Here is a 115,343-nt window from a genome sequence, read left to right as displayed (position 1 = left end):
TTGGCTTGAAAGCATGATCATTATACTTATACAGCTTATCCACAGTTCGGAAGTCAACATCATCTTCTAAGTCACTTCATACACATCAATGTGGATATTTATGATGGCCAATCTATTGGAACAATGATCAAGTGATGGTACTTTTTTATCCTTCCCGCCCTATTGAGGATAAAATTTAATCTGTATCTGTTGAAAATGGATAGCTTTGATGTATTTAGCGCAGGTGGGAGTTAACTTGGAAGCATGATCATGAAATTGTCATGTTTGCGTATTCTCGGTCAGTGTAGATTGAATTTTCAATCATTGAGCCCTTATAGGCGTTGAATCCCCATTGCAAAAGCATTTGTCCGTAACTTAGCTCTTAAATTACATGCTTCCGGAACGATATTTACTTGATCATTTTTCCGTAATTTGATCATTTGTAATGTGCAGTTGTTCGGATCAATATTGCTAAGTTTACGCCTTGATCATGCTTCATAATTGGGTGTTATTAATTATCTTACACTGGATATGTACCATGATCATTCTTCCGCTCAGGTTAGAATCCTCTGTTGTTTTTTTGCACCTCCTCTTCTCTTCTGTTTTGAATTTTTTGTCCATTGAGCGTTTTTTAATTTTTATTGAATTGAAAATCTATAAATTCGAATGCAAATCACACCAACCGTAATCTATAGTTGTGTTTCAATCGTTCCGCAGTTTTTTAGCGATAATTTCATTTACATTGTAAATAAGTGATGCTGTAACATTTTAAATATGCACTAGAAATAACATGGTTGTGCATGATGAAAATGATGACTTTCAGTATTACTCTGAGGTGATGTTTCATCAAATTGTAAAAACACTGTCTATTTTATGTGAGTTTACTCATAAATGCATGTTCATGTTTTTGTTGTGTTTGTTGTTAATCGCTGTACAATTTGTACTTAGTTAATCATTACGGAAACTGGCAATGAAAAGAGAACAAACGATTGATAAGCTCTATCAGCTAGCCGAACAAACTCAACAAGTTCAGGCTGACCGAATTGAGATTATTTTGGAAGAGCGAAGTGATGAACATTTCCCTCCAATGTCTAAAGCTATGATGGAGACTCGTTCTGGTTTAACGCGTCGTAAACTCGATGAAGCGATCACTAAACTTGAAGCTGATGGCCATCAGTTTACAAAGAACAATGCCAATCACTACTCGATTTCATTGACAGAAGCTCACATGTTGATGGACGCGGCAGAAGTGCCGAAGTTCCATCAACGTAAGCAGCATGCTGACAACAAACCATGGATTATCAACGTACAAAACCAAAAGGGCGGTACGGGTAAATCAATGACGGCAGTTCACTTAGCTGCGTGCTTATCTCTAAATTTGGACAAGCGCTACCGTATCTGTTTGATTGACTTGGATCCACAAGGCTCTTTGCGTCTGTTCTTAAACCCACAAATTAGTGGTGCAGAGCATGACAGCATTTATTCTGCAGTTGATATCATGTTGGATAATGTGCCAGAAGAGCAGGATGTTGACCTAGAATTCTTGCGTAAGAACGTGCTGTTGCCAACTCAGTATCCTAATTTGAAGACTATTTCAGCCTTCCCAGAAGATGCGATGTTTAACGCTGAAGCATGGCAAAGTCTGTCTAGAGATCAGTCACTTGATATTGTTCGTCTTTTGAAAGAAAAGCTTATCGACAAAATCGCCGATGATTTTGATGTGATCATGATTGATACTGGACCACACGTGGACCCGTTAGTGTGGAATGCAATGTACGCGTCGAACGCACTTTTAATACCATGTGCAGCCAAGCGTTTGGACTGGGCTTCAACGGTTAACTTCTTCCAGCACTTGCCAACGGTTTATGAAATGTTCCCGGACGATTGGAAAGGGCTTGAGTTCGTTCGTCTAATGCCAACGATGTTTGAAGACGACAATAAAAAGCAGGTATCAGTTCTGACTGAGATGAACTACCTGTTGAATGACCAAGTAATGATGGCCACGATTCCAAGAAGCCGCGCCTTTGAAACTTGTGCTGACACTTACAGCACGGTTTTCGATCTGACGGTAAGCGACTTTGAGGGCGGTAAGAAAACTCTGGCTGTGGCTCAAGACGCAGTACAAAAAAGTGCTCTAGAATTAGAGCGTGTATTACATAGCAACTGGCCTTCACTTAATCAGGGATAACAAGAATGGCAATTAAAACATCTGACTTAAATGCAAAGCTATTTGGTAAAGCAAACAAACGTCGCGTAGCTACGCCACAAGAAGCTCAAACTGCGGTAAAAGAGCAAGCTCAAGTGATTGAGCTTTCTGTTGCGGGTGAAGATTTAGTTTCATTTGAATTGGTTCGAATTCCAGCCGCTGATGTAGCAACACGAACGGTTGTTTTTGAAGAGAATGCTCGTGAGCAGTCTTTCTTGAATGAGCATGCGCTTTCTGACGTACTAACTACGCTTAAAGAGCGCGGCCAGCAATATCCAGCGGTTGGCCGTAAGAACAAAGACGGCAAGATTGAAGTTCTTGATGGTAGCCGTCGTCGTATGTCATGTATTTTGGCTGACAAAGAGTTCTTGATCTATGTCGCTGAAAACATTAACGGCGAACATGCTAAGTTTTTATCAGATGTAGCTAACGCTCATAAACCACTTTCTCTCTATGAGAAGGGGAAGGAGATGCAAGCGAAGCTTGATAAAGGCGAAGCTGAAGACCAGAAAGCACTCGCTAAAATGTTCCAGTGCAGTGAAGCTTTGGTGAGTGGCGCGTTGAAAGCGGCCGCTTTACCACTTGAATTATTACAAGCTTACCCAAATGTGAGCGATCTTGGCCGTCCGACTATTGTTAAGTTACACAAACAATTTAGCGGTCTTACTAGTGAGCAGCAACAAACATTACTGACCAAGTGTGGTGCTTCTGAAGGTTTTGTGTGGCAGCGCAGCGAAGCTCAAGGCGTAACTCGTTTAACAAAAGACGTGACAGAGACTTTAGAAGGTTGGGTGCTCGAACTAGCACCAGCACCCGCGAAGAAAGCTTCTCCAAAAGTTGAACTTATTAAAGGTCGAGCGTCATATAGCCGTAAGGGTTCAAACTTGGCGTTAAATCTTAAGAAAGTTGATGATACAACAATGGAAGAAATCATAGCATTCGTACAATCTAAGTTAGACTAAGTCACGACTTTCATTACTCCTCTAAAGCCGCTTTATGCGGCTTTTTATTTGGCTGTGATAAACTGTGTTTAGATGAATCTGGACGCTAACTATGACAAACCCAACCAATACTTTTCTGCATACACTTTCTAATATTGCCCAACACAATGGTCACCGTTACGGTGTGGTCTTTGATGGCGACTTTGATTGGCAAAACTCTGCTGTTTTAACCTTCCTTGAAAATTCGTACACTCCGAGCATCTTCCAGATTGGTGGAACTCCGTTTGAAGGAGTGATTCATGCTCCAGTCAAAAAAGGCCAACAATTGCTTGGTCGTGAGTCCCAAGTTCTTGTTTGTGATTTTAGAGAGCAGTTTGATGCGAATGGTTTTAGCGCTGCACTAGGTTCGTTAATCGGTGGTGGGCTGTTGTTGGTGCTGCCGCCAAAAGTTGATGACTCTGAAGATAACGAGAGCTTTGGCCAACGTTGGTTAAAGGAGAATTTCAATAAGCTCATTTCGGTTTCACAACACAACGAAACAGACGATGTTGTTCTAGCGACTAAAGCACTTCCTCTCAAGCAAGACTTTGAAAACAGTTTGGACAAATTCGAACAGCAAAATCTGGCTGTTGAGTTGGTTAAAAAAGTGGTGTCTGGGCATCGTAAACGACCTTTAGTTCTCACGGCAGATAGAGGGCGTGGTAAAAGCTCTACATTGGGCATTGCCGCTGCTCAGCTTTTGGTTGAGCGTCATGGATTAAATATCATCGTGACAGCGCCTTCAGTGAAAGCAATCGAGCCTGTATTTTTCCACGCGAGTCAAAGCCTAGAAGACTGTGAAGTGCTCAACGCAACTTACATTTGCTATCAAAGCGGAAGTTTAAGATTCGTAGCACCAGATGAATTACTTAAGTCTAAGCCTGATTGTGATTTGCTATTAGTCGATGAAGCGGCTGCAATTCCAATCCCGATGCTCAAATCTATGGTTGGCATTTATCATCGTATGGTTTTTTCAACCACCGTTCACGGATACGAGGGGAGTGGGAGAGGGTTTGGACTTAAGTTCGAGTCTTGGCTTTCAGAGCATCGCCCGGGGTGGAAAGGTTTTAAGCTCGATCAGCCCATTCGTTGGAATCGCAATGATCCACTAGAGCGTTGGTTGTTTGATTGCTTCTTGCTTGGTAACGACGCGTCGCTAAGTGACTCGGTGATTCATGAGTTAGATAGCTTTTCTGATCTGGCAATCAACCAACTGAGCTTGGTCGAGTTATCAAAGGCAGAATGCTTGGCGAACCCGGAGCCGCTACAGCAATGCTTTTCTCTTCTTGTTGACGCTCATTATCAAACGTCACCAAACGATCTAATGCAGTTTCTCAACAATCCAGCAATCCGTTTGTACGCTGCTTGGCAGAAAAACGAATGTTTAGGTTGTATGTTGGTAACTGAAGAAGGTGGGTTGGATAGCGATCTGATTGCTCAGATTCAACTTGGAAAACGAAGACCTCAAGGTCACCTAGCTCCAGTGTTACTCGCAAACCAACTGGGTTGTACACAAGCGGCGCTCAGTCGTTGCCTTCGAGTTATGCGTATTGCCGTTTCAACACGTCATCAAGGTTCGGGGATTGGTCGTTGGATGTTGGGGCAGTTGTCAAAGCAAACTAATCAGGCGGATTACTTAGCAACGAGCTTTGGCGCGACCAGTGAATTGATTTCATTCTGGCGCGATAACGATTTTGTACCTGTGCACATTGGCCACCAGCGCGATCAAGCAAGCGGCTGTCACTCGGTATTGATGGTTAAGCCACTTAATAAAAGCGCACAGAATTGGGCCTACAATCTGATAAGTCACTTTGAACGTAGTTTCTGTTTTCTCACTTCTGGTTCTTTGGCTTCTCTCGAGGTTGATATGGTGCGCGCATTATTGCCAAGGCAAGCGGAATCTATGGCAGAGTCTGAAATCCAACTCCTCAGGAATTATGTCGATGGTGGTAATAGTTACGACAGCATTGGTTTCAGTGCCCTGAATTTGATTCTCCAGAGTAATGGTCATCAAGCTCACATAGCTGAACCTGACGCTATAATCGATACAGGTTTCGTTGTTTCAGACTTACTTATCGCGAAAGTCGTGCAGCAGAAAGAGTGGGGGACTTGTGTCGAACAGTTTAATCTAGTCGGACGAAAACAAGCTGAGCTACAGTTTAGAAAAGATGTCGGTACTCTACTATCAAATTTACACTGTAAATAGGTAGATCAACGATCGTCACTAAATTTGGAACGACAGAGCATATGTCGAGCTGTTAATTAGATTTACAGTGTAAATTAGAAGGCCGGATTTACACTGTAAACTGAACCGCGGTATGTAATGACCTATGTGATTTCAATTATCCAATCTTTATGCAATTTCTCAATTTGTTGAACATGTCCATCATGGCGCTCATTTCCTATCTCAATTCTACCGATCTAATCATCGCCGTTGTTTGGAAGGTATAATTTCATATTATCACATCAATTCATCCCGAATCGTTTGGTGATGAAGATCCGTCGCTGTATTGCGATCTTATGCTCGTACCCAATATTCATAGTTTGAAAAATCGTGAAAGAATCTTTTTTGTAAAGGTGAAGAAGAGATTAGAATCGGTCAGTCTTATTTATGAGTCCCTTTGCAACATCGAAAGTAAGTGATGTGACGCTGATTATTCTACTGTAGTGATTCTAAGCACAGAGCGAATTATATAGACTGCATAACAACAGAGTTATTATGGGTACACAATTCGAATGTGGGATAGCATCGTTACATTGTCGGAAGATAGGAAGCAAGTGATGGCATGTCTGCCGTCTGGGTTTGTGGTCAACGCAAGCTTTGACAATAAGACATTACCAACAACCTTAGAAGCTTTGAACGCATCAAACTATTTTATTTTCGAAGAAGAGATACTGCGTTTTGTCACTCTTGCTAAAGAAGGTAAGGGAGAAGCTTATCAAGGAATATTGATTGCTGAAGTTCGTAATTCCAGTGTTACGGTTGAACTGTCTGATGATGAGATGCTCGCAAGTCTTGTTGTAACTGGGGCATATAATGGGCAGGCATTACGTGGCAGCGATATCATTCATTGCTTGGCTCAGGCTCACATAACGAAAGGAATTAATAAGCTAGCACTTAGAAAAGTCTTAATGATGAGTAGCAAGCTAAAGCCGGGTGAAAAATTTACTCAGCCCGTTGCCAAAGGTTCTCCAGCTGTGAAGGGTAAAGATGCTAAGTTTTCAGCATTGGTTGAAGATATTACTCATCAAGTATTAAAGCCTCGCAGTAAAGACGCCGGTAAGATCGATATGCGAGATCTCGGCGAAACCATTACCGTTGGTCAGAATGACCCGCTAATGAAACGAACTCCTGCCACCAAAGGTATTGCGGGCTTTACCGTCCAAGGTCGAATTATCCCACCCCTTCCGGGCCAAGACAGTTTGATTAAGCCAGGAAAAGGCACCCACATTTCCCCTGACGACCCTAATTTATTACTTTCTTCATCCTCTGGTCTGCCCATTATTAAAGAGCGAAGTATCGAAGTGGATGACGCCTTATGTGTTAGCAATGTCGACGTATCTACTGGGCACGTTAAATTCAAAGGTAATGTGTTTGTCTCTGGGAATATAGAACCTGGAATGATAGTGAAGGCGACCGGAAGCATTACTGTTGGTGGCTTTATTGAATCTGCAGAAGTTCAGGCTCAGGGGGATATAAAAGTCGCGAAAGGAATTATTGGTCATACGACCAAAGAGGATGAGCCAAAAAGTTGTAAGGTACTTAGCAAAGGCTCTATCACAGCAAGCTACGCACAGAATACTGAACTGCAAACCGGCAATGACATTCTACTCAATCTACATAGCATGAGTAACGACATTCGTTGTGGCAACAACCTCATTGTGATGGATACCTTTAAGAAGCATGGCACACTTAGTGGCGGTGAAGCTAAAGTCGGCGGTAAAGTGGAATGTGTTTTCTTAGGCGTTGAAGGGGATACAGCAACTAAGGTTCATGGTTTTGCTCGCTTCGAGGGATATCAAAAAAAGACAGCTCAACTGAAGGAGATTTATAAGCACGCTCAAGAACAAACCATGGACGTCATCCGTCAAGAACTCGAATTTAAGAAGCGACCAAAAGCGGAAAGAAGCGAAGAGCAAGCGTTGGAGATTGAGCAGCGACGAGAAAAAAACAATCAAGCGATAGAGAAGACTAAATCGCAGTTGGATACACTCGAAGCTGAATTTGAAACAAACCTTGCCGAGTGCACAGTAGAGGCGCACGAGAAAGTGTACACCCGTGTATCTGTTTTGTTTGGTGATGAGATGGTGACGACTAAGCGAACGCACGGCGGCAGTGTTTTCTCGTTCAATCAATATGAAATTCAATGTTCTTTCAAAATGGAGAAAGAAGATATCTCATTGTAATTGAGCGACTCTGAAATTGCCCAAGACTGAATAGAGCGGTTCGAGCAGTTTTCTGTTCATTAGAATAAATAAGAAAGGGGGAGCTGATGCTCCCCCTTTGCTTTTGCTGATATTGACTTAGTTCGATTCTTTAAGTCACATGAGCGCTTTAACTTGCCGCTTTTACCTTTCCTTGCTTCAAGTCTGACAGAACTTGTGATTTTGGTCCGTCGGCAATAATACTGCCTTTCTCCATCACAATCACTCTATCCACGATATCCAACATCGACGTTTTGTGGGTGATAAGAATCAAAGTCTCACTAGGTAACAGCTGGCTCAGCTGATGCTTAATGTGCATCTCTGAACGGTTATCCATAGCACTGGTAGGTTCGTCCATCAATAATACAGGAGGGCGCCCTAGGAAGGCTCTAGCTATGGCTATCGACTGACGTTGACCTCCTGAGAGTAAACCACCACCTTCACCTACTTGGCGTTCTAAGCCTGCCGGATCTTGCTGAGTAAAAGCGGTTACACCTGCACGGTTGGCAGCATCCATGACATCACGATCGTCAACCAACGGGCGTCCCAAGGTAATGTTGTCTCTTACCGTGCCATAGAATAGGTTACTGTCCTGCGGCACACAGCCTATATTGCGTCGTACGTCGACATGGTGAAGTTGTTCCATATCGGTGTCATCAATGCGTACATGACCTTCTGTGGGCTTATACAGGCCCATAATCAGGCGTTCAAGTGTGCTTTTACCTGAACCAATTCGCCCAATAATCGCGACCTTTTCACCTGGACTAATATTAAGAGTCAGGTCTCTTATAGACGCGATTGGCGAATCAGGGTAATGGAATGTTACTTTATCAAGCGCGATATGCCCTTGAATAATCGGACGGTGGATGTATCGCTTACCTTCCTCTTGTTCACTGGGCATCGACATGACTTGTTCAATCAAGGTCATTGATGACTTCGCTTGGTTATAACGCGTAGAAAGCAATGATAACTGGACAAGAGGACCAATTGCTCTACCACTCAACATAGTAGCGGCAATCAAGCCACCCATTGTAAGAGTGCCTTCTGCCATTAGGTACACACCAAAAATAATCATTCCCACATTGGTACTTTGTTGAACAAAGCCAGCAGTATTTTGGATGCTATCGGTAATACGACGACTCTTGATATTCCAGTTCGCCATGTGCGCAACAGCTTCTTCCCAGCGGAATTGGAACTGGCTTTGAGCGCTGAATAGCTTAACGGTTTCTAGCCCCGCTAAACTCTCAATTAAGTTTGCGTACTTCTGAGAAGCAAGGCGAGAGCCTTCTTCAATGGTACGACGCAGCGGGCCTTGTATTAACAACGCATAGATGATCAGTATCACCACGCCAACGACAGGAACAAACACAAGGTTGCCAGCCATTAACCAAATTAACGCCAAGAACATAAGAGCGAATGGCAAATCGATTAATGAGCCTATTGTTGCCGAAGTAAAGAACTCACGGATTGACTCGAATTCTTGCAGGTTTTTAGCAAAAGCACCGACAGAAGCAGGCTTCGCTTCCATACGAATCCCGAGCACCTTACTGAACAACTTAGATGAAATCAGGATATCGGATTTCTTACCCGCAACGTCAATAAAGTAGCTTCGCATTAACTTTAAAAGTAAGTCAAAGAGGAAGACGACAAAAATACCACTCGCGAGTACCCATAGCGTCTCAAACGCAAGGTTTGGTACCACTTTGTCGTACACCAAACGAGTAAACATTGGAGCTGCAATAGCGAAAAGGTTGATTAGAATTGATGCGATCAGCACATCACGATAGATTTTTTTAGATTGCCAAATCGTGCTCCAAAACCAGTGACCTTCGCGCGTTTTTAAAATTTCTGGTGAGCGTTCATCATAACGGAATTGTTTCTTTACTAAGAAGTAACGGCCGATGAATTGCTCTTTCAATTCTTCGATAGGGATGACGATTGGCATCATCCCACTTTCCGTTGTGATGATTTCGGCTTCTTGCTTCTCAATATCGATACTATTAAGAACGCAAGCCTCACCTTGCTTGAGTAACAATATGGCTGGCAGAATTAAGTGAGGGATGTTTTCTAGATCGGAACGGTTTTCTTTGGCCACTAACCCCGCACGCTCGGCAGAGCGAGGGAATAGGAAAGGGGTTAGCTTTCCATCAGAGAGTGGTAGCCCATTGATCAACGCTTCGGGCGAGTTGGCTAACCCGTAATACCGACTAACGTAGATCAGTGAGTTTAATAGTGGATCTTGCATGCGATATAACCTTACAACTATTTATCAACAATGAAGCCTTGGAACACTTCTACGTAGTTATCAGACAAAATATCTAACTGAGTCTGAGTTTCAATTCGTGACGCAATAGTCGTCACACCAAGGTTATGAGCCGTTCTTGAGATAGACGTTAACGTAAATTTCTGTTTTTCGTCATCAAGGTTATGAGTAAATAGGTAATCCAGCTTCACATAGCTAGGGCGGTACTCGTTGATGTAATCGAGTGATTGGAAGTTGCGTCCATAGTTATCGACACCAAACACCGCATCAGCGTTGCGAATGGTGTTACACAATAGTGCTGTGTAGTGAGGAACATTGACGAAACAGTTTTCTGGAATTTCAAAATGCAACAGATGAGCGATTGACGCATTTTTCTCAAGAGACTTTCCGATCCAACGGATGAAGCTTGGCTGAGAAATACTGCTTGGCGAGATATTGATAGCAACGGGGCTCGTAAGCTCTTTTGCATTCAGTTTATCAATCATCTTCTCGATAACGTATTGATCGAGGATGTGGCTCATTTCAAGCTGTTCTAATGCGTATAAGTATTGGTTGGCACCGTAACGAACCCCCTCTTTCTCAATCGCAGAGAACACTTCTTGGTGATAGGTTTTGCCAAAACTATTATTTGCAGCTTGGAAGCGGAAAGTTACTAGGTCATTGATGATTGCTTCTTCGACCAACATGCGCCATTGCTGTTTACCCATTACAGCGCCATGGTCGTCAGCAGTTACGTAACCGTAAGCGAGCTCACGGTTCGCTTTCGCGCTAGACAGTGCGTTATCGACCAAAGACATGATTTCAGTACTGGTTTTACGTTTCTTACTGTACGTCACACCGAGAGCTATGTGTGGATTCGCCATACCTGTTGGATCTGAACCTAGATTTTGAATGCAGTTTACGATGCTGCTCGCGACGAGTTTCAGTTCATTTTCATCAATGTTCGGCATAATGAAGCCAAACTCATCACTAGAAATACGAGCGATAGTAATATCTGGAGATGAAATAGAAGCCTGTAGCTGTTCAGCTAATTGGTGAACTAAGGCATCGCCTTCTTGATAGCCTTTGTCATCATACTCTTCACTAATAAATTCGGCTTTTAGCACCGCCAGACCACCTAAACTAGACTCTTCTAACCACTGAGTTAGTTGAGACATGTAGTAAGCACGGTTACCTAACTGAGATACAGGATCGATATACGCGCGTTCACGAAGTCGTTGCGCTTCTTGTGCTTGGCTCTTAAATGCAAGTTCAACTTGAGTCGACATGTGGTTAATACCGTCGACGACTAAGATGAGGTCTTTTGTTTTAGGGCGAACCAGAGGCTCACCGAACTGATTTTTGGCTATTTGATCCATTTTTTTTATGATTAATGACAGCGGACGTAGTGCTCGTTGGAGTATCCATGAAATCGAGATCAAACCCAGTAAGAAAATCGCTCCAAAGAAGGTCACTAGCCGTGTAAATGCCTCCCAAAGCTGAGTATAGGCTGGGCCTGGGTGGCTCACTATCTCAACTTCAGCAAGTTGCATCCAACCACTAGTAATCACGCGGCGATCATGAATCGGTTTAAACAAATTCAGGTTGGTAAACCATTGTGGGACACCACTTGGTTTCACAGGGTATGAACGAAGAATATCATCTCCTGTGTCTAAAAAAATCAATCGTACGACAGAGTAAGAACTACCATCAAACAGTGCGTTGATAACAGACTCTACAGCCACTTGATCCTTTTCTTCGAGGTAAGGGGCGAGCGCCAGTCCAACAGTATTAATGGTATTATTTACTTCAGAGCGTTGCTGCTCTTCTAAGTAGTCACGGGTGGTATTGAATTCGATCATAAAAACTGAGGTCATCAGTAATATGAAAACCGCAACCATTCCGACCACAAGCTGTTTATATAAAGTCATTGTACCTACTCATCGTAATTGATAATGGGTTTGTTTAATTTTAGAGAGCGCTCACGCGAACGTAAGTCGTTCCATAAGCTCAATCTTGAAGATTTTCCTGATAACTTGCCGCTGCCTGCCGCCGACTTGATTAACCATAGGTTTTTACCATTGAAGCTGTATATCGGTCGTAGATCTCTGCGCTTGGAGCCGCGTTTTATTTCAGGGTTTAAGTTGTCTAAAATTAGTGGTTCTGCACTGGGTGTAGAGTAGTAAGCCAACACCATATGGAATTGGTTTAACTCAAGTGCTTTTACATACACTAATCGTAATTTCTTATCTGGGACGCCGAGTTCAAGTAAAGAGAAGTATTTTGCGATAGTGAAATCTTCACAGTCACCCGCGTTACTGCCCAAAAACTCCAGCGGTGTCGCCCAGTAGTCATTCTTTCCCCAAAGTATACTGTCATCGACAAAGTACATTTGGTTGAAGAACCGATTTACCGAATCGAGTTTCTCTTTTTCACTTAACCCTGCGTACGACGTCATATTTGAGCGCCATGTCGACACTCGCTTCCCTGCTCTTTCTCCGTAGGTTACAGAGACTGCGTCTATCCACCTTTGGTCACTCTTGTTCAGTGCTCCGGAAGTAAAAGAGGTAAGGAACAGCAGCAATAACGAAAAACGAGATTTCATTGCCGCTGCTCTTGTTTTTTCACTGCATCTAGGAAGACGTTCTCAAGCATTAACCGTCCTTACTCTTTTAGTGCGTTGTTTTGAGCACTCAAAATTGGCTTCAACATATATTCAAGCACGGTTCTTTTGCCGGTGATGATATCGACAGAAGCGGTCATACCTGGAATGATAGGCAGCTCTTCATTAGCCCCAAAGCTGTACTTCTCGGTACGAACACGCACGATGTAAAAACTATTGCCTTCTTCATCTTGAGTGGTGTCAGCACTGATGTGCTCTAACACACCTACTAAACCACCGTATTTAGTAAAGTCATAGGCACTGAATTTAACCACAGCGCTCAATTCTGGACGGAGGAATGCGATATCTTGTGGAGCAATTTTCGCCTCAACTAATAGGGAATCTTCAGTTGGTACAATCTCAACAATGTCCATACCCGGTTGGATAACACCGCCTACGGTATTAATACCAAGCGTTTTGACGGTTCCTGTTACTGGAGAAACTACTACAGTACGATTAACTCTGTCTTCAAGGCCAACCGCTGATTCCGTCATTGCAGAGAGCTTATCTTGTGCTTGGTTTAGCTTCTCTTGTTGTTCTGATCGGAAGTTCAGTGCAGCATCGATACGACTGAGCATCGCTTCTTTGATTGCTGAACGTAGAAGAGGGATTTTGAGTTCGCTAGAGGTCATTTCTCGACGAGTGTCGTTAACTTGTCTTTGCAGCTTGAGCAGTTCAATTTTTGGCACCACCCCTTCATCAGCAAGAGGCTTGGTAATATCCAGCTCTTGGCGGGCAAAGTTGTAACTCTGTCTTAAATTCTGAACACGCGCTTTTATTTCAACTAGGTCTTGTTGCTTCTGTCCAACCTGTTGATCAAAAACGGAAAGTTGGTTCTTCAGGTTATTCAGATCTTGACGATATTCTGCTTTTTGGCGATTAACCAATTTGGGGTGAAGGTCGTAGAATAGTGGTGGGAAGGCGAGTTTACCATAATCGAGTAAGACACTTTTTTTCCACTCTTTTACTGAGAATTCTTCATTGATAACCACACTGGTCAGTGAGGCGGACAGCATGAGTACATTAGCCGTTAAGTTCGCAACTTGTTGCTCACGTTCACGAAAGTCAGAGCGGAATCGAGTGTCATCTATTAATAGTAATTGTTGCCCTTTTTGAACTCGTTGCCCTTCTTTGACTAAAATTTCTTTAACCAAACCACCTTCAAGGTTTTGCACCACCTGAATCTGAGAGGAAGGGATCACCTTGCCTTGGCCAACAGTCACTTTGTCGATTTCAGCCCAAGCAGACCAACCAATAGCAGCGACAAAAAACAGAACGATAACCCACAACATAATACGCGCACTGGTGGGCGTATTGAGGAGCAGTGCCGCTGTTTTGTCATCGACATACTCAAGTTCGGTCTCATTCAATTTGCTGAAATTTTTCTGACTCATAACAGTCCTTGTTCGCTAAATAAAAGTGCAAGCTTTGTGAGTGTATTCTTACTTTTGATAAATGTTAAGGCTTTGCTCCTTTAAATCTTTGAATTTATATATTTTTTAACTCTTATTGTTTTTTGAAATCTGTTTTATCAAGTTGGTGCTTTCTCAGCTTGTCATAAAGCGTTTTTCGCGATACTTGCAGCTCTTGCTGTACCTCTTTTAAGCGCCCTTGATGACGATGTAGTGCCTCTATCAAGAGGATTTGCTCAAAGCTATCGGTTCGTTGGCTTAATGACAGTTGTTGCTCTTCAGTCTTTAGATCGATGTGGTCTTTGTCGCTTTGCTCTTGATTATGATTAGGCTCTGATTCAAGCGATGCCAGCTTGGGTTTAGTCAACACTCTGAGTTCTGCATGTTGGCGAAGCTGTCGAATATTTTCACTCCAGTGAGTGGCGATCAATCGTTGAACCTCTTTTTCTGTAATCACCGGAGGGGGTAACTGATATCGACTTGCCGCACCACGAGCAAAATGTTTAAACAAAGAACCAATATCTTCTGTTCGTTGCGCTAGCGGTAGCAAATCAAATCGACGGAACTCACTTACCATTGTAGTAGGAAGTATTGTGGTTGCTAAAATGATACAAGTTGCACTGGTCTTGCATGAGTTTTCACGAAGTAGAGTGGGTTTTAGGTTCGCTAGCCACTGCCATTGGTCTTGAGTTAATGCTTCTGTTTCATGGATATAAAGTGTCCCACCCTGATGTTTCAAGAACAGTTGCAAAACAAACTGATGGAATGTCGCTTCGTCACTGCGTGGCAAATTAAACGCAGCAACAGGGCAAAGCTCTGCGGCTTGATGGCTGTGAAGATCGTGCGTGTACTGCGCCGTGACCCTTTTACCCGTTCCTAAATCGCCGACGAACAGTAGAAGTGGGTTAGTTTTGGTCTCTAGAGAGATCAGTTCTCGGCGTAATGTCTGCATTGATGGCGATTGACCAATCAACTTTGGACCCACCTGATTCTGTACCGCCAACTCTTTACGTAATAGATTATTCTCTTCAACCAAAGCGAGCTTATCCGATGCTTTTTTTACTGCGGTCAGCAGGGCATCGACCACAAACGGTTTTTCCAAAAAATCATAAGCGCCAGCTTTCATTGCGGATACGGCTGTTTGCACGTCCCCATGGCCTGTCAGCACGATGATCTGAAAATGAGGGTTTTGATTCAGCAGCTTTTGTGTCAATTGAATGCCATCCATCACTGGCATGTGAATATCGGTAATGACAATCCCAGCTTGCGTCACATCTATTCTCTTTAGTGCCTCAATGGCATTGGGGAAGCAGGCAATATCGATGCCTTCAATGAGCATGGCTTGTTCTACGGAGTCTCGAATGGCGGGTTCATCATCGACAAAATAGAGTTTAGGCAGAGGGTGCAAAAGTCGAATCCTTAACAGTATGTGAGGTTAACTATGTGTGAAATTAGCAGTATGTAAAATTCATTTTCTAATCAACGATAACAACGGCACGTTAGCCCTTATCGTTATATAACGGGATGCTTAGCGAGAATACCATGCCTGAAGGCTCTAATCGGTTGGCGCTGATCGTGCCGTGATAAGCTTCAATAATCCGTTTCGATATTGAAAGCCCTAGCCCTAAGCCTTCCGGTTTAGTGGTAAAAAACGGGTTGAAAAGCTGTTCTAGCTTATCGTCCGGCATGCCAATTCCGTTGTCCCAAATGATCAGCTGACAAGAGTTATGATGCAGTTGCCATTCGATGCCTATCTGTGGACTGGCCGGTTGGTCAACGTTTTCCAGGTTTTGTTGCTCCTGCAAGATTTTCTGTTCAAGAACGTGTTGTTGAAGCGCTTGGGTAGCGTTGTGAATTAGATTCACCAGTACTTGCTCGAGTTCGGTTGGATGAATGGCAATATTAATGTGATTTGGCACCGTGCTTAGTCTTAGTGTAATGCCTTGCTTGATCATCAGCGCACTGAGAATACTGGTGGCGTTGTTGACCGCTTGGTGCAGGTTCGCGACATGATGTTCTTGTTTAGTGACCTTGCGAGTAAAGACTTTGAGTCGCGCTATGATGTCGGTAATGGTGTTGTTGAGGCCAATCATTTTCTCAAGATTACTCTTCACTAAATCTGTCCGTTCCATTTCTAGCAGCTTTAAGCTGTTCTCACTGTAGGTTCGAAGCGCTGCAAGCGGTTGGTTGATTTCGTGGTTAATGCTGGCTGACAGCTCTCCGAGTACCGCTAATTTTGCTGTTTGGGTCAGCTCTTGTTCTGTCTGCTTCAGCTTTAACTGCGATGCTTGGTATTGAAAAATGGTTTGCTGAAGTTGTTGATTGGATTTCTTCAAATAGTGAGTACGTTTATCAACGGTTTGTTCTAGGTTTTGGTTGAGCCGGGTTAGCGCCACTTTCGCGACGTAAGTCTGTCGCCACGACCACGCGATGAGCATCACCAAGCTGTAAATCACCACGAAGATGACATCGATCTGCAGCACTTTAATAAGCTCTGCTTCGGCCTTTTTTAATGCGACAACTTGGTACTGATTGTTACTGAAGGTTGCGGGGTAAAGATTGAACGGCCCAAGTTTAAACAATCGGTTTGCCGTGAGTTCTTTTTGTACTCGATTTGGTTGAATGTTGTTGGGCTGATTAGCGTCGTTAACTTGTGGTTGATAGTTGGAAGAGCGAAAAGCTTCTATGATCGAAATTTCGCTTTGACCGTATTGGCGTTGCAGGGCGATATCGGTTTGTTGCTTCTGGCTTAACGGCAACAACGAGTGATAAAGCCACTGAGTTTGGCTGGAGAGAAAAACCACTTGGTTAGAGTCGAGTACCACAATCTCAAAATCATCGCTGGTTAGGATGTTTTCAAGGTTCTCTAGACTCACTTTAACGGTGATAACCCCAACAATGTCATTTTCTATATACAGGGGCGAAGACAAAAAGTAACCGCGTACGTTGGAGCGAGCCCCCAGTGCGACATAGTGTGTGCTGTTACCTTCAATCGCGGACGCAAAATAAGGACGAAACGAGAAGTTCTCACCCACGAAAGTACCGAGTTTCTGGTAATTACTGGAAGCGACCACAGTACCGCTCGGGTCATGAATATAGATGGTGTCAGCTTGGCTTTGATTCGACCATTCAAATAGCAATTGATTGAGCTGCGCAGCGGAAATCTTGTCTGTTTGTGGTGATGAGTCAAAATAAGAGAGCAGACGTGGGTCATGGCTGAGCAAATCAGGGATCTGTTTGAATTTATCCAGTTCAGAGTCGATTTGTAGGTTCGCTTTATTGGCTGCTTCGTTGAGCTTTTGAGTGACCACTTTTTCTTGAAATTGTACTGCCAAAAAATGAGTTGCGCTCAGCCCAATAGCCCCCAATAACAATGAGAATAAAACGAAGGGAGTCATTATGTTAAGCAGTATCTTAGTCACTAGGATCTCAGCATGTCATCGGTTTGTATAAAGATTATCAATATGATGGATAGAGTACCGAGATCTTGTTAACACAGAGCACCTTCTGTGAGACAAAACCATGGCTTAGACTTGTGTTTCAAAGGATTACAGCGCAAAATCAAAAAAAATTGAAAGGAGCAAGCAAATGGAACTGACCGATATTCGTCGCGAATACGCTAAGGGTGGATTGAGACGTAAAGACTTAGCCGCAGACCCGATTGAGCAATTCAATCTATGGCTAGAGCAAGCTATAGAAGCTAAGTTGACGGACCCTACTGCCATGACAGTTGCTACGGTTGATGAAAATGGTCAGCCATTCCAGCGAATTGTTCTGCTAAAGAATGTTGATAAAGACGGCTTCGTTTTTTACACCAACTTAGGTAGCCGTAAAGCGCACCAGCTAGAGCACAATAGCAAAATCAGTTTGCATTTCCCTTGGCACCCTCTTGAGCGACAAGTTCATATTACGGGCACGGCTGAAAAACTGACAGCAATGGAAAATATGAAGTACTTCTCGTCACGACCAAAAGAGAGCCAATTGGCCGCAATTGCAAGTAAGCAAAGTAGCCGTATCTCTGCTCGTGGGATTTTAGAAGGCAAATATCTAGAGCTTAAACAGAAGTTCGCGAAAGGAGAGATTCCTGTGCCTTCTTTCTGGGGTGGCTTCCGTGTGCGTGTGGATAGCATTGAGTTTTGGCAAGGTGGAGAGCACCGCTTGCATGATCGCTTCTTGTTCTCACGCCAAGATAGCCGTTGGGATATCGACCGCCTAGCGCCTTAATTTGCTTAACTGCTTAACTGCTTAACTGCTTAACTGCTTAACTGATCCAAAAATACCGTTGATTAGACTTATCAACGGTATTTTTTTGTCTGCATCTCATCAAACCAATATCTAGTCACTGTGCAGAACAACGGAGATCTGCTTTTTAAGCAGGGTTTCTGGGATCATAGAGCCTAGCCCCGAGTCCAACGCATACTCAATCAACTGGCTTTTACTGCGCGCATCAAATTTCTGTTTCAACCTGGCGACATGCCCTTCGACCGTTTTGATTGAAATGTTCAACGTAGACGCGATGTACTGTGGTTTCTTGCCGAATAGCAGCAAGAACAGCACTTCTGATTCTCGCGAAGTCAGTCGCTTTTTGAGCTTTGATATGCGTGGCTTTGATCCTGCAATGGACACTTGATTGTCTTTTTCGCAAGTTGCCTGACACACCCAATGGCCTACTTCTAAGATGGCGGTGTCGGTGAGTTCTTGACCATAAAAAATGGTGCCTTGAACTTCGCCATTCCCATCAAGCCAAGGGGTTTTAGTAAAAATATGGGCGTGCCAGCGTCCGTCTGGATAAGGGTGAATATCGAGGATTTTAAGAGTACTGCGTGTATCCATTACATGTTTGTCTTGAGCCCTGAAATCCTGCGCGCATTCGGTTGTTTGACTAGGCATATCGAAATCGGTTAAGCCCGTACAAGTTTCGTTGGGTTTTAAGCCAATTAATTGGTTGTAAGCAAGGTTGGCATACACGAAGACAGAGTCAGTATCTTTGCAACCCCAGCAACCTGGAAGTTGTTCAAATAAAGAACGATGTATGGAGTCGAGGGGATCCGGCAAGGCTTTATCTCGTAAGAGGGAGTATTGCAATGATATCAGTTTCTTATAGAGCTGCAATGACAATTAGAAGTCGAGTTATGCATCAAAAATGGAGTGTGATCAATAGTTGAACGGTGTGCTGTTTAAGTGCGCTTTTATTGATCGGTGGCTGAACAAAAAGGATGAGAAAGAAGCTAAAAAAAAGCCAGCCTGAAGGAGGGCTGGCCAAAGACAAGATATACCTTGTCGACACGTAGAAGATTTCCAGTTTAATTTACGAGGGTCATGTAAATTAAGCTGAGGTATCAGTTAGATACCCAGAGTGACTTACTACTCTATCGACGAATTTACTCCTAGGCGAGATCGAATATAAGGAGGGAATTCCCCTATAAACACTGACTCAACCTGATACTAGGAGAATCTAAGGTAAATATTTGAGGGCTTTGAGTAATACCAAGAGCTTATAGCTCTCGTAATACTCGGAATCCTAAGTAGTTAGCGGCAGTAGAAGGCGAAACGTACAGTTCAGCAAACACTTTTGCCTCTTCAGGAGAGAAGCTCCACGCGCCCCCTTTAGCGATGCCTTTTTGGGTTGCAGTCCATTCCCAAACGTTACCTACCATGTCGTAGAAACCCGTTGGCGTTGGCAAGAATGATTTAACAGGAGAAGTACTGACGTTTGACCACTGTGTACCAGACCAACCAGTATTAGCTCTACCTGAACGGAATTTGTTGCCCCACCAGAAGCTGGTATCTTGACCCGCTCTTGCCGCCGCTTCCCACTCTTGTTGTGTTGGTAGACGGTAAGTAAAGCCTGTTTTTTTAGATAACCAACGTGTGTACGCTTTCGCATCGCTTTGGCTGACGCATACAACGGGAGAGTTATCGACTTGCTTGAAACCAGGAGCTTTCCAGTCATTGTCTGACACAGTCGTGATTTCTGCATTCACGAAGGTATCACAAGTGTTCATCAGCTCTGCGTCTGTCTGATACCCCGTATTTTTCACAAATGCTTTAAAATCTTGAACACGAGTTGGGGTTGCCGCTAATGCAAATGGCTGTTTGATCGTGACTTGCTCAGCGTTATTTTCACCGAGTAGGTAAGTCCCAGATCCAACCACAATCATTTCTGGACTTTGAGCACCATTGCCCATTGGGTCAGCAAACTTAGTCCCCACATTCAGTGAGTTCTGCTTCGCTTGTAATACTGCTCTTAGGTTGTGATCTCGGGCTATTTTCAGCTCTTGGTGGAAAGAAAGGTAACCTTCTTTCTCAATCGTAACCATGTGCTGCCCAGTAGGTAACATCACTTCAACCGGAGTGCTGCCATAGTTCACACCATTGATAGAAACCTTGTCATTATATTGATTTGAACGAACCACCAAGTTAACCCATGCAACCTCTTTTTGTTGATCATCGGTTTGCAGATCGCTCTGATCGAAACAGTTTGAGGATTTAATACCAAGTAGGCGGCAAGGGGTGTTCTTATCTGGACGAGTTTCTAAATTCGCGGTAATCACGGCTCGGTAACGGTTATCTTCGGAGAAGCCAGATGATTTCACGCTGTGTTGCAGAACGTGAATATTCAAAGATGCAGACGCTAGGTGTTCTTTTACTATTTTTGATTCTGTCGCGTTGGATACAAGGCTATTTTGAAATTGTTTTACTGCTTTTTGAAGTGTCAAAGCCACCGTTTGGTCTGAACATTGAGCTAACGTCATGTCGCTGCTACAGCGGTTGGTAAAGCTAACGGTATGTTCTTGTGTTTGAGTAACCTCGCTTCTTAATCTCTCAGCTCTTGCTCTTAGTTTGTCTTGATTCAAATGGGCGATAGACATTTCTACAGCTGATTTTTCGGCTTTGATGGCCTCTAGTTCCATCACTAAGCTTTGAAGCTTTTGCTCTGAATCCGAAATCGTAAGCTTGTGCTCTTTTACCGATTTCCAGGCATCTTGAAAGCGGTTTTGAGCTGGTGAGATATCGAAATCTGGCTCATCAATCATGCGAGTGTAATCTTGCTCTAGGCTAGTTTTCGCCGTTGCGAGTTTTTGCTCTGATTGAGCTAATAACTTGGCTTGACGTGCCATTTGCTCTGCTTGGTTGTCGACTTGATTTTGTTTGTCCGCCATCTTCTTCTCGATAGCCGTTAAACTGGCATGTTCTTCGAAAAGAGAGCTTTCAATGTCGATGACTGATGACGTGATTGCTGGAGATGTCGCTTCAGCGAAAACAGCAGGCGTCATTAAGCATGGAGCAAGTGCAAATAATAGAGTAGGAAAACCTTGGCGCATGTTGGGCTACTTCAGTCGTAATTTAGGTTAATTGAATATTCTAACGAAAACGCCATTTCGTTTGAAGCTACTTTCTATAACTACAAACAAGATGGCGAGTATTCATTCAGCTTTGTGAAATAGGCACGGCTATTTATATCAGGCTTAGCTTTATATATTTAGATTTCATTTTCTTTACTAGGAAGGAGTTTCACCCAAATAGTATCGCTGCCGTTGATAGTCACTGTGCGGTTGTATGACTCGTAACCTTCTTTTGAAATGGTTACTTGATGACGACCGCTCGGTAGCGAAACCTCTAGGGGTGTGCTGCCGTATTTAATGCCGTTGATAGTGACTGAGTCATTGTACTGATCAGAACGTACCATCACGTTTGCCCACTGCTTGTCGCTCTTCTTTGTAACCTTAACGTCGCTGTCCGTTAAACAGTAGCGAGTTGAAACGTTCAATAAGTTACATGCTGCAATCGCTTCTGGTTTTGCTTGAAGTTGAGCTTGCATCTGCACAAAGTAAGAGTTGTTTCCAGAGAAACCGCTCTTGATTGCTTGGCTGTCTTGAACATGAATGTTCAATTGAACACCTTGTAAGTTTTGCTTCGCTAGCGTGCTTTCTGTGAGCTGTTCAAGTAATTTGCTCTTGAAGTTTTGTACTGCTTTCTGCTTCGTCAGGTGTTTACCTTGAGCAATACACTCACCCAGTGTCATTGTTGATGAACATGTGGTGGTGTAGCTCGTTTCAAGAACGGCACTTTCACGAAGTTCTGTTGCAATACGTTTAACGCGAGCTTCAACTTTTGATTCTTTCAAGTTAGCCAGCTCATTATTCAAACGAGCTTGCTTTTGCTTAATTTGAGAAAGGTAAATTTCGTTCTCATTCATCGCTTGCTGATTATCTAGCTGAGACGATTGATTCTCTTTAACCGCAGCCCAAGCATCTTGGTATCCTTTCTGAAAAGAAACCAGATCCGTTTCTGGATCGTCAAGTAAGCGACTGTACTGTTTGTCGAGTACAGATTTAGCTCGGTTACGTTTTGCCTTTAACTCTTCACCTTCACGTAACAACTTACTGTTCTGGTTTTGAAGTTGTTTTAAGGTCTCAGTTGCCGATACTTTGGTCGCTGAAATACGCTCAATATCTGAGTTTTTCTCTGTTAGCTTTGCATCGATAGCTGAAACGGGATCGACTTGATTCAGTTCTTCAGCTGATAACGATGCAGATACCCAAAGTGGGGATAGCGCAAGTAAAAGCGCTGAAATTCGAAAGTTAGTCATAGGTCCCTGCAACTTGTATATTTAAAATTGGCTCGTTAATAAAGTGTCTACTTCCTAGTTGTCAGTCACTAGTTATTAGCAATTAACACAGTACCCGTCTTTATACCGTTTTATTGCCCTCCAATCTACTCAAAAGCTAAGTTTCGGTACTTCGGATACACTTTTTACATATTTACACCGAAATAATTGAGCTATATAAGAAAATATTGTCGTTATGGTGTAGTCATTTGGTTTCCATTTGTGACTTGCTTTGACTTTTGGTGTTCAGATTTATTTGTTCTTGGAACAAGGAAGAGCGGCCTAAAGATTGGAAGGTTGACTTTACAAAGCCCGTAGTTTGGGTTCACTTGATCATACTTCCGGAGACATGATCACGTGGTTATCAATAATGATCTTTCTTTGAAGATGAGAAAACACCTCTCATGATCATTTACAAATTCATCTTCTGCAGATTTCAGAGTATTATTCTTATCATGTCGACCTAAGTACTTTGCTGTCATGCCAAAACCTTTACCCTTTCCAAACCTAGACTTGTCTCCGCTAGGGCTTACAGGCCCCCGACCAGCGGAAATCATAACTTTGCCTTCGCATATGGACTGTCACGATCATCATTATTCGCAGGTGGTGATTGGTTTAAAAGGTCAGGCTGAATTTGAAGTGAGCGGTAAAGGCAATCTTGTCGGCCCAGGTCAAGGTTGTGTGGTAACGGCGAGCTCTGATCATGCTTTCGGTGGTGTGGTTGGCCAGTCGGACATCCTAGTACTCAATATGCCAGTGCCAACGGATGATGACCCTCTGATGCTAGAGAAGATCAATCAGTTAGAATCATCGAACGTCTACTTCCAATTAGACGCGCAAATTCAAAAGCTTATCCATATGTTGGTGCAAGAAATGCAGGCCAGTCCTAATGATCTGCTACTAAGCCGAGCCTGTAATGACACGGTGATCGCGCTGATGCAAAGACACATATCGGCATTCGAAACTCCGATTAAAGACTCGCGTTTTGATCTTGAGGCATTGGATCGCTACATTGAGCGACACCTCGCGAACAAGATCTCTGTCGCGCAGCTTGCAGGCAGTGTGTTTCTGGGTGAAAGCCAGTTCCACATGCTATTCAAAGATCAAATGGGCATTACCCCTCACCAGTACGTTCTTGGTAAGCGTATCGACCGATCTCGTCGTTTAATCGAACAAGGTAACCTCAGCCTTGGTCAGGTCGCTGAACTGGCTGGTTTCTCCGGTCAATCTTCCTTTACTCACACCTTTTCACGTCTTCAAGGCATGTCACCATCTCAATACAAAAAGCAAATTTCTGTTAAATAGTGAAACAAAACGGCATATTATTTTAAAGTTTCATATGTGACCTTGTGTTTGTTTTGTTAATAAAGCGAGTTTTTAGCAAAAAACTCGGAGTTTTTGACAAGTAATCCTTATATACTCTAAATACACTGCAGCCATTGTAGAGATCCCGGGCTAATTCCGGGTGTGAGATTAAGGAAAACGCATGTTTACAGCTACTGATGTGTTAAAGCCAGAATTCAACGAGCAGTCGCTTGCTGATCTATGGTCGCTTATCTCACCATTATATATGGTGGATGAAACCCAATGGCTAGAGCAACTTCTGCCGCTAGCTACCCCTTCTGAGTCAGAAAAGCAGCAGATCACAGACAAAACGACATCATTGATCGAAGCTATCCGTGCGGATAAGACTTCTATCCAGATGATCGATGCATTGTTGCTTGAATACAGCTTAGATACTCAAGAGGGCATCTTGCTAATGTGTCTGGCGGAAGCCTTGATGCGTATTCCTGATTCAGCAACCGCTGATGCTCTGATTCGTGACAAACTAAGCGTTGCGGATTGGAAATCTCACCTAAAGAATTCAGACTCAGTATTTGTTAACGCATCCACTTGGGGATTAATGCTAACAGGTAAGGTGGTTGGACTTTCATCTAAAGAGCAGAGTGCAGGTCAAGCGGTTAACCGTTTAGTGAACAAGCTTTCTGAGCCGGTAATTCGCAAAGCGATGCACCAAGCAATGAAGGTGATGGGTCACCAATTTGTTCTTGGCCGCAGCATTGCTGAAGCGCAGAAGAACGGTAAGTCTATGCGTGATAAAGGTTTTACCTACTCATACGACATGCTAGGTGAAGCGGCACTGACTACTGCAGACGCAAACAAATACTTCAAAGATTACCTAATGGCGATTGAAGCCGTAGGTCGAGACAACTATGTTTCTCCAGAATCGAAGGTCTCTTCAAAATCGAGCCCTGCGCCATCGGTATCTATCAAGCTTTCTGCGCTTCACCCACGTTATGAAGTGGCGAACGAAGACCGCGTACTGACTGAACTTTGCGACACGCTAGAGCAGCTATTGCGCCGTGCAGTAGAGCTCGATGTTGCGATTACGATTGATGCGGAAGAAGCGGATCGCCTAGAGCTTTCTCTTAAATTATTCGAAAAACTGTACCGTACTGATCTTGTAAAAGGTTGGGGTAAATTTGGTCTGGTTATTCAAGCCTACTCAAAGCGTGCACTACCGGTTCTAGTATGGCTAAACCGTCTAGCGAAAGAGCAGGGTGATTTGATCCCGCTTCGCTTGGTGAAAGGCGCGTACTGGGACAGCGAAATCAAATGGTCGCAACAAGCTGGCTTTACTGATTACCCCGTTTACACTCGTAAAGAAGCGACTGACGTAGCTTACCTTGCTTGTGCGCGTTACCTATTGAGCCCAAGTGTTCGCGGCAATATCTTCCCGCAGTTTGCGAGCCACAATGCTCATACGGTTTCTGCTATTGCCGTCATGACCGACCATAAAGACTTTGAATTCCAACGCTTACACGGCATGGGTGATTCTCTGTACAACCATGCGATGGAAGCTTACCAACAGTCGGTACGTATATACGCACCGGTTGGCAGCCATAAAGATCTACTGCCATACCTAGTACGTCGCTTGCTAGAAAATGGTGCAAACAGCTCGTTTGTCCACCGTCTAGTCGATGCACGTTGCCCAGTGGCAGAACTGACTCAACACCCAGTCGATATGCTTCTGGCGTTCGATACATTGAACAACACTAAGATTCCTCTGCCGCCAGCGGTATTCCCTGAGCGTAAGAACTCATACGGTGTGAATATTGATATCGAAAGCGAAGCGCATCAGTTTGAAGAGCAAGTAAAAGGCTTCTTAAACAATCAATGGACTGCTGGCCCTGTGATCAACGGTGAATCTCTTGCCGAAAGCATGATCAAGGCTGATCAGAACGTTGAGCAAGTGACTGCACCTTATGATCGTCGAATTAATGTGGGTCAGGTGGCTTTCGCTAACCTTGATCATGTTTCCGCAGCGATCACTGGCGCAGATGCAGCATTCGTTGATTGGAACGCAACATCGGTAGAAACCAAAGCGGCTGCACTTGATAAGTTAGCTGACTTGATGGAAGACAACCTAGCTGAGCTGGTGGCGATTTGTCATCAAGAAGCGGGTAAGACGATTCACGATAGCGTTGATGAAGTGCGTGAAGCCGTCGACTTCTGTCGTTACTACGCAAAACAAGCAGATAACCTACAAGGTTTCGAACTAAAAGGTTTTGATGGCCAAACACGAATTGCTTCTCGACAAGGTCGTGGCGTGTTCGTTTGTATTAGCCCTTGGAACTTCCCTCTAGCTATCTTCCTTGGCCAAATTACAGCAGCTTTGGTTGCGGGTAACACGGTTGTGGCTAAGCCTGCCGAGCAAACAAGCCTGATTGCAGCTCGTGCGGTTGAACTGATGAATGAAGCGGGCTTCCCTGCTGGCACCATTCAGTTACTACCGGGTCGCGGTGCTGAGATCGGCAGTGCACTAACAAGCCATGATGCGATTGCGGGCGTTGCCTTTACTGGTTCTACGCCAACGGCACAACGTATCAACGTGTCATTGGCAAGTCGTAACGCTAAGCCTGTTCCGTTTATTGCGGAAACCGGTGGTCAGAATGCGATGATCGTCGACAGTACCGCACTGCCTGAACAGGTAGTTCGTGATGTTATTCGTTCGGCATTCGCTTCAGCAGGTCAGCGCTGTTCTGCACTACGTGTGCTTTACATCCAAGAAGACATAGCAGACCGCGTGGTTGGATTGATTCACGGTGCAATGGACGAGCTGAGTGTTGGCATTCCACACCTTCATAAAACCGATGTTGGCCCTGTTATCGACCAAAACGCGAAACAGAAGCTAATGGCGCACTTAGAAAACATGACCAATACCCAGAAGAAGGTGGCTCAACTTTCTCTAGGTAGTGATTGTGAACATGGTGATTTTGTTCCACCAAGTGCTTTTGAAATTGATGACATCAGCTGCTTGAAAGAAGAACAGTTTGGCCCAGTGCTACACATTGTTCGCTTCAAAGCGAGTGAGCTAGCGCAAGTGGTAGACCAAATCAACCAAACGGGCTTTGGCTTAACCATGGGTATCCACAGCCGTAACGAGACAACTTACCGTTGGATCGAAAAACACGTTCGTGTGGGTAACTGCTACATTAACCGTGATCAAGTGGGCGCCGTTGTTGGTGTTCAACCATTTGGTGGTCAAGGTTTGTCAGGTACTGGCCCTAAAGCGGGTGGTCCTCACTACCTATACCGCTTTACTGATGTTCATTTCTCTCAATCACAAGACAAGGCATAAGGAGCATTATCATGGTTCATCAAGTGACAGGTTTTTCTGATGCTTTGCTAGCGTGGGAACAATGGAACCTTACCGACTTTGATTACAAGAGTGCTCAGGTACTTGCGCTTAAATCAGAGATCGAAAGTCAGTCTTCGCCTTTGGCGATGGTGGCGACTTATCATCTAGAGCAAGCGTCTGCGCTGCTTTCTGAACATCACCTAATGGCAGGTCCTACGGGCGAAACCAATGAGTTGTATGCCGCTGGTCGCGGTGTGGCTTTGGTGATTGTTGATGATTGCGAAGAGAAAGTGCCAGCGCTGCAAACTGCAATGGCTTTGATTACTGCTGCGCTATTGGCAGGTAACAGTGTTCAATTGTGCAGTGATGATGTGCAGTTCAATACCTTAGTTGCAGACGCAGCTAAGTCGGCGAACTTGCCAACTAACTTGGTGCAAGTTGCCTCGTATGATGCTGCTCAACAGTTGTTGTCTTGCGATGAACGTAGCGTGGGTTACGTAGGTAACTCGCAAACGGCACAAGCTATCAATTTACAGCTTGCTAAGCGTGACGGTGCAATCGTCGGTTTAGTAGCTGAAACGGATCTGGTGACAATGAATGTTGCTAATGATCCACACCTATCGCTGCGCTTCATTACCGAGCGTACGCGAACTATAAATATAACAGCCGTGGGCGGTAACGCGACCTTGCTCGAACTTGGAAGCGAAGCTCACTAACCTTCAGTAAAATTGGCTCTAAGCACTTTTGGTTTTTTCCATTGTTGGGTTTTCTCCATCTTTGGATTTAATTCATAGTGCATTGGAGCCTCAATACCTAACTCAATGCACTCGCTTGCCTTTACGGTGAGTGTCTTGCATTGAATTAGGCATGGAAGGCTTTCTACAAAATGAGGACTATCAAATGATAGAAAACAGTTTTGCAATAACGACGACGTTCATTGCGTATCTAATTATGATGCTAGCGATCGGTGTTATTGCTTACAAACGTACATCTAACTCAACAGACTACTTCCTAGGTGGTCGTTCGTTAGGCCCATGGCCTGCTGCACTTTCTGCTGGCGCATCAGACATGAGTGGTTGGTTGCTACTTGGCCTGCCAGGTTACGCTTACGCTGCTGGCTTTGAAGCATTTTGGCTTGCTGGTGGTCTACTTGTTGGTACTTGGGCAAACTGGTTAATCAGTGCAAAACGTCTACGTACTTACAGCATTACGACTGAATCACTGACGCTGCCTGAGTTCCTATCTCGTCGTTTCAATGATAATTCTAAGCTGATCCAAACAATTTCTGCTTTCTTTATCCTTTTATTCTTCCTTTTCTACACAAGTTCAGGCTTGGTAGCAGGTGGTAAATTGTTTGAAACGGTATTCGGCCTTGATTACACAACAGCGGTAATTATCGGTACAGTCTGTGTAGTTTCGTACACTCTGTTTGGTGGTTTCCTAGCGGTATCTTGGACTGACTTGGTTCAAGGTCTACTCATGTCTGCAGCGCTATTGATTGTACCAATCGCGGCAATGAACGGTGGCCTAGGTCAGCTTTCTAGCGACCTACACAACATCAACCCAGAGCTGCTAACGCTATGGAATGATGCGAAGGGTGAACCACTGTCTGCTATTGCGATCATCTCACTAGCGGCATGGGGTTTGGGTTACTTCGGTCAACCACACATCCTTGCGCGTTTCAAAGCAACACGTAGTAATAAAGACCTGACAACAGCGCGCCGCATTGCCGTTATCTGGACTGCACTGTCTATGATTGGTGCAATGCTTGTGGGTCTTGTTGGTCTAATCTATGTGACGAACTCTGGCGCACCTAAGCTAGACGATGGCGAGAAGATCTTCATGCTTCTTGTGAACGCGATGTTCCACCCAGTAATCGCCGGCATCCTACTTGCTGCCATTCTAGCGGCAATCATGAGTACTGCGGATTCACAACTTCTTGTTTCTTCATCTGCAATGGCAGAAGACCTGTATAAGCAAGTTTTGAAGAAAGACGCAACGTCAGAAGAGATCGTTCGTGTAGGCCGTTTCGCGGTTATTCTAATTTCTCTTGTTGCTCTTGTTCTGGCGATGACACCAGACAGCTCAGTACTTGGCCTTGTATCTTACGCATGGGCTGGTTTTGGTGCTGCATTCGGTCCTGCAATCGTATTAAGCCTATACTGGTCTCGTATGAACCGTAACGGCGCTCTTGCGGGTATCGTGGTTGGTGGTGTTACGATTGTACTTTGGAAGCAGTTCACGGGCGGTTGGTTCGATGTTTACGAAATCGTACCGGGAATCATCCTATCGACGCTTTCTATCGTTATTGTGAGTCTAATGACTGGTGAGCCAGAAGACGAAGTGAAAAAGCAACACGCTGAGTTCAAGAAGAACCTAGTTGAGCTAGACTAATTTACATTGTAAAACATATGTGAATTAGCAAAGAACATTAGCTAAAAAGCAATTGTAAAAAGAAATTGAAAAATAAAAGTAATAGAGTCACTTCGGTGGCTCTATTTTTTTATGTGGGCACTACCTTTGTCTTATAAAAAACCAGTAGGATACAGAAGAAGCACGGCTGTTATGAGGTTTACAATGTAAATCGAAACCAAATGATAGAAGGGAAATAAATAGAAGATAAAGGCTTTTCATAGCGCTTGATGTCAAAAAATAACCGATAAAATGGCTATTTTTTGAACTTGGCGCTCACTTTTGTTATTAGCTCGGTGAATTATTACACTGAATTGGACATCATGTGTCAATTATCAGTAACCACTAAAGACCTATAGGACAAAGGTATGCCTGATCTCTATTGCAAAGGATGTAAAAAAACAACACTACATAAGTCTATAATGAAACGTTGTGAATCTGAGCCTGAGACAACCTCTGGCCGTATGATGCAATGGACGTCAAAGCTATTTAGTGGAAACCTGTACTACGACATGGAAACTCAACACTTCTGTCGAACGTGTAACTGTCGTTGTGAAACAGGAACTGCAGTTCCCCAAGTTGGTCTGGCTTAGATTGTAGTAAGTGCTTACTAACTTAGATTTAAAAACCTCCCTAATGGAGGTTTTTTCGTTTTTTATGCCGCTTTTAGTGAAGGTTCTGCCTCGACGACATTACCATCAATCTTAACTTCCCAGCCATAGTTTGAGTATTCACTTGCGAGTGCTTGGGCAACATCTTTTGATACCGTTACGTGTGTCCATGAACCGATTCCGTAAGGTTTATATGCGAGTTCTTGCGTTTTCATAATAGAGTCATCCTTTCTCTTTGAGAATTCTATTATTCACTTTGGCCTATATCCTTTCTTTCGTTTCTGGCTCAACTTATTTGTTAATCGGGTCATTTCTATAATAATTTGTTAATAACTGGAGTTTGATTTATAAGGGTTGTTATCGCTCCGTTCGGTTTTATATTTAACGTGAATAGGAATGGTCTATTTAGTTTTCTAAATGTGTGAGCAAGGTTTTCTTCGATTGCTCTTAGTATGGAATATACTGAGCGCAATCTAGAATGTTTAAGGAATATTATGTCTCAGCATCAACTCGATCGTATCGATAAAGAGATACTAAGAATTCTGCATATGAAAGGCCGTTTGCCCGTTGTTGAACTAGCGAAACAGGTCAACCTAACAACTTCACCTTGCTCTGATAGGTTGAAGCGATTGGAAAAAGTGGGCTACATCACTGGTTATCATGCTGAGCTTTGTTCAGAAAAGTTGGGGCTCGATGTCCAAGTGTTTATCCATATTCGCCTCGATCAAACCAGTTTTTCAATTTTTGATAAATTTGCCCAAGCGGTTGAAATGATGCCTGAAGTCGAAGAGTGCTATTCGCTGTCGGGGGATTTTGACACCATGATCAAGGTTCGAGTAAAAGACATGAAGGCGTACCAAGCGTTTATGGCAACGAAATTGGGTACCCTGCCAGGTGTGATTCAGACACGCAGCGAAGTGGTGATTGAAGAACACAAGAAGGGCTTTGGTGTTAACCCTGAGTTGTTGGCCACCATAAAATAGTGACCGGCTTTGCCTTACCAAGGTTATTTAGATATAAAAAATGGAAGCCAATAAGCTTCCATTTTTGTTGAACGTCAGATAAAGAGCAATCGGATAAACTTCTCCGCCTTACAGCGTAATTGCGGCAGAGATTAAACCAATCACACCGCCGAATACCCCACCCCAAACGACCAACCAACCAAGGTGTTTCTTGATCATGGTCTGAACCATCTCTTTAACCAGTTTTGGTGTCAGTTCATTCAAGCGCTGATCGATGATCGCTTCAATGTTCTCTTTGATTTCATCCATCATCGCAGGTGATTCAAGTTCATCCTTGATGGCATTTTTTACCGAATCACTCTTGCTGATTTCAATCACAGACTCTTGCATCTTCTCAACAAATGGCGCCTTCATTGGCTGTAGTGCTTCTGTGCCACCAACCATCGCCAACATGCCACCAAACTGTGAGTTTTCGATAACATGAACCAGTGAATCGAATGCTGGGTTAAAGTCGATCTTTTTAATTACGGGCTCTAGATTGAGCGATTTTCCGGTCATCTCACTGCTAAGGAAGCGGTCGATGTTACTTTCAGTAAAGAACTGTTCCATCATTAGTTGCTTGATTGCAGCCTTGAACTCTTCAAAGCGTGCTGGAATAACACCAGAACCGTATAAGCCGGGTACTTTTTCGAACAACATGTGAATCGCAAGCCAGTTGGTGATAGCACCAGAAAAGGCGAATAGGCCTGCATAAAGCAAGTATTGGTTTGCTGTCGCATAGCCGCCAGCAAGCAGTGCTAACGCAATAACGTTAGTTAAGACACTTTTGTTCATGGTTGATCTCTAGAAAGAATACTGCGCGCATTTTAAGAAAAAAACGCCAAGAAAAAAACAAAAGGATCGATGAAGTTTAAGAACCAATGAAAACAGACGAGAAAGGGCGAAGAATAACAGACATAAAAAAGGCTAGCCTCCCCCCGAAGTCTAGCCTTATTCCAGAACGCGCAAGCGAAGCGTCATTGCTGTTAATGTCATTATATGATTACGACATAACATTCTGCCATGTGTAATTTACCGCCAATTAACATTTTGGTGTGAATTACGCCGCACTTTTAAAATGGAATATAAATTAAGCGCTCGTTGTCTGTTCAAGATCATCACCAATAAAGCCACCAGTCTGGTGATTCCACAATTGAGCATAGATGCCATTTTGTGTAATCAGCTCTTGGTGCGTGCCTTCTTCGACGATATTACCTTGGTCGAGTACGATCAAACGGTCCATTGCTGCAATCGTCGATAGACGGTGTGCAATCGCTATAACCGTTTTGCCTTCCATTAGTTCAATCAAGCTCTCTTGTATCGCAGCTTCAACCTCTGAATCGAGAGCTGATGTTGCTTCATCTAGAACCAACAGCGGAGCATTCTTCAGAAGTACACGTGAGATAGCGACACGTTGACGCTGACCACCAGAAAGCTTGACGCCACGTTCACCTACTTGAGCATCGTAGCCAACATTACCAAACGGGTCAGTTAGGGTTTCGATAAACTCATGAGCGTGTGCCTGTTGGGTTGCGGCATACACTTCTTCATCTGATGCTTCTGGTCGACCGTAAAGAATGTTGTCTTTGATCGAACGGTGCAGCAGTGAGGTATCTTGAGTCACCATACCTATGTTGCTACGCAGAGAATCTTGAGTAACGCTCGAGATCTCTTGGTCATCAATCAGGATGCGACCACTTTCTACATCGTGGAAACGCAGCAGTAAGTTAACTAGGGTCGATTTACCTGCACCTGAACGGCCAACCAAGCCGACTTTTTCACCCGGTTTGATGTTGAGGTTTAGGTTGTTAATCACACCCTTATTCTCACCGTAGTTAAAGCTCACGTTGTCGAAGTTGATACCGCCTTGTGGAACGTCCAAAGGTTTCGCATCTTTTTTGTCTTCGATAGCAATGGGCTTAGACAGTGTTTTAATACCATCAATCACGGTACCTAGGTTTTCAAACAGACCACCTATTTCCCACATGATCCATTTCGACATGCCGTTAATACGCAGAGCTAAGCTGACCGCAATCGCAATTGCACCTACGGTGATCGCGTTATCTAGCCATAGGTAGATAGAGATACCGGCAATGCTGAACACCAACAAGTAGTTAGCGAATTCAACGCAGATGTTGAAGCCAGTAACCAAGCGCATTTGGCGATGGACTGTGTCTAGGAAGCCTTCCATCCCTTCTTCTGCGTACTCGGTTTCTCTTTTACTATGAGAGAAAAGTTTGACCGTAGCGATGTTGGTGTAGCTATCCACAATGCGACCCGTCATCAACGAGCGAGCATCCGCTTGTTCTGAAGACACGTCTTTCAGCTTTGGTACGAAGTGCAGTTGAATGCCAACGTAAATGAACAACCAAATCAACATTGGAGCCATTAAGCGCCAATCCGATTCAGCGAGCATGAACAGCATCGCTGTAAAGTAAACCGTCACGTAAACAAACACATCGACCATTTTGGTCACGGTTTCACGTACCGCGAGCGAGGTTTGCATCACTTTGGTGGCAACACGCCCGGCAAAGTCATCTTGATAGAACGACAAACTTTGCTTCAAAAGGTAGCGGTGAGCTAACCAACGAATCGACATTGGATAGTTGCCTAGCAAAGTTTGGTGAAGCAATAGCGAATAAACACTGATCAAGATTGGCATCACGACCAACAGCAGAACGCCGAGCCCCATCAGTGTCGACTCGTTGTCTGCTAAGAAAGTGTCCGGGTTGCTGGTTGATAGCCAGTCAACCAGTTGACCCATGTAACCGAACAGCGCAACTTCGATGATCGCGATGGTCATGCTCATCAATCCGAGCAAGATCAACGGCTTTTCAAAACCTCGTGTGTAATGGCGGCAGAATGCCAGTATTCCAGTAGGAGGTTGTATCGGCTCTCCCTTTGGAAAGGCTTCAGTAAAGCCTTCAAATTTCTTGTACATAGTTTTCCCTTTATAAGCTACTGCATCTTTGATGCTAGAGCATCGTGATGTGCAGCTTTGTTTTTATAGTCTTGATTTGAATTTTTCAGTTTTAGTTTGAAATTATATAAGTGCCAACGCGTTCTTATAAGTATTAAGCCATTCGATAGATTTTTGTTTAGTTCTTATGTAAGTACTTGGTTTAAGCGACACAGAACACTTCCAAAGAGTGTCTTTCATGAAGCTAATTTTAGATTGAATTAGACAGGAAAAGTTAAGCTTATTTCAAACGTAATTGATGGTTATGCAACGGTGATAATCCTAACGTTAAATGGATTAAATTGTAATCAAAACTCGTGTGGAGTTGAAAAATGAAATGAGAATATTTATCCAGTAAATTCTTTAACGAATATGCATACAGTTGGTTCTTTCTGATGTGCTGTTATCTTGCAGTAAAAATTACCGACTAATCTAAAATCCGCAGTAATTACTTGGGATAAATATTCAAATCATTGTGATTTTCAGTGAATTTTGTCGTAACAAGTTGTTTACAATTCTGAGGTAAATAAAAGATAGGGACGGTTAAAATGTTAAACCTACACAAAAAATCACTGCATATTACTAATGTTCAAAACGCAAATTGCGTTGTTATGGTGCCGCCAAAAGAATTTAAATTTAACGAAGAAACAGCCCGTGATAACGAGTTTCAGCACAGAGTCGATCTGACTGAAGCTGAGGTAAAGTTAGAAACGATGGCCGAGTTTAAGGCTATGGTGGTTTCGCTACGTAAAGAAGGTGTGCAAGTTGTAGAGTTTGATTATCCGGAACTGGGTGTTGAAACCCCTGACGCAGTGTTCCCAAACAACTGGTTCAGTACTTGTAGTGATGGAAGCCTATTCACTTTCCCTATGGCGTGTGAAAACCGTCAAAATGAAGTTAAGCCGAATGCACTTATTGAAGCGTTGGAAGCGTCTGGTCGCATTGTTAATCACAGTGAGTCTATGGAGTCGTACGTTGCTCAAGGTTCTTATCTAGAGAGCACTGGCGTGATGGTGATCGACCATATCAACAAGACCATTTATGCTGCGCTTTCACAACGTTGTGACCGCGAAGTATTGGAAGATTACGCGAAGCGCATTGGCTATTCTCGCGTGGTCTCGTTCCAAACGGCATTACCGTCTGGTCAACCGATTTACCATACCAATGTGATGATGGCGATTGGTGATAACTTCTGCGTGATCTGTGATGAAGTGATCCCAGAGTTTGAGCGCCGCTTTGTTGTGAAGTCTCTTGCTAAAGACAAGCAAGTTATCTCTATCTCAATCGAACAGATGAATCGTTTTTGTGGCAACATCCTTCAGCTTGAAACTGTGAATGGCGACAAGGTGATCGCGATGTCTCAATCGGCTTATGATGCGTTTTCTCCAGCTCAGTTAGCTCAGCTTTCGACACACGGTAAGCTACTACCATTTAACGTGAAAACGATCGAAGACATCGGCGGTGGTTCGGTGCGATGCATGTTGGGCGAGGTGTTCTTACCAACCCGAGTGAATCGTCTGTAGCAAGTATAGAAAGTATAGCAAGCGCTCATTTCCAGTAATGGATCTTCGAATACCACTCTTATCGCAGAGTGGTATTTTTGTTTTTATCTATCACAAATAAGAGAACAAGAGCTCGATACAGGAGTCAACGTACAAAAGTTAACGAAAAACAGCTACTGAACAAAGCTATGAAGCGTCCTTAAAAGCTCTGTGTTCAATGAACTGAGCCGACAGTGTTACGACTTCCTTGGAGTAGACAAGCGCTGTGTGGTTGAGTTTGAGGGCGTAAGTATCAGTGGCTCCTCTCAGGTTGGCGTCTTCGAGAGTGACCGTACCATCCCCTGGGTTTCTTCCCAGAACAATCCGTCCTACTCCGGCGTCGTAGGTACCCGTAATTACGCCAATCGGCACATCAATATCGTAGTCACCCAAGCCATCGCTTAAAATCATTTTGCTCGAACCAAATATAAATCCAAGCCCATGATTAGACAGTGTTTTGGCGATGGTTGCCCCATTGTGCGGAGTGCCTGCTGTAATAATGCAGGTGTCGGCGAAGTGTGGTTGGTAGAATTTAAAGTAATGACGAATCAGCAAGCCACCCAGTGAGTGACCGAAAAAATAGACCTCATCATACTCATTAAAACGAGCATTCACGAAACGATTGAGACGTTTGGCTGCAGAAGGGAAACGCAGCGAGTTGTAGGCAAACTTGTGCGTTGTAAAGCCGCGTTTTTTGAAGTTTCTATCCAGATATTGCATGATCAACGCAGGCATATATAGACCATGAATTAAAACTATATGTTTGTTTTTATTATTCATTTTTGTCCTCCGTCTGATGATGCCCCCAGTATATTTAGTCGCAAATCTAAACTCAATAAAACTTGCGGCTAATGGGACACAAAAGACAGAGCCTTCGCTATAGAAAGAATGTGCGTTATAGACAAAGAGTGGGTTACTCTGATCTCACTCCTCCATACACATCAATCGTTAACCCACCTTGTTTGGCATAGGTATTCGGTGTTAGGCCTGTTACCTTATTGAAGCTTCACTTTTTGCTTCAGGTTCAACCAAAACCTTTATCACGCCTTTTTGTAAAATCAGGTTGTTGGGGTAGGTGATAATGTTACCCGAACTGTGTCGAAGAATAACGTGGAACATGGTGATATCGATGATCACACCGCTGATGTCTTCGTCTTTCTCCGCGACTCTTACTCTGTCGCCAATGCGATAAGGGAAGACAAAAAATATTAGTACGCTGGCTGTGAGGTTACTTAGAATGGACCATTGCGCGAATAAAGCGACACCCAGCACCGCAAATATGGATGATAAGAACAGCGAAATATCACCAAAACCCAAGTTAAGAACAATCGTAAACACAGCGATGAAGAGTAGAAACAGAACAATATTGAAACACTTAATCACGAACTGCTTTCGCTTCAATTCGACACGCTTATTTTCCGCTAATGTTTCTATCCAGTTCTTACCTAAGCGTTTGATCACCCAATACACAGTGATAAGAAGTAAACCTAAAACTACTTGTCTAAGCCACATATTGGATTGCAAAAACTCAACCATTAAATAAACCTCAATTTTTTCAAAATAATGACCTCTGCCGCTATGACTACGAGCAGCCCAACGCAAAATAGTGGGAATGCTATTGGGTTATCTGTTCCGGGTATCCCCGCGATATTGACACCCAGTAAACCGGTGAAAAACCCAGCAGGGAGGAAAATACCTGCAATGATAGAAAATAGGTACGTATTTCTATTCATTTTTTCAGCTTGTTGCTGACTTAGGCTCGCTAAAAATACATTAATTTGTTCGATGTAAAACTCAACAGACTCGTTAATTCTCAGGATGGTATCAAGGCTGTTCTTTATATGACTGTTGTGATTACTCAATGGTGCAGGTAGGTCACTCATTAAATCTTCAAAAACGTATTTCTGTGGCTTCAAATAACGCCTTAGTCTGAGTAGCCTTGAATGTAGAGCGTTAATGGATCTTATGTCGATATTGGAGTTAGATTCTAACTCGTCAATTAATAGTTCGACGGGTGCTAGGAAGGTTGAAATACTGTGGTTGATTCCACGGATCATGCCCAACAACACATCAGGTAATGATGTGGGGCCTTGGTTTTGAATGAGATCAGACATCAGATTACTGACCGCTTTTGAAGGAACTTTACGTGTCGATATTAAAGTGCCTTTGTACCATAAGATGCGTAGGCTAAGCATGTCGTCAGGGTTAGCACCTTCGTTTAGATTAATGCCTCGCAGAATCATCAAAAAACAGTCGTGTCCAAACTGTTCGAACCGAGGGCGGGTGTCATCGGTGAGTAATGAATCGATGATGGCATTTGGAACCGTATTACTGTGGAGCCATTCTCTCAAACCGTCAGCATCTCTTTGGCAGTGATACCAAGTTGATTGCTCGAATGAGGCTGGGCTGGTGGTGTGTTCATGTGCCACACCCTCAGAAAATTGCCAGCTTGAAATTATGAAAGCGTCCATTCATTTGTCCTTAATGATATGACATAAACATTGATATTAGGCGCCATTCAGGCGCGGTATTGAACTGAGCTAATCTTGGTAAGTTTAATGAGCGATGTGAGTGAGATAAAGTCTAATAAGACAGGTTGGTCTTTGGAGCACGACGGACTCTTCCATTATTGTTTCTATTAAATGTAGCTCATTGTTTCGTCGTTATAAATTAGCACTCTGGCTCCATGTTAGCGACGAAAAAAAAGAAAAGACCGAGGTCTTTTCTTTTTAGGGGAAGTTGAGGAGAGCTTATTCAGGCAACTCGAGTTTTCCGATGGTTTACATAAGCAAAAACACTACCGACACGCAGCAAAAATATCTTGGCTCGCTCGGTATTCTTTAGTTTGCACGTCCATCAGGCCAAGCAAGGAGTCGAACAGGTTATCGTGAGAAAAGCTCTGCTCTTTCCCCGCCTTTCTTAAGCAGGTCTCGCTTATCCCTTTCTGCGCAGCAAAACCATCAGACATCCATAGGATCATCGGTACGTGGGTTTGTTCTTTTGGTGCCAGCGAGTAGGGCATGCCGTGAAGATACACGCCATTCTCCCCTAAAGACTCTCCGTGATCCGAGATATACATCAGTGCGACATTGTACTTGTCGGTCAGTTTCTCCAGTTTCCGAATCGCCTGTGAGAGAAAGAAATCCGTGTACAAGATGGTGTTGTCGTAGGTGTTAACCACTTGCTCTTTGGTGCAGTTTTCAATGTCTGCACGAGCGCAGTCAGGCGTAAATTTCTTATGTTCTTCTGGATAACGCTCAAAGTACGTTGGGCCGTGAGACCCCGAAATATGATAGAAAATGATGCTATCTTGTTTAAGATCTTGAGTATCTTGTTCGAAGTTCTCTAGCATGGCTGTGTCATAGCATACGTCGTTATTACAGAATGGATCGCTGTCCTTTGCGACGAGCGTCATCTCTTTGATTCGGTGTGCGACCGTCTTGTCTCCCCCATCATGCTCTCGCCAGATAGAGTGAATGCCCGCGCGGTTCATAATGTCGACCACGTTATCTTGGTTGTAGGCTTTGTCGCGATCGTAGTTGCTGCGATTCATGTTCGAGAACATACATGGCACAGAAACCGCGGTGGCTGTTCCGCACGACTGAACATCAGAGAAAAATATCGGGTTGTAAGGCTTGGTATGAGCGTTGGTTTCTCTCTCATAGCCATGATATTGGTAGTTGTACACGCGTGCGGTTTCACCAAGAACAAACACTAATAATGTTGGTTTGGTTGCCGCTTTGGCTTGTGCTGTTTGCTTCGCATCTAACCCTAACTCTTGATAAGGGATGGGCTGTTTTATGTAGGTGTTATTGATATATTTAACCGTTGATGACACATACTCGGTCGGGATGATCATCTTTTTGATGTGCGAATGATTACGACCAATCGATACGTAATCTTTGTAGAAAAGCCCGGCAATAATGGCAATGACGATCAAGGAGGAGAGCAGCCCAATCGATTTCCAGACAAAGAAATCTTTCCAAGATTCTTTTTCAAGTTTGGTGAACAACAGGATGATCGATGGAATACCGCCCATGGCAAGTAACCATAAGATGGAGTGGGTACTTACATAGCTTGCTGCTTCACCACTATTGGTCTCAAACACATTCTCTATCATCCCGTAGTCGACGAATATGCCGTAATTGAACATGCTGTAGCTGACTAAGGTTGAGGTGATCAGTAATAAGATGAAAAACGGTTTGGAGAATATCGGCCAATTAAAGACTTGGAAGATGAAATTAAAAGCAGCAAGGAAGAAGATCGGGATGGATATAAGAAACGCGACACTTTCAGACTTTGATGCCTGAACAATACTAAACAGTTCTAGGGAGAGAGGGATGTTGATGATAAGCAGATAATACACAGCCAACACAAAGGGCAGCTTGTTTATCGACATGTTTAAGCTTGGTAGATTCATAGGTCTTTTTTCCTGCGTATCTTATCTCTTTATTTTAGTCTCCCTATCAAGAAAGCTCTAATATCAACGCATAAAGATCGAGAAGTGATGGTGAGTGATAACCGGCTAAAGTGAAATGACTCGATAGGGTGTATAGATACAAAAATTCACTTTACTGTGCTGCCTTATCATAGGGCAGAGTAGCAAAGTGAATTTGAGTTATTTACTTACAACGTGGCCGTGAGGAACACATTAGAAGTTGTATGAACCACCGAAGCTAACACTGTTGAATGCTAGTGTGTGGTCATCGTTTTTGAGAGAACCTTGATAGGAATAGTCATCAACACTCACCGCGTCAGCTTGTGAAATAAGGCGAAGTGTTAAGTGTTCAATCGGCGTGTATTCAACACCGACGCCAAAGTGGAAGCCAGTACCGCTGTCGTCCCCATAGTTTGCTGCTTGGTTCGCGTGAAGGTCAACAGAGCTTAAACCAGCCAACACGAATGGACGAATAGTGTTGTCAAACGTATAACCGATATTCGCTGATGCGGAAATAGAGGTTGGCGAGAGTTTTTCTGCGCCATTTTTGTAATCTGCATAATCGTTGTAGCCAAGCTCTACGCCAACAATACGGTTGAATTGGTAACCACCGTATAGGTTATAACCCATACCATCTGAATCTAAATTACCGTGACCATCTGTATCGGAGTCTTGATAGACACTAAGTCCACCACCTACATACGCGCCACCATCTGTGCTTGCTGCAAAAGTTGGAAGTGAAACTAAACCGATTAAGCCGAGTGCTAATACTGATTTTTTCATGATAATACCTTGTTTACTCATCCTGTGATGTAAATCACGGTATCGCTGACGAATGATTTATAAAACCCTCACAAATGAAACCTATTTTTTCATTGATAAAGTGACTATCTGTAGCCCTTGATTTATCAAGAGGTAAGGTCATATTTGTTGGTTATATTCTTTATAAATAAAATCCACATATTGACAAAAGGTTAAATTTGCTAAATAAAACGATGTTTTTTAAGGTTAAAGAGAGTTCGGGTTTATCTAACTAATTGAAAAATAAAACATAACAAACATTGTATTTATTCTATTGTAGTATTTGTTGCGGTGTTTGTTGAAAGCAAAGCAGTACGCTGATTCTAATCATGACAAGGAGAGTTGGATGTTAAACCGAGCAAACACAGGTTTGGTGGTTGTGGACGTACAAGGCAAGCTCGCACGCCTTGTTGATGAGAGCGATACGCTGATTGCTAATTGCGGAAAGTTAGCTCAAGGAGCGCAGGTTTTGGGTCTGTCAATTATTCGTTTGGAACAGAATCCAGAGAAGCTAGGTGCTACAGTCGACGAACTTAATGACTTGTTGAATGATGTAAAGCCGATACCTAAATTCACTTTCAATGCGTGTGATGAGCCCAAGTTTGTTGAGGCGGTTCAAGCCAAGGATGTAGAGACTTGGTTAGTGTGTGGTATTGAGGCTCATATTTGTGTTTATCAAACCGCAATGGGGTTGTTGGAACTTGGGTACAAGGTTCAGGTAGTTGGCGACTGTGTTAGCTCGCGAACGGCACTCAACAAGAATCTAGCAATCCGTCGACTAATGGATGCTGGTATCGAAATCACAGGATTGGAAATGAGCTTATACGAACTGGTAAAGGACTGCCGCGCGCGTGAATTTAAGCTCATTCTATCCTTGATTCGTTAATCACCGAGAGGCTGTCTATCGCCACCGCCTCGGTAGGAATCTAGCGCAACTTTCAAGCGACGCAGCTTGTCGCGCGAACGGTTCTTGTGATTGACCGCCATGCCCATAGAAAGCACATCCACTAACGCCAACATTGCGTAACGAGAAGCCGATGGTTTGTAGATAAAGTCGGTTTCCATATGCTTGATTGGCAACAAGATATCCGCAATTTTTGCTAGCGGTGTGTCTTGTGGGGTAATCGCGATGATCTTAAGGCCATACTGTTTCGCTAACTCGGCAGTTTCAGTGATCACTGGCGTAAAGCCTGTCGCGGAAATCATCACCATCACGTCATTGGCATCGGCTGTGGCGGCTACCATACGTGACATTAAGCCATCGTTGTACGACACCACTGGGTAGCCTAAACGAAACAGTCGATGCTGCAGCTCTTGAGAAGCAATGGTCGAACCGCCACCCATGCCGATAGCAATGATCTGTCTGGCGTTATGTAGCCAGTTCACTGCAGTTTCAACGTCTTGCTCTTTGAACAGAGTTCGGTTGATATCTAGGCTCTGCTTGATTGATTCGTAGATACCTTGATAACCCGTTTGGTCAACAGGTTCGAGGATAAAGCGCTGGCCAACGGTTAGCGTTTGAGCCAACTTAATCTTCATATCACGTACGTTGCTGCAGCCGATCGCCTTAGCAAAACGTGTGATGGTGGCTTCACTCACTTGAGCACCTTCGGCTAGCTCTGTGATGCTGGCATTAGCAGCAAAATCAATGTCATCCATGATCAGCTTGGCGACTTTCTTTTCTGCATCACGAAGAGCAGGAAAACGCTCTGTTATCTGTGAAATGATATCTACTTCTAAACTCAAGAATCCTGATCCTTTGTTGATGGGGCTATTTGCTAATACCTAGTCATTGGTCGCTAAAGCTTAGCCCCGTTAGTATATCTTATTGTTTCGTTGATTCTAGCTTATTGAAAAATCGACCTAGAAACAGGTTTCTACCCATTTGGTCACCTGATGTTCGTCATCGCTGATGGCAATGTAGCGCCATTTGTCGAAGGTTAAACACGGGTGTGAGGTCGAGAAAGCAATCATGTCGCCCACTTCAATCTCAGAAGAGCTGTCCGTTTCAACAAAGGTATGTTGATCCATCACGGCAGTAGAGGTTAAGCCTTTTACTGAGATAGCTTCACCATTGCGATAGCCGCGCTCGGCAATCGGTAAACCCGCATCAAAGGCCACATCACGCTTGCCTAGCCCAACCACTAACTTGGTTGGCTCAGGACGAGAGATAACATAAGCCCATACTTCAAGTGCCGATTCTAAATCACCACCCAATTCACACGCATAACCTTGGTTTGCTTGGGCACGTTGTAGCACTTTGCTTTGAGCGTCTAGGTAGATACCGGTGTCGTGAATCGCATAACAGCCCGGGCGGATGATCGCCAAGTAATCGGTTAGGTTCGCCAAACATTCTGCCACCACATCATACCAAGCCGAGCCTGCGCCAGTGATAATAGGTTGCCCTGTAATTAGACCATCTGATACGAGGCTTTCGACCGAAGTCAGTGCCTGTTTCAAGAAGGTGCGAATGTCTTGTTCTGCGTTGTCACCGTGAATCACACCCTCATACACCTCAATACCCGCCAGCGAAAGGGCAGGTGTGTCTTGGATGGTTTGAGCCAGTTCTAGAACTTCTTGTGGTGAACGACAACCACAACGGCCACCCGCTACACCAAATTCGATCAGTACTTTTAGTGTCTGTTTTGTATTAGAGAAATATTGGTTAAGTTGCTGCACGTTTACCGAAGAATCCACACAACAGTAAAAGTCGATATCAAACTCACTGATCAGCTGTTCAACGATCGCCATGTTGGTTTTACCCACCAATTGGTTAGCCATGATGATGCGTTTTGCACCCGCCATAGCGGCAACTTCTGCCTGTGCAGGCGTTGCTACTGTAATACCCCAAGCGCCATTTTCTAGTTGTTGGCGGAAAAAAGCAGGTGTCATTGATGTTTTGCCATGTGGCGACAATTTAACCTGATGGTGATCGGCGAATGATTGCATCCAATTCAGGTTATTGGTTAAGGCGGATTGTTTGATAATTGCTACCGGGAGCGAAATATCTTCATCAACCAGTCGGTAAATACCGTTCTCAGATTGTGATATTGCTCTCCCTTTTTGGCCTTTTTCAGTCAAGATAAAACTATCGTTTTGATACTTTATAACATCTTTATGTGCAGGGTTATGTTTCATTACTGATTCCTAACATGATTTAAGTTGTTGTTATTTAATGTTTAAATATATCCACAGTCTGTTTTGTGGTAGAAACTATCACACAAATTAAAATATTATGTGTGTTTTGTCACTGAAAATAATCGGCTGGATTCTTAATATAGCTCCATCAACACAGTGGATTGAGAGAGTGAAAAATGTTGTTCGATACGATAATTAAAAATGTAGAGGTGTTTGATGGCACCGGCGAACAATCGTTTTGTGCCGATGTAGCAATCCGAGATGGAAAAATAGCCGAAATTGGTCAAATCGATCACGAAGATTGTGGCCAGTTGGTTGAGGGAGCTGGCTTAGCATTGGCTCCTGGATTTATCGATGTACATACACATGACGATACCAACGTAATTCGTTACCCAGACTGCCTGCCTAAGATCAGCCAAGGTGTTACAACCGTGATTGTTGGTAACTGTGGTATCAGCGCATCACCAACCGTTTTGGCTGGTGACCCTCCTGACCCAATGAATCTTTTAGGTGCGCAGGCTGATTTTAAATACCCAACTTTCGCCGCGTATGCACAAGCGGTAGAGCAAGCTCAACCCGCAGTAAACGTTGCAGCATTAGTCGGCCATACCACATTGCGTAACCAAGTGATGGACGACCTGCAACGCACTGCAAGCGAAGACGAAATCGCAGCGATGCAAACCAACCTTGATTTGGCGATGGAACAAGGCGCATTAGGTTTGAGCTCAGGTTTGGCTTACGCAAGCGCTAAACAAGCGAATGCCAACGAAGTGATGCAGTTAGCGAAAGTGCTTTCTGGTCACGGCGGCATCTATACCACGCATATGCGTACCGAATTTGAAGAGATCTTAAGCGCGATGGAAGAGGCGTTTGAGACAGGACAATACGCGAAAGTGCCTGTTGTTATCTCCCACCTTAAATGTGCAGGTGCGGGGAACTGGGGTAGAACCGTTGAAGTGCTTGATTTGATAGATAAGGTTTCTGAGCACCAAGATGTGTCTTGCGACTGCTACCCATACTCTGCGAGTTCTTCGACACTAGATTTGAAACAAGTGACCGACGATTTCGACATCTTCATCACTTGGTCTGAAGCAAAACCAGAACACGCAGGCAAAACGCTGAAGCAGATTGCTGATGAAATGAACCTACCTCTGATGGACGCAGCTAAAGCGCTTCAACCAGCGGGCGCGGTTTACCACTGCATGGATGAGAACGACGTAAAGCGCGTATTGAAATACAAACTGACCATGGTCGGTTCAGACGGTTTACCTAATGACCCGCATCCACACCCAAGATTGTGGGGCACCTTCCCGAAAGTGCTAGGTCACTATTGCCGAGACGAAAAACTGTTCTCGTTGCCAGAAGCGATTCACAAGATGACCGGAATGTCGGCTCAGCGTTACAACTTAGCGGGCCGAGGCGAAGTTCGCTGTGGTGCCTTTGCCGATTTAGTTTTATTTGATCCAAAGAATATTAAAGACACAGCAACATTTGAAAATCCTATTTCAGTTGCTCAAGGAATAGAAAGTGTATTTGTAAATGGTGAGTTAACTTACCAGCAAGGAAAAGTAAGAAATAATCGTTCAGGCGTTTTTATTTACCGAAACTAGAATTTAAATTATTTATTAAATTCAGATGATTATAAAAACGGCGAATTAATTTAAATATATTGGAATAGAAACTGTTTTATCTATAAACCCAATATTATCTATAAATAAGTGGAGTTAAAAAATGACTATTAAACGTTACGGTGTTGAAGGCGGTACAGGTACAGGCGGACAACATTTACCATTTGCACGTGCAACTGAAGCAGGTGGTTTCCTATACGTTTCTGGCCAGACACCGATGACAGATGGTGAAGTGGTTGAGGGTGGCATTGTTGACCAGTCTCGCCTAGCGATCCAAAACTGTGTCGATATCATGACTGAAGCGGGCTACGGCCTAGAAGACGTAATGCACGTAAAGGTTGTGCTAACGGATTCTCGTTACTTCCAATCTTTTAATAAGGTATTCAAAGAGTTCTTCGGTGCTAACCCACCGGCTCGTATCTGCATGGTTTGCGACTTAGTTGTAGACGTGAAGGTTGAAGTAGATGTGACTTGCTACCGCGCCGATCGCGGATAGTAATAACCTAATCACAATTACCTACTTAGAGAGTATTAGGGGTTAGTCATCCCTGTTATTATCCTTTAATACTCTCACCCTACATTTATAAAAATTACTTTAATTAAAAAAGATAAAATCAATAAAGTAATTATATGAAATATAAAATGAATGAATCATAAATAAAGTTCAAGAATGAACTCAATATTTCACTGAGAGGTGTCAAATGAACAGCACACTTTTTCTTACAGGCTTCGGCGTGTACGTATGTTTTTTAATTTGGTTAGGCTGGTTTGTCTCGCGTAATCAAAAATCTGGCGAAGATTTCTTATTAGGTGGCCGTGGCCTACCTATGTTCTTAGTACTTGGTACAACAGTAGCGACGATGGTCGGTACGGGTTCAAGTATGGGTGCGGTTGGCTTCGGCTACGCAAATGGCTGGGCAGGTGCTCTGTACGGCATTGGTGGTGCGATAGGCATCCTATTACTTGCACTTTGGTTTGCTCCGGTTCGTAAACTGAACTTCATGACCATGAGTGAAGAGCTGGCTTACTATGTTGGCGCTAACCGCATCGTGAAAAACGTTGTAGGTGTACTGATCTTTGTCGCTTCAATTGGTTGGTTAGGCGCTCACATTCTGGGTGGTGGCATGTACTTAGCGTGGATTGCAGACATCGACCTCAACCTAGCGAAAATCATTATTGCTGCGGCATTCACTATTTACGTGGTGATCGGTGGTTACACAGCGGTTGTGTGGACCGATACCATTCAAGCGATCATTCTTTTTGCTGGCTTCATTTTGATGGCGGTAATGTCAGTTGATTACATCGGCGGCATGGATAACCTTTACGCTGCGATGGACCCTGCTGCTACAAGCTTTTTAGCAATCGATAAACAGGGCCTTCTGCCTGCTGTGTCTCTGGCTGTGGTTATCGGCGTGGGTGTACTGGCGACGCCTTCATTCCGTCAACGTATCTACTCGGGTAAAGACGTATCAACCGTTCGTCGCTCATTTGTTGCATCGGGTGTGTTGTACCTTTTCTTCTCAATCATCCCTGCAATCATCGGTATGGCAGCACATGCCATTGACCCATCATTGGATAACGCGAACTACTCGTTCCCTTATGTTGCTGCAACGGTTCTTCCGGTTGGCGTTGGCATGATTGTTCTTATCGCGGGTCTTTCTGCAACCATGTCGAGCGCAAGTTCAGATGCGATAGCAGGTGTTTCTATCCTACTTCGTGATGTTTACGTGATGTTCACTGGCCGCGTACCAAACAAAGAGTCAATGGTGAACTACTCTCGCTTGGCACTGATTGTGGTGATTGGTTTTGCACTGTTGTTCGCACTGACGTCAAACGACATCATTGGCTACATCACGAAAATGATTTCAACCGTAATGTCGGGCATGTTTGTGTGCGGTATGTTGGGTCGATTCTGGAAACGTTACAACTGGCAGGGTGCTCTTGCTACGTTAGTGGGTGCATCTGTGGCTTCATTTGTCGTAATGCTAAATGCAGACTACACGGCTTTCTGGGGCAACCCTGTGATTCCTTCTTGTCTAGTGGCTCTAACGGCGGGTGTGCTGGTAAGCCTATGTACTCCGGCTAATCAAGTAACACCAGAAATGGCGAAAGCAATCCTTGATGACGAGCGTGCTCTGATGGAAATGGAATTGTCAGACTCAGGTGTGCTTGAAGAAGACGCGTCTTCTCAACGTCCTGCAAATCAAACAAGCTAATCTAAAACGCTCCACAGCTAGTTAGTACAACAAATTCAGTACAACAAGTTGTGGAGTGGTTTAGCTAGCTCAGGCTCTGCTTCTCGGTAGGGCCTTCTTCCCCATTTATCTCTCTATTTTAGGATCTGCTATGCCTGCATCTTCTAACTTCAATATTGCTTTCTTTGGCGAGTGCATGGTCGAAATCAGCGGCTCTCCATTAACCAAAAAATTCGGTGGTGACACACTCAATACCGCACTTTACCTTTCTCGCTTAACTCAACATCAAAACCTCTCTGTTCATTACGCGACAGGTCTGGGCAGTGATGAGCTGTCTCAAAATATGATTGATAGCTGGCAGCTCGAAGGTATTCAAACCAATTTAGTTGAACGCATTGCGAACAAGCTTCCTGGACTCTACATGGTCGAAACCGACGAGACAGGCGAGCGACACTTTCACTACTGGCGCAACGATGCGGCAGTAAAATCTTACTTTCATGCTAATGACTTGAATAAGCTTGAAATCGCTCTGACAGAGAAGCAAGTCGACGCGGTTTACATCAGCGGTATCAGTATCGCGATCTTGGATGATGCCTCTCGCGAGCGTTTATTCAAAGCGATTAGCGTGTTCTCAAACCAAGGCGGTAAGGTGATTTTTGATAATAACTATCGCCCGCAACTTTGGATCACCGAGCAAGCTCGACATTGGTATGCCAAGTTACTGCCGCTGGTGGACATCGCCTTGATTACCGAAGACGACGATCTGCTTGTATGGGGTAACTCAGAGAGCGTTCAACAACGTTGTATCCGTTTGGGTTGCCAAGAGATCGTCATCAAACGTGGCTGCGAGCCATGCAAGATTGTTCAAGTTGAACAGGACAACATTGTTGAGAATTATGTCTCAGCGACTCGTGTTTCTAACGTGGTCGACACCTGCGCGGCGGGCGATTCATTCGCCGCGGGTTATTTAGCTGCGCGTCTTACTGGCGAGAGCGCCACCGACGCAGCCGAACTTGGCCACCAACTGGCTTCCATCGTTATTCAATACTCTGGCGCAATCATCCCCGTGAGCGCTATGAGCCAACTGATTAAAAAATAAAATAAAAAGCGGAATTATTATGTCTCAAGAAATGATCAACAAACTTAAGCAATTCAAAGTTATCCCTGTTATCCAAATCAACAAGGTTGAACACGCGATTCCACTGGCAAAAGTGTTGGTAGAAAATGGCCTACCAGTTGCTGAAGTCACATTCCGCACTGAAGCGGCAGCAGACGCGATTCGTGCGATGCGCGATGCGTATCCAGAAATGTGTATCGGTGCTGGCACAGTATTAACGCCAGCGCAGATCGACCTTGCGAAAGAGTCGGGCAGCGAATTCATCGTAGCTCCGGGTCTGAACCCAAACACCGTAAAACGCTGCCAAGAAATCGGCATGCCAATCGTTCCGGGCGTAAATAACCCAAGCCAAGTAGAGCAAGCGCTAGAGCTTGGCCTTAACTTCTTGAAGTTCTTCCCTGCAGAAGCGTCTGGCGGCATCAACATGGTGAAATCTCTGTTAGCGCCATACGTTGATGTGTCTTTAATGCCAACGGGCGGTATCGGTAAACACAACGTGAATGACTACTTAGCAGTGGATCGCGTGGTGTGCTGTGGTGGTACTTGGATGGTGTCGCCAAAGATGATCGAGAACGAGCAATGGGATGAGATTGCAGTATTGGTTCGTGAAGCGGTCGCTCTTGTTAACGAGCAATAAGTTTGTGAACTAGCGATAGCAAGCTTTCGAATTAGAGATAACGAGCAACAGCAGTGGTTGATGGTTCTGTTTTGTGAATTGCCTCCGATAAACAAAACAGAACCATATTTATATAGGAAAACTAATAATGAAAAAAACTATATTATCCCTATTGATTTCAGGTTCAGTAGTGTCCCCAATGGCGTTAGCAATGGCTCCAAATACCGATCTAAATTTAATGCCGTACCCACAAACGGTCGAGCTGCAAGCTGGGCAAGTGAAAGTAGATGGTAATTTTAAAGTTTACATCAAAGGCTTTAATTCTGATCGCGTTGAGTACACGGCGAAACGCTTTATTGATCGCCTTGAGCGTCAGACAGGTGTGCCGATTCTAAATTGGCAGGTTGATAGTGCAGATCAAGCGAACCTGATCATAGATATCGACGCAGCACCAAAGTCTGAAATACAAAATATCGACTCTGTAGAGTCCTACAAGATTACCACTCAGGGTGAACAAATCACGCTGAGCTCTCCAAGCCCATACGGCACGATTCACGGCATCGAAACCCTTTTACAGCTCGTTGAAACCACAGCGACTGGCTACCATATTCCTGCCGTCACGATTGTCGATGAGCCTCGTTTCCGCTGGCGTGGTGTTTCTTACGATACGTCACGTCACTTCATTGAATTCGATGTACTTATTCGTCAGTTAGATGCGATGGCGTCGGCGAAGATGAACGTATTCCATTGGCACTTCTGGGACGACCAAGGCATTCGCATTCAAACCGAATCATGGCCGCGTCTGTGGTCTGAAACCGCTGATGGTAATTACTACACCAAAGACCAAGTTCGCTACCTAGTTGAATACGCCCGTAATCTTGGTATTCGTGTTATCCCTGAGGTCTCTCTTCCGGGTCACTCTTCTGCCGTGGCTCATGCTTACCCGCGCCTGATGTCTGGCGGTGAAGGGCAAAACTACGAGCAAGAAAGAGGGTGGGGCGTGTTTGAACCACTGATGGATCCACTGAACCCTGAAGTCTATGAGATGCTTGGTGATGTGTTTGATGAAGTGACCGAGCTGTTCCCTGATGAGTACTTCCACATTGGTGGCGATGAGCCGAATTATGCACAGTGGAAAAACAACGAAAAGCACCAACAGTTCATTGAAGAAAACAATATCGATGGCGAGCGTGGTCTGCAGTCTTACCTCAATGTAAAAGTTGAGAAGATGCTTGAAGAGCGCGGTAAGAAGATGACGGGTTGGGATGAGATTTGGCATAAAGATCTGCCGACTTCGATCGTGATTCAAAGCTGGCAAGGGCACGACAGTATTGGCCGTGCGGCAAAAGAGGGCTACCCAGGTATTCTGTCTACCGGTTACTACCTAGATCAACCTCAGCCAACCAGCTACCACTATCGCAATGACCCAATGCCAAGTGGCATCACGGTTGACGATAAGCTGCACAGTGGCGAAAAGTTCGTGACGTATCAATGGGAGAAGCCACGTTCAAAAGGCGGCCCACGTAAGGGAACACTGACCATCATTGAAGCGAAAGACGGCACTTTCCGCGCATTCAGTGATTACAACGGTAAGTCTCGTGAAGAGATCTTCATCCTTGATTATGTGCCGGGCAAAACCTTTGTTGGCCACTTCGATAACTTCATGTCGTACACCGAATTCAACCTAAACCTGAATCCAAAGGGTTTTGCCGAAGGCAGTTACCAACTGGTCGGTAACGTGCGTTGGCCAACCACAGGTGAAGTGATTGCGAGCAGTGATGTTGAAGGCAGCGTGATTCCTGAACCTAATGGTGGTTACCCTGCAGAATTAACCGACAAAGAGAAAGATCTTATCCTAGGTGGTGAAATCACCATGTGGCTAGAAAACAAAGACAGCCACACGGTAGAAAACTATCTATGGCCGCGTAGTTACGCTATTGCGGAGCGTTTCTGGTCTGATGAAGAACTGACTGACGAGCGCAGCATGTACAAGCGCATGAAGGCAATGGACACATGGTCTGAAGTGTCGGTTGGCCTGCGTCACCATGCGGATGCTGACATGTTGTTAAAACGCATTGCCAAAGGGCAGGATATCCACGACCTGCGCGTGCTTGCCAAGTACACCGAGCCAGCACAATACTACGCGCGTAACTGGGAGAAGTGGAACTCTACTGAACCTAAGGGCACTTTATACAGCCAATACGAGCGTCTAAATCGCTTCGTGGATGCACTGCCAGTGGAAAGCTACGCTGTGTATGAAATGCAAGATTTGGTCAGTGAAGTCGCGACGGGTAATCAACAAGCGCTTGAGCAACTCGCTCAGCATTATCAGCAAGCAAAAGCGGCTGCACTCGCGGCTAAAACTGTCTTCGCAGGTAATGTGTCTTCGGTAGAGACTGTGGTAGTCGCAGAGAAAACGGCGGAAGTCGCAGACTTGGCGTTAACCTTGATTGCAAAAGCACAAGCGGGCGAAAAAGTTCGAGCATCAGATGCGAACGCCTACCAAGCGATACTGTTTGAATCAGCGAAGATCTACGACGAATCGATCATCGCGATTGTTCGCCCGACAGAGCTCTTGTTGAAGCAGTTAGCTGAGTAAGCCGTTAACGGATTAGCGAACAAGTTACACGCCAATCAGTGAATAAAAACCGCCCTCTGTGGGCGGTTTTTTAGTTTTAGCTTCTCAATTGGGTGTAATTTCTCGCCCAATATAAGCGACTACTCACTAACACTACTCTGTAGCGTTAACGTGAATGTCAGGCAGAAGCTTCCAAGACCAAACTTTTGGTGTCGTCAGTTGGTTCGTGGACAAATAACGACGAGTTAAGCTTTGCAGTAAACGCGTGCTTCTCGTGGTGTATAAATACCAAAAGTCACGGCTGCTAGTAAACCATTCACGAATGTCTCTTGAACTTCAACTTTAGCAACGTTGTCGATACCGTTACATACTTCAGCTGCATCAATTTGTTTTTTCTGTGCTAAACCGTTGATGAAGAAGTGGTGTGACTTTTCGGTTGTTGGGGCTGTTGCTTCGCTCTCTTGAGGGGCCATTACGAAAGTTTGTTGAGCGCAACCTGTTGCTACTAGCGATAGTGCCGCGATGATCAGTAGTTTTTTCATGTGTTTCTCCAGAGATAAAATTCAGCTCACGTCAGTAAGGGTGAACGAGTGTTGTATGGTTTGAAGGGGATATGTGGTCCCCTCCAGCTGATGTTGAACATTATTCCAGAGATGATTGGTCGTTACTGTATGAGTTTGTCAGTCGAATCGTTACATAGTGGAAAGGACATAGTGAATACGGCGCCCTTTAAAGTATTGCTTTGTGCGACTTGTACTGTTGCACCGTGTTGAACACAGATCTTCTTGACGATAGAAAGCCCTAGACCATGGCCACTCTTGGCTTTGTTACGCGCTTTATCTCCAACATAAAAAGGTTCGAATAGGCGAGAACGGTGCTCTTTTGCTACGCCATCACCATCGTCATGTACGGCGATTTTTAGCTTGTCTTGGTGCACGGTTGCTTCAATCGAGATTTGAGAACGCGCAAATTTCATCGCATTACGCACTAGGTTATCTAACGCGCGATTAAGCAGCATATCATCCGCCAATATCGTGCGGGATTGTTCTGGTAATGATAGATCAATACTAAACTCAGTTTCTTTGTTCCAACGGCTCATTGCATGATCGAGAAAGTCTCTTATCTCTAATGGCCGGTGTAAGTTCTCTAGATCACAACTGTCGAGTTTTGCGTAATATAGTAACTCATCGACCATTTTTTCCATCTCTTCTGTGTCTTCAACAATGCTCTCGATAGTATCTTGCTGCCCCTCGTTGAGTGGCGTGTCTTTGAGCATTTCAGCCTGCCATTGAATTCTAAATATCGGAGTTCGCAGTTCATGAGCTACCGCATTGGTGAGTGAACGATTACTCTCGATTAAGCTATGGATTCGATCGGCCATCAGATTAAAGGATTTATTTAAAGACCCTATTGCACTGCTGCCTGATGTTTCAGCTCGCGAAGAGAGGTCGCCTTCAGAAAAACGCAGGGTGGCATTCTCAAGTTTTTTAACTCGACGGAAAATAATCAAAAGATGACCTAGGCCGTATACGATGAAGCTCGCGATAAAGAATACCCAAATAAGGTCATCTTCGAGCTCTATTTTTTGTCGAACGAGCGTGTCGTCGTTGGGCAGGTAATGGTAGATGTTTTCACTGTTAGCTAAGCGAAACCATAACTCCCGATAGTCGTCGTGAAAAATAAATACGTTGGGGTTAGCAGTAAAGAACTCAGAAACTGGAGTCGGTACTTCATCATTCGATTTGAATGTGACGAGGGTATAGCGGGAGGTGTCAACAAACTGATTTATGGCTTGATGAGCGGCTTCGAGGCCCTGATTATTCGCTATGTTTTCTAGGAGCTGTTGGTGGGCCGTTGCTTCGTAATCTTGCAATATATATTCATAGTCGGTATTGAGCTGATAGACACAAATTTCGTAGGCGAGAAGACCAACAATAAAGCAAGTTAACAGCCCTAGTAGGGACTCCAAATAGATACGTCGCATAATCGCTCTCTTTCATTGCGCCCGTACTGAGCGCGGTTAATGCCAGGCGGTCGAAACAAATAAGTAACCTTTTCCGCGAATGGTTTGAATTTTCTCTGCTGGTGCTTTGTCGTCACCAAGTATTTTTCGCAAACGTACTACTTTGTTGTCAATCGTCCGGTCGATCCCGTCGTACTCGATCCCGCGCAGCGTTTGAGTTAAGTAATCACGTGACAGCGGGGTATCAGGGTTGGATGCTAACAGCCAAAGTAAATCAAACTCACTGTCTGTCAGTGATAAAACCGCGCCTGAAAGCTCACACTTTTTATAGGTGTTTTTCAGAATGAGTTGATCAAATTGAAGGGTGCCTGAGTCATCGACTGATGACGTATCGGTTTCCTGTCGGCGCAATAGTGACCGGACTCTTGCTAGCAGAACTCGTGGTTTTATTGGTTTAGTGACATAATCATCGGCCCCTGTCTCTAAACCAGCAACGTGATCAAAATCGTCATCGCTGGCGGTGAGCATTAAGATTCTACCTTTGAAGTGTGTACGTGTCTGTCGGCAGATTGTAAGCCCATCGGTTACAGGAAGCATCAAATCCAACAACACGATATCAGGCTGTTCGTCAAGGATGGTCTGTGCAGCATCACTGCCATCGTCTAACGCGGTGACCTCAAAATCTTGTGCTACAAAGTAATCCTTTAGCATTTGCTGAAGTTTTAAATCGTCTTCAACGATGATCATTTTAGGTTTTGTCATTCCGTTATCAGCCTTGTTGTGCGTTTAATTTGTTGAAATTACGTGAGTGCGTTTAATTTTGGCAGCTCCTGCTGTTGCATATTAATCACAAATGCGTCAAGAAGAAATTCCTGATGCGAATGATTAAACACTTTCCATGCTAGTTCAATGCCGATTTGTAATTTTTGCAGGGTTTTTCAGCAGGTTAAAAGTGGTGTTTTAGTCTGTTGGCGAAGAGGGCCGGAAATGAGAGCTCTTAATGTCGAGTTTTTAGTTTAATAACAGAAGAGGCAGCCATGAAGCATCTTTTTAAAGAGGTTTCATGGCTGGTTGGAACTTAATTGGATTTTAAGTCAAAAATTAAGGCCTACGGTTTGAACCTAAGCATGCGTATTTATGAGTTCCGAGTTATGATTTTTGGCAAACAGAACAAAATCGTCTAGTGGCATTGGTTTTGCGAAATAGAAGCCTTGTACTTCGTGACACCCTGCGTGGCCTAAAAATTCAAGTTGCTCTTTTTCTTCAATGCCTTCAGCAAGTACATTGAGTGAGAGTTCGGTTGCTAGCTTACAAATCATGCTCAAGATAGCTTGGTCATCGGTGTTGTTAAGTAAGTCCTTTACAAACTCTCGATCTATTTTCAGTCGATCTATAGGGAGTAGCTTCAAATAGCTAAGAGATGAATAACCAGTACCGAAATCATCTAACGCTATTTCAATGTTTAACTTCTTTAAGTCATTCAATACAGCCACGACCTTCGACACATCACCCAACATGGCACTTTCTGTTACTTCTAATTCCAGTAAACTCGGAGAAAGGCCAGTTTTTTCTAAGGTTAGTTGTGTCAGATCTAAAATGTTCTGTTCCGAAAACTGAATGCTCGAAATATTAACGGCAACCTTTACACCTGCAAGCGCTTTATGATTCTGCCACTGTTGGCAATCAGTGGTAGCTTGTTCGAAAATATGAGCCCCCATTGGAATGATTAAATGGGATTGCTCTGCCAGTTCTATAAAAAGGTCAGGCCTTACGAGGTCTCCATTTGGCTTTTTCCAACGCATGAGCGCTTCGGCACCAATGATACGATTGGTCTTTAAGCAAAATTGAGGTTGGTAATAAGGAATAAATTCTCTGTTTTCAATCGCATTGTTTATCTCTTTGATTAACGTTATACGTCGCAACGCAGCATTTGACAGTTCAGGTTGATGCTTAACCGTAATGTCATCGCCTTTTTCCTTGGATACATATAGAGCGATGTTCGCTTGAATGAGCATTTCAGAACTGCTTTGTGCGCCATTTGAACTGCAGGTTGCACCAAGGTTAGCCACTAGTTTTATCTTGTTCTCATCAATGATAATTTCATTTGAAACCACATCAATCAACATAGCAAAAAAAGCATCCGAACCTTGATCGCCATTGTGTTCTTTCGCAGGCACTGCGATACAGAACTTATTTTCATCCAATCGAGCTAGGTTAAAATCAACCATGGTTGTGCATGCGGATAAGCGGTTGGCTAGATGAAGTAAGATTGTGTCCCCAGCTTTATAGCCGAGTGTATTGTTGATATCTCTAAAACGTTTAATATCAATGATTAACACGGTGATGCGTTCATTTTTTTCTTTGTGTTTATTAAGCAACTCATCAAGCGAACGCAAAAACCCAAGACGGTTCGGCAACTTAGTGAGCGAATCATAGTAAGCCAGTGTTTCGATTTCTTTTGTTAATGCTCTGCGTTGCTGCTCTTTATCATAAAGGCTAGAAAAAGCACTTTGTAGTTCCGTTATCTCGTAATATTTTGCTGGTGGTAAAGACGCACTTTCTTCTTTGCCTTGTGCCAATAAACTAAGAGAGCGAGTGATGTTTTTTAACGGAGTCGATACTCGACGAGCGATGGCAAAGTTAATAAACATCACCGTCATAAAGCTGATTATGCTAATAGACATCAAAGATTGATTGATCATCTTTCCATATGTTAGCCATTCATCTACAACTGTATTTACCTCGAGAATCCCTCGTACATCGTTGAGTTCCCAATCGTGTTTAGGCGAGTCGGGGTGGCTATTGTGGCAGTTTACACAAGTTTGGTCATTGAGGCGGTCTGCCCGAGCGACGCGTACTCGGGTTCTGTCTTGCTCTTGTACAAACTCGACGTAGAACTCATCTGGTTTCTTGTTAATCGCTACCCACGCCCGTTGTTGAAATTCGTCAAAAAGCCTACCTTGACGGTTTTTAAAAGGATAAGGGCTGGTAAACGAGGTCGTGATGGTGAGATCTTTATCAGATTTATCAAGCATTTCGATTAAGAAGGTAGCAGGAACCGGAATAGTGTTCTCTAAGGATTGGTGCTGGGCTGTTGCCACGAGTTCTTGACTATCAACAACTTTCTGTATGACATTTGATGAGTAATAGTTACGAATACTATGAAATGTAGTCACGTAGTTCTTTGCATTTTCAACCGACACTTTTTGAACGAAATCTTCAAGGATAACGGTCGATATTAAAGAGAATAGTAAAATACAAGCAAGTGCTATTCCTATGATTGGATAAATAATGGTCCAAGATAGTGAACGCTTCATTGTCTACCTTTATTGATATTTTTAATTGCCTGACACTACTGAAGTGGCTTTCCATGTGGCTTGTTGATGATTTGTTAGCATTATATATAATTTTAGAGTGGCTGAATGTAAGCTCGTGTAACTGGTCTTATGAGTTGGCTTGCACTCTGAAGTGAGTGTTTTTAGCAAGGAAGGGGGGCGAGGATATAGATGAAATACATTCCATTACATAGTTACGACAGATAATTTAATTGTTAACCAATAGAATTTCTCCAATCAAAATTTTGGGGAATAATGGTATGAAGTACTATCGAAATACGTTGCTAGCGTTACCTTTGGCTCTCTTGGCTGGCTGTAATTCAAGTTCAAACGCGGGACAATCAACCACCATTTCGCAAAAGAAACCTAAGGCTGACTACGTATTTTCTTCAGCTAAACTTGGTGAATTGTATCAAGAGAGGCAAGAGCTCCAAGAAGAGGCTATGAAGCTCTCTTACGATGGTATTTTGTATGAAAAAATTCAGTTTGCTGAAGACATTAGTGATAAGCAAAAAGTGATTAGGCTTTTGGATGGCTTAGGTCAAAGTGTTGATCTGTACTTTCCTGAAGCTGGGTTTGATAGTTGTGGTGTTTATACAGAGAGCAAGGGCTTGGATCTATTTGATTGTGATGCAGCACAACGCTTTACTTCTAGTGATACTACGTCAATAAAAGCAATGACGAAGGATAAAAAAGTCTCCGTTAACCTTGAATACCAAAACGAGTTGTCGCAATACGTGACGAGCCTAGGTTCGACGATTCTGAGTAAATCCAAAAATGGTAATAAAGTCACCATTACCACATCGTTTGCCTTCAACGCTTTTTACCGCGATGTGCTCAACGAGACTGGCGCTGTTGAACGGATTACTTCCACTCTAGGCGCATCAACCTATTCTCAGCTTTTTGATATCGTGAAGTTATACCGAGGCAGTGAGATGACGTTGAAGTTCACCAACCATATTGGCGGTAGTGCTGATGACGAAATCAACATGTACACCGGGCGTATGATCAATAACAACAAGATGACGACGGTTGTGACTCCAACGGGTTCGGTTTTTTCGGGTGGTACGGATCTATTTGCTGCTGGCAACCCACGCATATTGCAACGCGCTGATACTACCAAGGTCATTGAACTGAATAAACAGGTGGGTGTGCATAGTTGGGCTGAAGGGAATAAAACGGCCAAAGAATTCCCATACACCAATGAGAGTCATCGTCAGCAAGCGACCTATTTTAAAAAGGTGATGGGAGAAAAAGGGATAGACTTCTATATCTTCACTTTAGATTCTGCACCGGCTTCCGGTGAACACTGGATGACCAAAGCAGACTCTGATAAGTACGGTTTTATTACTCGTATTGAGTAGTCAAAGAAAGTAACAATAACGACTCCGCAAAGGTTGGTGATGGCTCTGTCATTATCGGCCTTTTTTTGTGCCTGTTGTTTCTGCATTGGTTCCGGGTTGTTAGGCTAGTGGTTCCATCGATCGAATTGGACTTTTTTCTATCGGTAGAATTCATTGGTTAGGTTGTCACATCGGGATGGTGAATAAATTCTTCACTTAACACTCATGTAACAATTAATTCCCGCAGATCGCGTGATAAGAATGTGTAATCACGGCACTTTTTTGTCGATAGAATTTATTATCCGCAGCCTTACTCGCTGATAGGTTTCTATAATCTAACGATGTAAGGAGCATGTGAATGACTAATAAGGACGATCATTTATGCAGTTACTGGCAGGCACTCTGACACACTACGCTAACCCTCAAGCACGCCCTGAATTGGAATACTCGAGTGAGCAGCGTGACATTTTAAGTGTTGCGAACTCTCAACAAGCGATTAAAGATATTTCTCAATGGCCTGGCTACTCTGTTACTCCTTTGTATGAACTAAATGCAATCTCTGCTGAGATCGGCGTAAACAAGTTTTGGTACAAAGATGAATCGCAGCGTTTTGGCCTAAAGAGTTTTAAAGCACTGGGCGGCGCTTATGCCGTTGCTCGTCAGCTTCAGATTGAGATCGCCAATCGCTATGGGAAGAACCCGACCATCAGTGAGTTGCTCAACGGGGAGTGGAAATCAGAAGTGGCTGAAATCGTTGTCAGCTGTGCGACAGACGGAAACCATGGTCGCTCCGTCGCATGGGGTGCACAAATGTTTGGTTGTGGTTGTGTTATTTACATTCACCGTGACGTATCGGAAGGCCGCAAGCAAGCGATGGAAGCGTTCGGTGCAGAAGTGGTACGCATTACCGGTAACTACGATGAATCTGTTCGTTTGGCCGACTCAGAAGCTAAAGCGCAAAATCGCGTGATTGTTTCGGACACCTCTTACGAAGGTTATATGGAAATCCCTAAAGACGTTGCTTTGGGCTACACCGTGATGTTGGCTGAAATTGTCGAGCAACTTGATGGTGAAATCCCAACCCATGTCTTTGTGCAAGGGGGAGTGGGTGGTCTAGCTTCAGCTGTGTGCGGCTACTTCTGGGATCTGTGGGGCGCCGATCGTCCACGCTTTGTAATTGTCGAACCTGAGCAGGCTAACTGCTTACAGAAGAGTGCTCAAGCTGGAAAACCTATCGTGGTTACGGGCGACTTAGAAACGTTGATGGCAGGACTTGCATGTGGTGAAGTTTCAAGCTTGGCATGGACGATTCTACAAAACGGCGCGGATGATTTCATGACGTTGAGTGAAGAAGCTATTCCGCAAGCGATGCGCATGTTGGCAAGCGGCGAAAAAACGGAGTTGGCGATTGAGGGCGGGGAATCTGCCGTTCCTGGATTTGCTGCGGCGATCATCGCTAAGCAAGATTCCCAATACGCTGAAAAACTGAATTTGACTCAAGACAGCCGAGTGCTAGTGATTGGTACTGAAGGGGCAACTGACCCGGATCTCTATCAACAGATCATCGACAATAAAATCTAATAACTAGAAGTACATAGTTAGCAGCTAGCTGTTAAGAGCTAATCGCGAACAACGAATAATAAAGTAAGCCCCAAAGTTGGCGGTATGTAAGGTTTCTTCATACCGTCTTTTTTCCTCTCTTTTTGACTTCATTTCACAACACGCCTTGCTTTCTAATCGCACTGGTCATCAATCGCACTGGTCATCAATCACGCTGCTCATCAATTGGAATTGTCAGCCCTACCTTAACGTTATCCATCACCACATTGGTTTGAAAGCTCTTGATATTGGCATTATCAAAGAAGGCTTCACGAGTAAAATTGTCGTAACCCTCCATATCCGCTGCCGTAACAATCATGATGAAATCTGAACTGCCGGTGACGTAATAGCATTGCTGTACTGAGCGGTTCGAACTCATCTCTTTTTTGAAGTTGTGCATCAAATCCACACGCTCACGCTCTAGCGTTACCTGAACGATAAACGTCATTCCGTGACCGACTGCTTTTGGGTTGATAACAGAGACATCAGCTTGAATGACACCTTGCGCTCTCATGCGTTTTAAACGGCGCTGAACAGCAGCAGGAGAGAGCCCGACCTTTTCTGCAATCTTGTCTGAGGTAGCCCTGTTTGAGTCTTGTACGATGTTAAGGATCTTCTTGTCGAAACTGTCGACCACCAATGCAGGTTGCTGTGTCATACCCATACTTCCCAATATCTGTTTGTAAATTAATTGTTTCTTTTGAACCAGTGTGTGATCGAGTTAAAGGTATTTAGCCTTAACATTTAGACCTCGATGAGCGAGAACAAAAAACCACTATAACGCAGAAAAAATGCGGAATTTCTGCACAACAAGGTCATCATTTAATGATAATCCTTAAAGTTATCGGTGCATTATTAATCTTGTGAACGAAATGTAAAGATCAAATCGACAGAGTTTGAAAATTATGTGAAACATGTTGTTAACATCCTTTGGGCGATGTTAACTCTCGCTCAAGGAGTTGGAAAGTATGAAATCTGCAACCGCTACTTTACAGTTTGAATTAGAAAAATTGGCACCAGCAGGACGCGTCGGTGTGATTGCGTTAGCGACAGATTTCAATATTGAGCGTGATTTAAACGCGCTGTATCCAAACGATGTGCAATCGTTCACCAGCCGCCTAAGAAACTACAACCCGTTGACGATAGAGAACCTGCGTAGAATGGAACCGGGAATCGCTGCTTGTGCCGATACCATCCTACCGGGTACTGAATTGGATGTGGTGATCTACGCTTGTACCTCTGGCACTGTGGCGATTGGTAGCGAACGCATTACGCAGCTTATTCATCAGTCTCGCCCAAACGCTGCGGTAACGAATCCGGTAACGGCTGCCTTAGCGGCTTTCGACAGCTTTAAAGCGAAGCGTATCTCGGTATTAACGCCTTATACCGAAGCCGTGAATCAAGACGTGGCCGCATTTTTTGAGTCGCAAGGCATTGAGGTGTTGAGCATCGCTGGCTTTGGTTTTGAAGATGACACCGCGATGACGTTCATTTCTCCAATGGACATCAAACAAGCCGCGATACAAGTCTGTGACCCTGAAGCGGATCTTCTGTTTATCTCTTGCACGGCATTGCGTGCAGCATCGGTGATTGAATCCATTGAAGCGGAATTAGATAAGCCCGTTGTTAGCAGTAATCAGGTATTGGCTTGGCACTCGCTTCAGTTGATGAACTACCCCATACCCATTAAAGGCTTTGGTGCACTGCTAGCGCACCATCTCCAGCCATCCTCAGATAATTGCCAAAGGTCGCAGTCGTTGTAACGACCTTTGATTGAGGCTGCTCGCTTTGCGTCTACATTCAGCAGCCAAGCTAACTCCATATTTAACGTTAATACAAAGAATGACACTTTGGGAACACTACTATGCCGTCTACTTTTTCGATAAAACCAGACCAACTGTCTTCACAGCTTATCCAGAACATGACGGAATGGCGTCAACATTTACACCGCTTTCCTGAGTGTGGCTTTGACGTGAATCTGACCTCTGATTTCATCGCCAGTAAGCTTGAGATCTTTGGTATTGAAGTGGTACGTAACATCGGTAAAACAGGATTAGTAGGGATACTTCGTTCTGGATCAAGTGACGCGAGTATTGGCCTAAGAGCTGACATGGATGCTTTACATATTCATGAACAAAACAGCTTTTCGCATTGCTCACAACACGATGGAAAGATGCACGCCTGTGGACACGATGGACACTCTGCAATGTTGCTTGGCGCAGCAAGCTATTTGGCCGAAAACTTATTGTCAGGGAACTCAACCTTCGATGGCACGGTGTATTTCATTTTTCAACCCGATGAGGAGCACGGTTGCGGCGCGCAAGCGATGATTGATGATGGCTTGTTTGAGCAATTCTCGATTGATGAAGTATACGGCGTTCACAACTTCCCCGGCTTAGCGGAAGGTGAATTGATGGTTCGCCCCGGCTCGCTAATGGCCAGTGAAAGCAGTTTTGAAATCACAATCAATGGTGTGGGTGGACATGCTGCTCTGCCGCATCAAGGTGTCGATCCTCTCGTCGTTGGTTCGCAAGTGATTCTTGGTTTGCAAACCATCGTGTCTCGCAATCTAAGTGCGATCCACGACACCGCTGTGGTCTCTGCCACCGAATTTATTACCGATGGCACGGTTAACGTCATCCCGACTCAAGTGGTCATTAAAGGCGATTGCCGCTGCTTTACTGAAGCCTCTCTCGATCGAATCAAACAAAGTATGGAGCGAATCGTGGCGGGCATTTGTCAGGCAGCTGGCGCGACTTATGATTTCGAGTTTATTAATACCTTCTACCCAACCATCAATAGTGAGCAACAAACCCAGTATTCGGTTACCGCCGCGCAGAAGGTACTTGGTGTTGAGAACGTTAATGACGCATGCGATCCATTAACAATTTCGGAAGATTTCTCAAGCATGTTGCGTGTTAAACCGGGCTGCTATGTGCTGTTGGGTAATGGCACGGAATCGGTAGGTGGTTGCGCATTGCATAACCCGAAATACGACTTTAATGACGGCATCTTAAAGCTCGGTGCTAGCTACTGGATTCAGTTGGTGAACGACCGTTTAGCAAGATCAGTTTAGAAACACTTATTTAGAAAAATGAATTAGAAGCAACTCAATGAGAAGTAACAACTCAATTAGAAGCAATAAGTACAGAAACAGATTCAGCAGTGGCGGATTTGGCACTGCAAGATGGCTGACTTTAAACGGAGTTTATTGTCGACACAGCCAAAACTGAAGCGCGTGAAGTGACCAAGGTCATCAGCGTGTAATTAGGATAATAAAAAGGAAAGACAGGATGAAACGATTAGGCGTAGCACTGCTAAGTTTGAGCATGGTTTTTGGCGTTCATGCCGAAACATGGAAGTTTGCTTCAGAAGAGGACAAAACAGACGTTCAAGACATCTATGCGCAAAAATTTGCGGAAGTGATTAAGAAAGAATCTGATGGCGACATCCGTGTTCGCATCTATTACTACGGTCAACTGGGTACAGAAAACGACATCGTAGAACTGGCTGCTAAAGGCACGATTCAATTTGTGTCGGTAGGCGCGGGTCACTTAGGGTCTTACGTACCTGAAGTTCAAGCGGTGAGCTTACCGTATGTTCTGGGCACTAACGAAGCGATCACGCATAAGGTCTTAACGGAAAGCCCAACCATCTACAACAAGCTGGCACCTAAGTTTGAGAGCGTAAACTTAAAGTTGTTGTCGATGATGTCTGAAGGCGAAATGGTTTGGGGCGGCAATAAACCTATCCGTACACCTGAAGATTTTGCGAACCAGAAAATCCGTACTTTCACTTCAACCATTCCTGTTGAAACCTACAAAGCGTTTGGTGCAACACCTACTCCTCTTTCTTGGGGTGAAGTGTACGGTTCACTGCAACTTAAGACCATCGATAGCATGGTTAACCCGATCTACTTCATCTACAACGCGAAGTGGCATGAGGTTCAAGACTACCTAATGTTCCCAGGTCAGCAACCTTATGTCAGCACGGTTTCGACCAACAGCAAGTGGTACAACGGCCTGTCGGAAGAGAAGCAAGCGATGGTCGACAAAGCGATCACCGCGGCAGACCAAGCGGCGTATGACTACCAAATCCGCATCAACAAAGAGAACATGGACAAGATCTTGAAAGAGCGTCCAAACATGCAAGTGGTTGTGTTAACCGAGGAAGAGCGTGAACGCTTCAAGGTCCTCAGTCAAAAGCTGCACACGACTTACTATGACGTGGTCGCAAATGCGTATCCTTCTGGTGAGCAAAGTGAAGCGCGTGAGGGTGCGAAAACCATTCTTGAAGAAATCCTAGATGAAGTGAAGGCTGCTTCAGCGACGCAATAGAAAGCGTTGTTAGGATGAATGCTATCCGCTGTTTATTGGCAGCGGGTAGCTTATCCCCACCTTCTCCAAATTGTGGCAATGGACCCCTGTCACTGAACGAAGTATGGAGCACTGCCTGTTATGAAAGAACTGCTACATAAAATAAGCGTCGCGACAGAAAAGCTAGAACGCTTTTTAATCATGACCGCCATTCTCGCGATGATGATCAATTCCACGGCCAATGCGATTGGTCGCTATGCCTTTAACAAAAGCCTGTTTTTCTCAGAAGAACTTAATCAGTTTTTGATCGTTTCAGTCACCTTTATCGGTTTCGCTTATGCGGTGCGCCAAGGTAGAAACATTCGTATGACCGCAGTCTACGATTCATTGAGCACTAAAGCTCAGAAAGTTCTCACAACCATCATTGCGCTACTCACCGCCATGTTGATGTTTTATCTCACTTACCATGCGTTCTTCTATGTCAAAGAGCTCAAAGACATCAATCGGTTAAGTCCAGCCTTACAGTTCCCTGTGTATTGGGTATACGCGATCATTCCAATTGGTTTTTTCATTGCCGGATTGCAATACAGCATGAGTTTTTTGATGAACTTACTGCACAAAGAGATCTACGTGTCATTTGACGTGATTGAAAACAGAAACACAAAAGTAGGTGAGTTCGAATGAGCGATGTTGCACAGTTTTTCTCGGACATTATTGCCGGCGAATTAGATATTTATGTCATCACATTTACTCTTGTTTCTGTGATGGTGATTTTGCTGTTTTTGAGCTTCCCGATGATTGTACCGTTAGCGGTTGGAGCTTTAATTGGCTTGATTCATTTCTCTCAGGTAGAGCCGGGAGTACTGATTCAGCAGATGGTCACGGGCATTTCGCCGAACGCATTGATTGCGGTACCCATGTTTATCTTAGCAGCCGATATCATGACGCGCGGCCACACAGCCTATAACTTACTTGGCCTGATTCAAGCATTTGTCGGACATCTGCGTGGTGGCTTGCCGATTACGACGTGTATCAGCTGTACTTTATTTGGTTCTGTTTCCGGTTCGACCCAAGCGACCGTGGTGTCGGTTGGCCAAATCATGCGTCCGAAGTTGCTGCAAGCAGGCTACAAAGACAGCTTTGTGATGGCGCTGATCATCAATGCCAGTGACATCGCGTTTCTTATCCCTCCGAGCATCGGCTTGATTCTTTACGGCACCTTAGCCAACGCCAGTGTGGGTGAATTATTCATTGCCGGTATTGGCCCAGGTTTAGTACTCGCGAGCCTGTTCTCATTATACAGCTATGCCTACAGCGTAAAACACAGCGACACCATCACTTTGGTTGAAAAAGCCAACACCGCAGAACGCATTGAAGCGATCAAGAAAGCGATTCTTCCTCTTGGTTTCCCTGCTTTGATTATCGGTGGTATCTATTCGGGTATTGTGACGCCAACCGAAGCGGCCTCATTCGCTGTGTTGTATGCGATCATCGTTGAGTGCATTTTCTATCGCAAACTTGGCGTAAAAGACATCTGCGATGCGGCGTTAAATACCGGCTTGATTACCGCGGTTGTCTTTGTGCTGGTGGGTGTTGGTCAGGCGTTCTCTTGGTACATCTCGTTTGAACAAATCCCTCAAGAGTTGTTGGCTCCTCTCAATCTAGAAGACGCTTCGCCTGAGTTCATCCTGTTTGTTATCGCACTGACTTTCTTTGTCGGTTGCATGTTCGTGGATTCATTGGTGGTTCTACTTATCTTGACGCCCATCTTCATGCCGATTGTTGATGCAGCAGGCATCGACCCAATCTTGGTCGGCGTGATGGTAACGCTACAAATGGCGATTGGGTCGGCAACGCCTCCATTCGGCTGTGACATCTTCACCGCGATTGCGATTTTCGAGCGTCCTTATATGGAGGTCATCCGTGGGACGCTACCGTTTTTCCTTATTTTGATATTGATGTCTGCGTTGCTGATTTTCTTCCCAAGTATCGCTCTGTTACCAAGAGACATTTTATTCAATTAATCCGTCGAGTTACCCTTATTCAATCAAGGATAGAGATATGAGTATATTGCCGTTAACACCTCCGCAGAGAGGGTTTGAATCAGCAGAACTAGAGCAACGTACTGTCGAGTTGCAACAACGTCTTCGCGCGCAAAACATCGATGCTGCGTTTTTCACGACGGAGCCTGAATTCCGCTATTTCAGCGGTTTTAAATCGCAGTTTTGGGAAAGCCCAACTCGGCCTTGGTTTTTGGTGGTGCCAGCGGTTGGTAAGCCCATAGCGGTAGTACCAGAGATCGGTGTGGCTGGCTTTGACGAGACATGGATTGAAGATGTGCGCAGCTGGCCGTCACCAAGACCAGAAGACGATGGCGTCTCTTTATTAGCTTCTACGTTATCTGAGGTCTCCAAGGGTTCTCGCAGAATCGGCTCGATGATTGGTCCGGAAACACATTTGCGTATGCCAGCCACTGACTATGCATTGTTACAGCAAAAGCTGAGCCAACACAGTGTGGTTGATGTGTCGCTGATGGTTCGCGATTTGCGTAGTGTTAAATCTCAAGCGGAGATCGATAAAGTACGCTTTGCTTGCCAAGTTACGGCGGCGGGCTTTGAGTATCTTCGTCATCATCTCACGATAGGGATGACAGAACGAGAGGCTTGTAAAGCCATGCATTTGGAGATGCTGCGTTTAGGTGCCGATGCTTGCCCTTATCTGATTTCGGCATCCGGCCAAGGTGGCTATGACAACATCATCATGGGGCCAACCGATCGTGTGCTCTCTGAAGGGGATGTTTTGATCATCGACACGGGGGCTAACTTTGATGGCTACTTCAGCGACTTTGACCGGAACTATGCGTTTGGGCATGCGCAGCCAGATACAATAGCGGCTTATGACGCGGTATATCAGTCGACAGAAGCGGGGCTCGCGATTGCAGAGCCGGGACGAACAACCGGAGACGTGTGGCAAGCCATGTGGTCGGTGCTCGAAAAGTACGGTGCACTCGGCAACGATGTGGGTCGCATGGGGCATGGTCTGGGTATGCAGCTAACCGAGTGGCCATCACATGTGCCTAACGGTGATGTGATTTTAAAACCCGGTATGGTGCTCACCCTTGAGCCGGGCATGGCATTTGCGAAAAACCGCATGATGGTGCACGAGGAAAACATCGTTATCACAGAGTCTGGCTGCGAGATGTTGCACCAAAGAGCATGGCAATCTATGCCGATTATCGGATAGTCAATCATTGAACCTGGTTTCTAGATCTAGTCTTAGCTTCATTATCTGGCTCTGAAATTGAGCCGTCACCAAGTAGAGCATCCATTCGTTACATGGTGCTCTGCTTTTCATTCTATATTCCCCATTCTGCTACTCCGATTATTACGTTTAAGTTGTCTCAAACGACGTTTGACTCTTCCTGTTCGATTCTCTTCCTTTGTTTAAATCTTGTGCTCATTGAGCAAAAACATTTGACCAATAACCATCACACCTCAAATCTTTAATGATTTTATTTAGTGGTCTAAATGATATTTAAGGTGTTGTTTTAAAGCAATTTATTTGATTTTGAATGGTGTGTTGTTACGAGTTTGTTTTAAATAATCATTTGAACTCTAATTAAATTTCTGTCATTTTATACTTAACTGAACGTTCAATATAAAATAGAAGGACTAAGAAATGCCCAAGGTTGGGATGCCTGACATACGTAAACCACAGCTTGTTCAAGCGACCATGACGGTGATTGATCGAGTCGGTTTGCATGGCGCGAGTATTGCGCTGATCAGCAAAGAAGCGGGAGTCTCCACTGGCATTATTAATCACTATTTTGGTGGAAAGCATGGGCTGCTCGAAGAGACCATGCGAGAAATACTGCGTCAACTTTCGAATACCGTAACAACAGAATTAAAAGCGCTCCCTGCTGATGCTCACCAGCAAAGGATCAACGCTATCATCAACGGTAATTTCGAAGGCTATCAAGCGGAAAATAAAGTGTCGAAAACATGGCTCGCATTCTGGTCTTATTCGATGCATGACGCTCAACTCAAGCGTCTTCAACGCGTGAATGAAAAGCGTTTGATTTCTCACTTACTTATTGAATTAAAATCGATTTTTCAATCTGATCAAGCGGAATTGATCGCACACGGTATTGCATCATTAATTGATGGGATCTGGCTGAGAGGGACGCTCAATCCTGAAGGCATTAACGCCGATAAAGCTCGTGCAATCATCAATGACTACTTAGACAAGCAGCTTACGTTTTACTCGTGTCAGCGTGACTAATGATTCATCAAAAATTCTAGTGAGTGAGCTCAAAAGGCTCGCTCTCAACAACGATATGCATTCACAAATACATAGACCGATAGAGTCTAACAACAATAATTAAGTCAGAAGATCAAATGGAAATGAACTCGTTATACATCGATGGTAAAGCGGTTGACGCTACCTCAGGCGAAACTTTCGTCAGCATTAACCCTGCAAACGGCGAACCTATCGCAACGCTTGGCCAAGCTTCTTCAGCTGACGTTGAAAATGCGATTGAATCGGCGAAGCGCGGATTTGCGGTGTGGTCAGCAATGACAGCCGTAGAACGCAGCCGCATTCTTTTAAAGGCGGTAGAGATACTTAGAGCTCGAAATAATGACCTTGCGAACCTTGAGGTTGTCGATACGGGCAAGCCGTTACAAGAAGCGATCGAAGTCGATGTGGCTTCTGGCGCTGACGTTATTGAGTATTTCGCAGGGCTAGCACCTACGCTGCAAGGCGATCAACAACCTCTTAGTGACACCCAGTTTTTCTACACACGTCGTGAACCGCTAGGTATCTGTGCGGGCATTGGTGCGTGGAATTACCCTATCCAAATCGCAATGTGGAAATCGGCTCCGGCTCTTGCTGCGGGTAACGCGATGATTTTCAAGCCTTCAGAAGAAACGCCGCTAACAGCACTGAAACTTGCTGAGATCTTTACTGAAGCTGGTCTTCCTGATGGCGTGTTTAACGTAGTTCAGGGCGATTACCGTGTCGGCCAAATGCTAACGGCTCACCCCGACATCGCTAAAGTGTCGTTCACAGGCGAAACGGGTACGGGCAAAGCGGTAATGTCAGACAGTGCTAAAACACTCAAGTCTGTAACGATGGAGCTCGGCGGTAAATCACCAATGATCATCTTTGATGATGCGAAATTAGACGATGCGGTGTCAGCTTCAATGGTCGCTAACTTTTACACCCAAGGCGAAGTGTGCACTAACGGTACTCGTGTTTATGTACACGAAAACATTTACGACGCATTTATCGACCAACTTAAAACACGCACTGAGAAGCTCATCATTGGTAACCCGATGGATATGGAGACTCAGATCGGCGCGTTGATTTCTAAAGAACACCTTTCAAAAGTCCTTGAAGCAATTGAGCTGGCTAAACAGTCGGGTGCAACTCTGCTGACTGGCGGTTATCAAGTGACGGACAACGGCTTAGCAAACGGCAACTTTGTTATTCCTACGGTATTCACAGATTGCCATGACGACATGCCTCACGTTCAGCAAGAAATTTTCGGCCCTGTTATGTCGGTGTTGAAGTTTACGGACGAAGACGATGTGATTCGTCGTGCTAACGATACTAAGTACGGCCTCGCTGCTGGTGTGTTCACGCAAAACCTTTCTCGCGCTCACCGTGTTATTCATCAAATGCAGGCGGGTATTTGTTGGGTTAATACATGGGGTGACTCACCTGCAGAAATGCCTGTCGGTGGCTACAAACTTTCAGGGGTTGGCCGCGAAAATGGGCCAGAGACTCTACTCCACTATACGCAGACTAAGAGCATTCTTATTGAACTTGGCGACTACGCCAGCCCTTATGCCTAACGCGTAACACTCAATTTTATGGGTTAGCTTAACAGAGCTAGCCCTACTGACTCATCTCAGGGAAATCAAAACATGGAACAACGCTACGATTATATTATCGTCGGCGCGGGTTCGGCCGGCTGTGTGTTAGCGGATAGGCTAACGGAAAGCGGTGAACATAGCGTTTTATTATTGGAAGCGGGTGGTACGGATAAGAGTATTTTTATCCAAATGCCGACTGCGCTTTCTTACCCGATGAATACTGAAAAGTACGCTTGGCAATTCGAGACTCAACAAGAACCGGGCCTTGATGGACGTGAACTGCATTGTCCACGCGGCAAGGTGTTGGGTGGCAGCTCATCGATTAACGGCATGGTTTATGTTCGTGGCCACGCTTGTGACTTTGACCAATGGGAAGAAGAGGGCGCAGCCGGTTGGAATTACCAAGCTTGCTTGCCTTACTTCCGCCGTGCTGAATCATGGAATAAAGGTGGTGACGAATATCGTGGCGACAATGGCCCAGTCGGCACTTGTAACGGCAACGATATGGCGCTTAACCCCCTTTACCAAGCATTCATTGATGCAGGTAAAGACGCCGGTTACCCAGAAACACAAGATTACAACGGCTACCAGCAAGAAGGCTTCGGCACCATGCACATGACGGTAGACAAGGGTGTTAGAGCCTCAACCTCTAACGCTTATCTACGTCGTGCATTGAAGCGTTCAAACCTTACCTTGAAAAAAGGCATCGTGGCGCGTCGTTTCTTACTTGAAGCACAAGACTCAGAAGGCCAATCAGACTTGAAAGCGGTTGGTGTCGAGTTTGAAAAGTCAGGCAATACTCAAGTTGCCGTGGCGAACAAGGAAGTGCTCTCTTCTGCGGGTTCTATCGGTTCTGTTCAACTGCTGCAACTGTCTGGTATCGGCCCTAAAGCGGTACTTGAGAAGGCGGGTGTTGAGCTTAAACACGAACTCAGTGGCGTCGGTGAAAACCTACAAGACCACTTAGAAGTGTACTTCCAATATCACTGTAACGAACCTATCACGCTCAACAGCAAGCTGGGTTTAGTCAGCAAAGGCATGATTGGCGCAGAGTGGATTTTGACTCGCAAAGGTTTGGGTGCCACTAATCACTTTGAATCGTGCGCGTTCATTCGTTCTCGCAAAGGATTGAAGTGGCCGAATATTCAATATCACTTCCTGCCAGCAGCGATGCGTTACGACGGACAAGCGGCCTTTGATGGTCACGGTTTCCAAGTTCATGTTGGCCCTAACAAGCCAGAAAGTCGCGGTACGGTTGCTATCACTTCTGCTGATCCGCATGCCAAGCCAGAGATCATTTTCAATTACATCTCGACTGAGCAAGACCGCCAAGATTGGCGTGATTGCATTCGCTTAACCCGTGAAATTTTGTCGCAACCTGCGATGGATGTTTACCGTGGCGAAGAGATTCAGCCAGGTCTGAGCGTAACTTCTGATGAAGCGATCGACGAATGGGTTAAGCAGAACGTTGAAAGTGCTTATCACCCTTCTTGTGGCTGCAAAATGGGCGCTGATGATGACCCAATGGCGGTACTTGATGAAGAGTGTCGTGTTCGCGGCATTGATAATTTGCGCGTTGTCGACTCGTCTGTTTTCCCTGTTATTCCAAACGGCAACCTTAACGCACCGACCATCATGGTAGCTGAGCGTGCCTCGGATCTGATTCTGGGCAAGCCCGTTCTAAAAGAGCAAAACGTTCCGGTCTGGATAGCACCGGAATGGGAAGAAACACAAAGAATCAATAAGCCAGTACGAGAAGCGTAAGCGTCTGTTATTGGCTAAAAAACAGCAAAAGCAGCAAAGAATAAAAACAACAAGTAACAAGCAAAAAATAACAAAACTAATTAGTCAAAAGTCAGAAGAACTGCTCTCTATCGGTGTTGATATCGAGCAGCAAAAGGAAAGATAAAAAGGAACCATTATGACGACTCTAAATATTCAGAACGTGACGACAAAAACGTTAACAGCACTAGCCATCAGCTCATTTGCATTTGGTGCTAACGCTTCTGTTGAACCACAACAATGTGAAAACGTACGCTTCGCTGATGTTGGTTGGACAGACATTACCGCAACAACGGCTATCACTTCTGAGTTACTCAAAGGCCTAGGCTACAAAACCAAAACCGACCTACTTTCAGTACCGGTTACTTACTCTTCAATGGCGAACGGTGATATTGACGTATTCCTAGGTAACTGGATGCCAACTATGGAAGGCGACATCGCTAAGTACCGCGAAGCGGGAACGGTTGAGACCGTGCGTGCCAACCTTGAAGGTGCAAAATACACACTAGCCGTACCAAAATACGTGTACGACTCTGGCGTGAAAAGCTTCGCCGACCTAGCAAAACATGCCGACAAATTTAAAGACCGCATCTACGGTATTGAACCGGGTAACGATGGCAACCGCTTAATCCAATCAATGATTGATTCTGACGCGTTTGGCTTGAAAGATTTCAGCCTAGTGGAATCAAGTGAAGCGGGCATGGTATCGCAAGTATCTCGTGCTGCTCGTCGTAGTCAGTGGATCGTTTACCTTGGTTGGGCACCGCACCCAATGAACAGCAATGTTGAGATGGAATACCTATCAGGTGGTGACGACTTCTTCGGCCCGAACTACGGTGGCGCAAATGTTTACACCAATGTTCGTTCAAACTACCTGTCTGAATGTGCAAACGTCGGTCAACTTCTGCAAAACCTAGAGTTCACTCTAGAGATGGAAAACCAGTTGATGGAAGAGATTCTTAACCAAAAAGTGAAGCCAGAGAAAGCGGCTCAACAATGGTTGAACAATAACCCTCAACAAGTTGAAGCTTGGTTGGACAACGTAAAAACGCATAAAGGTGAATCAGCGACTCGAGCGGTTACTGAATACCTAAAACAAGTTAAAGCTTAGTTTTACCTACCTATCGATCTATTTATCAAAGCTCTATAAATAAAAAGGTGGGCTGACCAATTTATCGATTGGTTTGAAGTAGCCCACCCATAATAAAAGGCAATATTGTGAATTTTATTACGGAAAACAAAATCCCTGTTGGTCAATGGATGGAAGCAGGTGTTGATTGGCTAACAATCAATGCAGCAGGATTCTTTGACGCTATTTCGATTTTTCTAGAAACCGTCATTATGTTTTTAGTCGATGTATTTAAGTGGATGCCACCGGCTTTACCAATCGTGATGACCGCGGCGATTGCATGGTATTTACACCGTAAACCCTCGCTTGTGATTTTCGTGGTTGCAGCTTTGCTGACTATTTTAAACCTTGGCTACTGGCAAGAAATGCTGGAAACCTTTGTCCTCGTGTTTGCAGCGACAACGATTTCCGTATTAATTGGCGTTCCAGTTGGCATTATGGCCGCGCATCGGCCTTGGTTATATACGGTGCTTAGACCCATCCTTGATTTAATGCAGACGGTTCCGACATTTGTGTATCTGATTCCGACTTTGGTTCTATTCGGCTTGGGCATCGTTCCGGGCTTAATCTCGACCATCATCTTCGCCATTGCCGCACCAATTCGTTTGACCTACTTAGGCGTAACCAAAGTACCTGAAGAGTTGATTGAAGCGGGTAAAGCGTTTGGTGCGAGCCGCATGAAATTGCTGATGAAGGTGGAATTACCGGCCGCTTTACCAAGCATTATGGCGGGCGTCACCCAATGTATTATGTTGTCTCTTTCGATGGTGGTTATCGCCGCTCTTGTCGGTGCTGACGGACTTGGTAAACCTGTTGTTCGCGCATTGAACACAGTGAACATCTCACAAGGTTTTGAAGCCGGGCTAGCGATTGTATTAGTCGCTATCATTCTTGATCGCTTGTGCAAAACACCAAACCAGAAGGAAGCTTAATCATGTCTAACTCTCAGGAAAAAAAGACAATGGACGCGATTACCATTAAGAACCTCGATGTTGTGTTTGGTGATAAGCCGAAGCAAGCGCTTGAGCTGCTCGATCAAGGTAAAACTCGCCAAGAGATCATTGATGAAACTGGCCAAGTCGTTGGCGTAGATAATGTGTCGCTGACCGTTGAAGAAGGCGAGATTTGTGTGCTGATGGGTTTGTCTGGTTCTGGTAAATCATCTTTGCTTCGCGCAGTTAACGGCTTGAATGAGATCAGCCGTGGCTCATTGGCGATCAAAGATGGAGACAAGCTGGTTGATTTAGGTGAACAGTGCGACGAAGCGACTCTGCGTCACCTTCGTACTCACCGCGTTTCTATGGTGTTCCAAAAGTTTGCCCTAATGCCTTGGTTAAACGTGTTAGATAACGTGGCGTTTGGTCTTGAAATGCAAGGTGTAGCTAAAGATGTTCGTCGTGCTAAAGCGCGTGAACAACTTGAAATGGTGGGTTTGGCAGAGTGGGAAAACAAGTATCCGCATGAACTATCGGGCGGTATGCAGCAACGTGTTGGCCTAGCGCGTGCCTTTGCGATGGATACCGACATTCTTCTTATGGATGAACCGTTTTCAGCGCTTGATCCGCTGATTCGTGCACAGTTGCAAGATGAGCTAATTCTATTGCAAAACAAGCTTAACAAAACGATTCTGTTCGTGAGTCATGATTTGGATGAAGCACTGAAGATTGGTAATAACATTGCGATCATGGAATCAGGTAAATTGATTCAACACGGTAAGCCTGAAGAGATCGTACTCACGCCAAAAACAGAATATGTGAAAGACTTCGTTGCTCACACTAATCCATTGAATGTGCTAAAAGGTCGCTCTTTAATGCAGCCTCTTGATTCACTGACGCAAGAGAATGAAAGCTGGAAGATCTGCGATTCTAAAGATCTCTGGATTGAACAGAGTGAAGGTGCTTTATCGGTGAAAGGTGAATCTACCTTGGCGCTTGTTGAGTGGAGCGAGTCTGACGACCTAACTGCGATTAACGCGTCTAGTGTGGTAGTGACAAGCCCGGAGATTGGTATGCGTGATGCGATTAAGCTTAAACAGATCAGTAACCACCCAATTCTGTTGGTTGAAAACAATCAATTGGTTGGGATTTTGGATAACAGCGAGTTTTACAACGCGCTAACGGGTAACTTTCAAATGAATACCGCTGCGTAAAATTTCGTTTTTCAGCTTAGCTATTGAGGCTGGTTTTTTATTGGGTGGAGAGGATTAAATCTCTCTACCTCTATGATTATTAAAATATATTATTCTTTGAGTTTGTATTCTCTGGTTCATTATTTTTGTCTTCATTGAAGCTTTCATTCCCCCTTCATTAAGCAAAAGTGCCGTACCACGCAAGTTTAGTGGTATAGAAAAGATTGAGAATAGTATGAACATCAGTACAATGCGGAAAAATCAATGAAGTAAATTATCAATTTACAGTGTAATTCGAGCGATCCTAAGCTGTTCAGTTTGGAAATCTCATCGCCCCGGCACTGTAAAGTCACTCACAGTATATTAGTACAAAGGTCTGCATCTTGGATAAACATGACGAAATCTTGGTCGCTATTCGCCAAATTATTCGCGCTATCGATTTACACTCGAAAAAGCTGAGTAAAGAGTATGGTTTGACGGGCCCTCAATTGATTTTAATGCGCGCAATCCAAGAGATGGGTAATGTGACGATCAAAGAATTGTCTAATCAAACTAATGTGAGTCAAGCGACGACAACGACGATCATCGATCGCTTGGAATTGAACGGCTATGTACAACGTGTTCGCAGTTCGTCAGATCGCCGAAAAGTACACGCAAATCTGACTGAAAAAGGTCAAGAGCTACTTAACAATGCGCCACCACCGCTACAAGATAACTTCGTTAAAAAATTCCAAAATTTAGAAGCATGGGAGCAAAGCCTACTGCTTTCTTCGATGCAACGTGTGTCTGCAATGATGAACGCCGAAGACATCGACGCAGCTCCAGTTCTACAGCTTGAAGGCATTGCAAACGTCGTCAAGAGCTAACGTAGTTTTAAATTGTCTAGCTAAGAAAAAGTTTAAAGAGTTATAAAATGGTCGCATCAAGCGGCCATTTTTTGATCTTGGCCTCCCAATTTTTCTGACTTTACTAATGAAAATCATCTTTTAGTTGTAGCCTATCGATATAAGCTAAGGTTTTCGAAAGACTAAGTATCAAGCGAAGGTATCTATATAGGCTATTGTATCAAGTTTGTGCTGACATATGATGATCTTCTCGTTGTGTCTAATCTCCCCCCCCTTCTAAGCGACAAAACTTTTTTCAAGATAAGCGCATGCCATAAAACGAAAATAACAACCTTAAATGGCTCGTTTGGTGCCTTAAAATGGCCAAAATAGGGTGTTTTAAGTTGCTGTTTTTGTTGGTTTTTAATTTGATGTTTTCTTAAGATCACAATGGTAGTCTTAGCTTGATTTCTTTAGGGGGCTAAATGGATACCAATAACAGCACTTATCATCAGCACAGTTTTGCTCAGCAAGATCTATCAGAGCTTACCTTTACGGCCTGTACGTTTATCCGTTGTGATTTCAGACGTTCGAACTTACGTGATGCAACGTTTATTAACTGTAAGTTTATTGAACAAGGCGATATTGAGGGATGCCACTTTGATATTGCCGATTTACGAGACGCAAGTTTCCAGAATTGCCAGTTGGCGATGGCGAACTTTAGTAATGCGAATTGCTATGGGATTGAGCTGCGTGAATGCGACTTAAAAGGAGCGAATTTTACTCGTGCTAACTTTGCCAATCAAGTAAGTAATAGGATGTACTTTTGCTCTGCGTATATTACGGGCTGTAACCTGTCATACGCCAACTTGGAGCAGGCCTGCTTGGAAAAGTGTGAGTTGTTTGAAAACCGCTGGATAGGGACTTACCTTGGCGGTGCGTCACTGAAAGAGTCTGATCTCAGCCGAGGCGTGTTCTCCGAAGATGTATGGGGGCAATTCAGTATGCAGGGGGCTAACTTGTGTCATGCGGAATTAGAAGGGTTAGACCCTCGCAAAGTGGATACGACAGGGATTAAGATTGTCGCTTGGCAACAAGAGCAGTTGCTTGAAACCATGGGTATTGTTGTGATGCCTGATTGATTTTCTAATTCTGCATATAACGCTGTAAAACTCGGTTGTCGTATCACTCGGTCGTAATTAACCACAGCAGTTAGAAGAAAAGCCCAAAGTTAATAACTTTGGGCTTTTCCGTATTTGGCCGCATGCATTTTATAATGAAGTTTAGAAAAGAGAATGCTTGGCGGATATTGAGTTGATTAGTGCATTCCTGAACGCATTTTGTCGGCCAGTGCAAAGAAGACAAACAACACGAAACATACTAGTGCAACACACAATGAAACTAAGATCGTTGTTGCGTCTTTTGACATCAATGGAAGTACGATAGAAGCTACCGCTACCAACATAACAAAGACATGAACGATTCGTCCGATAATTGGATTTTTATGACAGAATGAGGCCCAACGATAACGCATTTTTAACACCAGTATAATATTAGTATTTTTATTCTATTTTACTAATGAGCACTTTGTAAATTACTTTTCATTGTAGGGTACGGTAAATGTGATTAAAGCAAAGTTAATATAAAACTAGTTAAATAACAGTGCATTATATGATAGTTGTTGGGCATTTGATTGTAGTGGTATTTCGTACTCTTCAGGGAGTGATTATTGATAAGAGTTCCATTGCTTATTGTTATCTGTCTCGTCAATGTTATTGAAATTAACATTGATATCTACGTGACGATTAATTTTATGTTATTTATCAAAGCGACTCCTCAAACTGAGAGCGAAGTAATCTTGTGAGTCTTTCGGTTTGATATACTCAGTGTTCATTCGATTAAGATTATGGAGATGATATGTCGAAAACCGCGAAGATCATTAATGAAGATAAATTGCTCAAGAAAGCTCTGGAAGTCGGTTCTAAAATGGCAAAGTTACAAGGCTTTGATTTGCCACACTCATCTCAACCTATAAAAGTTAAGGCTGTGTACTTGTTTCTTGTTGGAGTTAATCAGATCACGCCTTTACCTGAAAGTAAGCTTGATGGCGCGAATATTAAGAAGCGTTTAGCACTATGGATCCACAAGGCTCTGCCTGATAATGATCCCCTGAAGTAATTCGCGATTAACTCAGTGATTCGAATTTGTTTCTTTTGATTTATTGCCAATTTATGTTTACTTGAAAAACCTAGCTATCTCACGCTAGGTTTTTTGTTTTAGGTATCTGCGTTTCAATATTAGAGCCTAAGCCATCTCTTTTTAGAGCGTCACTGTTTACCTTATTCAGTATTGGAGTCGTCGATATTTTTGCTGATTCCTACCCTTCCTACTCAGGCACTTGAACGCTGTATTTTATGAATTGCACTAACGATTTTCTTTCGTCTATTCCCTTGAAGACTCTTAAATTCATACCGGCCCAATAAATACATTAGAACTCAAAGTATTGTTTAATACATACAATACTTGAATAAGTGTGACCCATGTCGCTAAAATTTGATTTTTAGCGCTAGTGTGTTGATCTTTGTGTATGGGAAATGCTCATAATTAAAAGGAATTTAATTAGAGCTCAAAGGAAGTGTCTCGGTATGATTACGTCAGCGCCTTGGATATTGTATCCAGAGGTTGTAGAAAAGATGATTGAAAAATGGAATTTTCGTGAGCCAGAAGTTTCGGATGGCAACAACATTTATCAATTAATTTCAGAGTGCCCTCCATTAGATACTAACTCTTCATATTGCAATTTCTTGCAGTCTACTCACTTTAGTAAAACTTGTATTTTAGTGGAGCATGAAGGTGACCTTGCTGGCTTTATTTCTAGTTACCAAAAAACCAGTGAGCCCAATGTTCTCTTTATTTGGCAAGTGGCGGTGGCGCCTAAGTTTAGAGGCAATGCTTTAGCCTACAAGATGCTGAACACCTTACTTAAACGAGAGGGGCTAAAGAGCATTGAAGCGATAGAAACGACTATCACTGAATCAAACCAAGCGTCTTGGGCGTTGTTCAAAAAGCTGGACGAAAAAAACGGTAACACCGGGAAAGTGACTACTTTCTTAGATGAAAATCTTCACTTTAACGGGCAGCACGATACCGAATACCTCTATCGAATCCTCCTTAAATAATCAAACACTTATAGGAATTAAATAACGGCATTATCATGGATATTTTTAAAAAGCAGGAATCTAACGTACGTTCATACTCGAATAGTTTTCCAGTTACTTTTAGTAAATCAAAAGGTTGCTGGCTTGAAACGAAACAAGGTGATCGTTACATCGATTTTCTTGCTGGAGCAGGATCTCTCAATTACGGTCACAACAATCCAATACTTAAGCAAGCCTTGCTTGATTACATTGAAATGGACGGGATTACGCACGGCTTAGATATGCATTCAGAAGCCAAAGCTGAATTCTTAGAAGCACTTACTCGCTTAATTCTAGAACCAAGAGATCTCAATTATAAAGTTCAATTTACTGGCCCAACAGGAACCAATGCCGTTGAAGCCGCGATTAAATTGGCTAAAAAAGTGAAAGGCCGAAGTAGCATTGTAGCGTTTACCAATGGTTTTCATGGTTGTACTGCAGGTGCACTGGCTGCTACGGGTAACCAACATCATAGACAAGGCGCGGGCTCAAACCTTAACAACGTTACGCGTTTGCCATTTGAGGGTTACGCTGGCATTGATGGATTAAAATTGTTCGAAACGATGTTAGCTGATAATTCTGCCGGTATGGATAAGCCAGCAGCCGTCTTATTGGAAACGGTTCAAGGTGAAGGTGGATTGAATGTCGCTTCAAATGAGTGGTTACAGCGTTTGAGTAAAATTTGTAAAGCTCACGATATCTTAGTCATTGTCGATGATATCCAAGCGGGTTGTGGTCGAACGGGTACGTTCTTTAGCTTTGAACCTTCAGGTATCAAGCCAGATATAGTCACTCTGTCTAAGTCGATAAGTGGTTATGGCTTACCGATGGCCGTCGTTTTATTAAAGCCTGAATTAGACAAATGGCAGCCGGGAGAACACAACGGCACCTTCCGTGGTAATAACCATGCGTTCGTTACCGCTACGAAAGCGTTAGAAATGTATTGGTCAAATGATGATTTTGAAAATCATATTCAACGTAGCTCAAGCATGGTCGATGATGTCATTCAACGCAATATCAAGCGTTTCCCAGAGCTATTCGTTCAACGCAAGGGACGTGGAATGATGATTGGCATTGAATGTAAAGATGGAAACACGGCTGACGAAATTGCCAAAACGTGTTTTGAAAACGGTATGGTCATTGAAACAGCTGGCCCTAACGATGAAATAGTGAAGTTCTTTTGCCCACTGACGATATCTGAATCGGAACTGATGCAAGGTTTAACCATCTTCGAAGATTCAGTAGAAATTGTAGCAACTAAGTATTTCAAGAAAGTATCGTAATAGGGACAGTAAAATGATTGTTAGAACACTTGATGAATGTCGTAATAGCGAAAGACGTATTGTTTCGGATAATTGGGAAAGTACTCGCATGTTGTTGAAAGATGACAACATGGGTTTTTCATTTCATATCACGACAATTTATGAAGCGACGGAAACACATATTCATTACCAAAACCATTTAGAATCAGTATATTGCATGAGTGGTGAAGGCGAAATTGAAGTGGTTGGTGGTGAGACTTATCCCATCAAACCTGGGACGCTTTATATCCTTGATAAGCACGATGAACACTATTTACGTGCGTATAAAAACAAAGAAATGGTTATGGCGTGTGTATTCAATCCGCCAATTACTGGCGCTGAAGTTCACGATGAAAACGGCGTTTATCCTCTGGTTGATTAACCGACTTTTTCTGGGGTGAAATCTCACCCCAATTTCCATTTATCTAGTCTTTATTGCTTCTCTATAACTAAGGTCTTTTATGACATTTACCGTAGAAAAAATCGGCGGTACATCCATGACAGCATTTGATGCTGTGCTCGACAATATTATTCTCCGCCCGAAAAATCCGTACAATCGAATTTTTGTTGTGTCAGCTTATAGCGGGATGACAGATGCACTTTTGGAGTGCAAAAAAACAGGCAAGCCAGGTGTTTATCAATTGATCGCAATGCGTGATGATTCTTGGGAAGAAGCGTTATCTTACATTGAAAGCCGTATGTTGTTGATCAACGAGCATATTTTTGCAGATCCTATGAATCGTGCGCGTGCTGATAAGTTCATCCGGTCGCGTATTTCAGAAGCGAAGAACTGTATTACAAATATCCTTGAAACGTGTCAATACGGTCAGTTTTCATTGAGGCATTACTTGCCTCAGATCCGCGAGTTTCTCTCTTCAATTGGCGAGTCACATAGTGCGTACAATACGGCTCTTAAATTGAAAAATATTGGTATTAATTCAACCTTTGTTGACCTTTCTGGTTGGGATAACAAGACTCCTCAGAGTTTGGACGATACCATCAGAGACGCTTTTTCAGACATAAATGTGGCTGAAGAGCTACCTATAGTGACGGGTTATGCCTATTGTAAAGAAGGTTTGATGCATACTTATGATCGTGGTTACAGTGAGATGACGTTTAGCCGTATCGCGACTATGACCAAGGCATCACTGGCTATTATTCATAAGGAGTATCACTTTAGTTCGGCCGATCCAAAAGTCGTTGGGGTTAGCTCAGTTAAACCAATTGGAGCGACTAATTATGATGTTGCCGATCAGTTAGCAAACCTTGGTATGGAAGCTATTCATTCTAATGCCGCAGCAGGGTTGCGCGAGAGTGGAATCGAACTACAAATAAAGAACACTTTTGAGCCAGAGCATGAAGGTACACTGATTTCTTCAGATTACCGTCCAGATACCAATCAGATAGAGATTATTGCCGGAAAGCAGAAAGTATATGCATTGCATGTATTTGATCAGGGGATGGTCGGTAAGGCTGATAACGTCAGTTATGAACTAATGGAAATTATCGCGGATGCGAGAGTTAACCTTATCGGAAAAGAGATGAATGCTAACTCTATTACGTATTATCTAGGCGGCAGTTCAGAAAGTTTAAATAAGGTGTTTTATAAGGCAGAGAAGCGATATCCGAAAGCATCTATTTCGGGACGTATGGTCGCTATCATTTCGGCGATCGGGTCTCAAATTGACACCAATAAAACGCTAGCGAATGGCGTATTGGCTTTGATGAGCAATAGTGTTACGCCCATTGCGTTACATTCGTCGATGAGAAACGTGAATGTACAATTTGTTGTGAGCGACGATAAGTATCAAGAGGCCATTTGTGCATTACATGAAGAGTTTTTTGAACAAGAGCAAAAGGTCACATCATCAGTGAATGCTGCTTAAATATAGAGCAGCCTATCCTATCGACTAACTGAACGTTTGATCTGTAGGGGTGAGGCTGCAACGAATTCTGTGTAAAGGCCATTTTTATGATGGCCTTTTTCGTACCTGCTCGATGACATATTGTGATTTCAGTCCTCATTTTGTAAAACAAGGTTATGAACTTTGAGATGCGGCATTTAATGTCGGTGTTGTTATTTCACGCGAATAATTCAGGAGCAAGGTATGAGTTCTCATCAAATAAAAAATGTCGTGTTTGACGTCGGCAATGTGATTGTACGTTGGTCGCCGCTAGAAATTACTCGCCTGACTTTCGGGGAACTTGATGATCTGGAAACCCAAGCGCGTTCAATTTTCCAAAGTTCGATTTGGTTGGATTTGAACAAAGGATTCTTGACCGAAAGTGAGGCCAAGCTTCGTTATCAACAAGAACTCGACTTATCCCCGTTAGAGTGCGATCGCCTGTTCTATTACGTTAAGCAAACGCAGATCTTACTGCACGGTTCAGTTGAACTCATCGAGCGTGTAAAGCGATCTGGGTATGGTGTGTACGCGCTTACCGACAACGTAGTCGAGATTGTTGAATACCTAAAATCAACCTACCAATTTTGGCCGTTGTTTGATGGCGCGGCGGTATCCGCTGAATTGGGCATGCTCAAGCCTCAACCTGAAATTTATCATGCTCTACTGTCCCAGCATGGTCTTGATGCTTCAGATACGGTGTTCATTGATGATATGCCCTCTAACGTTGAAGGGGCAAAGGCTGTAGGTATGGCCGGTATCCAGTTTAGTGATGCTGTGCAATGCGAGAACGCACTACGTGCTTTTGGCGTCGAATTGACGTGATCATGTAGCGAAGTGCTCAAATTATCTATATTTAGTCAGGTTTCTCTATGCGGATAGTCTAGGTAGAAAAGCTAAGTAGAAAATGACGGATAGAAAATATTGATAAAAGCGAAAATGAATCGGTTAAAAAGAGGTGATGTTTCATGTGAACATCGCCTCTTTTTGTATTCGTTGTTCTAAGTAGCTTTATTCTACTGATACGTTTTATTCTTCTACTTAGCTTTATTGTTCAGTATTCAAATATCTAATCAATTTTGCAGGTGTGCCGCCGTATAGGCAATCTGGTGGTACATCGCTGTTGACCACAGAGTTAGCTGCAATCACTGAACGAGCCCCAATAGTCACGCCTTGGTTGATCACTGAATTACCGCCAACCCACACATCATCTTCGATTGTTATTGGTAAACAGAAGGTTTCCCATTTACGGCGGCTACGATAATCAAGGGAGTGTGATGGCGTATAGAATTGGGCACTTGGTCCAATTAAAACATTGTTACCGATCTTGATGTTCGCACCATCTAGCATTACTGCGTTCATATTAATGAAGGTGTCGTCGCCAATCTCTATGGTTTTGCCAAACTCACAATGAAAAGGGGGCTGGATTAAGCTGCTATTACCAACCTTACCAAATAGCTGCTCTTGCAATGTGTGTTGCTGGGCTGGATCTTGGTAGTTGTTGAAAGCCATTAGCGACTTTCTGGCATTGGCACGCATGGTATCAATTTCTTGATCTGCACCATCATACACTTGTCCAGATAGCATTTTTTCTAGTTCAGTTTTATTGTTTTTATTACTCATGCTTATCCACTTTACGAGAGTCTCGGTTTAATACTAATCGTAGTAAATAACTGGTCATCCTAGCTGGTTAAAACGCTCAATAACTGCGTTAGAAATTTTGATTGTAGAATAACTACTTATCGAAAATTTCTGCCTTGTTCTTAAGCCTTTTTCCTGCGCTATTTATGATCACTTACTTACTGTGATTGGTATAAATGACGAATACAGCAAGATTAGCGACTTTTAGACATAAAAAAAGAGAAAAGCGTCAGCCTTTCTCTTCCTGTTTTGTGCTTTAAGCACTAATGCTAAGTGAGCCCTGCTACTCAGCAAAAGGCGCGCTTTGCCAAATTAGATTTGCTCAACGAAACCCATTAGGTGTTGTTTCACTTCGTCTGAAGCGAAAGCGCTGTCGACTGAGTACTTGTATATTTCAGCGTAATCTTCTTGTGTTAGGTCGAATGTTTCACACACACGCTTCACTTCGTTGGTCATGGTTGTGTTCGACACAGTGCGGTTGTCTGTGTTGATCGTTACAACGATGCCATCTTTTTTGAATTCAGCAATTGGGTGATCGCTGAATTGGTGAATACATTTAGTTTGAACGTTACTTGTTGGGCAAGTTTCAAGCGCAACTTGCTTCTCTTTAACGATGTTGTATGCGTCTTCGTTACCTTGGATGTGAACACCGTGGCCGATGCGTTCAGCGTCAAGCATTGTCACTGCATCGTAAACGTTTTGACCATGCCATTGCTCGCCAGCATGCACGGTAATGCGGTAGCCTTTTTCAAGAGCGTATTGCGTGTATTCAGGGAACTCAGCACAGAAGCCTGGCTTTTCGCCGCCTGCGATATCAAACGCCACAACACCTTTACCTAGGTAGGGTTGGCCTGCGTCGATTACGTCTTTGATCGAATCTTTAGGGAACATACGAAGCACAGACATGATGTAGTTGCCTTTGATGTCGTATTTCTCTTCAGCACGCTTCATGCCTTTTACTGCACTTGCAATGATCGTATCAAGAGACAGGCCTTTGTTTACGTGCAGGATTGGTGCGAAGCGAACTTCTAGGTATTTAACGTTCTCTAGTGCGGCGTCTTCGTAAAGCTCAAAAGAGATACGTTCAATCGCTTCTTCAGTCTGCATTACTTGTAGTGGCAGGCTGAAACAAGCCAGGTACTCATCTAGGTTTTTGCAATCTTCTGGCACAGTTAGAGATTGAACAACCGCGTCGCGATCTTCAGGTAGTTCGATATTGTACTGTTTTGCTAGGTCAATAATCGTATCTGGGCGAACACTTCCGTCTAGGTGGCAGTGTAAATCAATCTTTGGTAGTGCTAGAAAATCCATGAGTATTCCTTAATTCTATTATTCTTTGAGTGTTTTAACTCACATGCGCTAAATTTACCAAGACAATGATATGATTTAAAGTGACAATTAATCATCATTAACCTGAATTTAGGGAATATCATGGTAGATGTTAAAAGCTTACTTAAATGCGATATGAATTTGCTGCTTTGCTTGCACGTTCTGATTGAAGAACGAAGTGTGAGCAAAACCGCAGAGCGACTCTTTTTGAGCCAGTCTGCGGTAAGTAAACAGCTCACTAAACTCAGAGCTTTGTTTGATGATCCGCTGTTTGAGCGTGAATCAAAGGGTCTATTCCCAACACCCAAAGCACTCGCGTTAGCACCTAAGATCCACCAAATTCTGCTGCAGATCGAAAAGCTGACTGTTCCCGAAGTTTTCGACCCTAAAGACAGTGAGCGTACCTTTACTATAGACCTTGTCGAAACGGCGTACACGGCGATTTACCCGCATTTTATGCCTACGGCACTTGCAGATGCGCCTCACATCACCATCAACAGTTCAACGTGGAGCAGCGATAGCTTCAAGCGCTTACTGAAACGTGAAGTGGATTTTGGTATCGGTATCTTTGAGCTAGATGAGCGCGCTTCTACCCACGTGCAGTGTATCCCTGACGAGTTGGATTACGTGGAACTGTGCTTGGATTACTCGGTGTGTTTGATGCGAAATGACCACCCAGCCTTGCTGGAAGAGTGGAACCTCGACACCTTCTTGAAGTATCGACACATACAGTTGGTGACGGGTGGAGCGGGTGACTGGTTATTGATGGAAGTGCTTAACTCAAAGCAGCTTGAAATCAACAAAGCCGCGAATGTTTCAGACATCACCAGTGCCATTAAGCTGTGTAAGCAGAGTGATTTACTTATGTGTTACCCATACAACTCGGTACGCGATTACATTGATAGTGGAGAGTTGGTGATGAAGCCTGTCCCGGTTGATTTGGTGCCGGGAGGCTTGTTCCTGTTGTGGCATAAATACTTCGATTCAGAACCTAGCCACAAATGGTTGCGCGACCTGATCATCGAGCAGACTCGATAGTTGAGATGTATAATTTATTCAAGATATTGAAAAATAAGCTAAACGTAGTTGTTTGATAAAAAATTTAGTTTTATTTCGTCTTTTGGAATTAAGCTTCGTCTTATTCTGGTGCTATTTTTATTTGGAAGATGAGAGATGACAATTCCACGGTTACCACAACAAATTATTGAAGACGCGTGTGAGTGGGCGATCATGCATGGTGTTGCGTTTCGCCAGTCAGATAATACCGCTAGGCATTGTCCTTTCAGCATTGCTCCTATGACTATGGAGCGTGAAGTGTATGAACACCTGTTGAAGGTAACACCGCTGATCACCAAGTTAATCAGCAATGTTTCCGAAGATCATGATTTCTTGCAGTCATCACTGAGTGATATGGCCAAAGCTGATCCGTTTTTTGGTCGCTTGATGGAACTGCATCAACAAGCGCATGGCGAGGTGTCTCATCGTCTTTATCCTGCTCGCCAACCGTTGTTATTAATGCGTACTGACTTTATGGATGATCGCCAACATGGCGCGAAAGTGATCGAGTTTAATGGCATTGCAGCAGGGATGGCACCATTCGGACAAAAGGCCACAGAGTTCCATGATTACATGCACAATCAATGGCCTGAGACTTATCAGAGCTGGCTTGAAGATAAATCTGCAACACCTGCTGAAAACCAAGGCTTAAAGCAACTGGCTTATGGTATTGCGACTTCAGCAAGAAAAGTGCGAGCTGACTTTAGTGATTCAGATAAGCCAACATTCTTGATGGTAGTGCAAAAGAATGAAGACAATGTTTACGATCAACACCTACTCGAAATTGAACTGCAAAAGCAGGGTGTACGTACGGTTCGTCGCACTTTTGAACAACTGAGCTGTCAGCTTTCATCGGGTGATAACCAACGCTTGTTACTGCAAGGTGTCGGCGCGGTTGATGTGGTGTACCTAAGAGCGGGCTATCAGTATTCAGATTACTGGGCACCAGAACTCAACGAATCGGTTTGTTGTCATACACTAAGCCAAACGCGCGTGTTTATGGAACAACACCATGTTGCAATGAACGCGACCATCAGCCAGCAATTAGCGACCAGTAAAACCATGCAAATGCTGCTGACCATGATGCCAGCATCAGAATACGCACGTTGGGGTTTAACGCTAGAAGAAGCCGAACTGGTCAAGAGTGTATTAGCTGACATGAAGCCAATCACCAGTGAGTCGATTGAATGGTTTAACACGCAAGCGAACAAGCAAGAATGGGTGTTGAAAAACCAAGGCGAGGGCGGTGGTCACTGTGTCTTTGGTGACGACATTAGCGAACAACTGAGCCAACTTAAGCCAGAAGAGTACGACGCATGGGCATTGATGCAGCGCTTGTATCCACACGAACGCGACGTACCAACCATTGCAGTGCGTGACACTCAACAAACGCTAGTGACAGACTTAGTCAGCGAAGTCGGCCTATTTACCGCTTACTACCAAGGGAAGCCAGTGACCGAACTGGACGGCTACGCGGGCTACTTGATCCGCAGTAAACCAGCCAGCGAAAACGAAGGCGGGATCCACAGCGGTAAAGGGATTTTGGATTCGTTGGTGTTGATTGATTAGTTACAAATGGTTGATCCATAATTGGTCGAGTTCGCACCAACCAAAACCATTGACTTGCGCGCTGTGTATCTTTTCAGAAACCTCTAAGTTGAACGCCTCTTGCTTGAGTTCAACCACAACTCCAGAGTGATTCAACCAATGCTTGAGTGCTAACAGTGCATTCATCGCTAACTCAAAGTTTGGCTGGCTTCTTATTGAGGCTAAGCCTTGTTCGACTTTCTCTAGCATCTCAGCAGGCAGCGCTAAGTCCTCAAACGGGAAGCGAGTGAAAAAGCTTAACCACGCAATGAAGGTGTCGTTCTCATCAATAATGCTACACAACACGACGTCTTTGGTTGTTAGGTAGCTAGTTAGGTAGTTTCCATATTCCACGCTGGTTTTGTGGTCGCCAGACACTGACAACTGATCGAAAAGGGCTTGGCATTCAGAGGTGTCTTCTACAGTAAATTCACGAAGTGACTTAGTTAACGCTGGGTTTTGAATCTTAAAGAAGGTTGAGCCGAATTCTGGTTTGGAATAATGGTCATCGCCCCGCACGGTGGTCGTCTTTTCGGGCAGTTTCACGCACACCTGATTTTGAGCGCAGGCTTTACTCTGTGCCCATTCTGGATAGACCCACAACTCGACTCGGTTGAGAATCGGAGTGCTGTGTGAATACGCGCTATTACGGCTTAATCTCAACATCTTGCTTGAGAAGATGTCTAATGAGAACGCGCCAGATCCAATCAGCCTATCAGCCGGTGACGAGTGATCGAATACGGAGGCTTCAACTCTGGAAAGTAAGCGCGGTAAATGCCAATCAGGTTGATTCAATTTCACAACAACCACATTACCTGCCGAGGCTGAGACCTCATCAATATGCTGATAACAGCGACGCCATATTTTGCTTTGGCAGAGTGAGTTAAGGTTGCACGCTATGTCTTGAGGTTCGAGTGTTCGACCGTTATGAAAGCGAACGCCATTGCGTATTTGAAAGTGCCACTGTGTCGCATCTTCATTAGGCTGCCAATGATAAGCCAGATCGCCGCTGAGTTTACCGTGCTTAACAGAGGTTAGGCGTTGGCAAACTTGCATCACTAAGAAGCGTTCGGTGCGTCTAAGTACTCGTTGAGGGTGAAGCGCTTCGAGTTCTCGGTGAAAGGGGATGTACGCGATATTCTGCGCCGACGGATTGGTATTGCTTAGAAAGGCTTGTAACTCAGCGCCAGCATTGCGGCCATTGAAGCTTAAGGTGCTAAACACCTGTTCTATATTACCCGCATCGGCTTGGGTTTGTGTGTATTGGTAACACGCCTCAATGGGCTCAACCAGACACGTGAGTTGTGCTTTCTTGCTTCGGCCTGAGCTGGCTTGCCACTCAATCCAACCTTGTGCTGTCATCGCTTTTATTAAGGTCTGAACATGACGTTCACTCACATGCAGCAGTGTAGCCAGTTGGTTGACCTGACAATGCGATACTCCAGGCCCAAAAGCCTGAAATATCTTTTCATACAGTTCAAGCTTGCGCTTAAGGTTGCCCAATTTGCTTTTCCTAACGACGAGGTTGAGTTAAATGTGGATAGCCAGAGTCAATGAGTGCTTTTTCCATCGTATCGAGAACTCGAGAGGTTATCTCTGAGCTTAGGATATCCGACTCAGTTTCGCCTTGAAGCACCAAGTCTGAAAAATGGTCGATTTCAAATTCGAATCCATTTCCCGTAACTCGGTTATTGATGGTCGACTTCTGCCCTTGATGTTCAATCTCAATAAAGGCCGGATTCCACCATTTTTCGTGAATGGTGATCTTAGTGTCGGGCCCAGTCAAGTGTGCTGATCGGGGAAGGTTTTGCACTGTTGATGCCGATATCTTACCGTTCATATCACCAGAGAAGGTAAAGCACGCATCGGTATCAACATTTGCCCCCTCATAAAGACACGACATCTTTACCTGAGGTTTTGAAGGGTTCACACCCAACGCTCGACATAGGTCGTAGAAGAACCAAAGCCCATAGACCCCAACATCGAGTGTTGCTCCGCCTGATAAATCCGGATTGAAGATAAACAAATCGGGCTCATAGTCGTGATGGTTACCAAAGCTGGCTTCGATTGAATCTATTTGAATGTGGTTATCGACCAAGAATGATTGGAGCTCACGATACGCGGGAAACACCACGGTTTTCATCGCTTCTAACAGCATCACGCCATTTTGTTTCGCAAGGGCTTTCATCTCCAGCCAGTCAGCAAGGTTGGTAAAAGCCGGCTTCTCGACCAATGCGTGCTTATTGTTCTTTAGAAACAGTTCGGCGAGTGGCTGGTGGTATGGGTGAACGGTGGCGATGTAAACCGCTTCTACTGCTGGGTCATTCGCCATCTCTTCATAAGAACCATAAGCCTTGTCGCAACCAAACTTGTTGGCGAATGTGGCTGCGCGTGTATGGTCTCTCGCGGCAACCGCATAAAGCTCACCATGCAGACAGTGCTCTGTGACTGCAGTCGCGAATCGATTGGCGATATTGCCTAGCCCTGCGATGCCCCATTTAATTTTGCGTTGCGTGTCGCTCATCAGTTACTCCAAATCGTTGTTTTGTATAAGTGTACTCAGAGGCGGCACATACAAATAGAGAACAGATTTCTCAACCTGTTCTCTATTTATTTTATTCTAGTTGAAGCTCAGGATTAGCTCTGTAGGGAGCGCTTCCAATCAGCTAGGGCTTGAATGTGTTTTGGTCCGATGCCACAACAGCCACCGACGATATTCGCACCCAATGCGTGCCAGCGTTTAGCGTAAGCTAAGTAACCTTGGCCATCCAGCTCGCGCATTTCTTGAAACATGTCATTAGCTTCATGTTCGCTGCTTATAGGTGCAAAGTTATTGGCGTAGACACCAATTTCTAAATCACTGCCTAGTTCAGCAATCACTTTCTTAGCATCGATAATGGCTTGATCCATCACTTCAGGCACTGAGCAGTTAAACATTATGCCAGTAGCGTTTGCTTGGCAGGCAAGCTTGATGGCGTCTGTTACGCTTTCGCCAGAACGAATATTGGCACAATCGCCCTTGGTGTCTTCCAAACTGAATGCGTAGTAACAAGGTTTATCTGACTGCTTAAGAACCGCATGAATGGATTCGAATTCTTGCAGGCTACAGATGGTTTCTGCTATCCAAAGGTCGATGTTCGGGTCTTGGGCATCGTAAAGCGTTTGAATGATTGGCGCAGCCTCTTCTACCTTAAACAAGTCTGGTCGGTAGCTGCCAAATGGCGGTGGAATCGCGCCTGCTACTTTCACTGCGTGAGGGGCATTGTCAGCAACTGCTTTAGCCAGTTCGCCAGATAGTGCTGCGAGTTCAAAGCCTCGTTGCTCGAACAGTTCTTCGCCTAAGTGAAAGGGTACACACGCGTAGCTATTGGTGATCAGGATTTCAGCACCTGCATCGACAAAGTTTTGATGCGCTTGGCTGACAAAATCGGGTGCTTCAATCAGCGCTTGAGCACTCCAAAGCGGTTGAGAAAATGGCGCGCCAATTTCTTTGAGTTCTCGGCCCATGCCGCCATCAAGTATGGTTAGTGTTTTCATATTCAATACTATCTAAACAATTGCTGAAGTTCTGCCGCCACCATATCAGACAACCTTGTCAGACAGAAGCCATCAAGACTCTGTGTTATCGAGAAAAGGTGTTGGACAGTTTTGGAGATAGCCACGGCATAATTTAGATTACCCTTTCCCAATAATGTGTACCACCACACGCATCAATATCTATACGCATGAGTGGCATATTTGCTATTGTAGTCAGCAGTTTAGAGCGAGTTACCGGCTTATGAAGTATTATCTTACCATTTTGGTCTACGGCATGAAGACTGAAGTGGTTTTTAGCTAGGTTGATACCGCAGAAATAAGAATAATCAGACATGGTGCCTCCGATGCATTTAAGTACTGCATAAGTGTGGCAGATCCTCAGTAGGGGGAATCCATGTCATTCGTTATGTTTTCTAGAGGAATTTATGAGTGTAGAGAACTGGTTGATAGGCATTGTATGTGCAGTGTTCGGCGTTGTAGCAGGTCATGTTCTAACTTCGAGATTGTACGGCCAAAGAGTAGAATCTCTAGAACAGGCGATGAATGATGAGTTCGAGTTTCTACGTGTAGAAATGGAGCGTTGGTTCCCTAAACTGTTACTCGAACATCAAAAACCAATTCAGGATGTTTATTCGGTTATTCCGGCCATTGACTTGTCTCTGGTTGAAAACATCGTTATCGAATTAGCTTCGAGCAAGCGTAGAGTTACGAGAGAGCAAAGGAAATTTATAATCAGGCTAAAGTTTCTTTTGGCTCATGCAGTAGAAATTGACTCGCAGCGAGGGGTATTAGTTAAAAAGTTATTTGAGACAGAAAACCTAATTGATCTTGGTGAAAAACGAGAAATAGGCAATCGAATCTCTTTCCTAACAGCTCAATTACTAATTGATGCCGCTGAAACCATCTTTTATTTAATTAAATTGTCTGAAGAACAGCGCAACTTTGAAATTAATGAACACCACAGCTATAAAGACTACATTGATGTTGCTTGTAAGCTATCAAATGTGGAAGTTCAGCCTGATGTTTGGCGCATGGTTTATGTGCAAACAGGGATCGAGTAGACATAACAATAACAAACGACTGTTGTAGCAATAACTAACTTTTGGTGCTGTTTTCATCTCACATAGTCCCATATGTCATCAACCATTGCAGAACGTTAAATGGTAGGTCACCACAATCTGTAGAGGAAAGTGCTTTGAAGTTAACCAATAAACTCGTACGTTACCCGCACATTGATGTTGATCGTGCGTTTGAAAAAGAAGATGAGTTATTGCAGCAAATACAGGCCGGTGAGATTGGACAAGCCTTAATGCTCTGGCAAGCAAAAACACCGACACTCGTTTTGCCTGCAGGTAAAAAGTGGCCAGTGACGTTAGAGTCTAGAGAGCAACTTGCGGCACAAGGCTGGCAACTCACCTCGCGAAAAACAGGTGGCGCTCCCGTTCCCCAACTGCCGGGGATCATTAACCTATCGCACATTTACCATTGGCCTCGCGATGAAGCCTACAACATCCAAAAAGCGTATCGACATTTATGCGATATCTTAACCCTGTTTTTTAAAGAACTGGGTATCGATGTGGAGGTACACGCAACCCCCGGTTCTTATTGTGATGGTGACTACAACCTCAATATCAATAAACAAAAAATAGTGGGCACTGCTCAGCGTGTATTGCTTAAACAAGGAGGCGGTCAAATTGTACTTTCGCAAGCCTGTATCTTGTTAGATGCCGACTTAGAGAATATTGTTGCGCCTGTGAATTTTTATAATCAAATTTGCGATAACCCGACCGTAGTGGATGCGCAGGTTCATACACTGTTGTCCGCGCATTTGATGAGCCTTCCCAACGTAGACTCACTCTTTCAGCGGTTAAGCCAAGCTTTCATCAAGTATGCGTAATGTCTTCCTTTCGCTAACACCTGTTAACTTGTCGGGTGGATGAACCATTTCAATTCTATCTAAACAATTGCTGGAGTTCTGTCGTAACCACATCTGACAACTTTGGGTTGTGGAGTGCTCCTAAATACGGAGCTCTCGTTGTATCTGACTAGTGAGCGTGGCATTAGCTAGAGCAGTTCTGTAAGTAACTGGTCGAGAGTCGTCATCAGTTTCTGATTTTTCCCCGTATTTAATGCATCAGCATGAGGGGCTTTAAATAGCCCCGAATCATTATCAAAATACTTCCCTGAAGCGTTAGAAAACTCTTCCGATAGTGCCGCTCGGCATAAGATATCAGCGCCAATCCCTAAGTCATTACCTTCCAAACCATACGCATCTTTAACCAATTTACTGCCAAGAAATGAGGCCGGATTAACGGGAATGATTAGAGGCCCTTGATCTCTTAATTGGTGCGCAAGATGGATTGACCACATCGTTAACGCCAATTTACTTTGTGCGTAGATGGGGCCATCTAAAGCGTCAGGATTTGGGCTGACAAGTGCCTCGAGATCGACCGATGACTGAGCGGCTGAAGATAGATTGACGATGCGACCGTTGGCATCAAAAAGTGGTAGCAGCTTTTGAGTCAGCAAATAAGGGGCAATGGTGTTGACGCTAAATCGGACATCGAGATTGTCTTTGGTGGTGATCTCGGAAACCTTGTAGACGCCAGCGTTGTTAATGAGTACATCGAGCTGTTCATGCTTCGACTTTATTTGGTTGGCGAGGGCTTCAACCTCAGAAAGAGAAGAGAGATCAGCAACATAACTTTCGATAATCGCATCCTTGGACAATCGAGAAAGGCCGGTTTCTACTTTGCTGAGTTTTGTTGGGTTACGTCCATGGATAAGGATGTGATGCCCTTGTTGGGCTAACATTTTCGCGGTCTCTAAACCGATACCATCTGTCGCACCTGTAATCATGATCTTTTTTCGCATCTTCCTTCCTTGAATAAAGAGTCCGGACAACTTTTATAACAAAGTTTGATTGCACAAAGTTTCTACTACTTCACATGCTGAGATATAGAAAGTACGGATGTGTATTGCTATTGAGAAACCGTGAAACAAGGGTGTGGTTTTTCATTTTATTTTCTTGATATCGAATAAAGCTCAAATCAAAAAAGCCTCAACCAGCTAATGGTTGAGGCTTGGTCGTATTAGCCTTGTTTCAGCCTATTTAGGCCAGTTTGACGTTGTAATTATTATACCTAAGAGCGGCTTAGTGAGCGTGCTCGTGTGAATCTTGGTACAACTCAGCGTCGACTTCTTCGCCTTTGTTTGGACGAGGAACAATCTCAAAAGAGGTGTCAGCTTCTGTCAGTGAAGACAGCAGTTTGTTAAGCGATGTTTTGTCACCTTTCACTCCTGCTTGTCCGTCTTCTAACAGTTTTCCTAGGCTTGTTTTCTTAAGTACGATATCAGACACGTCAGACTTATTGATGATCAGTGTTGTATCCGCATCTTGCAGCTCGTTCACTTGAATGTTGTTCAGGTTACCGTTAGACATCTCAACGTAGTAGAACTCTTGCACATCAGGCAGCTGAATATTCAACGTAAATGGTGTTTCTTGCGCCTTCAATGAATCCACTTTTACGGCTAAGTAATCCAGCAAGTTTTCGATGGTCATGTTCGCCAAGACATCCGGAGAAGCCGTTTTTGGTGCGCCCGGTTGTGTGCCGATACGCAGTTCTTGAGCACCCGTTAGGTAGATGTTTCTCCAACCTGCACCTTCTGATTGGTAGCCTAGCTGTTCATAAGTATCGGCCAGTAAACCACGCGCTTTTTTGTTCTCGGGTTCCGCTTGGACAACCTTGTTCAGTGCTGTTGCAACGAAGCGATATTCACCTTCTTGGAAATCTTGCTGCGCTTTCTCGATCACCGCGTCACTGCCACCCATGTATTCAACAAACTTAACCGACTCTGGGTGAATTTGTAGCGGGTTCAGATTGGCTGGGTTCATGTCGAAGTAGCCAAGGTACATGTTGTACACCGCACGAGCATTGTGAGAGTAAGTACCGTGGTAACCATTGGTGTGCCAAGACTGTTGAATGCTGTCTGGCATGACTTTGTAGATCTCGTCGCCAATGTCTTGCAGAACAACACCATTGTTCGCAAGGCGAAGTGTTTGGTTATGAGTGAAACCGTAAGCGTCACGCTGCATTTTTAGGTAGTCAGAGATTTCTTGTTCGCCCCAAATTGGCGATGAGTGAGAGGCAAATAGCACCTCGGTATCTTCACCCCAAGTGACCAACATCTCGTTGATTTTCTTAGACCACTTCAAGCCATCACGTACTTTTGCACCACGCAATGTGTAGAGGTTGTGCATGCCTTGATACGTTAGCTCACCAGTCCAAAGTGCCTTCATGCTCGGAATGTAGGTCACCATTTCTGATGCCGCTTCAGTGCCTGATGCATCCATGAATTGCATCTCTAGGCCGTCGATAACCAGCGTTTCAATTTCTTCGTTGTGGTTAAGTTCGTAATCCGGCAATACGTAAGTGATGGTGCCAGTCGACAAGCCTTTCGCGAGTGCCGCATCCACAATACCGTGCTCATGACGATTCAGTGTTGCGCCATATTGATAAGCGGTACGTCGAGACATCGCATTACCTGCCAGTACGTTTTCGTCGACGATTTCTTTCGTGATGTTTTTTGAACCGTACACTTTTACGTCTGGGTAGGCCTCTTTGATTGCTCGTGCACCACCAAAGTGATCGGCATGTGAGTGTGAGTAAATCATCGCTACGACAGGTAAGTCGCCACCATCAGGCACGTTGTTCTTGAAGAACTTTAATGACTTAGCCGCGGATTCTTTTGTGAGAAGAACGTCGTAAGCAATCCAACCATTGTCACTGCGGATGAAAGATATCGACGCCAGATCAGCACCACGAACTTGATACACTTTGCCCGGGACAACTTCGTACAAACCTTCAGCAGCTTGGTTCAGCACGGCTTGACGCCAAAGCGAAGGGTTCACTGAATCGGGCGCTTGATCGGCATTGTTCACGCTAGGGTCGATGAAGTTGAAGCTGTTACGAATAATATCGCCAGTTTCTTGATCGAAGCTCGCAATCAACCCTTTGTTGTTATTGTCGAACGCGCGAGTGTCTTCGAAGTTCAGCGTTTTCGCGAATTTTTGGTTTGCTTTCGTCGTCATCTCGGTCGCATCTTTGCCACCCTGATCGCCGATATCGCTAAAGTGTGCGTGGTCATGGTTAGCTGCAATAGCAGGAAACGCAAGAGAGATTGCTAGGAACAGTGATGCATTTTTGAAAGTGCGTGATGGAGTCATAGGTGCCTCTTCAATTCGGGATTTCGTTTCGTTGAGGAAATTATATGCCTAAGACATATAGCAAAAAATAAAGTAAGCTTTAGTTAACACATCACGATTAGCTATGTATTGAGTCGTGCAATGGTTAGGGAACGAAGATAAAACCTGACCTATGATTGATTAAGAGCACATTGACAGGGAGAGTAACGGTGAGCGACATGGAAAAGTTGGATTTAAATCTACTGAGCGTGTTCTTAGAAGTGTATCGATTAAAGTCGATCACGCTTGCATCAGAATCGCTTGGTATGACTCAACCTGGAGTCAGTGGCGCTTTGAAACGGCTGCAAGCACAATTGGATACAGACCTTTTTATTCGAGAGGGTAGAGGTATAACACCGACCAATGCAGCGATGCAGTTGGCGTTACGTGTAGAGCCCGCATTGGACGGGATAACCAGCGCGGTCAGTACCTTAAAGCAGTTCGATAATCAGCAGCATCATGTGTTTCGAATTCTGGTCAACGAGATCGGTTTAACCAAGCTTCAGCCCCTTGTGGAAAAGGACGATACGCTTGGTAATATCTCAATTGAATTCAATATGGTGCCAAGCAATGAAGAAGATCTGCTGCAGAGTTTGAGCATGCAGCAAGCCGATTTAGCGATCGATATTCACTACCCACAAGTGAATGGCTATATGAACCAGCAAGTGATTGAAGATGAGCTCGTGCTGATCGCCAAGAAAGGGCATCCAAGGATTGATGGATCGGTAACGGAAGCGCAGTATTATCATGAGAAACACATCACCTTCAGAATGCGTCGCTCTCACCTTTACACCGCGGATTACTTTACAAAAAATCCGATACAGCAGCGAAAAGTCAGTTCCGAATGTGATTCATTGATGACGATGTGTGTGTTGGTCTCTGGCTCCGACTGTGTTGGTAGCACATCTAGAGGTTTTGCTAATCAATTTGCGGAGCGATTCCAACTGCAAGTGCTCGAGCAACCTTTTGAGGTCTTGCCGATGAAACAGTATATGATTTGGCATAAACGAACAGACTTAAACACGGCACATCAATGGTTAAGAACCAAGATTCAACAATACATGACGAGCTCTCAAAGTTGTTAACGATTCAATGAAAAACGGCTTCCATTTGGAGGCCGTTTTTGTCTCTGTTACTTGAGGGTTTTAATTAGGTTTTTGGGATTCAATCAACTTATTGTGCGCGTTTCTGACGAGCGGCTTTGAGCATTTTCATTGGCGACATTCCTGTCACCAACATGGTGCCGGTGATAACCAGAATTGAACCAACAATCGTATTGATGCCAATTGCTTCATCTAAGAACAAGTTACCCCAGAGAATACCAAATACCGGAATGATGAAGGTCACGGACAGGGCTGAAGGTGCGCCGAGTTCAGAGACGAGATTGAAGTAAAGTAGATACGCTAACCCAGTACATACCGCGCCTAATAAGATAACCGACGTAGTGATCGTAACGTCGGGTGTTTCTCTCATCGGAATAAAGAATACAAATGGCAAAACCAGCAACACCGCAGCCCACATGCTGCCATGAGCATTGTTGAATGCCTCAACTTTAGGGGCTTGTTTGGTATAGTTTGACGCTATTCCGTAGCTAAAGGCCGCCATCACTGCTGCAAAGATAGGAAGCATAGCCTCACGGCCAATGTTCATCGCATCCCAACCGACTAACACGCCAACTCCCGTTACCCCAATCCCAAGTCCCAATAGAACTTTCGCCTCGAGTGCTGTTTTAGTCCATATCGCACCAATGATTGCCGCCCATATTGGCGCGGTAGAGTTCAAGATGGCGAGTGTCGAGGCGTTAAGTGTCTGCGCGGCATAAGCGAAAAGCAAAAAAGGAAGTGTGGTGTTAAACAGCCCGAGAATGAAGAAGTGTTTAGCGTGATCATGAAAAGAGAGCTTCTTTTTTAAATAGAAAGAAACTAAAAGCAGAGTAAGTGCTGCAAACAGAACTCGCGCTTCAATTAAGACTGCGGGCCCTAATGGATTGGCCGCCATTCTCATGAAAAGAAACGAGCCTCCCCATATAGCCGCAAGTAGTATCAGTTTTAAAAAGCTCACAGTTTGAATCTCTGATTGTGTAAAACCTGACTATGGAGGAAAGATAACTATTACACAAACATAGATGCCAATACTGTGCAGTTATGGACATAAAATCGAGCCCGTTAATCAGGAACAATTTCGATGAATTTCGTTCTGTTTATTGTTCCTTATTTGATGAGTAATCTAGCGTTAAACATCAAACTTAGGCAAACAAAATGAAGATTGAACACATCGCAATTTGGACCAAAAAACTCGAAGTACTAAAGCGATTTTATGAAGATTATTTCGGCGCGACATCGAACTCAAAATATCACAACCCAACTAAAGGGTTTTCTTCATACTTCCTCTCGTTTGAAACGGGAAGTCGCTTAGAGATCATGGAAATGGATTCTGTGCCTGAATCGAAAGATGACATTTATGACCAGTTCACAGGCTTCATTCACATGGCGATATCACTAGGTTCGGAACAGGCGGTCGATCAACTGACTCAACGCTTGGTTGAAGACGGCTATGAGCGCTTAGATGGCCCAAGAAGAACAGGTGATGGCTATTATGAGAGCTGTGTGATCGATCCTGATGGTAATCGTTTGGAACTTACCGTTTAATGTAGAGACTTAATTGAGTTACTCATCTACTAACGGAACTGAGGTATGACAATGATGAAGCTTGCTGTGACTTTCCTTTTTAGTCTTGGGCTTATGGGATGTGCTACCTCAGAACCGGTGTATGAGCAGGAGACGGACTCGAAACCTGAACCATCACAACCCATAGGTTACCTCGGTTTTAAAGCTCACCAAGAGTGGGCCATTCAATTTAACGACTGTACGGTCTATGATTTAACAGGCGCACAACCTTACCAGTGGTTTGATCGCACTTCAGCCTCTGTGAGCTGTTATACGTTTAAGCCAAACGATGCTATCAAGACTCTGTTGGTTTACTCCGATGCTGATTTCAACAGCAATAAACTCACTCCAATTGACCGTTTTCAAGAGTTGCAGGTATCAGAATCAGGCTGGGGCATTTTTCCTGCCGTCTACGAGACCAACGGCACCAATTGGCTGAAAGTCAAAGAGGGTTGGATTCACCTCACACTAGCCGATCAGACTTTGGTTCAGTTCTATCCCGGAACTCAAGACCAATCTAGCAAACACACACATGATCAATATTTTGAAGAGCACTGATCGTAACGCTGACTTTTGATTAGTCTGTAGTTCGATCAGAAAAAGATCGTTTAGTCATTGCTGAAACCGGTTTCAATCTGTATCTTTGCTTTTATTGAAATCGGTTTCAGGGCTGTAATGAGCTCTCTAATCCTGATCTTTTTCACGAATAACTTGTAGCGAGTAATGGTATGAACAACGAATTTCCGAACGATTTTTTATGGGGTGGTGCGGTTGCAGCACATCAACTAGAAGGCGGCTGGGATGCGAATGGTAAAGGTGTCAGTGTTGTTGATGTTTTAACAGCGGGCGCTCATGGTGTACAACGTCGAATCACTGACGGCGTGATCGACGGCGAAAACTACCCAAACCAAGTCGCTGTTGATTTCTACCATCGATACAAAGAAGACATTAAGTTATTTGCTGAGATGGGCTTTAAGTGCTTCCGAACCAGTATTGCTTGGACGCGTATTTTCCCAAATGGCGATGAAGCCGAGCCGTGTGAAGCGGGTTTAGCGTTTTACGATGATTTGTTTGATGAGCTGTTGAAATACGATATTCAGCCAGTGGTAACACTGAGTCACTTTGAAATGCCTTACCACCTAGCTAACGAATATGGCGGCTGGATGAACCGAAAAGTGATCGATTTCTTTGTTAAGTATTCAACTACGGTGATGGAGCGATACCAGCACAAAGTGAAATACTGGATGACGTTCAATGAGATAAATAACCAGATGAATACTTCGGCAGATATCTTTGGCTGGTTATGCTCTGGCGTGAAATTCCCACAGTGCGAAAAGCCGCAAGAAGCAATGTATCAAGCGGTCCACCACCAGTTTGTGGCAAGTGCTTTAGTGGTTAAGAAAGGTCACGAGATCAACCCAGATCTTCAGATCGGTGCGATGTGTGCGATGGTGCCTTTCTACCCTCGTTCTTCAAAGCCAGAAGATATCATGGTGGCACAGCAAGCGATGCGTGATCGTTACTTCTTCTCGGATGTGATGGTGCGTGGTCACTACCCAAATTACGCTAAGCGTGACTGGGCAATCAAAGGCTTCAATATTGAAATGCAGCCAGAAGATGAGCAAATCTTGAAAGAAGGTAAAGCGGATTACTTAGGCTTTAGCTACTACATGTCGAATACCTTGGATTCTTCTTCGCATCAGTCAACCGAAGAAGCGATGGACGGCGGTCATGAGAACTCGGTCGATAACCCATTTATCCAGTCTAGCGATTGGGGCTGGCCAATTGATCCAACAGGTTTACGTTTCTGTTTAGCGTCTCTGTATGAACGTTATGAAGTGCCATTGTTTATTGTTGAGAACGGTTTTGGCGCTGTTGATACCATTGAAGAAGATGGCAGCATTAATGATGACTACCGCATTGCTTACCTTGGTGACCACATCAAAGAGATGAAAAAAGCCGTAGCGATTGATGGCGTTGACTTGATGGGCTACACCCCTTGGGGCTGTATCGACTTAGTTTCATTCACCACGGGCGAGATGAAAAAACGCTACGGATTCATTTACGTAGATAAGCACAACGATCAATCTGGCTCACTAGAACGCAAACGCAAGAAGTCGTTCGAGTGGTATAAAGGCGTGATTGCATCTAACGGTACCACTATTTAGAATGCATTTCCCAGCGCAGTTATGTGAACTGTGAGCTGTCATTTTGCAATGAATTAGTCGGCCTATGTCGGCTAATTTTTTATAAAGGAAAAGAAGCGAATGGTAACCATGCTTGATGTCGCGAACCGCGCAGGCGTATCTAAATCGACCGTTTCTCGTGTCTTAAATGGCAAGAACATCGTGCGCCCAGATGTGGTGAAAAAGGTATTCGATGCGATTCAAGAAACAGGTTATCGACCGAACTTGTTGGCTCAGCAATTGGCGACCAAGAAGACCAATTTCATCGGCTTTGTAATCACCAATGAGTTGTTCAATGGCCCTTACTTTTCTTCCTTGATGTATCACGCGGCTTCTTATAGCGAAAAGTCGAATCACCAATTGGTGATCACCGATGGCAAACACAGCGCTGAAGACGAAAGAAAGGCGATCAACTTCCTGCTGGATATGAAGTGCGCGGGCATCATCATCTATCCGCAATGCTTAACCGAAAGCGAGATTGCAAAGATCATCGAAAGTACTGACACACCGATTCTGGTACTCAACCGAGAAATGCCGTCGAAGCCTAATCATGCCATTACCACCGACCATTATCAGAGCGCTTGTTTGATGGTTGAGCACATCATCGAGCAAGGCCATACAGACATTGCAGTGATTCGTGGTAAAGCCGGTTCTTCGACCGATGAGTTGCGTTACCAAGCCTATCAAGATGTGCTAACTAAACAGGGTATTGCATTGGATGAGTCCAAGGTTGTTCAAGGTGATTGGACGATGGAGAGCGGTTATCATGCGGCTCAGGCTCTGGTAAAAAGCAAAGCAACATTCACCGCTATCTTGTCTGAAAACGATGACATGGCGATTGGTGCGATTAAGGCGTTAACCGAACTTGGGTACTCATTGCCTCAAGATGTTTCTATCGTTGGTTTTGATAACAGCAAAGTGGGGGCGTTTTTAACGCCAAGCTTAACGTCTGTCAGTGTGCCATTAGAGCAAATGACGCAAAAGGCGATCCTGCAAATTGTCGGTGAAACAGAGCAAGCGACCACCATCAATACCACTGGCAGTTTGGTGTTACGTGATTCGATAGCGAAGCTAAATTAGCACCGTTCGAATTTCATATTTCACCTACAAAAAGTGACGAGCTGCGCATCTCTTAAACCAAGCTCAAACACTCCTTATTCACTGTTATTTAGATGTGCGATATTGCGTTTTTTGGTCGATGAATTGACCACCATTAGTTAAGTAATGTGAAACTAGCTAAGTAATATGAAAATAGCTGAGTGATGCGAGAACAGGTAAGTAACGTGAAAACAGAAAAACAAAAAATGCTAGCAGGCGAACCTTATCAGGCTTGGGATAAAGAGCTTTATGCCGCTCGTATCGAGTGTCGTAAGGTGCTTCAAAAACTCAATAACAGTATTCCTGACACTCCTGAATGGGAAGCGGCAACGCAAGAGCTCATTCCGGGCTGTGAAAACGCGCATCTAGAACCTCCATTTCGTTGTGACTACGGCTCGAACATCAAGCTGGGCAAGAACTTCTACGCTAACTTTAACTGCGTGATTTTGGATGTGGCTGAAGTGACCATTGGCGACAATGTGCTGCTTGGTCCGAACGTTCAAATCCTGACCGCAGGTCACCCACTCGATGTGAAAGGCCGTGTAGAAGAAGGCGTTGAGTTTGGCACGCCAATTAACGTTGGTGACAATGTTTGGTTAGGTGGTGGTGTGATCATCTGCCCTGGCGTGACCATTGGCGAAAACAGTGTGATTGGCGCGGGCAGTGTGGTAACTAAAGACATCCCAGCCAATGTGGTTGCAGTCGGTAACCCATGTAAAGTGCTGAAATCGATCGATAACGGACAATAATCAGATGTAAATGACGAAGCCCGAACCTAGGTTCGGGCTTTGTTTTTTCTATCCTTGCTAGATGCTAGATGCTAGATGCTAGATGGAACAGCTTGTTGTGCTTGCTTCTTATCTAACGCACCACTGAATCGAGTCAGAACAAGAGCGATCAAAACGATCACCGCACCTACCCAAGGGGTGTTCATTAATCCAGATTTCGCGACAATCAAACCACCGCCCCATGAGCCCAATGCAATACCGACGTTGAAGGCGGCAATGTTCAATCCAGAAGCGACATCGACTGCGTCTGGTGTGTATTTCTCAGCCAGTTTCACAACATACACTTGTAGCCCCGGAACGTTACCGAATGCGAATGCACCCCAAACCAAAATGGTGGCAACAGCTGCGTAAGGGTTTACTGCGGTAAAGTTGAATACCACAAGTACCGCGGCTAAACCAGAGAAGATAACGGTCAGCGCTTTAATCGGGCCCATCTTGTCGGCCATTTTACCGCCCCAGATGTTACCTACCGCGACTGACACACCGTAAACCAACATGATTAAACTGATTGAGCTCGAATCAAATCCTGATACATTTTCCAGTATTGGAGCAAGGAACGTAAACGCTGTGAATGTGCCGCCATAACCCAGTGCTGTGATAGCGTAAACCAACAGTAAGCGTGGTTGAGTTAGAACCTTTAGTTGTGCTGAAATCTTGGCCGCTGGTGGTTGCTTAAGGTTGTTTGGAACCAAGATAGCGCTACCGATAAGAGCAATAAGACCAAGCAGAGCAACGATCAAGAAGGTCGCTTGCCAGCCAAAGGTTTGGCCGATATAAGTGCCCAGTGGTACGCCGGTTACCAATGCAACCGTTAAACCGGTAAACATGATCGCAATGGCACTGGCTGCTTTATCTTTTGAAACCAAACCTGTCGCGATGGTCGATCCAATCGAGAAGAACACACCATGGGCAAGGCCAGTCAAAATTCGTGCGGCGATCAGCGTGTTATAGCCTGGAGCTTGCCACGCCAATAAGTTACCAATGACAAACAATGCCATCACGGTTAGCAACACCGCTTTACGATTCCATTTGCCGGTTAATGCCGTTAATACTGGTGCGCCAATAGCAACGCCAAGCGCGTATAAACTGACTAATAGGCCTGCCGATGGCAGTGATACATTCAAGTCGCTCGCCATGGTAGGAATCAAGCCTACGATGACAAACTCTGTGGTTCCGATGGCAAAGGCGCTGAGCGTCAATGCAAGTAATGCTAGTGGCATAATCATCTCTCTTACTGTTCTTTGTTAAATACCGAGCGCGATAAAATGGGGCAGCTTGTGACAGCAATAGGAGCGCTTCGTTTGATGGCGAGGATTATCTAGCAAAATATATTTGTGAAAAATGCCATCATTAACAAATAACCTTTGTGAAATTTGCAATAATTAAAGAGTTAGCCGATCATTGGATTAAGCTGATGAGATCGAAAAGACTCAGATGATTTGAGCTGTGATGAGCACAAGCGAGATGACATTAAACAAAATGAAGATAGCGAAGGAGCCTCATGTTAACCCGTTCAGATGATTTAGAAATGGTACTCACCGTTGTCGATGCTGGTGGTTTTTCTGCGGCGGCAGAGGCGTTGGATGTGCAGGTCGCCAAGGTGTCTCGTTCGGTGAGTAAGGTTGAGTCGCAACTCGGCGTCTCAATATTCAACCGAACAACGAGACGCGTGGAATTGACGGAGGAAGGGCGGCAGTTTGTCGATTCAGTCAGGGTGGGATTACAGATGATCCAGAGCGCGGAAGAAGAAATCGTGTCGCGCGGAGAGTTGCCAAAAGGTCGTTTAAGAGTCGATGCCGCCAGTCCATTCGTATTCCATCAGCTAGTGCCGTTGGTGCAGTCATTCAAAGAGGCTTACCCAGACATTGAGTTGGAACTCACTTCCAACGAAGGCTTCGTTGATCTTCTCGAAAAGAGAACCGATGTTGCGATTCGAATCGGTAAGTTGTCCGATTCAACATTGCACGCTCGACCGTTAGGAAAAAGTTTACTCCATATTGTGGCGTCACCTGATTATCTCGCTAAGCGTGGGCTACCCACCAAACCTGAAGATTTGAGTTCGCATCAAATTGTGGGATTTGCGGGTAACAAAGTGCTTAACCATTGGCCTTTACCAAACCAAAGTGACGTCGCGCCTACTGTGACAGCCAGTAATGGTGAAACCGTGCGTCAACTAGTCTTAGCTGGAAATGGGATTGCTTGTCTGTCGGGGTTTATGGTGCAGGAAGATATGGCAGCAGGGCGTCTAATCCCTATTCTGGAACAAGACAAACTTGCGAATACAGATCGAGAGCGAGTGAATGCGGTTTACTACAAGTCGTCCTCTGTCTCTAAACGTATCTCGGCGTTTATTGATTTTATACAGCCCCGTTTGAGCTTGTAGGGAAGAATGAAACACTCTTTAGCAGCACACAGCCAAACCGTTATTTGAATCGTTTGAGAACGGGTATTCGTATCAATGTTTAGAGAGCACATATTGTTGTATTGAGATTCGATAGGTGGATGTGATCTCAATAGCGTTTACTGACTTTCAGTGTTTAAAACCCACCCGCCCAAGCATCGAAGTCATCAATATTGTCGAGTTCTTGCTGGCTTCTTGGCGCAGGGTAATAAGGCAAGGCTAACCTTTGAGCGGAAGGTTGCAGTTCCCAATCGGGCGTAATCTTAAGTCGGGTTAACTCATCGTTGAGGCGCACAAACATATAGTAGCCATCGGCATGGGTATTGGCGTAACTCGCGATTGTTGCGATATCACCAGAAGGTAATTTTACGTATCGACCCAGTGGATAGAGCTGGTGCAATGCGAAACTCACTTTGGGATCTTCAAGTTTGCCTTGCTTAAAGCGTTCTAATCCGATGGCGGTTGAAGTAGTGCGCGGCTTCCACCCCGTGAGGAACAATCCACTCAAGTTATCTTGGAACGGTTTACCCTTTCGATTGCCTTCATTGGTAATGAATTGAACCGTCAGCGTGTCTCCAGATTCTTGCAGAATTTCTAAAAACTGTTCACCAGTGCGATCGACCAAAAGCTTCATAATATCCAGCTACCATCAAGAATGAGAGACGATAAAGGGTACTACTTTAGGGGAGGCTTGTGTAGAGACGGTAAAGCTTACGTCGCGTGAACAATGTTTTCGGTGTTGATCCTTTCATGCCCTTAGAGCAACAACAGCTTTAACGCTTACGCAAGTAATGAGTTTGCACTATCTCATCAAGGTACGTCGTGACGCCTTTCAACGTAAAGTCGACGGGAGATACTAAGTCACCAAATAACGGGGACCCACCACCAAGCACGACAGGAATGGTCGAGATGATCAGCTCATCAATCAGGTCTTCTTTCATGAAGTTTTGAATGGTAATGCCGCCATCAATGTACAAGTTCTTTAGGCCTTTGTTATTCAAATCCGCGACAATCTGTTTAAGCTCGCCCTTCATCAAAAATACTTTACCTTCAAGCTCTTGAGGTACTTCATTTAAAGTGTTGCTCAGTACATAGACTGGCTTGCTGTAAGGCCAATCAATGCCAAAGCTCAACACCATGTCCATTGTATTACGTCCCATGACCAGTGCATCGATATGATCAGTATGAGCGTTGTAACCCATGTCGTCACCGTCTGGATTTGGAATCGCTTGCAGCCAATCTAAGCCACCTTGCTTGTCTGCAATGTAACCGTCAAGGCTGGTTGCGATGAATACAATATTTGACATTTTTAACTCCGATATCAATGAGAAACTTGGCATCTACACGGTAATAAATTAAAATATTCTACAGTGTAGAAATAAAGTTTAAGAGGTGACGGTATGACTGTCAAGGATCAGAAACGAGGTCGACCAAAGAGTGGATCAAGCCAACTCAGCGCAGAGAGAATTCTCACTATTGCTAAAAGCATGATGCGAGAGAGTGGCAAAGTGCCAAGTGTTCGAGGGTTGGCGACGGAACTCGGGGTCGATGCGATGGCTATATACTATTACTTCAAAAACAAAAACGATCTGCTTGAGGCAATCACAGTTTCTTTGATTGAAGAAGTGGCACAGCCAGAGCTGAATCAAGACTGGCAAGATAACCTATATCGGCTCAGTGTGAGTTACTTGTCGATGCTCAACGAATATAGAGGCTTGTTAGAGACCTTATTGACCATGAAATCCCTCGGGCCAATGGAAGTATTTAGTGAACGCTTTGAAGCGGTGTTGAGCCCGTTAGCGTTAACCGATGAGCAAACCAAAAACGCGCTGGATTTGCTGGTGGATTATTTACACGGCTACGCTCTGGCGTTGAACTGCAACCCAGACCGAACTGAACTCACCATTGAAATGGTCGAAAAGCCGCTGAGTTTATACTGTTTAGCACTCACTCAACTTAAGTGATCTGTAGGCAATTTACTGACCTTTAAATTTATACTGGATAATTACCTATAAATTTCAGGCTTTAGCAGTAATAATCAATGAATAGATCGGAATAGCTTGTTCATTGAAAAGCTGTCCGGAAAGTTTCTAAAGACGCCATCGTGAAAAGGAAGTCAGATACATGCCTGTGCTCCAACGCATCAGTTTAACGTTAATCTTAATCGCCGTTTTAGGTGGGTGTTCTTCACTTCCTGAAGGCATCGATCATCCAACAGAACCGCCAACCTCTCCTGCACCTAGTTCTTTATCGGTTCTAACCAATGAATTTCAGCCTGAAGCTTTAGATCAAGGCACTACTGCGGTTCGTCTGCAAGAGTCTGGTTGGGATGCTTTGGCACAGCGATTGGCGTTGGTTGAAAGTGCAGAGCACACCATTGATATTCAATATTACATCTGGAACTCTGACGAATCGGGCAGGTACCTAGCGAGTCGTTTGTTAGCAGCTGCTGATCGTGGTGTTAAGGTGCGAGTCATGCTCGACGACATTAACCTCAATGAGCGTGAAGGCTTATTATCAGCACTGGATGCACACCCGAACGTCGAGATCCGAATCTTCAACCCAACACCAACACGCCGTGGCTTTAGTAAGTGGTTGAGCTTCCTTGGTGATTTCTCTCGCTTAAACCGCCGTATGCACAACAAGTCGTTTACTGTCGATGGCACCTTGTCTGTGGTTGGTGGGCGTAATATTGGTGATGAATACTTCGACCTTTCTGATGAAATCAATTTCCGAGATCGCGATGTATTGGTGATGGGCTCAGTCGTTACCACTATCCAAACCAGCTTTGTCGAGTACTGGAATAGCCGTTGGTCTTACCCTGTCGATATGCTGGGTGATGACGAACAACCTGATCTCTCAAAGATAGATAATATTGTCGTTCCGCATTATCAAAATTACCCTGAGTTACCATTAGATCGTAAGGCTGCGGATAGCTTACTGAAAGAGGTGATTGGTGAGATGACATGGGTGAATGCGCGTTTTGTTTACGATCAGCCCGTCCCTGACGATTCAGACAATACCGATGAACCGAAAGCGACCGCGATTCTTCTAGGGAAACTGGCGAGCGAATCGAAACAAGAGATCTTGTTGGAATCGGCTTACCTTGTATTCGATGATGGTCAGCTTGAAGAGTGGCAGGTATTGAACAACAAGGGCGTTGAGATAAAAGCGCTAACGAACTCTATGGCCTCTAATGATCTGGTGACTAATCACTCCGCTTATGCGGGCAGACGTTACGACATGTTGGATCATGGCATCGACCTGTTTGAGCTAAAACCAGAATCTAAGCTGTGTGAAGCATCGACTCAAGACGTGTCTAAATGTGCACCTGAGACGGCCTATGGCTTGCACGCTAAATCAGTCGTATTCGACCGCAGCATCGCGAGCATCGGCTCATTTAACTTCAACTTGCGCTCTACCTATCTCAATACTGAATCGGTTTTGATCATCGAGAACAAAGAGATTGCTGAAACGTTAGCTGACACCATTGAGCAAGCGATGAGTGAAGATAATAGCTGGCGCTTGGAACTGGAAGACGGTGATGTGTATTGGTATTCAGGCGAGAAAAGCTGGGACAGCGAACCAGAAACGGGTAAGTGGGAACGAATGCAGTCTGGCTTCCTACAATTGTTACCGATTGAGAAATATCTGTAAGCTAGCCGCCTCTGGATAAATAAAAATGTCAGCGTATATTACGCTGACATTTTTGTTTGTGCTGCTGTTTGCTGTGGTTTGTTGCAAGCTCTTAACGGCTTAACGGCTTAACGGCTTAACGGCTTAACGCTTGGTCAGCTGCTTGCTGTTCAAGTAAGGCAGGATATGCGGGCGAGATTCGCCAGACAGCTTTTGAGTGATCTGTTGTGACCAACTGCTCTGCTTTTGGTTGCTTGAACGGCTTGCGTAGTAGCTCTGCATTGAATCATCGTAGCTAGCAATGTCATCTAGGCTCAGCGGTTGGTATTGGTTTTCGTGCATGACTACGTGGGCAGGAAGGCGAGGTTTAACCTCTGGTTGTTGTGCAGGGTGGCCTAAACACATCCCGAACAACACGGCAGTGTGCAGTGGCAGTTCTAACAGTTCATCGACTTGTTGTGCGCTGTTACGCAGCCCGCCAATGTAAACGCCACCCAAACCTAGAGACTCAGCAGCCAGCATGCAGTTTTGCGCCATGATGCCAGAATCTACCGCGCCAATCAGGGTCAGTTCAGTAAAGTCGGTTTTCACTTCAGGGTTGATTTGAGCGTGGCGTTGATAGTCGATACAGAACACCAAAAACTCTGCCGCGTTCTCAACGTAAGCTTGGTTACCTGCGTATTCGGCTAACAGTTTGCGCTTCTCTTTGTCTGTCACTCTCACGATAGAAACAGCCTGCAGTAAGCTCGATGACGAAGCCGCGAGACCAGCTTGAATAATCACATCAAGTTGTGCTTTTTCAATCGGTTGATTTGTATATTGACGAATGGAGCGGTGCCCCAGAATAGTTTCAATCGTGCTGTTCATAACTCTCAGACAGTCCTTGTGATGATGACGTAGAGAATCACAATAACGACAATTACCATGAGCGTAAAGGGTGTTCGAGCCTTTCTGGTTGGCAGAATGATATTCATGAATTTAAAAGGATTGCTGTCACAGCCAATCCTTTTTTGTACGGTTTCTTGCTAGAAGCGAATAACGCTCAAGAGTTCGCTTTAATGGCGAAGAGACAAAGTGATGAAGTGAACTCTGTTGGTCGAATAGCTGCCAGAAGGCTGAAATAGTCCTGAGTCAGCATTAATTTCACCATGGCCTAAATCTTGGTATTGGTAGCTCAATCCTAGATGTAAGTCGTTGGATATCTTCTTCTCAGCGCCGAATCCGATACGCCACTGTTTATCGAGCGGGAGTAACACATCTCTGTTTTGACTGCTTACAGGGCTCGTGTCACCGCTCACTCCGCTGTACAGCAACCAATCCTCGTATGCGTATTCCACACCAACCCCTAGAGAATAGGTGGTTGAGTATTTGTCATCATAATCTTGCCATGTCTCCATGTTGGAGCTGAGTAGAAGGTTTAAGTCTTCATTTAATGAATGCTTCAACCCTAAGTTTAAGCTTCGAACCCATGTTAGTTCAGAGCTAATGCCAAAAGCGTTGGCGTTATCAAGGGAAAGGTCGTGATCAAATTGGCCCTGATAACTGACACCCAATTGTGTGTTGTCACTGATGTGGTGATTGATACTCAGGCCGAATCCTAGGTCGAGGCTATCTCCTTGAAGCTCTCGACCATTCAATGCTTGAGTTTCAAGCGCTGCGTGCTGCAATATCAAAGAACCACCAAGAGACAGTTGTTCATTGACCTGATATGACAATGACGACGTAAAGTTGAGTGCCGAAATGCTATTTTCTTTGATCAATAAAGCAGGGTGTGCGCCAACGCCGTGTGAGTATTTAACGCCAGTGCCGCCAGCTGCGTGCAATGCTGCGCCGACGACCCATTGGTCATTGAGCCTTGATGCGTAAGACAAATGAGGGAGAACATCGGCGCTGCTTCCTGTGGTCGAAGCCGAGTTATCGTCACGGACAAAAGTGGTTTCAACATCGAGGTATTGAACGCCGAGAATCCAAGCGCTTTCTTCAATAGCCGATAACCCCGCAGCATTGGTGATCACGGCGGATGCATCGTTCACGGTTACGTTTCCTGCGCCGGCTGTGCCAACGCTTTTGGTTGTCGCAATCTGAGATAGGTTTAATCCACCCGCGTGAGCGAGAGAGCTGACTATCCCTGTTACTAACAGAGACAGTGTGATGAAAGGTGTTTTCAAGAATAGAACCTCATTTTCAGTGTATGAGTTATGTTTCCAGTAATTTGGGTGATGTTTCTAGCAGTTCGAGCCATGCTCTTAGAGAGAAGTCATTGCCACGAGCGAACACTAAGAACGCCGTGGCAATTGACTTGATCGACTTAATTGCCTTAGTTGGATTAATCGAAGTAATTAACTTAATTGAGGCTAGAGCTTTTCAACTTGTGGCAGTGGATATTCATTGTCGAGAACGGCTTGAGTTGGCTCATACAGGCGCATGTGAAGATAGAAGTCATCTTGAGGCGCGGGTAGCCAGTTACACGTCGGATCGGACGGTTTTACGTATTGAATGCATATTGGCAAGGTGCCGTCTTCTGCGTATTTCAGCTCATCTTTACGATTGGTTGAAATGGAGTAGCGTTGAATGAAGTTCTCAACCATGAACAGGTTTTTAGCGTCGTACATGGTCAAAGACCAAAAGGCGTCAGCGGGTGCATCGGCAGGCATGGTCATTCGATATTGATTGGATCCCGACAGTTGCTCGCCATTCGAGTCTGTGTATCGATTTGGGTAGAGTGCTCGCTCTGGTACATTCAAACCAGCCGCACGCATATTGATGCTCGCTCGGCTCAGGTAATCATTTCCGTAGCGGCCACCCTCGTACATCATCGACCAGCCATTATTGACATCGCCGATGCTTCGACCAGCGTATTGAATGATCTGTTGTGAAGACTCAATCGCGCGCATTAGCCCTTTTTTCTGTGCTGAGGTTAGCGCTTCAGGGTTAAAGGGGGTCGATCCTCCAATACCAATTTGTTGGAATTGATCAACAATGGCAGCATCTTCTGGAATCGGGTTTTTTCGTAGTTCACGGTCAATTAGCGAATACCACTCTAGCCCTTCAGGCCTCGCCATGGGTGGGATACGACCTGTCGAAGCTTTGAGCTCTACGATGTCATGCTCTGCGCCGAGTTGATCGAGTGGGTAGCTGAGGAATTTATCGTGAATAACCAGTGCGTCATTGAGGTCTTGCTCGCCAAACACGCCCGTTCGTTGAATCAACCAAACCATAGGAGTGCGAGATTCTACGACACGATCAATTCCCTCTGGTACTTCACCAGCCCATCCTTTGTTGACCAAAAGCACTTTTGAACCTTGGTCGCCTACATTCTTCACGTGCAGATCTTCAATCGAATCTGAGTAAGCATCCAATAGCTGAACAATGTAGTAACGGTTATCGGTGCGAGGAATATCAATCACCATTGGACCTGATAAATCCAGATCGTAGTGAGCTTGTGAGTAGAGCGTATCGTTGTTGACGGTCGGTACAATCCTATCCTGAGGTCCGGATAGAACGCGTGTTTTACCCATCTCATTCAATGGTGCCATAGCGTTGTCCATCGGCGCATCAACAGATGTGGTCGTTTGCCTAACCGCAGCCACGGTTAATGGACCTGTACCATAGATAAATGCTTGAACACCTAGATTGTAAGCGAGCTCTTCTTCAGGATTAATAGATTGTTGGGCAAGGGATGGCATCGCGATAATACTGGATAAAGAACACACTAAACTGGTCAGTACACTTTTCTTATAGAGGAGCTTTCTCATAGAACACCTTAGATCGTAGGAACAGAATTAGGCATTTATCATATGAGCAAGTGAGATTAAGGAGTGTAATAGCCGATATTAAGGATGTTAATAGTCTAATTTTACCACTCAAGTATTTGTTTTAGTTAACATTATTTAGGGTGGTGAAGCGACTCTACGACGTGTGCAGGTAGGGGGCGTGAGGCGCTATTGTTTGATTGATTTTCGGTTGATATGTTGGCAAAAAAGTACGGGAATCGATATGAACACATCTACTTATCCTTTTAGCTTATTCATTAAAGCAGAAGGGGCTCAATGTAATTTGGATTGTAGCTACTGCTATTATCTTAATAGACAAGATGTCGATAAGAGGTCTTCAATGTCTCTGGACATGATGGAGAAAATTGTCGGTGCTCATATCGACGCGCAGCCAATGAAAGATCAGCAAGTGGACTTTATCTGGCATGGTGGCGAGCCTATGTTAAGAGGGCTCGATTTCTATGAAACGGCGATGAAAGCACAGGCAAGCAAAGCGACTACCAAGCTCGTCGTGAATACGATGCAGACCAATGGAACCATGATTAACGATCGTTGGGCGAGTTTCTTTGCTAAACACAATTTCATGATGGGCATTAGTATCGACGGGCCCAATATCCTGAATGACATCGCTCGGATCGACAAAAATGGCGAGTCGTCTTTTGAACGCACAATGCGTGGGATGTCTTATCTAAAGAAGCACAATGTTGATTTTAATACGTTAACGGTCGTGAACAATAAAACCTACAAACACGGTAAAACGATCTATCAGTTTTTGGTTGAAAATGGCAGTGGTTACATGCAGTTTCAGCCTTGTATCGATCATGAGTTGGACAGGCGAACAGGGCATGATTGGTCGTTAACCGGTGAGCAATGGGGGCAATTTCTTTGTGATTTGTTTGATGCATGGAGCGCCAATGATGTCGGTAAAGTGTATATCCAGTTTTTTGAAAACTGTCTAATGGTATTGATGGGTTACCAAAGCCAAATGTGCCATCACAGCGCGACTTGTGGACAGCAATTAATGGTTGAGCATGACGGCAATGTTTACAGTTGTGACCATTATGGGTATCAAGATCATCAACTGGGCACCATGAACAGTGATAAGCTTGCAACCATGGCGAGCTCACCAGAACAAATCGCGTTTGGCACCAACAAATATGAAGAGTTAAACAGCACTTGTCGACGTTGTGACTTTGTTGAACTCTGCCAAGGTGGTTGTCCTAAAAACAGAATAGCAACAATCGAAGATGGCAGTCCGATGAATCATTTATGCCAAGGGTATGAGATGTTTTTTCGTCACGCATTACCCAAATTATTGCCTATGGTAGAAGCGATGAAAAAAGGGTATTCGCCAGCGTACTTTCCACTTTTCTAAATCATTTGGAGTAGGGCATGACCAAAGACCTAAACTTACTGCGGCTCATTTTGGTGCTTAATGAAACTCGTCAAACGGTGAGTGCAGCCAAAACCTTGAACGTAAGTCAGCCGACGATCAGTGTCATGCTT

96 protein-coding genes and 2 pseudogenes (1 of these 98 only partly in view) are annotated in these 115,343 nt (G+C 44.3%); 57 read left to right on the top strand and 41 right to left on the bottom strand.

Annotated features, from left to right (window positions below; all coding sequences use genetic code 11):
* Window positions 1-949: 949 nt before the first annotated feature.
* From ACED42_RS02510 to ACED42_RS02495, 4 genes are all read left to right on the top strand, one after another.
* Window positions 950-2,167, top strand: a complete 1,218-nt coding sequence (locus tag ACED42_RS02510) for a ParA family protein (RefSeq protein WP_009846016.1) — start codon at window positions 950-952, stop codon at window positions 2,165-2,167.
* Window positions 2,168-2,172: 5 nt separating this feature from the next.
* Complete coding sequence (locus tag ACED42_RS02505) at window positions 2,173-3,147, top strand: ParB/RepB/Spo0J family partition protein (RefSeq protein ID WP_371701290.1); 975 nt, start codon at window positions 2,173-2,175, stop codon at window positions 3,145-3,147.
* A 91-nt stretch (window positions 3,148-3,238) separates the two neighbouring features.
* Window positions 3,239-5,371 carry a GNAT family N-acetyltransferase gene (locus ACED42_RS02500; RefSeq protein ID WP_371701288.1) on the top strand — a complete coding sequence of 711 codons (2,133 nt, stop codon included), beginning with the start codon at window positions 3,239-3,241 and terminating at the stop codon, window positions 5,369-5,371.
* 530 nt (window positions 5,372-5,901) lie between these two features.
* Window positions 5,902-7,572 (top strand): FapA family protein, encoded by a 1,671-nt coding sequence (locus ACED42_RS02495; protein ID WP_371701286.1) that lies wholly within the window; start codon window positions 5,902-5,904, stop codon window positions 7,570-7,572.
* A 148-nt stretch (window positions 7,573-7,720) separates the two neighbouring features.
* On the opposite strand, the gene ACED42_RS02490 is transcribed toward ACED42_RS02495, so the two are convergent.
* The 6 genes from ACED42_RS02490 to ACED42_RS02465 all read right to left on the bottom strand — a co-directional run bounded on the left by ACED42_RS02490 (window position 7,721) and on the right by ACED42_RS02465 (window position 17,304).
* Complete coding sequence (locus ACED42_RS02490) at window positions 7,721-9,835, bottom strand: type I secretion system permease/ATPase (RefSeq protein WP_371701285.1); 2,115 nt, start codon at window positions 9,833-9,835, stop codon at window positions 7,721-7,723.
* A gap of 17 nt (window positions 9,836-9,852) precedes the next feature.
* Window positions 9,853-11,763: a LapD/MoxY N-terminal periplasmic domain-containing protein gene (locus ACED42_RS02485; protein WP_009846011.1), complete on the bottom strand. Its 1,911-nt coding sequence runs from the start codon at window positions 11,761-11,763 to the stop codon at window positions 9,853-9,855.
* Window positions 11,764-11,768: 5 nt separating this feature from the next.
* The gene (locus ACED42_RS02480; protein ID WP_012600028.1) at window positions 11,769-12,437 is read right to left on the bottom strand and encodes a transglutaminase-like cysteine peptidase; all 669 of its coding nucleotides are present in this window, start codon (window positions 12,435-12,437) and stop codon (window positions 11,769-11,771) included.
* A 59-nt stretch (window positions 12,438-12,496) separates the two neighbouring features.
* Window positions 12,497-13,888 (bottom strand): HlyD family type I secretion periplasmic adaptor subunit, encoded by a 1,392-nt coding sequence (locus ACED42_RS02475; protein ID WP_009846009.1) that lies wholly within the window; start codon window positions 13,886-13,888, stop codon window positions 12,497-12,499.
* Window positions 13,889-14,000: 112 nt separating this feature from the next.
* A complete protein-coding gene (locus ACED42_RS02470) occupies window positions 14,001-15,305 on the bottom strand; it encodes a sigma-54-dependent transcriptional regulator (RefSeq protein WP_371701292.1) in 1,305 nt (434 codons plus the stop codon).
* A gap of 100 nt (window positions 15,306-15,405) precedes the next feature.
* Window positions 15,406-17,304: an ATP-binding protein gene (locus ACED42_RS02465; RefSeq protein WP_371701283.1), complete on the bottom strand. Its 1,899-nt coding sequence runs from the start codon at window positions 17,302-17,304 to the stop codon at window positions 15,406-15,408.
* Between the two features lie 190 nt (window positions 17,305-17,494).
* On the opposite strand from ACED42_RS02465, the gene pdxH reads away from it, so the two are divergent.
* The gene (pdxH, locus tag ACED42_RS02460; RefSeq protein ID WP_009846006.1) at window positions 17,495-18,130 is read left to right on the top strand and encodes a pyridoxamine 5'-phosphate oxidase; all 636 of its coding nucleotides are present in this window, start codon (window positions 17,495-17,497) and stop codon (window positions 18,128-18,130) included.
* A gap of 111 nt (window positions 18,131-18,241) precedes the next feature.
* Here the strand turns inward: pdxH and ACED42_RS02455 are convergent, their stop codons facing one another.
* The 3 genes from ACED42_RS02455 to ACED42_RS02445 form a co-directional block, all read right to left on the bottom strand.
* Window positions 18,242-19,024 (bottom strand): helix-turn-helix transcriptional regulator, encoded by a 783-nt coding sequence (locus tag ACED42_RS02455; protein WP_017102246.1) that lies wholly within the window; start codon window positions 19,022-19,024, stop codon window positions 18,242-18,244.
* A gap of 377 nt (window positions 19,025-19,401) precedes the next feature.
* Window positions 19,402-21,231, bottom strand: coding sequence for an SUMF1/EgtB/PvdO family nonheme iron enzyme (locus ACED42_RS02450; RefSeq protein WP_371701281.1), 1,830 nt, complete (start codon window positions 21,229-21,231; stop codon window positions 19,402-19,404).
* 158 nt (window positions 21,232-21,389) lie between these two features.
* Window positions 21,390-22,499 (bottom strand): PEGA domain-containing protein, encoded by a 1,110-nt coding sequence (locus ACED42_RS02445; protein ID WP_009846003.1) that lies wholly within the window; start codon window positions 22,497-22,499, stop codon window positions 21,390-21,392.
* 498 nt (window positions 22,500-22,997) lie between these two features.
* Between ACED42_RS02445 and ACED42_RS02440 the strand changes: the two genes are divergently transcribed.
* The 5 genes from ACED42_RS02440 to ACED42_RS02420 all read left to right on the top strand — a co-directional run bounded on the left by ACED42_RS02440 (window position 22,998) and on the right by ACED42_RS02420 (window position 30,164).
* Window positions 22,998-23,822, top strand: coding sequence for an AraC family transcriptional regulator (locus tag ACED42_RS02440; protein WP_017102248.1), 825 nt, complete (start codon window positions 22,998-23,000; stop codon window positions 23,820-23,822).
* Between the two features lie 181 nt (window positions 23,823-24,003).
* Window positions 24,004-27,159, top strand: a complete 3,156-nt coding sequence (gene putA, locus ACED42_RS02435) for a bifunctional proline dehydrogenase/L-glutamate gamma-semialdehyde dehydrogenase PutA (protein ID WP_371701280.1) — start codon at window positions 24,004-24,006, stop codon at window positions 27,157-27,159.
* 11 nt (window positions 27,160-27,170) lie between these two features.
* The gene (locus tag ACED42_RS02430; protein WP_371701278.1) at window positions 27,171-27,875 is read left to right on the top strand and encodes a 1-pyrroline-5-carboxylate dehydrogenase; all 705 of its coding nucleotides are present in this window, start codon (window positions 27,171-27,173) and stop codon (window positions 27,873-27,875) included.
* 187 nt (window positions 27,876-28,062) lie between these two features.
* Complete coding sequence (gene putP / locus ACED42_RS02425; RefSeq protein WP_029222791.1) at window positions 28,063-29,553, top strand: sodium/proline symporter PutP; 1,491 nt, start codon at window positions 28,063-28,065, stop codon at window positions 29,551-29,553.
* A gap of 440 nt (window positions 29,554-29,993) precedes the next feature.
* Complete coding sequence (locus ACED42_RS02420; RefSeq protein ID WP_017097212.1) at window positions 29,994-30,164, top strand: hypothetical protein; 171 nt, start codon at window positions 29,994-29,996, stop codon at window positions 30,162-30,164.
* A 62-nt stretch (window positions 30,165-30,226) separates the two neighbouring features.
* Here the strand turns inward: ACED42_RS02420 and ACED42_RS02415 are convergent, their stop codons facing one another.
* The gene (locus tag ACED42_RS02415) at window positions 30,227-30,397 is read right to left on the bottom strand and encodes a hypothetical protein (protein WP_009845996.1); all 171 of its coding nucleotides are present in this window, start codon (window positions 30,395-30,397) and stop codon (window positions 30,227-30,229) included.
* Between the two features lie 279 nt (window positions 30,398-30,676).
* Between ACED42_RS02415 and ACED42_RS02410 the strand changes: the two genes are divergently transcribed.
* Complete coding sequence (locus tag ACED42_RS02410; protein ID WP_371701277.1) at window positions 30,677-31,165, top strand: Lrp/AsnC family transcriptional regulator; 489 nt, start codon at window positions 30,677-30,679, stop codon at window positions 31,163-31,165.
* Window positions 31,166-31,273: 108 nt separating this feature from the next.
* On the opposite strand, the gene ACED42_RS02405 is transcribed toward ACED42_RS02410, so the two are convergent.
* Together ACED42_RS02405 and ACED42_RS02400 are read right to left on the bottom strand one after the other, a co-directional pair.
* Entirely contained in the window at window positions 31,274-31,978 is a 705-nt protein-coding gene (locus tag ACED42_RS02405; protein ID WP_017100472.1) for a DUF445 family protein, read from the bottom strand.
* A gap of 295 nt (window positions 31,979-32,273) precedes the next feature.
* Window positions 32,274-34,124, bottom strand: a complete 1,851-nt coding sequence (locus ACED42_RS02400; protein WP_371701275.1) for an ABC transporter ATP-binding protein — start codon at window positions 34,122-34,124, stop codon at window positions 32,274-32,276.
* A gap of 566 nt (window positions 34,125-34,690) precedes the next feature.
* Here ACED42_RS02400 and ACED42_RS02395 point away from each other — a divergent pair.
* On the top strand, window positions 34,691-35,665 hold the full coding sequence (locus tag ACED42_RS02395; protein WP_371701273.1) for an arginine deiminase-related protein: 975 nt from the start codon (window positions 34,691-34,693) through the stop codon (window positions 35,663-35,665).
* A 165-nt stretch (window positions 35,666-35,830) separates the two neighbouring features.
* On the opposite strand, the gene ACED42_RS02390 is transcribed toward ACED42_RS02395, so the two are convergent.
* The 6 genes and pseudogenes from ACED42_RS02390 to ACED42_RS02365 form a co-directional block, all read right to left on the bottom strand.
* Complete coding sequence (locus ACED42_RS02390) at window positions 35,831-36,463, bottom strand: triacylglycerol lipase (RefSeq protein ID WP_009845991.1); 633 nt, start codon at window positions 36,461-36,463, stop codon at window positions 35,831-35,833.
* A 133-nt stretch (window positions 36,464-36,596) separates the two neighbouring features.
* Window positions 36,597-36,680, bottom strand: a pseudogene (locus tag ACED42_RS02385) (AraC family transcriptional regulator); the annotation flags it as partial.
* Window positions 36,674-37,219: a mechanosensitive ion channel family protein gene (locus ACED42_RS02380; protein ID WP_009845990.1), complete on the bottom strand. Its 546-nt coding sequence runs from the start codon at window positions 37,217-37,219 to the stop codon at window positions 36,674-36,676. The gene ACED42_RS02380 and the pseudogene ACED42_RS02385, both read right to left, overlap by 7 nt.
* Window positions 37,219-38,154: a CorA family divalent cation transporter gene (locus ACED42_RS02375; RefSeq protein WP_371701272.1), complete on the bottom strand. Its 936-nt coding sequence runs from the start codon at window positions 38,152-38,154 to the stop codon at window positions 37,219-37,221. The genes ACED42_RS02380 and ACED42_RS02375 overlap by 1 nt, the downstream gene beginning before the upstream one ends.
* A 326-nt stretch (window positions 38,155-38,480) precedes the next feature.
* Window positions 38,481-40,103 carry a phosphoethanolamine transferase gene (locus tag ACED42_RS02370; protein WP_371701269.1) on the bottom strand — a complete coding sequence of 541 codons (1,623 nt, stop codon included), beginning with the start codon at window positions 40,101-40,103 and terminating at the stop codon, window positions 38,481-38,483.
* 231 nt (window positions 40,104-40,334) lie between these two features.
* Window positions 40,335-40,904 (bottom strand): porin family protein, encoded by a 570-nt coding sequence (locus tag ACED42_RS02365; protein WP_371701267.1) that lies wholly within the window; start codon window positions 40,902-40,904, stop codon window positions 40,335-40,337.
* 364 nt (window positions 40,905-41,268) lie between these two features.
* Between ACED42_RS02365 and ACED42_RS02360 the strand changes: the two genes are divergently transcribed.
* Window positions 41,269-41,808, top strand: coding sequence for a hydrolase (locus ACED42_RS02360; RefSeq protein ID WP_371701265.1), 540 nt, complete (start codon window positions 41,269-41,271; stop codon window positions 41,806-41,808).
* Here the strand turns inward: ACED42_RS02360 and ACED42_RS02355 are convergent.
* Both ACED42_RS02355 and ACED42_RS02350 read right to left on the bottom strand, forming a co-directional pair.
* Window positions 41,805-42,668 (bottom strand): MurR/RpiR family transcriptional regulator, encoded by an 864-nt coding sequence (locus ACED42_RS02355; protein ID WP_102276996.1) that lies wholly within the window; start codon window positions 42,666-42,668, stop codon window positions 41,805-41,807. The two genes, ACED42_RS02360 and ACED42_RS02355, sit on opposite strands and share 4 nt — an antisense overlap.
* Before the next feature lie 117 nt (window positions 42,669-42,785).
* A complete protein-coding gene (locus tag ACED42_RS02350) occupies window positions 42,786-44,060 on the bottom strand; it encodes an amino acid deaminase (protein WP_371701262.1) in 1,275 nt (424 codons plus the stop codon).
* Window positions 44,061-44,236: 176 nt separating this feature from the next.
* Between ACED42_RS02350 and ACED42_RS02345 the strand changes: the two genes are divergently transcribed.
* From ACED42_RS02345 to ACED42_RS02320, 6 genes are all read left to right on the top strand, one after another.
* Window positions 44,237-45,670, top strand: a complete 1,434-nt coding sequence (locus tag ACED42_RS02345) for an amidohydrolase family protein (RefSeq protein ID WP_371701260.1) — start codon at window positions 44,237-44,239, stop codon at window positions 45,668-45,670.
* A gap of 121 nt (window positions 45,671-45,791) precedes the next feature.
* Window positions 45,792-46,184 carry a RidA family protein gene (locus tag ACED42_RS02340; protein ID WP_004732497.1) on the top strand — a complete coding sequence of 131 codons (393 nt, stop codon included), beginning with the start codon at window positions 45,792-45,794 and terminating at the stop codon, window positions 46,182-46,184.
* A 205-nt stretch (window positions 46,185-46,389) separates the two neighbouring features.
* Window positions 46,390-47,904, top strand: a complete 1,515-nt coding sequence (locus ACED42_RS02335) for a sodium:solute symporter family protein (protein ID WP_371701258.1) — start codon at window positions 46,390-46,392, stop codon at window positions 47,902-47,904.
* 130 nt (window positions 47,905-48,034) lie between these two features.
* Window positions 48,035-48,982, top strand: coding sequence for a sugar kinase (locus ACED42_RS02330; protein WP_371701256.1), 948 nt, complete (start codon window positions 48,035-48,037; stop codon window positions 48,980-48,982).
* Window positions 48,983-49,001: 19 nt separating this feature from the next.
* Entirely contained in the window at window positions 49,002-49,637 is a 636-nt protein-coding gene (locus ACED42_RS02325; protein ID WP_017084927.1) for a bifunctional 4-hydroxy-2-oxoglutarate aldolase/2-dehydro-3-deoxy-phosphogluconate aldolase, read from the top strand.
* 127 nt (window positions 49,638-49,764) lie between these two features.
* The gene (locus ACED42_RS02320; protein ID WP_371701254.1) at window positions 49,765-52,215 is read left to right on the top strand and encodes a family 20 glycosylhydrolase; all 2,451 of its coding nucleotides are present in this window, start codon (window positions 49,765-49,767) and stop codon (window positions 52,213-52,215) included.
* Window positions 52,216-52,439: 224 nt separating this feature from the next.
* Here ACED42_RS02320 and ACED42_RS02315 read toward each other — a convergent pair whose 3' ends face one another.
* From ACED42_RS02315 to ACED42_RS02300, 4 genes are all read right to left on the bottom strand, one after another.
* Window positions 52,440-52,736, bottom strand: coding sequence for a Bor family protein (locus tag ACED42_RS02315; protein ID WP_122046093.1), 297 nt, complete (start codon window positions 52,734-52,736; stop codon window positions 52,440-52,442).
* Between the two features lie 122 nt (window positions 52,737-52,858).
* Entirely contained in the window at window positions 52,859-54,178 is a 1,320-nt protein-coding gene (locus ACED42_RS02310) for an ATP-binding protein (protein ID WP_371701252.1), read from the bottom strand.
* Between the two features lie 36 nt (window positions 54,179-54,214).
* On the bottom strand, window positions 54,215-54,919 hold the full coding sequence (locus ACED42_RS02305; RefSeq protein WP_102582562.1) for a response regulator: 705 nt from the start codon (window positions 54,917-54,919) through the stop codon (window positions 54,215-54,217).
* 359 nt (window positions 54,920-55,278) lie between these two features.
* Entirely contained in the window at window positions 55,279-57,474 is a 2,196-nt protein-coding gene (locus ACED42_RS02300; RefSeq protein WP_371701249.1) for an EAL domain-containing protein, read from the bottom strand.
* A gap of 278 nt (window positions 57,475-57,752) precedes the next feature.
* Between ACED42_RS02300 and ACED42_RS02295 the strand changes: the two genes are divergently transcribed.
* The gene (locus tag ACED42_RS02295) at window positions 57,753-58,856 is read left to right on the top strand and encodes an alpha/beta hydrolase (RefSeq protein WP_371701247.1); all 1,104 of its coding nucleotides are present in this window, start codon (window positions 57,753-57,755) and stop codon (window positions 58,854-58,856) included.
* Between the two features lie 360 nt (window positions 58,857-59,216).
* A complete protein-coding gene (locus tag ACED42_RS02290) occupies window positions 59,217-60,416 on the top strand; it encodes a diaminopropionate ammonia-lyase (RefSeq protein ID WP_371701245.1) in 1,200 nt (399 codons plus the stop codon).
* Window positions 60,417-60,600: 184 nt separating this feature from the next.
* Here ACED42_RS02290 and ACED42_RS02285 read toward each other — a convergent pair whose 3' ends face one another.
* Window positions 60,601-61,092, bottom strand: coding sequence for an Lrp/AsnC family transcriptional regulator (locus tag ACED42_RS02285; RefSeq protein ID WP_004732456.1), 492 nt, complete (start codon window positions 61,090-61,092; stop codon window positions 60,601-60,603).
* 310 nt (window positions 61,093-61,402) lie between these two features.
* On the opposite strand from ACED42_RS02285, the gene ACED42_RS02280 reads away from it, so the two are divergent.
* The 15 genes from ACED42_RS02280 (at window position 61,403) to ACED42_RS02210 (ending at window position 77,634) form a co-directional block, all read left to right on the top strand.
* Window positions 61,403-62,197 carry an Asp/Glu racemase gene (locus ACED42_RS02280; RefSeq protein WP_371701243.1) on the top strand — a complete coding sequence of 265 codons (795 nt, stop codon included), beginning with the start codon at window positions 61,403-61,405 and terminating at the stop codon, window positions 62,195-62,197.
* A 101-nt stretch (window positions 62,198-62,298) separates the two neighbouring features.
* Window positions 62,299-63,510, top strand: a complete 1,212-nt coding sequence (locus tag ACED42_RS02275; RefSeq protein ID WP_371701241.1) for a M20 aminoacylase family protein — start codon at window positions 62,299-62,301, stop codon at window positions 63,508-63,510.
* A 217-nt stretch (window positions 63,511-63,727) separates the two neighbouring features.
* Entirely contained in the window at window positions 63,728-64,771 is a 1,044-nt protein-coding gene (gene dctP, locus ACED42_RS02270; RefSeq protein WP_017105430.1) for a TRAP transporter substrate-binding protein DctP, read from the top strand.
* A 120-nt stretch (window positions 64,772-64,891) separates the two neighbouring features.
* A complete protein-coding gene (locus ACED42_RS02265; RefSeq protein ID WP_017111213.1) occupies window positions 64,892-65,434 on the top strand; it encodes a TRAP transporter small permease in 543 nt (180 codons plus the stop codon).
* The gene (locus tag ACED42_RS02260) at window positions 65,431-66,774 is read left to right on the top strand and encodes a TRAP transporter large permease (RefSeq protein ID WP_017111212.1); all 1,344 of its coding nucleotides are present in this window, start codon (window positions 65,431-65,433) and stop codon (window positions 66,772-66,774) included. Before ACED42_RS02265 ends, ACED42_RS02260 begins: the two co-directional genes overlap by 4 nt.
* A gap of 37 nt (window positions 66,775-66,811) precedes the next feature.
* Window positions 66,812-67,993 carry a M24 family metallopeptidase gene (locus tag ACED42_RS02255; RefSeq protein ID WP_371701237.1) on the top strand — a complete coding sequence of 394 codons (1,182 nt, stop codon included), beginning with the start codon at window positions 66,812-66,814 and terminating at the stop codon, window positions 67,991-67,993.
* Between the two features lie 435 nt (window positions 67,994-68,428).
* Entirely contained in the window at window positions 68,429-69,031 is a 603-nt protein-coding gene (betI, locus tag ACED42_RS02250) for a transcriptional regulator BetI (protein WP_371701235.1), read from the top strand.
* Between the two features lie 116 nt (window positions 69,032-69,147).
* Complete coding sequence (gene betB / locus ACED42_RS02245; RefSeq protein WP_017105435.1) at window positions 69,148-70,608, top strand: betaine-aldehyde dehydrogenase; 1,461 nt, start codon at window positions 69,148-69,150, stop codon at window positions 70,606-70,608.
* A 72-nt stretch (window positions 70,609-70,680) separates the two neighbouring features.
* Window positions 70,681-72,393 carry a choline dehydrogenase gene (gene betA / locus ACED42_RS02240; protein ID WP_371701234.1) on the top strand — a complete coding sequence of 571 codons (1,713 nt, stop codon included), beginning with the start codon at window positions 70,681-70,683 and terminating at the stop codon, window positions 72,391-72,393.
* 10 nt (window positions 72,394-72,403) lie between these two features.
* Complete coding sequence (locus ACED42_RS02235) at window positions 72,404-72,538, top strand: hypothetical protein (RefSeq protein ID WP_371701232.1); 135 nt, start codon at window positions 72,404-72,406, stop codon at window positions 72,536-72,538.
* Window positions 72,539-72,550: 12 nt separating this feature from the next.
* On the top strand, window positions 72,551-73,522 hold the full coding sequence (locus ACED42_RS02230; RefSeq protein ID WP_371701231.1) for a choline ABC transporter substrate-binding protein: 972 nt from the start codon (window positions 72,551-72,553) through the stop codon (window positions 73,520-73,522).
* Between the two features lie 107 nt (window positions 73,523-73,629).
* On the top strand, window positions 73,630-74,472 hold the full coding sequence (gene choW / locus ACED42_RS02225) for a choline ABC transporter permease subunit (RefSeq protein ID WP_009845976.1): 843 nt from the start codon (window positions 73,630-73,632) through the stop codon (window positions 74,470-74,472).
* A 2-nt stretch (window positions 74,473-74,474) separates the two neighbouring features.
* The gene (gene choV, locus ACED42_RS02220) at window positions 74,475-75,689 is read left to right on the top strand and encodes a choline ABC transporter ATP-binding protein (protein WP_269335246.1); all 1,215 of its coding nucleotides are present in this window, start codon (window positions 74,475-74,477) and stop codon (window positions 75,687-75,689) included.
* Window positions 75,690-76,051: 362 nt separating this feature from the next.
* Window positions 76,052-76,534, top strand: coding sequence for a MarR family winged helix-turn-helix transcriptional regulator (locus ACED42_RS02215; protein WP_009845974.1), 483 nt, complete (start codon window positions 76,052-76,054; stop codon window positions 76,532-76,534).
* A gap of 443 nt (window positions 76,535-76,977) precedes the next feature.
* A complete protein-coding gene (locus tag ACED42_RS02210) occupies window positions 76,978-77,634 on the top strand; it encodes a Qnr family pentapeptide repeat protein (RefSeq protein WP_012600074.1) in 657 nt (218 codons plus the stop codon).
* A gap of 176 nt (window positions 77,635-77,810) precedes the next feature.
* On the opposite strand, the gene ACED42_RS02205 is transcribed toward ACED42_RS02210, so the two are convergent.
* Entirely contained in the window at window positions 77,811-78,026 is a 216-nt protein-coding gene (locus ACED42_RS02205) for a hypothetical protein (protein WP_041473012.1), read from the bottom strand.
* A gap of 383 nt (window positions 78,027-78,409) precedes the next feature.
* On the opposite strand from ACED42_RS02205, the gene ACED42_RS02200 reads away from it, so the two are divergent.
* The 6 genes from ACED42_RS02200 (at window position 78,410) to ACED42_RS02175 (ending at window position 83,719) form a co-directional block, all read left to right on the top strand.
* Window positions 78,410-78,670, top strand: a complete 261-nt coding sequence (locus ACED42_RS02200) for a DUF5062 family protein (RefSeq protein ID WP_009845972.1) — start codon at window positions 78,410-78,412, stop codon at window positions 78,668-78,670.
* Between the two features lie 467 nt (window positions 78,671-79,137).
* Window positions 79,138-79,671 (top strand): diaminobutyrate acetyltransferase, encoded by a 534-nt coding sequence (gene ectA / locus ACED42_RS02195; protein WP_371701228.1) that lies wholly within the window; start codon window positions 79,138-79,140, stop codon window positions 79,669-79,671.
* A gap of 35 nt (window positions 79,672-79,706) precedes the next feature.
* A complete protein-coding gene (gene ectB, locus ACED42_RS02190) occupies window positions 79,707-80,972 on the top strand; it encodes a diaminobutyrate--2-oxoglutarate transaminase (protein WP_009845970.1) in 1,266 nt (421 codons plus the stop codon).
* 13 nt (window positions 80,973-80,985) lie between these two features.
* Window positions 80,986-81,372: an ectoine synthase gene (locus tag ACED42_RS02185; RefSeq protein ID WP_009845969.1), complete on the top strand. Its 387-nt coding sequence runs from the start codon at window positions 80,986-80,988 to the stop codon at window positions 81,370-81,372.
* Between the two features lie 79 nt (window positions 81,373-81,451).
* Window positions 81,452-82,876 (top strand): aspartate kinase, encoded by a 1,425-nt coding sequence (locus ACED42_RS02180; RefSeq protein ID WP_371701227.1) that lies wholly within the window; start codon window positions 81,452-81,454, stop codon window positions 82,874-82,876.
* Between the two features lie 222 nt (window positions 82,877-83,098).
* A complete protein-coding gene (locus ACED42_RS02175; RefSeq protein WP_371701225.1) occupies window positions 83,099-83,719 on the top strand; it encodes an HAD family hydrolase in 621 nt (206 codons plus the stop codon).
* Between the two features lie 222 nt (window positions 83,720-83,941).
* Here the strand turns inward: ACED42_RS02175 and ACED42_RS02170 are convergent, their stop codons facing one another.
* Both ACED42_RS02170 and add read right to left on the bottom strand, forming a co-directional pair.
* A complete protein-coding gene (locus tag ACED42_RS02170; protein WP_135442169.1) occupies window positions 83,942-84,517 on the bottom strand; it encodes a sugar O-acetyltransferase in 576 nt (191 codons plus the stop codon).
* Window positions 84,518-84,847: 330 nt separating this feature from the next.
* Window positions 84,848-85,846, bottom strand: a complete 999-nt coding sequence (add, locus tag ACED42_RS02165; protein ID WP_269335235.1) for an adenosine deaminase — start codon at window positions 85,844-85,846, stop codon at window positions 84,848-84,850.
* A gap of 120 nt (window positions 85,847-85,966) precedes the next feature.
* On the opposite strand from add, the gene ACED42_RS02160 reads away from it, so the two are divergent.
* Together ACED42_RS02160 and ACED42_RS02155 are read left to right on the top strand one after the other, a co-directional pair.
* Window positions 85,967-86,902: a LysR substrate-binding domain-containing protein gene (locus ACED42_RS02160; protein WP_009845962.1), complete on the top strand. Its 936-nt coding sequence runs from the start codon at window positions 85,967-85,969 to the stop codon at window positions 86,900-86,902.
* Between the two features lie 135 nt (window positions 86,903-87,037).
* Window positions 87,038-88,489 (top strand): glutathione synthase, encoded by a 1,452-nt coding sequence (locus ACED42_RS02155; protein WP_371701222.1) that lies wholly within the window; start codon window positions 87,038-87,040, stop codon window positions 88,487-88,489.
* On the opposite strand, the gene ACED42_RS02150 is transcribed toward ACED42_RS02155, so the two are convergent.
* From ACED42_RS02150 to ACED42_RS02135, 4 genes and pseudogenes are all read right to left on the bottom strand, one after another.
* Window positions 88,490-90,010 (bottom strand): SgrR family transcriptional regulator, encoded by a 1,521-nt coding sequence (locus ACED42_RS02150; protein ID WP_371701220.1) that lies wholly within the window; start codon window positions 90,008-90,010, stop codon window positions 88,490-88,492.
* 10 nt (window positions 90,011-90,020) lie between these two features.
* Window positions 90,021-91,031 carry a Gfo/Idh/MocA family protein gene (locus ACED42_RS02145; protein ID WP_371701218.1) on the bottom strand — a complete coding sequence of 337 codons (1,011 nt, stop codon included), beginning with the start codon at window positions 91,029-91,031 and terminating at the stop codon, window positions 90,021-90,023.
* A 113-nt stretch (window positions 91,032-91,144) separates the two neighbouring features.
* Window positions 91,145-92,044 carry a homocysteine S-methyltransferase family protein gene (locus tag ACED42_RS02140; RefSeq protein ID WP_371701216.1) on the bottom strand — a complete coding sequence of 300 codons (900 nt, stop codon included), beginning with the start codon at window positions 92,042-92,044 and terminating at the stop codon, window positions 91,145-91,147.
* A 136-nt stretch (window positions 92,045-92,180) separates the two neighbouring features.
* A pseudogene (locus ACED42_RS02135) lies at window positions 92,181-92,378 on the bottom strand (IS110 family transposase); the annotation flags it as partial.
* Window positions 92,379-92,469: 91 nt separating this feature from the next.
* Here ACED42_RS02135 and ACED42_RS02130 point away from each other — a divergent pair.
* Window positions 92,470-93,105, top strand: a complete 636-nt coding sequence (locus ACED42_RS02130; protein ID WP_371701214.1) for a hypothetical protein — start codon at window positions 92,470-92,472, stop codon at window positions 93,103-93,105.
* 134 nt (window positions 93,106-93,239) lie between these two features.
* A complete protein-coding gene (locus tag ACED42_RS02125) occupies window positions 93,240-93,941 on the top strand; it encodes a lipoate--protein ligase (protein WP_041473199.1) in 702 nt (233 codons plus the stop codon).
* A gap of 167 nt (window positions 93,942-94,108) precedes the next feature.
* Here ACED42_RS02125 and ACED42_RS02120 read toward each other — a convergent pair whose 3' ends face one another.
* Both ACED42_RS02120 and ACED42_RS02115 read right to left on the bottom strand, forming a co-directional pair.
* Entirely contained in the window at window positions 94,109-94,918 is an 810-nt protein-coding gene (locus ACED42_RS02120; protein ID WP_041473017.1) for an SDR family NAD(P)-dependent oxidoreductase, read from the bottom strand.
* 280 nt (window positions 94,919-95,198) lie between these two features.
* Entirely contained in the window at window positions 95,199-97,271 is a 2,073-nt protein-coding gene (locus tag ACED42_RS02115) for an alkyl/aryl-sulfatase (RefSeq protein ID WP_371701212.1), read from the bottom strand.
* Window positions 97,272-97,459: 188 nt separating this feature from the next.
* Here ACED42_RS02115 and ACED42_RS02110 point away from each other — a divergent pair, with 188 nt between their 5' ends.
* A complete protein-coding gene (locus tag ACED42_RS02110) occupies window positions 97,460-98,374 on the top strand; it encodes a LysR family transcriptional regulator (RefSeq protein WP_371701210.1) in 915 nt (304 codons plus the stop codon).
* Window positions 98,375-98,462: 88 nt separating this feature from the next.
* Here ACED42_RS02110 and ACED42_RS02105 read toward each other — a convergent pair whose 3' ends face one another.
* Window positions 98,463-99,350 (bottom strand): DMT family transporter, encoded by an 888-nt coding sequence (locus ACED42_RS02105; RefSeq protein WP_080518041.1) that lies wholly within the window; start codon window positions 99,348-99,350, stop codon window positions 98,463-98,465.
* Between the two features lie 197 nt (window positions 99,351-99,547).
* Between ACED42_RS02105 and ACED42_RS02100 the strand changes: the two genes are divergently transcribed.
* From ACED42_RS02100 to ACED42_RS02080, 5 genes are all read left to right on the top strand, one after another.
* A complete protein-coding gene (locus tag ACED42_RS02100) occupies window positions 99,548-99,937 on the top strand; it encodes a VOC family protein (protein ID WP_371701208.1) in 390 nt (129 codons plus the stop codon).
* Window positions 99,938-99,988: 51 nt separating this feature from the next.
* Window positions 99,989-100,513 (top strand): hypothetical protein, encoded by a 525-nt coding sequence (locus ACED42_RS02095; protein WP_102582586.1) that lies wholly within the window; start codon window positions 99,989-99,991, stop codon window positions 100,511-100,513.
* A 170-nt stretch (window positions 100,514-100,683) separates the two neighbouring features.
* Window positions 100,684-102,123 (top strand): 6-phospho-beta-glucosidase, encoded by a 1,440-nt coding sequence (locus ACED42_RS02090; protein ID WP_017097569.1) that lies wholly within the window; start codon window positions 100,684-100,686, stop codon window positions 102,121-102,123.
* 99 nt (window positions 102,124-102,222) lie between these two features.
* Window positions 102,223-103,221: a LacI family DNA-binding transcriptional regulator gene (locus ACED42_RS02085; RefSeq protein ID WP_012600106.1), complete on the top strand. Its 999-nt coding sequence runs from the start codon at window positions 102,223-102,225 to the stop codon at window positions 103,219-103,221.
* Window positions 103,222-103,424: 203 nt separating this feature from the next.
* The gene (locus tag ACED42_RS02080) at window positions 103,425-103,988 is read left to right on the top strand and encodes a sugar O-acetyltransferase (RefSeq protein ID WP_004732276.1); all 564 of its coding nucleotides are present in this window, start codon (window positions 103,425-103,427) and stop codon (window positions 103,986-103,988) included.
* Between the two features lie 71 nt (window positions 103,989-104,059).
* Here the strand turns inward: ACED42_RS02080 and ACED42_RS02075 are convergent, their stop codons facing one another.
* Entirely contained in the window at window positions 104,060-105,247 is a 1,188-nt protein-coding gene (locus tag ACED42_RS02075) for an MFS transporter (protein ID WP_017067575.1), read from the bottom strand.
* Window positions 105,248-105,528: 281 nt separating this feature from the next.
* Between ACED42_RS02075 and ACED42_RS02070 the strand changes: the two genes are divergently transcribed.
* Window positions 105,529-106,410 (top strand): LysR family transcriptional regulator, encoded by an 882-nt coding sequence (locus ACED42_RS02070; RefSeq protein ID WP_017064026.1) that lies wholly within the window; start codon window positions 105,529-105,531, stop codon window positions 106,408-106,410.
* Between the two features lie 154 nt (window positions 106,411-106,564).
* On the opposite strand, the gene ACED42_RS02065 is transcribed toward ACED42_RS02070, so the two are convergent.
* Complete coding sequence (locus ACED42_RS02065; RefSeq protein ID WP_017099814.1) at window positions 106,565-107,062, bottom strand: hypothetical protein; 498 nt, start codon at window positions 107,060-107,062, stop codon at window positions 106,565-106,567.
* A gap of 139 nt (window positions 107,063-107,201) precedes the next feature.
* A complete protein-coding gene (locus ACED42_RS02060) occupies window positions 107,202-107,768 on the bottom strand; it encodes a dihydrofolate reductase family protein (RefSeq protein WP_102580030.1) in 567 nt (188 codons plus the stop codon).
* A gap of 60 nt (window positions 107,769-107,828) precedes the next feature.
* Between ACED42_RS02060 and ACED42_RS02055 the strand changes: the two genes are divergently transcribed.
* Together ACED42_RS02055 and ACED42_RS02050 are read left to right on the top strand one after the other, a co-directional pair.
* Complete coding sequence (locus ACED42_RS02055; protein ID WP_017097576.1) at window positions 107,829-108,392, top strand: TetR/AcrR family transcriptional regulator; 564 nt, start codon at window positions 107,829-107,831, stop codon at window positions 108,390-108,392.
* Between the two features lie 160 nt (window positions 108,393-108,552).
* The gene (locus ACED42_RS02050) at window positions 108,553-110,085 is read left to right on the top strand and encodes a phospholipase D family protein (protein ID WP_371701206.1); all 1,533 of its coding nucleotides are present in this window, start codon (window positions 108,553-108,555) and stop codon (window positions 110,083-110,085) included.
* A 123-nt stretch (window positions 110,086-110,208) separates the two neighbouring features.
* On the opposite strand, the gene nfsA is transcribed toward ACED42_RS02050, so the two are convergent.
* From nfsA to ACED42_RS02035, 3 genes are all read right to left on the bottom strand, one after another.
* A complete protein-coding gene (nfsA, locus tag ACED42_RS02045) occupies window positions 110,209-110,931 on the bottom strand; it encodes an oxygen-insensitive NADPH nitroreductase (RefSeq protein ID WP_108195048.1) in 723 nt (240 codons plus the stop codon).
* A 188-nt stretch (window positions 110,932-111,119) separates the two neighbouring features.
* Complete coding sequence (locus ACED42_RS02040) at window positions 111,120-112,232, bottom strand: OmpP1/FadL family transporter (RefSeq protein ID WP_371701204.1); 1,113 nt, start codon at window positions 112,230-112,232, stop codon at window positions 111,120-111,122.
* A gap of 186 nt (window positions 112,233-112,418) precedes the next feature.
* Window positions 112,419-113,819 (bottom strand): DUF1254 domain-containing protein, encoded by a 1,401-nt coding sequence (locus ACED42_RS02035; protein ID WP_017100596.1) that lies wholly within the window; start codon window positions 113,817-113,819, stop codon window positions 112,419-112,421.
* 241 nt (window positions 113,820-114,060) lie between these two features.
* Here ACED42_RS02035 and ACED42_RS02030 point away from each other — a divergent pair, with 241 nt between their 5' ends.
* Complete coding sequence (locus tag ACED42_RS02030) at window positions 114,061-115,212, top strand: anaerobic sulfatase maturase (protein WP_371701202.1); 1,152 nt, start codon at window positions 114,061-114,063, stop codon at window positions 115,210-115,212.
* A gap of 17 nt (window positions 115,213-115,229) precedes the next feature.
* On the top strand, window positions 115,230-115,343 hold the 5' portion of the coding sequence (locus ACED42_RS02025; RefSeq protein ID WP_017097581.1) for a LysR family transcriptional regulator. Its footprint extends 783 nt past the window's final position; 114 of the gene's 897 nt are visible here — the first part of the coding sequence; its start codon is at window positions 115,230-115,232; its stop codon lies beyond the right edge, outside the window.

Source organism: Vibrio sp. FF145 (assembly GCF_041439075.1).
Lineage (GTDB): Bacteria > Pseudomonadota > Gammaproteobacteria > Enterobacterales > Vibrionaceae > Vibrio > Vibrio tasmaniensis_A.
Note: the sequence above shows the minus strand (reverse complement) of the source record. Positions and strands in the feature narration are given on the sequence as shown.

Excerpts from the sequence above, each read along its gene's own strand:
- ACED42_RS02350 (WP_371701262.1), bottom strand. The coding sequence starts at position 44,060 with ATGAAACATAACCCTGCACATAAAGATGTTATAAAGTATCAAAACGAT.
- betB (WP_017105435.1), top strand. The coding sequence starts at position 69,148 with ATGGAAATGAACTCGTTATACATCGATGGTAAAGCGGTTGACGCTACC.
- ACED42_RS02445 (WP_009846003.1), bottom strand. The coding sequence starts at position 22,499 with ATGACTAACTTTCGAATTTCAGCGCTTTTACTTGCGCTATCCCCACTT.
- ACED42_RS02375 (WP_371701272.1), bottom strand. The coding sequence starts at position 38,154 with ATGGACGCTTTCATAATTTCAAGCTGGCAATTTTCTGAGGGTGTGGCA.
- ACED42_RS02465 (WP_371701283.1), bottom strand. The coding sequence starts at position 17,304 with ATGACTCCCTTCGTTTTATTCTCATTGTTATTGGGGGCTATTGGGCTG.
- ACED42_RS02330 (WP_371701256.1), top strand. The coding sequence starts at position 48,035 with ATGCCTGCATCTTCTAACTTCAATATTGCTTTCTTTGGCGAGTGCATG.
- ACED42_RS02505 (WP_371701290.1), top strand. The coding sequence starts at position 2,173 with ATGGCAATTAAAACATCTGACTTAAATGCAAAGCTATTTGGTAAAGCA.
- ACED42_RS02085 (WP_012600106.1), top strand. The coding sequence starts at position 102,223 with ATGGTAACCATGCTTGATGTCGCGAACCGCGCAGGCGTATCTAAATCG.
- ACED42_RS02175 (WP_371701225.1), top strand. The coding sequence starts at position 83,099 with ATGAGTTCTCATCAAATAAAAAATGTCGTGTTTGACGTCGGCAATGTG.
- ACED42_RS02255 (WP_371701237.1), top strand. The coding sequence starts at position 66,812 with ATGAGTATATTGCCGTTAACACCTCCGCAGAGAGGGTTTGAATCAGCA.
- ACED42_RS02130 (WP_371701214.1), top strand. The coding sequence starts at position 92,470 with ATGAGTGTAGAGAACTGGTTGATAGGCATTGTATGTGCAGTGTTCGGC.
- ACED42_RS02315 (WP_122046093.1), bottom strand. The coding sequence starts at position 52,736 with ATGAAAAAACTACTGATCATCGCGGCACTATCGCTAGTAGCAACAGGT.
- ACED42_RS02090 (WP_017097569.1), top strand. The coding sequence starts at position 100,684 with ATGAACAACGAATTTCCGAACGATTTTTTATGGGGTGGTGCGGTTGCA.
- ACED42_RS02395 (WP_371701273.1), top strand. The coding sequence starts at position 34,691 with ATGTTAAACCTACACAAAAAATCACTGCATATTACTAATGTTCAAAAC.
- ACED42_RS02490 (WP_371701285.1), bottom strand. The coding sequence starts at position 9,835 with ATGCAAGATCCACTATTAAACTCACTGATCTACGTTAGTCGGTATTAC.
- ACED42_RS02155 (WP_371701222.1), top strand. The coding sequence starts at position 87,038 with ATGACAATTCCACGGTTACCACAACAAATTATTGAAGACGCGTGTGAG.
- ACED42_RS02200 (WP_009845972.1), top strand. The coding sequence starts at position 78,410 with ATGTCGAAAACCGCGAAGATCATTAATGAAGATAAATTGCTCAAGAAA.
- ACED42_RS02475 (WP_009846009.1), bottom strand. The coding sequence starts at position 13,888 with ATGAGTCAGAAAAATTTCAGCAAATTGAATGAGACCGAACTTGAGTAT.
- ACED42_RS02290 (WP_371701245.1), top strand. The coding sequence starts at position 59,217 with ATGCAGTTACTGGCAGGCACTCTGACACACTACGCTAACCCTCAAGCA.
- ACED42_RS02300 (WP_371701249.1), bottom strand. The coding sequence starts at position 57,474 with ATGAAGCGTTCACTATCTTGGACCATTATTTATCCAATCATAGGAATA.
- ACED42_RS02335 (WP_371701258.1), top strand. The coding sequence starts at position 46,390 with ATGAACAGCACACTTTTTCTTACAGGCTTCGGCGTGTACGTATGTTTT.
- ACED42_RS02415 (WP_009845996.1), bottom strand. The coding sequence starts at position 30,397 with ATGAAAACGCAAGAACTCGCATATAAACCTTACGGAATCGGTTCATGG.
- ACED42_RS02075 (WP_017067575.1), bottom strand. The coding sequence starts at position 105,247 with ATGCCACTAGCATTACTTGCATTGACGCTCAGCGCCTTTGCCATCGGA.
- nfsA (WP_108195048.1), bottom strand. The coding sequence starts at position 110,931 with ATGAACAGCACGATTGAAACTATTCTGGGGCACCGCTCCATTCGTCAA.
- ACED42_RS02450 (WP_371701281.1), bottom strand. The coding sequence starts at position 21,231 with ATGCGCCAAGGTTTTCCTACTCTATTATTTGCACTTGCTCCATGCTTA.
- ACED42_RS02140 (WP_371701216.1), bottom strand. The coding sequence starts at position 92,044 with ATGAAAACACTAACCATACTTGATGGCGGCATGGGCCGAGAACTCAAA.
- ACED42_RS02285 (WP_004732456.1), bottom strand. The coding sequence starts at position 61,092 with ATGACACAGCAACCTGCATTGGTGGTCGACAGTTTCGACAAGAAGATC.
- ACED42_RS02210 (WP_012600074.1), top strand. The coding sequence starts at position 76,978 with ATGGATACCAATAACAGCACTTATCATCAGCACAGTTTTGCTCAGCAA.
- ACED42_RS02035 (WP_017100596.1), bottom strand. The coding sequence starts at position 113,819 with ATGAGAAAGCTCCTCTATAAGAAAAGTGTACTGACCAGTTTAGTGTGT.
- ACED42_RS02230 (WP_371701231.1), top strand. The coding sequence starts at position 72,551 with ATGACGACTCTAAATATTCAGAACGTGACGACAAAAACGTTAACAGCA.
- ACED42_RS02055 (WP_017097576.1), top strand. The coding sequence starts at position 107,829 with ATGACTGTCAAGGATCAGAAACGAGGTCGACCAAAGAGTGGATCAAGC.
- ACED42_RS02180 (WP_371701227.1), top strand. The coding sequence starts at position 81,452 with ATGACATTTACCGTAGAAAAAATCGGCGGTACATCCATGACAGCATTT.
- ACED42_RS02145 (WP_371701218.1), bottom strand. The coding sequence starts at position 91,031 with ATGAGCGACACGCAACGCAAAATTAAATGGGGCATCGCAGGGCTAGGC.
- ACED42_RS02100 (WP_371701208.1), top strand. The coding sequence starts at position 99,548 with ATGAAGATTGAACACATCGCAATTTGGACCAAAAAACTCGAAGTACTA.
- ACED42_RS02325 (WP_017084927.1), top strand. The coding sequence starts at position 49,002 with ATGTCTCAAGAAATGATCAACAAACTTAAGCAATTCAAAGTTATCCCT.
- ACED42_RS02050 (WP_371701206.1), top strand. The coding sequence starts at position 108,553 with ATGCCTGTGCTCCAACGCATCAGTTTAACGTTAATCTTAATCGCCGTT.
- dctP (WP_017105430.1), top strand. The coding sequence starts at position 63,728 with ATGAAACGATTAGGCGTAGCACTGCTAAGTTTGAGCATGGTTTTTGGC.
- ACED42_RS02500 (WP_371701288.1), top strand. The coding sequence starts at position 3,239 with ATGACAAACCCAACCAATACTTTTCTGCATACACTTTCTAATATTGCC.
- ACED42_RS02420 (WP_017097212.1), top strand. The coding sequence starts at position 29,994 with ATGAAACGTTGTGAATCTGAGCCTGAGACAACCTCTGGCCGTATGATG.
- ACED42_RS02170 (WP_135442169.1), bottom strand. The coding sequence starts at position 84,517 with ATGAGTAATAAAAACAATAAAACTGAACTAGAAAAAATGCTATCTGGA.
- betI (WP_371701235.1), top strand. The coding sequence starts at position 68,429 with ATGCCCAAGGTTGGGATGCCTGACATACGTAAACCACAGCTTGTTCAA.
- ACED42_RS02510 (WP_009846016.1), top strand. The coding sequence starts at position 950 with ATGAAAAGAGAACAAACGATTGATAAGCTCTATCAGCTAGCCGAACAA.
- ACED42_RS02260 (WP_017111212.1), top strand. The coding sequence starts at position 65,431 with ATGAGCGATGTTGCACAGTTTTTCTCGGACATTATTGCCGGCGAATTA.
- ACED42_RS02405 (WP_017100472.1), bottom strand. The coding sequence starts at position 31,978 with ATGAACAAAAGTGTCTTAACTAACGTTATTGCGTTAGCACTGCTTGCT.
- ACED42_RS02485 (WP_009846011.1), bottom strand. The coding sequence starts at position 11,763 with ATGACTTTATATAAACAGCTTGTGGTCGGAATGGTTGCGGTTTTCATA.
- ACED42_RS02205 (WP_041473012.1), bottom strand. The coding sequence starts at position 78,026 with ATGCGTTATCGTTGGGCCTCATTCTGTCATAAAAATCCAATTATCGGA.
- ACED42_RS02410 (WP_371701277.1), top strand. The coding sequence starts at position 30,677 with ATGTCTCAGCATCAACTCGATCGTATCGATAAAGAGATACTAAGAATT.
- ACED42_RS02160 (WP_009845962.1), top strand. The coding sequence starts at position 85,967 with ATGGTAGATGTTAAAAGCTTACTTAAATGCGATATGAATTTGCTGCTT.
- add (WP_269335235.1), bottom strand. The coding sequence starts at position 85,846 with ATGGATTTTCTAGCACTACCAAAGATTGATTTACACTGCCACCTAGAC.
- ACED42_RS02120 (WP_041473017.1), bottom strand. The coding sequence starts at position 94,918 with ATGCGAAAAAAGATCATGATTACAGGTGCGACAGATGGTATCGGTTTA.
- ACED42_RS02115 (WP_371701212.1), bottom strand. The coding sequence starts at position 97,271 with ATGACTCCATCACGCACTTTCAAAAATGCATCACTGTTCCTAGCAATC.
- ACED42_RS02400 (WP_371701275.1), bottom strand. The coding sequence starts at position 34,124 with ATGTACAAGAAATTTGAAGGCTTTACTGAAGCCTTTCCAAAGGGAGAG.
- ACED42_RS02430 (WP_371701278.1), top strand. The coding sequence starts at position 27,171 with ATGGTTCATCAAGTGACAGGTTTTTCTGATGCTTTGCTAGCGTGGGAA.
- ACED42_RS02095 (WP_102582586.1), top strand. The coding sequence starts at position 99,989 with ATGATGAAGCTTGCTGTGACTTTCCTTTTTAGTCTTGGGCTTATGGGA.
- ACED42_RS02365 (WP_371701267.1), bottom strand. The coding sequence starts at position 40,904 with ATGAAAAAATCAGTATTAGCACTCGGCTTAATCGGTTTAGTTTCACTT.
- choV (WP_269335246.1), top strand. The coding sequence starts at position 74,475 with ATGTCTAACTCTCAGGAAAAAAAGACAATGGACGCGATTACCATTAAG.
- ACED42_RS02390 (WP_009845991.1), bottom strand. The coding sequence starts at position 36,463 with ATGAATAATAAAAACAAACATATAGTTTTAATTCATGGTCTATATATG.
- ACED42_RS02070 (WP_017064026.1), top strand. The coding sequence starts at position 105,529 with ATGTTAACCCGTTCAGATGATTTAGAAATGGTACTCACCGTTGTCGAT.
- ACED42_RS02275 (WP_371701241.1), top strand. The coding sequence starts at position 62,299 with ATGCCGTCTACTTTTTCGATAAAACCAGACCAACTGTCTTCACAGCTT.
- putA (WP_371701280.1), top strand. The coding sequence starts at position 24,004 with ATGTTTACAGCTACTGATGTGTTAAAGCCAGAATTCAACGAGCAGTCG.
- ACED42_RS02185 (WP_009845969.1), top strand. The coding sequence starts at position 80,986 with ATGATTGTTAGAACACTTGATGAATGTCGTAATAGCGAAAGACGTATT.
- ACED42_RS02295 (WP_371701247.1), top strand. The coding sequence starts at position 57,753 with ATGAAGTACTATCGAAATACGTTGCTAGCGTTACCTTTGGCTCTCTTG.
- ACED42_RS02345 (WP_371701260.1), top strand. The coding sequence starts at position 44,237 with ATGTTGTTCGATACGATAATTAAAAATGTAGAGGTGTTTGATGGCACC.
- ACED42_RS02065 (WP_017099814.1), bottom strand. The coding sequence starts at position 107,062 with ATGAAGCTTTTGGTCGATCGCACTGGTGAACAGTTTTTAGAAATTCTG.
- ACED42_RS02030 (WP_371701202.1), top strand. The coding sequence starts at position 114,061 with ATGAACACATCTACTTATCCTTTTAGCTTATTCATTAAAGCAGAAGGG.
- ACED42_RS02280 (WP_371701243.1), top strand. The coding sequence starts at position 61,403 with ATGAAATCTGCAACCGCTACTTTACAGTTTGAATTAGAAAAATTGGCA.
- ACED42_RS02370 (WP_371701269.1), bottom strand. The coding sequence starts at position 40,103 with ATGAATCTACCAAGCTTAAACATGTCGATAAACAAGCTGCCCTTTGTG.
- ACED42_RS02340 (WP_004732497.1), top strand. The coding sequence starts at position 45,792 with ATGACTATTAAACGTTACGGTGTTGAAGGCGGTACAGGTACAGGCGGA.
- ectB (WP_009845970.1), top strand. The coding sequence starts at position 79,707 with ATGGATATTTTTAAAAAGCAGGAATCTAACGTACGTTCATACTCGAAT.
- ACED42_RS02380 (WP_009845990.1), bottom strand. The coding sequence starts at position 37,219 with ATGGTTGAGTTTTTGCAATCCAATATGTGGCTTAGACAAGTAGTTTTA.
- ACED42_RS02265 (WP_017111213.1), top strand. The coding sequence starts at position 64,892 with ATGAAAGAACTGCTACATAAAATAAGCGTCGCGACAGAAAAGCTAGAA.
- betA (WP_371701234.1), top strand. The coding sequence starts at position 70,681 with ATGGAACAACGCTACGATTATATTATCGTCGGCGCGGGTTCGGCCGGC.
- ACED42_RS02360 (WP_371701265.1), top strand. The coding sequence starts at position 41,269 with ATGTTAAACCGAGCAAACACAGGTTTGGTGGTTGTGGACGTACAAGGC.
- ACED42_RS02480 (WP_012600028.1), bottom strand. The coding sequence starts at position 12,437 with ATGAAATCTCGTTTTTCGTTATTGCTGCTGTTCCTTACCTCTTTTACT.
- ectA (WP_371701228.1), top strand. The coding sequence starts at position 79,138 with ATGATTACGTCAGCGCCTTGGATATTGTATCCAGAGGTTGTAGAAAAG.
- ACED42_RS02440 (WP_017102248.1), top strand. The coding sequence starts at position 22,998 with ATGCCAAAACCTTTACCCTTTCCAAACCTAGACTTGTCTCCGCTAGGG.
- pdxH (WP_009846006.1), top strand. The coding sequence starts at position 17,495 with ATGGAACTGACCGATATTCGTCGCGAATACGCTAAGGGTGGATTGAGA.
- ACED42_RS02320 (WP_371701254.1), top strand. The coding sequence starts at position 49,765 with ATGAAAAAAACTATATTATCCCTATTGATTTCAGGTTCAGTAGTGTCC.
- ACED42_RS02310 (WP_371701252.1), bottom strand. The coding sequence starts at position 54,178 with ATGCGACGTATCTATTTGGAGTCCCTACTAGGGCTGTTAACTTGCTTT.
- ACED42_RS02060 (WP_102580030.1), bottom strand. The coding sequence starts at position 107,768 with ATGCCAAGTTTCTCATTGATATCGGAGTTAAAAATGTCAAATATTGTA.
- ACED42_RS02495 (WP_371701286.1), top strand. The coding sequence starts at position 5,902 with ATGTGGGATAGCATCGTTACATTGTCGGAAGATAGGAAGCAAGTGATG.
- ACED42_RS02305 (WP_102582562.1), bottom strand. The coding sequence starts at position 54,919 with ATGACAAAACCTAAAATGATCATCGTTGAAGACGATTTAAAACTTCAG.